Source organism: Pseudoalteromonas sp. PSi26 (assembly GCF_054960575.1).
This window is the reverse complement of sequence record NZ_JBHNYT010000003.1, coordinates 230686-319165: the sequence shown is the minus strand read 5'-3', so window position 1 is coordinate 319165 and position 88480 is coordinate 230686. Positions and strand designations below refer to the sequence as shown.

Annotated in this window: 83 protein-coding genes, 5 tRNA genes and 1 riboswitch (1 of these 89 cut by a window edge); of the genes, 29 read left to right on the top strand and 59 right to left on the bottom strand. The window is 40.3% G+C overall.

Going from position 1 to position 88480, the window contains the following annotated elements; translation table 11 throughout:
- Nucleotides 1–31: 31 nt before the first annotated feature.
- Nucleotides 32–107: transfer RNA gene (locus tag ACFI34_RS05310), tRNA-Phe, on the bottom strand.
- Between the two features lie 339 nt (nucleotides 108–446).
- Here ACFI34_RS05310 and ACFI34_RS05305 point away from each other — a divergent pair.
- Nucleotides 447–3221 carry an ATP-binding protein gene (locus tag ACFI34_RS05305; RefSeq protein WP_462672669.1) on the top strand — a complete coding sequence of 925 codons (2775 nt, stop codon included), beginning with the start codon at nucleotides 447–449 and terminating at the stop codon, nucleotides 3219–3221.
- A gap of 64 nt (nucleotides 3222–3285) precedes the next feature.
- On the opposite strand, the gene ACFI34_RS05300 is transcribed toward ACFI34_RS05305, so the two are convergent.
- Nucleotides 3286–3558: an oxidative damage protection protein gene (locus ACFI34_RS05300; RefSeq protein WP_006794326.1), complete on the bottom strand. Its 273-nt coding sequence runs from the start codon at nucleotides 3556–3558 to the stop codon at nucleotides 3286–3288.
- Nucleotides 3559–3592: 34 nt separating this feature from the next.
- Entirely contained in the window at nucleotides 3593–4654 is a 1062-nt protein-coding gene (gene mutY, locus ACFI34_RS05295) for an A/G-specific adenine glycosylase (protein ID WP_462672668.1), read from the bottom strand.
- Between the two features lie 162 nt (nucleotides 4655–4816).
- On the opposite strand from mutY, the gene trmB reads away from it, so the two are divergent.
- From trmB to arcA, 4 genes are all read left to right on the top strand, one after another.
- The gene (gene trmB, locus ACFI34_RS05290) at nucleotides 4817–5542 is read left to right on the top strand and encodes a tRNA (guanosine(46)-N7)-methyltransferase TrmB (protein ID WP_462672667.1); all 726 of its coding nucleotides are present in this window, start codon (nucleotides 4817–4819) and stop codon (nucleotides 5540–5542) included.
- Nucleotides 5543–5587: 45 nt separating this feature from the next.
- Complete coding sequence (locus tag ACFI34_RS05285; protein ID WP_462672666.1) at nucleotides 5588–6613, top strand: methyltransferase; 1026 nt, start codon at nucleotides 5588–5590, stop codon at nucleotides 6611–6613.
- A 149-nt stretch (nucleotides 6614–6762) separates the two neighbouring features.
- Nucleotides 6763–8367 carry a sensor histidine kinase gene (locus ACFI34_RS05280; RefSeq protein WP_462672665.1) on the top strand — a complete coding sequence of 535 codons (1605 nt, stop codon included), beginning with the start codon at nucleotides 6763–6765 and terminating at the stop codon, nucleotides 8365–8367.
- Nucleotides 8368–8819: 452 nt separating this feature from the next.
- Entirely contained in the window at nucleotides 8820–9536 is a 717-nt protein-coding gene (gene arcA / locus ACFI34_RS05275) for a two-component system response regulator ArcA (RefSeq protein WP_006794331.1), read from the top strand.
- Between the two features lie 7 nt (nucleotides 9537–9543).
- On the opposite strand, the gene arcB is transcribed toward arcA, so the two are convergent.
- Nucleotides 9544–11862 (bottom strand): aerobic respiration two-component sensor histidine kinase ArcB, encoded by a 2319-nt coding sequence (arcB, locus tag ACFI34_RS05270; protein WP_462672664.1) that lies wholly within the window; start codon nucleotides 11860–11862, stop codon nucleotides 9544–9546.
- 214 nt (nucleotides 11863–12076) lie between these two features.
- Here arcB and folE2 point away from each other — a divergent pair, with 214 nt between their 5' ends.
- The 4 genes from folE2 to ACFI34_RS05250 all read left to right on the top strand — a co-directional run bounded on the left by folE2 (nucleotide 12077) and on the right by ACFI34_RS05250 (nucleotide 15464).
- Nucleotides 12077–12997, top strand: coding sequence for a GTP cyclohydrolase FolE2 (folE2, locus tag ACFI34_RS05265; protein ID WP_039038231.1), 921 nt, complete (start codon nucleotides 12077–12079; stop codon nucleotides 12995–12997).
- A 106-nt stretch (nucleotides 12998–13103) separates the two neighbouring features.
- A complete protein-coding gene (locus ACFI34_RS05260) occupies nucleotides 13104–13697 on the top strand; it encodes a DUF2726 domain-containing protein (RefSeq protein ID WP_006794335.1) in 594 nt (197 codons plus the stop codon).
- A gap of 114 nt (nucleotides 13698–13811) precedes the next feature.
- Nucleotides 13812–14519 (top strand): 5'-methylthioadenosine/S-adenosylhomocysteine nucleosidase, encoded by a 708-nt coding sequence (gene mtnN, locus ACFI34_RS05255; RefSeq protein WP_462672663.1) that lies wholly within the window; start codon nucleotides 13812–13814, stop codon nucleotides 14517–14519.
- Entirely contained in the window at nucleotides 14520–15464 is a 945-nt protein-coding gene (locus ACFI34_RS05250) for a cobalamin biosynthesis protein CobD/CbiB (RefSeq protein WP_462672662.1), read from the top strand.
- 68 nt (nucleotides 15465–15532) lie between these two features.
- On the opposite strand, the gene tyrS is transcribed toward ACFI34_RS05250, so the two are convergent.
- The gene (gene tyrS / locus ACFI34_RS05245) at nucleotides 15533–16732 is read right to left on the bottom strand and encodes a tyrosine--tRNA ligase (RefSeq protein ID WP_006794338.1); all 1200 of its coding nucleotides are present in this window, start codon (nucleotides 16730–16732) and stop codon (nucleotides 15533–15535) included.
- A gap of 323 nt (nucleotides 16733–17055) precedes the next feature.
- Here tyrS and ACFI34_RS05240 point away from each other — a divergent pair, with 323 nt between their 5' ends.
- Complete coding sequence (locus ACFI34_RS05240) at nucleotides 17056–18369, top strand: peptidoglycan DD-metalloendopeptidase family protein (protein ID WP_462672661.1); 1314 nt, start codon at nucleotides 17056–17058, stop codon at nucleotides 18367–18369.
- 152 nt (nucleotides 18370–18521) lie between these two features.
- Here the strand turns inward: ACFI34_RS05240 and ACFI34_RS05235 are convergent, their stop codons facing one another.
- From ACFI34_RS05235 to ACFI34_RS05215, 5 genes are all read right to left on the bottom strand, one after another.
- Complete coding sequence (locus ACFI34_RS05235) at nucleotides 18522–18698, bottom strand: hypothetical protein (protein WP_462672660.1); 177 nt, start codon at nucleotides 18696–18698, stop codon at nucleotides 18522–18524.
- Nucleotides 18699–18710: 12 nt separating this feature from the next.
- On the bottom strand, nucleotides 18711–19682 hold the full coding sequence (locus tag ACFI34_RS05230; RefSeq protein WP_006794341.1) for an aldo/keto reductase: 972 nt from the start codon (nucleotides 19680–19682) through the stop codon (nucleotides 18711–18713).
- 139 nt (nucleotides 19683–19821) lie between these two features.
- Nucleotides 19822–20952, bottom strand: coding sequence for a sodium ion-translocating decarboxylase subunit beta (locus ACFI34_RS05225; RefSeq protein ID WP_462672659.1), 1131 nt, complete (start codon nucleotides 20950–20952; stop codon nucleotides 19822–19824).
- Nucleotides 20953–20965: 13 nt separating this feature from the next.
- Complete coding sequence (oadA, locus tag ACFI34_RS05220) at nucleotides 20966–22747, bottom strand: sodium-extruding oxaloacetate decarboxylase subunit alpha (protein WP_462672658.1); 1782 nt, start codon at nucleotides 22745–22747, stop codon at nucleotides 20966–20968.
- An 11-nt stretch (nucleotides 22748–22758) separates the two neighbouring features.
- The gene (locus ACFI34_RS05215) at nucleotides 22759–23004 is read right to left on the bottom strand and encodes an OadG family protein (protein ID WP_058404828.1); all 246 of its coding nucleotides are present in this window, start codon (nucleotides 23002–23004) and stop codon (nucleotides 22759–22761) included.
- 522 nt (nucleotides 23005–23526) lie between these two features.
- On the opposite strand from ACFI34_RS05215, the gene ACFI34_RS05210 reads away from it, so the two are divergent.
- The 3 genes from ACFI34_RS05210 to ACFI34_RS05200 all read left to right on the top strand — a co-directional run bounded on the left by ACFI34_RS05210 (nucleotide 23527) and on the right by ACFI34_RS05200 (nucleotide 24544).
- Nucleotides 23527–23700, top strand: coding sequence for a DUF1328 family protein (locus tag ACFI34_RS05210; RefSeq protein ID WP_006794345.1), 174 nt, complete (start codon nucleotides 23527–23529; stop codon nucleotides 23698–23700).
- Between the two features lie 51 nt (nucleotides 23701–23751).
- Nucleotides 23752–23943: a hypothetical protein gene (locus ACFI34_RS05205; RefSeq protein WP_006794346.1), complete on the top strand. Its 192-nt coding sequence runs from the start codon at nucleotides 23752–23754 to the stop codon at nucleotides 23941–23943.
- Between the two features lie 133 nt (nucleotides 23944–24076).
- The gene (locus ACFI34_RS05200) at nucleotides 24077–24544 is read left to right on the top strand and encodes a YcxB family protein (protein WP_058404829.1); all 468 of its coding nucleotides are present in this window, start codon (nucleotides 24077–24079) and stop codon (nucleotides 24542–24544) included.
- Nucleotides 24545–24595: 51 nt separating this feature from the next.
- Here ACFI34_RS05200 and csrA read toward each other — a convergent pair whose 3' ends face one another.
- The 6 genes from csrA to ACFI34_RS05170 all read right to left on the bottom strand — a co-directional run bounded on the left by csrA (nucleotide 24596) and on the right by ACFI34_RS05170 (nucleotide 30664).
- The gene (gene csrA, locus ACFI34_RS05195; protein ID WP_004587515.1) at nucleotides 24596–24787 is read right to left on the bottom strand and encodes a carbon storage regulator CsrA; all 192 of its coding nucleotides are present in this window, start codon (nucleotides 24785–24787) and stop codon (nucleotides 24596–24598) included.
- 91 nt (nucleotides 24788–24878) lie between these two features.
- A complete protein-coding gene (locus ACFI34_RS05190) occupies nucleotides 24879–26096 on the bottom strand; it encodes an aspartate kinase (protein WP_462672657.1) in 1218 nt (405 codons plus the stop codon).
- Nucleotides 26097–26102: 6 nt separating this feature from the next.
- On the bottom strand, nucleotides 26103–28703 hold the full coding sequence (alaS, locus tag ACFI34_RS05185; protein WP_462672656.1) for an alanine--tRNA ligase: 2601 nt from the start codon (nucleotides 28701–28703) through the stop codon (nucleotides 26103–26105).
- A 19-nt stretch (nucleotides 28704–28722) separates the two neighbouring features.
- Nucleotides 28723–29175: a regulatory protein RecX gene (locus ACFI34_RS05180; protein ID WP_462672655.1), complete on the bottom strand. Its 453-nt coding sequence runs from the start codon at nucleotides 29173–29175 to the stop codon at nucleotides 28723–28725.
- Nucleotides 29175–29963: a BPSS1780 family membrane protein gene (locus ACFI34_RS05175; protein ID WP_462672654.1), complete on the bottom strand. Its 789-nt coding sequence runs from the start codon at nucleotides 29961–29963 to the stop codon at nucleotides 29175–29177. The genes ACFI34_RS05180 and ACFI34_RS05175 overlap by 1 nt, the downstream gene beginning before the upstream one ends.
- 77 nt (nucleotides 29964–30040) lie before the next feature.
- Nucleotides 30041–30664 carry a GTP cyclohydrolase II gene (locus ACFI34_RS05170; RefSeq protein ID WP_006794352.1) on the bottom strand — a complete coding sequence of 208 codons (624 nt, stop codon included), beginning with the start codon at nucleotides 30662–30664 and terminating at the stop codon, nucleotides 30041–30043.
- 630 nt (nucleotides 30665–31294) lie between these two features.
- Here ACFI34_RS05170 and ACFI34_RS05165 point away from each other — a divergent pair.
- On the top strand, nucleotides 31295–32407 hold the full coding sequence (locus tag ACFI34_RS05165) for an energy transducer TonB (protein WP_462672653.1): 1113 nt from the start codon (nucleotides 31295–31297) through the stop codon (nucleotides 32405–32407).
- A gap of 59 nt (nucleotides 32408–32466) precedes the next feature.
- Here the strand turns inward: ACFI34_RS05165 and ACFI34_RS05160 are convergent, their stop codons facing one another.
- The 3 genes from ACFI34_RS05160 to ACFI34_RS05150 form a co-directional block, all read right to left on the bottom strand.
- Nucleotides 32467–32979 (bottom strand): hypothetical protein, encoded by a 513-nt coding sequence (locus ACFI34_RS05160; protein ID WP_462672652.1) that lies wholly within the window; start codon nucleotides 32977–32979, stop codon nucleotides 32467–32469.
- Nucleotides 32980–33074: 95 nt separating this feature from the next.
- A complete protein-coding gene (locus tag ACFI34_RS05155; RefSeq protein WP_462672651.1) occupies nucleotides 33075–33524 on the bottom strand; it encodes a low molecular weight protein-tyrosine-phosphatase in 450 nt (149 codons plus the stop codon).
- Nucleotides 33525–33545: 21 nt separating this feature from the next.
- On the bottom strand, nucleotides 33546–34052 hold the full coding sequence (locus ACFI34_RS05150) for a DUF3087 domain-containing protein (protein WP_008129031.1): 507 nt from the start codon (nucleotides 34050–34052) through the stop codon (nucleotides 33546–33548).
- Nucleotides 34053–34198: 146 nt separating this feature from the next.
- On the opposite strand from ACFI34_RS05150, the gene ACFI34_RS05145 reads away from it, so the two are divergent.
- The 3 genes from ACFI34_RS05145 to ACFI34_RS05135 are packed head-to-tail and all read left to right on the top strand — an operon-like array spanning nucleotide 34199 to nucleotide 36037.
- A complete protein-coding gene (locus ACFI34_RS05145) occupies nucleotides 34199–34834 on the top strand; it encodes an energy transducer TonB (protein WP_462672650.1) in 636 nt (211 codons plus the stop codon).
- Nucleotides 34835–34848: 14 nt separating this feature from the next.
- Complete coding sequence (locus tag ACFI34_RS05140; protein ID WP_462672649.1) at nucleotides 34849–35439, top strand: RNA polymerase sigma factor; 591 nt, start codon at nucleotides 34849–34851, stop codon at nucleotides 35437–35439.
- Complete coding sequence (locus tag ACFI34_RS05135) at nucleotides 35426–36037, top strand: hypothetical protein (protein WP_462672648.1); 612 nt, start codon at nucleotides 35426–35428, stop codon at nucleotides 36035–36037. Before ACFI34_RS05140 ends, ACFI34_RS05135 begins: the two co-directional genes overlap by 14 nt.
- Nucleotides 36038–36102: 65 nt before the next feature.
- Here the strand turns inward: ACFI34_RS05135 and ACFI34_RS05130 are convergent, their stop codons facing one another.
- The 14 genes from ACFI34_RS05130 to xerD all read right to left on the bottom strand — a co-directional run bounded on the left by ACFI34_RS05130 (nucleotide 36103) and on the right by xerD (nucleotide 50211).
- Nucleotides 36103–37761 carry a KAP family P-loop NTPase fold protein gene (locus ACFI34_RS05130; protein ID WP_462672647.1) on the bottom strand — a complete coding sequence of 553 codons (1659 nt, stop codon included), beginning with the start codon at nucleotides 37759–37761 and terminating at the stop codon, nucleotides 36103–36105.
- Nucleotides 37762–37963: 202 nt separating this feature from the next.
- Nucleotides 37964–39340 carry a Na+/H+ antiporter NhaC family protein gene (locus ACFI34_RS05125; protein ID WP_006794362.1) on the bottom strand — a complete coding sequence of 459 codons (1377 nt, stop codon included), beginning with the start codon at nucleotides 39338–39340 and terminating at the stop codon, nucleotides 37964–37966.
- Between the two features lie 177 nt (nucleotides 39341–39517).
- The gene (gene pbp4b / locus ACFI34_RS05120; RefSeq protein ID WP_462672646.1) at nucleotides 39518–41170 is read right to left on the bottom strand and encodes a penicillin binding protein PBP4B; all 1653 of its coding nucleotides are present in this window, start codon (nucleotides 41168–41170) and stop codon (nucleotides 39518–39520) included.
- Between the two features lie 9 nt (nucleotides 41171–41179).
- Nucleotides 41180–42355, bottom strand: coding sequence for an exo-beta-N-acetylmuramidase NamZ family protein (locus tag ACFI34_RS05115; RefSeq protein ID WP_462672645.1), 1176 nt, complete (start codon nucleotides 42353–42355; stop codon nucleotides 41180–41182).
- A 377-nt stretch (nucleotides 42356–42732) separates the two neighbouring features.
- Nucleotides 42733–42809 (bottom strand) — tRNA-Arg (locus tag ACFI34_RS05110).
- Nucleotides 42810–42858: 49 nt separating this feature from the next.
- Nucleotides 42859–42935: transfer RNA gene (locus ACFI34_RS05105), tRNA-Arg, on the bottom strand.
- Nucleotides 42936–43084: 149 nt separating this feature from the next.
- Nucleotides 43085–43161 (bottom strand) — tRNA-Arg (locus ACFI34_RS05100).
- Nucleotides 43162–43196: 35 nt separating this feature from the next.
- Nucleotides 43197–43289, bottom strand: a tRNA-Ser gene (locus ACFI34_RS05095).
- 128 nt (nucleotides 43290–43417) lie between these two features.
- Complete coding sequence (locus ACFI34_RS05090) at nucleotides 43418–43606, bottom strand: hypothetical protein (RefSeq protein ID WP_462672644.1); 189 nt, start codon at nucleotides 43604–43606, stop codon at nucleotides 43418–43420.
- 280 nt (nucleotides 43607–43886) lie between these two features.
- Nucleotides 43887–45422: a lysine--tRNA ligase gene (gene lysS / locus ACFI34_RS05085; protein WP_462672643.1), complete on the bottom strand. Its 1536-nt coding sequence runs from the start codon at nucleotides 45420–45422 to the stop codon at nucleotides 43887–43889.
- 26 nt (nucleotides 45423–45448) lie between these two features.
- A protein-coding gene (gene prfB, locus ACFI34_RS05080; RefSeq protein WP_096801177.1) for a peptide chain release factor 2 occupies nucleotides 45449–46547 on the bottom strand; the annotation gives its coding sequence in 2 pieces (ribosomal slippage) (nucleotides 45449–46471 and nucleotides 46473–46547; 1098 coding nt in all).
- 144 nt (nucleotides 46548–46691) lie between these two features.
- A complete protein-coding gene (recJ, locus tag ACFI34_RS05075; RefSeq protein WP_462672642.1) occupies nucleotides 46692–48413 on the bottom strand; it encodes a single-stranded-DNA-specific exonuclease RecJ in 1722 nt (573 codons plus the stop codon).
- An 80-nt stretch (nucleotides 48414–48493) separates the two neighbouring features.
- Nucleotides 48494–49222, bottom strand: a complete 729-nt coding sequence (gene dsbC / locus ACFI34_RS05070) for a bifunctional protein-disulfide isomerase/oxidoreductase DsbC (RefSeq protein WP_006793140.1) — start codon at nucleotides 49220–49222, stop codon at nucleotides 48494–48496.
- 62 nt (nucleotides 49223–49284) lie between these two features.
- The gene (gene xerD / locus ACFI34_RS05065; protein ID WP_462672641.1) at nucleotides 49285–50211 is read right to left on the bottom strand and encodes a site-specific tyrosine recombinase XerD; all 927 of its coding nucleotides are present in this window, start codon (nucleotides 50209–50211) and stop codon (nucleotides 49285–49287) included.
- Between the two features lie 94 nt (nucleotides 50212–50305).
- Here xerD and fldB point away from each other — a divergent pair, with 94 nt between their 5' ends.
- On the top strand, nucleotides 50306–50827 hold the full coding sequence (fldB, locus tag ACFI34_RS05060; RefSeq protein ID WP_462672673.1) for a flavodoxin FldB: 522 nt from the start codon (nucleotides 50306–50308) through the stop codon (nucleotides 50825–50827).
- Nucleotides 50828–50919: 92 nt separating this feature from the next.
- On the opposite strand, the gene ACFI34_RS05055 is transcribed toward fldB, so the two are convergent.
- Complete coding sequence (locus ACFI34_RS05055; protein ID WP_462672640.1) at nucleotides 50920–52929, bottom strand: alpha-amylase; 2010 nt, start codon at nucleotides 52927–52929, stop codon at nucleotides 50920–50922.
- Nucleotides 52930–53080: 151 nt separating this feature from the next.
- A complete protein-coding gene (locus ACFI34_RS05050) occupies nucleotides 53081–53782 on the bottom strand; it encodes a tRNA1(Val) (adenine(37)-N6)-methyltransferase (protein WP_462672639.1) in 702 nt (233 codons plus the stop codon).
- A gap of 75 nt (nucleotides 53783–53857) precedes the next feature.
- Between ACFI34_RS05050 and srmB the strand changes: the two genes are divergently transcribed.
- Together srmB and ACFI34_RS05040 are read left to right on the top strand one after the other, a co-directional pair.
- Complete coding sequence (gene srmB, locus ACFI34_RS05045) at nucleotides 53858–55084, top strand: ATP-dependent RNA helicase SrmB (protein WP_462672638.1); 1227 nt, start codon at nucleotides 53858–53860, stop codon at nucleotides 55082–55084.
- Nucleotides 55085–55324: 240 nt separating this feature from the next.
- Nucleotides 55325–55645: a BON domain-containing protein gene (locus ACFI34_RS05040; RefSeq protein WP_006793146.1), complete on the top strand. Its 321-nt coding sequence runs from the start codon at nucleotides 55325–55327 to the stop codon at nucleotides 55643–55645.
- Nucleotides 55646–56412: 767 nt separating this feature from the next.
- On the opposite strand, the gene ACFI34_RS05035 is transcribed toward ACFI34_RS05040, so the two are convergent.
- Together ACFI34_RS05035 and yaaA are read right to left on the bottom strand one after the other, a co-directional pair.
- The gene (locus tag ACFI34_RS05035; protein WP_462672637.1) at nucleotides 56413–57369 is read right to left on the bottom strand and encodes a mechanosensitive ion channel family protein; all 957 of its coding nucleotides are present in this window, start codon (nucleotides 57367–57369) and stop codon (nucleotides 56413–56415) included.
- A 125-nt stretch (nucleotides 57370–57494) separates the two neighbouring features.
- Nucleotides 57495–58274, bottom strand: coding sequence for a peroxide stress protein YaaA (gene yaaA / locus ACFI34_RS05030; protein WP_462672636.1), 780 nt, complete (start codon nucleotides 58272–58274; stop codon nucleotides 57495–57497).
- Between the two features lie 220 nt (nucleotides 58275–58494).
- Here yaaA and tal point away from each other — a divergent pair, with 220 nt between their 5' ends.
- Nucleotides 58495–59445, top strand: coding sequence for a transaldolase (tal, locus tag ACFI34_RS05025; protein WP_462672635.1), 951 nt, complete (start codon nucleotides 58495–58497; stop codon nucleotides 59443–59445).
- Nucleotides 59446–59744: 299 nt separating this feature from the next.
- Nucleotides 59745–59933, top strand: coding sequence for a DUF3545 family protein (locus ACFI34_RS05020; protein WP_462672634.1), 189 nt, complete (start codon nucleotides 59745–59747; stop codon nucleotides 59931–59933).
- A gap of 69 nt (nucleotides 59934–60002) precedes the next feature.
- On the opposite strand, the gene ung is transcribed toward ACFI34_RS05020, so the two are convergent.
- The 8 genes from ung to ACFI34_RS04980 all read right to left on the bottom strand — a co-directional run bounded on the left by ung (nucleotide 60003) and on the right by ACFI34_RS04980 (nucleotide 67636).
- Nucleotides 60003–60665, bottom strand: coding sequence for a uracil-DNA glycosylase (gene ung / locus ACFI34_RS05015; RefSeq protein WP_462672633.1), 663 nt, complete (start codon nucleotides 60663–60665; stop codon nucleotides 60003–60005).
- Entirely contained in the window at nucleotides 60662–61522 is an 861-nt protein-coding gene (locus tag ACFI34_RS05010) for a cobalamin-binding protein (RefSeq protein ID WP_462672632.1), read from the bottom strand. Before ACFI34_RS05010 ends, ung begins: the two co-directional genes overlap by 4 nt.
- Nucleotides 61522–62121 (bottom strand): cob(I)yrinic acid a,c-diamide adenosyltransferase, encoded by a 600-nt coding sequence (cobO, locus tag ACFI34_RS05005; protein ID WP_058405860.1) that lies wholly within the window; start codon nucleotides 62119–62121, stop codon nucleotides 61522–61524. Before cobO ends, ACFI34_RS05010 begins: the two co-directional genes overlap by 1 nt.
- Nucleotides 62114–63595, bottom strand: a complete 1482-nt coding sequence (locus ACFI34_RS05000; protein ID WP_462672631.1) for a cobyric acid synthase — start codon at nucleotides 63593–63595, stop codon at nucleotides 62114–62116. Before ACFI34_RS05000 ends, cobO begins: the two co-directional genes overlap by 8 nt.
- A 2-nt stretch (nucleotides 63596–63597) precedes the next feature.
- On the bottom strand, nucleotides 63598–64602 hold the full coding sequence (locus tag ACFI34_RS04995) for a FecCD family ABC transporter permease (RefSeq protein ID WP_462672630.1): 1005 nt from the start codon (nucleotides 64600–64602) through the stop codon (nucleotides 63598–63600).
- Between the two features lies 1 nt (nucleotide 64603).
- Nucleotides 64604–65404, bottom strand: coding sequence for an ABC transporter ATP-binding protein (locus ACFI34_RS04990; RefSeq protein WP_462672629.1), 801 nt, complete (start codon nucleotides 65402–65404; stop codon nucleotides 64604–64606).
- Between the two features lie 76 nt (nucleotides 65405–65480).
- A riboswitch (cobalamin riboswitch) is annotated at nucleotides 65481–65619 on the bottom strand.
- 47 nt (nucleotides 65620–65666) lie between these two features.
- Complete coding sequence (locus tag ACFI34_RS04985; RefSeq protein ID WP_039038258.1) at nucleotides 65667–66596, bottom strand: porin; 930 nt, start codon at nucleotides 66594–66596, stop codon at nucleotides 65667–65669.
- Between the two features lie 185 nt (nucleotides 66597–66781).
- A complete protein-coding gene (locus ACFI34_RS04980) occupies nucleotides 66782–67636 on the bottom strand; it encodes a LysR family transcriptional regulator (protein WP_462672628.1) in 855 nt (284 codons plus the stop codon).
- Nucleotides 67637–67727: 91 nt separating this feature from the next.
- Between ACFI34_RS04980 and ACFI34_RS04975 the strand changes: the two genes are divergently transcribed.
- Nucleotides 67728–68102 carry a MaoP family protein gene (locus ACFI34_RS04975; RefSeq protein WP_006793159.1) on the top strand — a complete coding sequence of 125 codons (375 nt, stop codon included), beginning with the start codon at nucleotides 67728–67730 and terminating at the stop codon, nucleotides 68100–68102.
- 85 nt (nucleotides 68103–68187) lie between these two features.
- Entirely contained in the window at nucleotides 68188–69423 is a 1236-nt protein-coding gene (locus ACFI34_RS04970; protein ID WP_462672627.1) for a diguanylate cyclase, read from the top strand.
- 8 nt (nucleotides 69424–69431) lie between these two features.
- Here ACFI34_RS04970 and rarD read toward each other — a convergent pair whose 3' ends face one another.
- A complete protein-coding gene (gene rarD / locus ACFI34_RS04965) occupies nucleotides 69432–70352 on the bottom strand; it encodes an EamA family transporter RarD (RefSeq protein WP_462672626.1) in 921 nt (306 codons plus the stop codon).
- A gap of 51 nt (nucleotides 70353–70403) precedes the next feature.
- Nucleotides 70404–70859, bottom strand: a complete 456-nt coding sequence (locus ACFI34_RS04960; protein WP_462672625.1) for a thioesterase family protein — start codon at nucleotides 70857–70859, stop codon at nucleotides 70404–70406.
- Between the two features lie 107 nt (nucleotides 70860–70966).
- Between ACFI34_RS04960 and recQ the strand changes: the two genes are divergently transcribed.
- The 4 genes from recQ to ACFI34_RS04940 all read left to right on the top strand — a co-directional run bounded on the left by recQ (nucleotide 70967) and on the right by ACFI34_RS04940 (nucleotide 75576).
- Nucleotides 70967–72790: a DNA helicase RecQ gene (gene recQ / locus ACFI34_RS04955; RefSeq protein WP_462672624.1), complete on the top strand. Its 1824-nt coding sequence runs from the start codon at nucleotides 70967–70969 to the stop codon at nucleotides 72788–72790.
- A gap of 7 nt (nucleotides 72791–72797) precedes the next feature.
- On the top strand, nucleotides 72798–73082 hold the full coding sequence (locus tag ACFI34_RS04950) for a DUF3630 family protein (protein WP_277053627.1): 285 nt from the start codon (nucleotides 72798–72800) through the stop codon (nucleotides 73080–73082).
- A gap of 164 nt (nucleotides 73083–73246) precedes the next feature.
- Complete coding sequence (locus ACFI34_RS04945; protein WP_462672672.1) at nucleotides 73247–74896, top strand: BamA/TamA family outer membrane protein; 1650 nt, start codon at nucleotides 73247–73249, stop codon at nucleotides 74894–74896.
- Nucleotides 74897–75003: 107 nt separating this feature from the next.
- Entirely contained in the window at nucleotides 75004–75576 is a 573-nt protein-coding gene (locus ACFI34_RS04940) for a mechanosensitive ion channel domain-containing protein (protein WP_462672623.1), read from the top strand.
- Between the two features lie 60 nt (nucleotides 75577–75636).
- On the opposite strand, the gene ACFI34_RS04935 is transcribed toward ACFI34_RS04940, so the two are convergent.
- The 3 genes from ACFI34_RS04935 to ACFI34_RS04925 all read right to left on the bottom strand — a co-directional run bounded on the left by ACFI34_RS04935 (nucleotide 75637) and on the right by ACFI34_RS04925 (nucleotide 78084).
- Nucleotides 75637–76695 carry a succinylglutamate desuccinylase/aspartoacylase family protein gene (locus ACFI34_RS04935; protein ID WP_462672622.1) on the bottom strand — a complete coding sequence of 353 codons (1059 nt, stop codon included), beginning with the start codon at nucleotides 76693–76695 and terminating at the stop codon, nucleotides 75637–75639.
- Nucleotides 76682–77587, bottom strand: a complete 906-nt coding sequence (gene rimK / locus ACFI34_RS04930) for a 30S ribosomal protein S6--L-glutamate ligase (RefSeq protein ID WP_006793168.1) — start codon at nucleotides 77585–77587, stop codon at nucleotides 76682–76684. The genes ACFI34_RS04935 and rimK overlap by 14 nt, the downstream gene beginning before the upstream one ends.
- A gap of 74 nt (nucleotides 77588–77661) precedes the next feature.
- The gene (locus ACFI34_RS04925) at nucleotides 77662–78084 is read right to left on the bottom strand and encodes an ATP-dependent zinc protease family protein (RefSeq protein ID WP_058552430.1); all 423 of its coding nucleotides are present in this window, start codon (nucleotides 78082–78084) and stop codon (nucleotides 77662–77664) included.
- 266 nt (nucleotides 78085–78350) lie between these two features.
- Here ACFI34_RS04925 and ACFI34_RS04920 point away from each other — a divergent pair, with 266 nt between their 5' ends.
- Nucleotides 78351–79322: a zinc transporter ZntB gene (locus ACFI34_RS04920; RefSeq protein ID WP_462672621.1), complete on the top strand. Its 972-nt coding sequence runs from the start codon at nucleotides 78351–78353 to the stop codon at nucleotides 79320–79322.
- A gap of 217 nt (nucleotides 79323–79539) precedes the next feature.
- On the opposite strand, the gene rraB is transcribed toward ACFI34_RS04920, so the two are convergent.
- The 9 genes from rraB to ACFI34_RS04875 all read right to left on the bottom strand — a co-directional run.
- Nucleotides 79540–79875 (bottom strand): ribonuclease E inhibitor RraB, encoded by a 336-nt coding sequence (gene rraB / locus ACFI34_RS04915; protein ID WP_058552432.1) that lies wholly within the window; start codon nucleotides 79873–79875, stop codon nucleotides 79540–79542.
- Nucleotides 79875–80588 carry a 1-acylglycerol-3-phosphate O-acyltransferase gene (locus ACFI34_RS04910; protein ID WP_462672620.1) on the bottom strand — a complete coding sequence of 238 codons (714 nt, stop codon included), beginning with the start codon at nucleotides 80586–80588 and terminating at the stop codon, nucleotides 79875–79877. The genes rraB and ACFI34_RS04910 overlap by 1 nt, the downstream gene beginning before the upstream one ends.
- A 225-nt stretch (nucleotides 80589–80813) precedes the next feature.
- The gene (gene parC, locus ACFI34_RS04905; protein WP_462672619.1) at nucleotides 80814–83111 is read right to left on the bottom strand and encodes a DNA topoisomerase IV subunit A; all 2298 of its coding nucleotides are present in this window, start codon (nucleotides 83109–83111) and stop codon (nucleotides 80814–80816) included.
- Between the two features lie 10 nt (nucleotides 83112–83121).
- On the bottom strand, nucleotides 83122–84216 hold the full coding sequence (locus ACFI34_RS04900; protein WP_462672618.1) for a PQQ-dependent sugar dehydrogenase: 1095 nt from the start codon (nucleotides 84214–84216) through the stop codon (nucleotides 83122–83124).
- A 29-nt stretch (nucleotides 84217–84245) separates the two neighbouring features.
- Nucleotides 84246–86135 (bottom strand): DNA topoisomerase IV subunit B, encoded by a 1890-nt coding sequence (gene parE, locus ACFI34_RS04895; RefSeq protein WP_006793175.1) that lies wholly within the window; start codon nucleotides 86133–86135, stop codon nucleotides 84246–84248.
- Nucleotides 86136–86177: 42 nt separating this feature from the next.
- Nucleotides 86178–86738 (bottom strand): YqiA/YcfP family alpha/beta fold hydrolase, encoded by a 561-nt coding sequence (locus tag ACFI34_RS04890; protein WP_462672617.1) that lies wholly within the window; start codon nucleotides 86736–86738, stop codon nucleotides 86178–86180.
- Nucleotides 86723–87508: a metallophosphoesterase gene (locus ACFI34_RS04885; RefSeq protein ID WP_462672616.1), complete on the bottom strand. Its 786-nt coding sequence runs from the start codon at nucleotides 87506–87508 to the stop codon at nucleotides 86723–86725. The genes ACFI34_RS04890 and ACFI34_RS04885 overlap by 16 nt, the downstream gene beginning before the upstream one ends.
- Nucleotides 87495–87953, bottom strand: a complete 459-nt coding sequence (locus ACFI34_RS04880) for a DUF1249 domain-containing protein (protein WP_462672615.1) — start codon at nucleotides 87951–87953, stop codon at nucleotides 87495–87497. The genes ACFI34_RS04885 and ACFI34_RS04880 overlap by 14 nt, the downstream gene beginning before the upstream one ends.
- A gap of 33 nt (nucleotides 87954–87986) precedes the next feature.
- Nucleotides 87987–88480, bottom strand: partial view of an NUDIX domain-containing protein gene (locus tag ACFI34_RS04875; protein ID WP_462672614.1) — the 3' portion only. The gene runs 145 nt beyond the window's last position; 494 of the gene's 639 nt are visible here — the last part of the coding sequence; its start codon lies beyond the right edge, outside the window — the gene reads right to left on this strand; the stop codon is at nucleotides 87987–87989.

The window sequence follows — 88480 nt, the reverse complement described above, 5'->3', positions numbered from 1 at the left end:
CATCAATTTTGAAGATTGATAAACTTATAAATGGTGCCTCGACCCGGAATCGAACCAGGGACACGAGGATTTTCAATCCTCTGCTCTACCAACTGAGCTATCGAGGCACTTTAACAGTGCTAATCAAAAACCTTAACTGGTTTTTAATGTAACTCCCAACAACATCTACTAAGTCAGCTATCTGGGCGTGCGGCGTATTAAACGAGTTTTGCCCTTACAAGTCAACTTTTTTTTTATCCTTTACGACTGTTTGAACGGTTTTCAAGCAACTCAGTACATTTTTTATTGATAACGTACATTTTTACCACAAATCAGTCTATATATATGAAATATTAAAACTAAATTAGACTAAAACCGTAGTGAATTATTTTTGGTAAATGGTACGATTAGTTCAGATACCTATGCTAATAGCTAAAATAGCAAAAACACATCAATGGGAACATTCAATGCAGAGTAAATTCTCTTCGCCGGTAAAAGGGTTATTACCACTTTTTTTTATATTTAATATTGCAATTACCGCCCTTGCTGTATTTGGTTACTCGTTCTACATCAAAAACGATACACAAACAGTTAAACCTGAGCCATCGGTAAATATTAAAACACTCGCATCTACATTAAATCAGCCTATGATCGACGCGCTAACAATGTACGGCCAAGACAAGGTTAAGCAATTACTCGACTTAACATCCTCTTTAGATGATGAATTTGAATACACTATTTATCGTTTCAGCGCGACTTCTGATACACAACTCGTTTATAGCAATAGCGAGACCGCACCTGAGTCCATCAAAATTACACAATATAATGAGAACACAGGTGTGTTGCATCATATTCTCTTACTTAACGATCAGCCAATTGGTGAGCTAATTATAAAACAAGAGTTAGCTCCACCACCATTAAGCATGCAAGACTCTCAAGTGATTGCATATGGCGTTGCAATCGCAACTGTTATTTCTTTATTTATCTTCGCGTTACTTTTTAACGTATACATTAATGGCCGTTTGCGTAAAAGCACTGACTCACTCTCGCAAGAACTTCAGGCTATTACAGAGCAAGGTAACTACAATAGTAATGTTAATGAACAGCTAGATATTGGTTTAGGCTCTGTAGCACAAAGTATAAATGTACTTCTTAAGCAAGTACAAACAGCCCTTAGCGATAACGAGTCGGTACAAAAAGAACTGAAAAAACTACAAAATGGTTTAGAGTCAGAGGTGCAAAACCGCACTATTGCACTCGAGCGAGAAACCTTAAAAGCACAAAGAGCTAGCGAAACTAAAACCACCTTTTTGGCTACTATGAGCCACGAAATCAGAACGCCTATGAATGGTGTTATTGGTACTATCGATTTGCTTCGTCAAACAGACCTTGATGGTGCTCAGCATCGCTTAAGTACTATTATTCGCGAATCAGCATTTTCACTACTGAGCATTTTGGATGATATTTTAGATTTTTCTAAAATTGAAGCTGGTAAGCTCAACATAGACCCAATCCCTTTTTCAGTGAGCGACACCCTAGAAGAAGTAACTCGCGTTTTGTCGTCGGTCGCTAAAAAACGAGAACTCGATTTAGAACTATCAATTGCGCCTGATATTCCAGTAAATCTAGTCGGTGACAGCGTACGTGTGCGCCAAGTACTTTATAATTTATGCAGCAATGCAATTAAATTCACAAGCACCGATGAAAAAACCCAAGGCCATGTGAGAATTTCGGTTGAGGTTGCGCATAACACCGCCGACCACTTTACCTTGCGCTTTTGCGTAACCGATAACGGCAAAGGGATGACACAAGCTCAGCTAAGAGACATATTTAGCCCATTTGTTCAGGCTGAGAGTTCAATAACCAGAGAGTTTGGTGGCACAGGGTTAGGGCTTTCTATTTGTAAGAGCCTAACAGAGTTAATGTTAGGTACTATTCATGTAAATAGCCATGCAGGTATTGGCAGTGAATTTACCGTTGAGCTACCTTTTAGCACCTCTGGTAAAATAAAATATGCTCATAAGAATGCCTTAGACGGCAAACCAATTATTGTTGTAAGTAACAACCTTCAACGCGAAAAAATAATGTACCGTTATTTATCGTTTATGGGTGCAAAAGTTATTTACGCGCACACAGAAAAAGAAATTGAACAACACCAAAACACAGAGGGTGCTATTTGGGTTGCAGACGGCATAGATAATATTGATGATATTAACTCTCTATTGAGGCGCTTATTGTACTCACTTGAAGATTACAATCAGCAAGTAGTCGTATTAAGCAAACTAGATGAAGCGGCCATTAATCATAAAAACATTTTTTACATAAATGCATCTCCGCTTTGTAAGTCAAACTTTATGCTTTCTATTTTGGTTGCCGCAGGCTTGCATCAACCAAAACAAATTAAAAAAGCAAAGTCGCTAAATAACTATTTAAATGTTGAGCAAGCTCGAGAATCAAATAAATTAATTTTGCTAGTTGAAGACAACCTTCTAAACCAGCAAGTTTTAACCGACCAATTGCATATATTAGGGTATGGCGTAGAGGTTGCCAACAATGGCGAAGAAGGCCTAGATATGTGGAGAAAGAACAATTTCTCACTTATTTTAACCGATCTACACATGCCAAAAATGTCGGGATACGACATGGTTGAAAAAATTCGTAACGAAGCTGAATTATTAGAAGCCATAGATGCACAACCTTATATAGTTGCAGTTACCGCTAACGCTCTCAAAGGTGAAAAAGAACGCTGTTTAGCAGTGGGTATTAATGACTTTATTACAAAGCCTATAGAACTCAATGCGCTTGAAGATACTTTAAAACGCTGGAGCAGCAAGCAAGCTCCTAAGCAAGCGCTAACTCCTCAACTAAACACAGCATTGCCAATAGATATGGATGCAGTCGCTAAATACGTAAATGGCGATAAAGCAAAACAACTGCGCTTTTTCAAAATGTATTTAGAGCAAAGTCAAAGTTTAATTAAATCAATAAATTCAGGCGTTATGGTCAACGACCTGGCAGAAATAATTGAGGGTTGTCATCAACTCAGATCTATTTCTAAAACCATTGGGGCAGAAGCAGTTGGTAAGCTTGCCGGCGCATTTGAAGATAAATGCAAAGCGGGCGAACTAACAACTGATGAATTAATTGATTTACGCGACCAGTTAGAAATTGAATATTCTAAAGCGGCTCAATTTTTAAAAGAGCAAGTTAGAAAGGCAGAGGAAGAAAACGAAGAGTTTTAGCACTTAATAGCTAAATAATTAGCAATAAAAAGGGGCTTTGAGCCCCTTTTTTTTAATAAACTATTTATTTTTCTGGCGGTCTATAGCCTTCAATTTCTACGTCTTTACCTTCAAACAGAAAGCCAACCATTTGCTCTTCTAAAAATGTTCGATGCTCTGGGTCCATCATATTTAAATGCTTTTCGTTAATTAGCATAGTTTGTTTATGTTGCCATTGAGCAAAAGCTTCTTTAGAGATGTTATTAAAGATCTTTTCACCAAGCTCACCCGGGTAAAGTTGAAAACCAAGGCCTTCGGCTTCTTTTTGTAACTTTTGACAAAATACAGTACGTGCCATAATTAATTTCTCTTAAGCGTTAAATGCAAATAGTTTAACCTATTGGTGCAATTTGTTTAACCAACTTTTTAGTTGGTGCAGCCAAACCCACTTCTACTGATTGATCTAGCGGGTACCAAACTAGCTGCCGTTCGTTAATCACATCCGGGATTTGTTTAAGATTTAATATATGTGGGTTAATAGTCAGCTCAAAGTGAGAAAATACATGGGTGAATGGTACCAATGGTTCAAGTTCTGATTTAAAGCCATGTTGAACTAAAAAGTCATCTAGCTGTTTGCGCTCAGCAAACTCAAAAAAACCAAACAATCCCCCCCAAATACCAGAGCTAGGGCGTTTTTCCATAAGGACCTTATCGTCGCACTTTATAATTAGCTGGTGACAGCTTTTTTTAGGCACTGCTTTTTTAGGCTTAGAATGAGGAAACTCTTTAACTTTACTCGCATTAAACGCACCACAGCGACTATTTAACGGGCACGCCTCACAATCAAAACGGCTACGTGAACATAAGCTTGCACCTAAATCCATCATAGCTTGGTTGAATTCTGTCACATTATTTTTAGGTGTTAATTGCGACGATAAATGCCAAAGCTGGTTTTCTACTTTTTTTACACCATACCACCCTTCAACCATAAAATAGCGTGCCAATACTCGCTTTACATTACCATCTAAAATGGGGTGATGTTGACCAAGTGACAATGACAATACAGCCCCTGCTGTAGAGCGGCCAATACCGGGCAAATCCATAACTTCCTCAAGCGTTTGCGGAAACTGTCCGTTGTATTTGTCGCGAACTATTTTTGCTGTTTTATGAAGATTTCGCGCGCGGGCGTAGTAACCTAAACCAGTCCAATGATGTAGTACCTGATCTTCTTCGGCATTCGCCAAAGCGATAATATCAGGAAAGCTTTTCATAAATTTTTCAAAGTATGGGATCACAGTAACAACTTGAGTTTGCTGAAGCATGACCTCAGAAACCCACACTTTATAAGGTGTTTTACCCAATTGCCACGGCAGCGTTTTTCTGCCATGAAGGTGATACCAATCAACTACTTGCTTTGAAAACCAGTGAGACTGCTCTTTATTTAAGTCCAACATATTATACTTTTACTCATGCTCAATGGCGGGTCAGTCTATTGCAGTGAGTAAAAAGATCAAGCTATAGAGGCTGTAAAACCAGCTAATACTTGTGATTGAGGCCATCGTCAGGGATAATATGCAACCATTTTTAAACACATTGTTTTGTCAGGCCAATTAGATATGAGTGAATCAAGCAATACCAACCTAGAGCAAGCTAAGCAAGAAGGTAAATACATCCGCACCATTCGCAGTTTTGTAAAACGCGAAGGTCGATTAACCAAAGGCCAAGCCGCTGCAATCGAAAAATGCTGGCCAACAATGGGCTTAGAGCATAAAAACGGCATGCTTGATTTAAGCCAAGTATTCGGCAACAACAATGATGTAGTCCTAGAAATAGGCTTTGGTATGGGCAAGTCGCTTGTAGAAATGGCTAAAAATGCTCCACACCTAAACTTTATTGGTATTGAAGTACACCGCCCAGGCGTTGGTGCATGTTTAATGGATGCCGACGAAGCGGGTATAACTAATTTACGCGTGTTTGAACATGATGCTGTAGAAGTACTTGCTGACTGCCTAAGCGATGAAAGCCTAACTACATTGCAATTATTCTTCCCAGACCCATGGCACAAAAAGCGCCACCATAAGCGCCGTATTGTACAAACTGAATTTGCTGAAAAACTACGTTCTAAATTAAAAATAGGCGGTGTTTTTCATATGGCTACTGATTGGGAAAACTACGCAGAACATATGCTAGAAGTTATGCAAGCTGCCCCCGGTTATAAAAATCAATCAGAAACTAACGATTATGTGCCTCGCCCTGATTTACGCCCTCTTACCAAATTTGAGCAACGCGGCCACCGATTAGGTCACGGCGTTTGGGACTTAATGTTTGAGCGCACAAAGTAATTACACTTTTATATTAATTTAACATACTGTAAGGCAAAGCCATTTATGAGCGTATTAACCAACCCAAGTTTACTTTTGCTGCGAAATAGTGAGGCATTAACGGGTAAATCTATATTGGTGGTCAACTTTGTTCAAGATGGCTTTTTAGCTGAGCTTAAAACGCTTAATCCAAATAGCAAAATTACAGCGTTTAGCTATAACCATGCTAATGGTGAATTTGCTGAAAATACTCATGGTGTTGATGTAAAAGTTAACCACACTATTACCGGCAGTGATTATGATTTAGTCATTCTTTATTATCCCAAATCAAAACCAGAGCTTTTAATGGCCCTTGATAACATTCGCGCTGTAATAACTACGGACGCAGAGTTATTAGTTGTTGGCGAAAATAAGAGTGGTGTTAAATCGATTGAAAAACAATTAGCAGGCAAAGCTCAATATAGTAATAAGATTGATTCGGCTAAACACTGCGTACTTTACTCATTTTCTCAAATTGAGCTTAATGCGCAATTTGATATTAGCCATTACCATAAAACATTTACCGTTAGTATTGCCGATACATCATTTTCAGCTATCAGCGTACCTGGCGTGTTCAACCATGGCTGTTTAGACGCTGGTACGAAAATGCTACTCGAAAATGCCCCTTCAACTAAACAAGGTAAAGTACTCGACTTTGGTTGTGGTGCTGGCTTAATTGCGACCTTTTTAGGGTTAAAAAATACAGCTCTTGAATTTGTATGTAGTGACGTAAGCGCGCTTGCAACCTATGCAACAACTCAAACTTTAAAGTTAAACGGGGTAACTGGTGAAGCAATTCTCAGTGACGGCCTTAAAAATATTAGTGGTAAGTTTGATTTAATAGTGAGTAATCCGCCGTTTCACACAGGAATTGCTACAGACTACAGCGTTGCAGAAACGTTTTTAGCTAACGCTAAACAGCATTTAACTAAAAACGGAAAGCTAACCATTGTTGCAAACAGCTTTTTAAAATACCCGCCAATTTTAGAAACACAATTTGAAGCGTATCAAACCGTATTCAAAAACAATAAATTTGCCGTATATAGCAGTTAAACACGCTTAAATGCTAAGTTAAACAATTAATATGTTTAGCTTAGTATTTGAATGTATACTTAATTTTATGTATTTTTTTGCGGCACTCTATGCCTTCTTTGCTAAACTAATAAAATAATAAACTTAATGACTCAGGCGACACTTTAATAATGCCTAGAAAAGTTCATCAAAGCAGTATTCGTAAAGCACTCATAAATCTAATAATGCTTATAACTGCTATCTGCTTGTCGTTATCGATTTCTATATCGACTTACCTAAGTGTTAAAGAGCAAAAACAATTAATAGTGAGTAAGCTCGTTATTTTGGCGGAAATAGTTGCTTTTGATGCTGGGAAATCAGTTTTTGAAGATGACAGAGAAACAGAAGAGAAACGCCTCAAATACTTTGAAAAAACCCCTTTAGTTAAAAACATACATGTATATTCTATTGAGCAAGCATCTCAAAAACCTGTTTTTTTTATTAGTTTCAATGCAAAAAAAACGCCACCAGTCCCCCTTCGAACCGACAGCATTGAAGAACTAAAAACACCACGTATAACCAACGAAGATATCGAACTAATAAAGCCAATTTTTCATAATGAAAAGCTTGTTGGTCATGTATACATGCGCGGGAGTCTTGAAAGCTTAGACGATTATATAAAACAAAAAATAGTTGTAGATGTCTTTCTGACTTTACTGATACTTGTTGTTGTGTATTTTATCGCAATAAATGTTCAAAAAAGAATAGCTCGACCGATAGAGCGGCTTAGTATGCTATTACAAGACGTATCAAAAAATCATAACTACGATGTACGCGCACCAGTAACCGACGTAAAAGAAATATCAGCGCTTTCTAACAGTTTAAATATCATGCTTAGACGCACCCAAAAACAATTGACTCGCCATGAAAAAGACAAAGAAGAAATTAAACAGCTTAACCAGGGGTTAGAAGAAAAAGTAAACCAACGAACCATAGCCTTACGAGAGGCAAATCAAGAATTGTTATCAACCCTTGAGCGTATGCATCAGTATCAAACGCAGATTGTTGAAAATGAAAAAATGGCATCACTTGGTCAAATGGTTGCCGGTGTTGCACATGAAGTTAATACCCCAATAGGCCTTGGTATTACAAGCTCTACTTTGCTGCGCGATAAGTTGGCCGATTTACAAATTAGCTTTGATGACAAAAAGCTGACTTCAAATCAATTAAAGCGTTTTATTGACGACGGTATTGAAAACCTAGACTTAATTTATCGTAACTTAAACCGTGCAGCCGACTTAATTTCAACCTTTAAAAAGGTAGCGGTTATTCAGGATGATGACGTAACAACCTACATCAATATCCATAAGTTAATAACGGATGTTTTGACATCAATCAGCTCTGAGCTTGAAGAGAAAAAGCCTGTTATAAACATAAATTGTGCAACCGATTTAACCGTAGAAAGCAAGTCAGAACCATTACAGCAAGTACTTATACAACTAATAACAAACTCACTACTACACGGATTTTCTGATACCGAAAATAATGAGATATGCTTTGACGTAGAGCTTACAGGTAAAAAGCTCACTATTATATACAGCGATAACGGCCAAGGCGTAGATAAAAAAATTAAACACAGAATATTCGACCCATTTGTAACCTCAAAAAGAGGGCAAGGGGCAAGTGGACTCGGTATGCACTTAGTTTACAATTTAGTAACCCAAGCTTTAGGTGGCCACATATTAATTGATTTAGAAAAAAAACACGGTGCGCGATTCATCATAACCATCCCTTAAAAGTGAAGTAACCAAGCGCATTTATTTGCTTACACTCCTTGAATTACTACTTATCGACTATATTTATGCCTCATGTGACAAGTAAGGGTAATAGTTATCGTTTATAGAGCGCAATTTTTTGAACTTTATTACTTTTGCGATATCACATACATTGATGAAAGATTAGATAGTGATATAATTTAACTTTGAATTTGTCTGATTGTCTAACAGTTTTGCATAGTCAGCCGGTCCATAAATTTTCAAAGTAAATGAACTTCATACGTGTATTGATCAATTTAACAGTAGTTTTTGCACGGGCTTTTTGAGCAAACTTTGAACTCTTGCTGTTTTATTTTCATCCAACTTGTTTTTTCTTGTTAACAATTGGATATAATCCTATAATCTCTAGTAGTCGGATTTATACTAAATACCGATTTTTTGTAAATAAAATATTCCAAAAAGGTTAATTAATAATGCAAACGCCAGTCATTCTAATCGTAGAGGATGAAGACGTAACTCGACTAAACCTCGTTAGTTTATTTGAAGCTGAAGGTTACAAAGTTATTGAAGCCATTGATGGCGATGACATGCATGACAAGCTTACAAATAACGACGACGTTAATCTCGTAGTTATGGATATCAATCTTCCAGGCAAAAACGGCCTTATATTAGCTCGTGAATTACGCCAAAAACGCAAAGTAGGCCTTATTTTCTTAACGGGTCGTGATAACGATGTTGATCGTATTTTAGGGCTTGAAATTGGCGCTGATGATTACATTACTAAACCATTTAACCCTCGTGAATTGACTATTAGAGCTCGCAACCTTATTACGCGTACAGGATTAAGTGACGATGAATCAGCACTTGAAACAAATGGCGTTATTACATTTAACGGTTGGGAATTAGATGAAAACAGTCGCTGTTTAACATCACCTAATGGCGATGCTAAACGCTTGCCTAAAGGCGAGTATAGAGCACTGCGTTTAATGCTTGATTCTCCAGGTCGTATTTTTAGCCGAGAACAACTAATTAAACATATGACTGGGCGTGAACTTCGTGCAAACGACCGTACTGTTGATGTAACTATTCGCCGTATCCGAAAGCATTTTGAAAGTGATAACTCTACATCAGAGCTTATCAGCACTATTCATGGTGAAGGCTACCGCTTTATTGGTAAAATCGACAGCTAATCAGCGTTTATTCTAATTGCTGTAAAAATAAATGAAGGGCATGTTGTCCTTCATTTATTTTATCTTCCAACACAAGCAGCCACTCTTTAAGCACCTCATCAGACTCCTCTATTGCGCCGTACTCCATCACTTTTGCATGCAGTTGAACATCGTTTAAACCAACAGAGCCTGCAGCACCTTTAAGCTTATGCGCAACCGATTTATACTCTTCCCTGTCACCTGTATTTAATGATGTAAGCAGTTCTTGTTGGTACTGCGGATTTAGCTTTTCGAATAACTGACTGCTGCGTCTAAAGACAACTAACCCCATTGAGTTCACAAAGTCTTCTATTGTTTCAACATCTAGCAAATGCGCATCAATATTTTTAAGTGCCTCGTCGGTTACTTTTAGCTGTGGCTCGTTGCATTGAGCTTGCTTAATATCAAATAAGTCAGCAAGCATTTTATCAAGCTTTACTGTATTAATAGGCTTAGCTAAAGCGCCTTGAATAGAAATACCTTCAAGCTCTTCTTCTGCACTTCTTACATTAGCGGTTAGTGCAACAATAGGCAGATTATCAAAATGACTATCGGCACGAATTTGCCTTGCAACTTCGTCCCCATTGATATCGGGTAGCTGCATATCAAGTAATACTAAATCTAGGTCGTCTTCAGTATCTACAAACGAAAGAGCATCTTCGCCGGTTTCTGCCCATAACACTTCGTGACCGCGTTGTTCTAATAAATTAGTGGCTATTTCGGCGTTAAGTGGTACGTCTTCAACGAGTAAAATATAAAGCTCTCGGCCAACGTAACTTTGCTCTGTAGGCGCAATACATAAGCTCAGCGGTATTTGCACTGTAAAGCAACTACCCTCACCCTCTGTACTGTTTACTGTAATACTGCCTTTCATTGCCGTGACTAGCGCTTTAGTTACCGCAAGCCCAATACCTGAACCTATTGCATTAGTGCCTTGTAAATCAGGTGCTTTATAGTACATATCAAAAATACGAGAAAGCTGCTCTTGTGGAATACCTTGCCCTGTATCTGAGATTTTAATAACTAACCACGGGCCTTCAGGGCGGTTTTCACGGCTACATTCAAGTGTTACTTTGCCATGCTGGGTAAATTTCACTGCGTTGTTTATCAGGTTCCAAACCACTTGGCGTAAACGAGTAGGATCAAGCAGTGCATATATATCAAGCATGCCATTTCGTTCAATATCAAACTCAAGCCCTTTTTGCTCAGTTATTAGCCCTGCAAAATTCACAACATCGTTTATAAAATCAGATACATTAATAGAGTTGGCGGCAATATCGAGTTGCTCTCTGTCTATTTTATCTAAATCTATAATGTCGTTAAAAATATTACCGAGCGTTTCAGCACTTGAAAAAACCGTGTTACACCAACTGCGTTGCTGCTTATTTAGATCGGTATCGAGCAACATACGTGTTAAGCCCACAATGCCGTTAAGCGGGGTACGCAGCTCATGGCTCAATGTGGCTATAAATTTCCCTTTATCTTTATATGCGGTTTCAAGCGCCTCAGCCGCCTCTTTACGGCTAGTAATATCACGACCAAAACCAAGTAAACCTATGTAGTCGCCTTCATCGTTTATAAAAGGAAGTTTTCGTAGTTCAAACCAGCGCGTTGCACCATCAACTTCATAACCTACATCGATAGTGAGTGCTTTGTGAGTTTGTTCTACCTCTTTGTCTGTGCGCAATACTTCAGATAAAAAGTCGTTGGGGAATATTTGTTCAAGCGTTTTACCTATAAGCTCACTGCTTGATTTACCCATTACTTCTTCAAACATTTTATTGCAGCCAGCAAATACCCCATTGTTATCGCGGTAATAAAATAGATCGGGGGATGAATCAACAATTGAGCGTTGTAACATGCTTTGCTGAGCAAGCTCTTGCTGTGTTTTTTTACGCTCGGCAATTTCTCTACGTAATTCTTCAATGGCGCGATGCTTAGCATGAAAAGCCATTTTACGTTCATCTATTTCAATATTAAGTCGACTAATATTATCTTTAAGTGTTTGGTTTAATAGTTTTTCTTGTTTAGTTGCGCTATCTAAGTAAGCGTAGGAAGCATCTAACTGACGAATTGAATTAATAAGTACGCTTATAATTAAAGGGGACACAACAGCTGAAAAAAATACCACGGCCAAAATATCTACAAGAAACAATTCGCCTATAGCTACGTAGTAAAACATGCTCGATAAAATAAGAGACGCTGCTAAAAATAAAGCGTAACAAATGGCAGCTGTTTTTAACTCACCAAATCGCGCTATTGAACTTGAAAGCACTCGAACCCAAGGGCTCAAAGAATAATCGGTCATACGTAGTTTTATCTCTTTGCTGTTTGCTTAAATATAAGAAAGGCAATGCTATTTACAGATTTTAGCATTTTTCTATTCGCTATTTTCATGTTGTGCGACAAAAACAGAAAATATTCATACGCAATTTTAGCGGGCAGTAAAGTCCTCGTTTCAGCCATTGATTATTTCGTGTAAAATAATGCGCCTTATCATTGCCAATAACGAGTAACATAGCATGCAAACCAATATGCCCGATATAGCTGACACCGCTCCTGCATTACAAACAGGTAAATTAGACTGGGTTGGCATGGGTGAAATTGAACTGCCATTTATTTTTGAATCGCGTGATTTAAGCCCTGTTACTGTTAATGCCAAAGCCCGAGCATTTGTTAACTTGCACAAAGAAGACGCCAAAGGCATTCATATGTCGCGCCTATTTTTAGCGCTTGATTTACTCTCAACAGAGCAACAAGTAAATCCTCAAACAATTAGCCAAGCACTAAATACGTTTATATCTAGCCATGAAGGGTTGAGTAATAAGGCACAGATTGAGTTTAAATTTGAGCTACCACTTCGCCGTAAGTCTCTATTGAGTGGCAAAGCTGGCTGGAAAAGCTATCCAATCACACTTACAAGTACAATTGAAAACAATATTATTAGTTTCGAGCTAACCGTTGATGTTACCTACTCATCAACTTGCCCTTGCTCGGCGGCTCTTGCACGCCAGCTAATACAAAACGCATTTAGTGAAAAATTTAACCAAGACACGCTCAACCAAAAAGAGGTACTTGAGTGGCTTGGCACAACACAAGGCATTGTGGCAACCCCTCACTCGCAGCGCTCAATTGCTAACGTAAAAGTTAAACTCAATAGCAACATTAATGAGTTTGATGTAGTTAACTTAATAAATACCCTTGAAGGCGAGCTTAAAACGCCAGTGCAAGCGGCAGTAAAGCGTGAAGATGAACAAGAATTTGCCCGTTTAAATGGGCAAAATTTAATGTTCTGCGAAGATGCCGCGCGTAAAATTAAAGCAATATTAGAAACAGACGGTTACGCAGATTACTGGCTACAAATAAACCATTACGAATCGCTTCACGCCCACGACGCTGTGGCGGTTGCTGTTAAAGGTATTAATGGCGGGTATAAGGCATAAAACACCTGCGTTAACTTAAATCACCATTCGGTAAATCACATACAATATTTGGGCACGGTACTTGCTTTAACAAAACAGTGTCAATTTGTTGTTATGGAGTTACCGTATGGAATTCGCTTTATTGTCGATTTTAGTATTAGTGGTAGGTGCATCAATTGCCGCGTCAAAATTTAGTGACGACGGCGGTAATCCTTATCCTTTTAAACGTAAACAAAGTGTATTTACGCAAGTAGAAAGCGCCTTTTTAAACCTGTTAGAACGCGCTATTGGCGATCAATATAAAATAGTGAGTCGAGTTAAGCTTATTGATGTGATCGACTGTAAAGAAGGTTTATCACCTAAATCAAAACGTGCCGCTATTGCTAAAGCCAAAAATAAGCAGCTTGATTTTGTGTTAATCGACAAAGAAAAAATGACCATCGTGGCAGCTGTTGATTTAGTAAATAACGCAAATAAAGATGGCCACAAAGCCCAGCGCGACTGGTTTGTGAATGGTGCCTTAGAAGCTGCAGGTATTCCACACATTCGCATGAAGGTAAAAGCGGGCTATCGCCCATCAGAAGTACGCGATGCCATTATGTTCAAACTGGGTAAACCAGCACCAACAGCACAGCGCCCATTACGTAACCGAGTTCACAAACCTGCTGTTTTATCCCCCTCACAAGCTAAAGCCCATTCAACAGCATTAGCCGAAATATAATTATCAGGTGACTTAATTTGAATTTAAAGCGAGCATTTTAAATGTCTCGCTTTTTTGTTTTTTATTGCTAACTTCACGTATAATCAAGCTATTCAAACTCAGGAATCAAACACTATGAATGTTGGTATTATTGGCGCAATGGAGCCAGAAGTTAAAATTTTGCGTGAAGCAATGCAAAACCCAGCTGTTTTAACTAAAGCAGGTTTTACATTTTACACTGGTGAATTAGCGGGCTGCACAGTAACTCTTGTTCAATCAGGTATTGGTAAAGTAGCATCAAGCATTGCAACTACATTACTTATTGATAATTTTAAGCCTGATTGCGTAATTAACACCGGGTCTGCTGGCGGTTTTGATCCATCATTAAGTGTTGGCGATGTCGTTATATCGTCAGAAGTTCGTCACCACGATGTAGACGTAACTGCATTTGGTTACGAAATTGGCCAAGTACCACAAATGCCTGCAGGTTTTACTGCGCACCCTAAATTAGTTGAAGCAGCCGAGCAAACTATTGCACAAATTAGCGAAGTTAAAACGTTAGTTGGCCTTATTTGTACTGGCGATACCTTTATGTGTGATCCTGTTCGTATTGATAAAGCCCGCAGCGACTTTCCTTCAATGCTTGCTGTAGAAATGGAAGGTGCGTCTATCGCGCAAACCTGTCATACGCTTGAAACTCCTTTCGTTGTTATTCGTTCAATGTCTGATATTGCTGGCAAAGAATCGCCACAGTCGTTTGAAGAATACTTAGAAACAGCATCAATCAACTCATCTAAAATGGTTGTTGCTCTGCTTGAAAAGCTAACAGCTGTAACACTGTAAATGCTTAGCAATATTGTTCAAAACCATTTGGACTTTATTGTGTTTATAATAGCGCTCCTTGCTGAGCGCTTTTTACCACTCGTTAGTTGGTACCATCCGAATACCGTTTTAGTGGCCGTATTTAGCGCCATAGGCAAACGTATTTATAATAAACAAAATACAAACAGCTACCACTATTTAGCAGCCATACTTGCAAGCGTACTGGTGCTCAGTGTTGTTTTACTAATTGTTATATTGCTACTTGAATTTGCATTTTACCCAGAGCTACTTGCAGGCCTTATTTTATACCTTTGCCTTGAAAGCCAAAGCCTCAATAAAAAAGCCCTTCGTATTGCAAAGCTCACTAAACAAAACCAAAAGTCAGCCGCACGCGAGCTATTAAAACCACTGCTTGCTCGTGAAGTCAGCAAGCTTTCAACCACAGGAATTATTAAAGCCCTCATTGAAAGCTTAATACTTCGTACTGCTCGTTATTACTTTGTGGTTATATTTGTTTTTTTACTTTTAGGGCCAGTTGCAGCACTTGGTTACCGACTACTTACCTTAATGCAGCAAGCATGGCGTGGTGATATTTCACCAAACAGCGAATTTTTAAAACCGTTAAAGCTTATTTTATTTGTTATTGAGTATATCCCGGTGCGTTTACTTACACTCACAATTGCTGCAAGTAAGGCCACAAAACAAAGTATTCACTACATAAAACACTACGGCCAACACTTTTATCAAACAAATACAGGCTGGTTACTCAGTGCATGCTCTGCATCACTTGGCGTGCAACTAGGTGGACCCGCTATGTACTTTAATAAGCGGCATAACAAAATGCGGGTTGGTACTGATAGGTTACCTAACGCTGACGATGTACCAGCGGTTTTAAATCGGCTTAATCAGGCGCGCGCCTTTTGGGTACTCGTTATTGTGTGTATTGAAATTCTAAAAAGCATTTGAGCTTTACTTAGTAAAAATTGAGTATAAAAAAAACCAGCCTAAGCTGGTTTTTTTTATTACCCACACACTTAAGCTACGGTAATGTTTGCAAACTTACGTTTACCTACTTGATAAATAGCGGTTGTGCCTTTTGCTATTTCTAGTTTGGTATCAGTGATTTTTTCTTCACCGTTAAGTTTAACTGCACCTTGTTTTATCATGCGCATCGCTTCTGATGTGCTTGCAACTAAATTAGCTTCTTTTAATAAGTTAGCGATTAAAATAGTGTCTTCTGCAATGGTTACTGTCAGCTCAGGAATTTCATCTGGCAGCGCTTTTTTCTGAAAGCGTTGAATAAAATCGTTGTGCGCAGCTTGTGCATCTTCTTCACTATGAAAACGTGCAATTAGCTCTTTAGCAAGTTCAATTTTGATATCGCGCGGGTTAGTCCCCTGCTCTACACGTTCTTTTTGTGCTGCTATTTGCTCAATCGAAAGGCCACTTAGTAAATCGTAATAGCGCCACATTAATACATCACTAATCGACATAACTTTACCAAACATATCATTTGGTGCATCAGTAATACCAATATAGTTACCTAAAGATTTAGACATTTTTTGAACGCCGTCAGTACCTTCAAGTAATGGCATCATTAAAACAGTTTGTGGCTTTTGGCCCTCAACTTTTTGAAGCTCGCGCCCCATTAGTAAATTAAAGCGCTGATCGGTACCACCCAGTTCTACGTCAGATTCTAATGCAACCGAATCCCAACCTTGCACTAACGGGTATAAAAATTCATGTATTGCAATTGGCTGCCCGCCATTGTAACGCTTTTTAAAGTCATCACGTTCAAGCATACGCGCAACTGTTTGGTTTGCAGCTAATTTAATCATGCCTGCAGCACCCAGCTTTTCCATCCACGTTGAATTAAAAGCAACGGTTGTTTTTGCCGGATCTAGAATTTTGAAAACTTGTTCTTTATACGTTTCAGCATTGGCAAGAACATCTTCGCGGGTAAGCGGTTTACGCGTCACATTTTTACCGGTTGGATCACCAATCATTCCTGTAAAATCACCAATTAAGAAAATAACTTCATGACCTAAGTCTTGAAAAGTTTTCATTTTATTAATTAGTACTGTGTGCCCTAAGTGTAAATCTGGCGCTGTTGGATCGAAACCCGCTTTGATTTTTAACTTTTTGCCCGACTTTAGTTTTTCAACTAACTCGTCTTCAATTAATATTTCTTCTGCACCGCGTTTTATCTCTGCAAGAGCGGTTTGTAAATCCACAGTCTATTACTCCAAAATTCTGCCAACAAAGAGGGCTACTAGTTGTTTTGTATAACCTTAGTTTAACAAGGGCTAAATCAAACTTATATATGCAACTAACATAACAAATTTCTACCTAATTAAAACAACTTTTTAAGTGATTAATGCAACTAAATAAAATGCGCACAGTCTGAGATAAATTAAGCGCTAAAAAGGCATATAAAGCCCGATTTTAGCGTAATTCAGCGCGATTTAAAATCTACAAAGCACTGGTATTCGCACAATATTAGGTATATCCTGCAATATTATGTATTTATTATCTTGACAGCAGAAAAAGGCACGTTATGGTTCACGTGGTTAATACCCTCCCCAAAAAACACAAATTGCTTATCTTATGTTTGGTTTCTGCTATTGCCGCTTTAACGTTTCTTCCATCTGAGAAAGCAACAGCGTCCAAAGACAACAATGCTAACGCATTAGAGATTGGCAAACGCTACGAGCTTCAAGTTAAAGTCGATGACAACGAAAAACTTACCGAGTTAAACTCAGAGCAAGCAGCAGAAAAGCTTCCAGAGTACGATTTAGTCGACCACCAAGTAAAAACGGGCGACAACTTAGCAATTATATTTAAACGCGCGGGCTTTTCAGCGCAAACGCTACATAAGCTAATTAACACTAACGCAGAAACCCGTAAGCTAACTAAAATTCACCCAGGCGAAGTACTGAGCTTTGCAACAGGTAAAGACGGCGCACTTGAACAATTGCGTTACGTTATTTCTAAGACAGATACGCTGTATGTAACCTTAGACGACGAAGGTAACTACAATACATCTATAGATAGCAAAGAAATAGAAACCCTGACAAAAACAGCTGGCGGCGAAATTTCTAGCAACTTTTGGACTTCTGCAATTGCAGCGGGTTTAAGCGAACGCCAAATCATGAACTTTGCTGATATTTTTGGTTGGGATGTGGACTTTGCTAACGACATTCGTAAAAACGATCAATTTGGCTTAATTTACGAGTCTCACTATGTTGAAGGCGAATTTATAGGTACTGGTAAAATTATAGCGGCTGAGTTTATTAACCAAGGGCAGCGTTTTACAGCAATTAGACATACTGATGGAAACTTCTACACCCCAGAAGGCCGCAGTATGAAAAAAGCATTTTTACGTGCCCCCGTTAATTTTAAATATATTAGCTCGAGTTTTAATCCACGTCGCTTACACCCAGTTACTGGGCAAGTAAAAGCACACCGTGGTATTGATTACGCGGCACGAACTGGCACACCTGTTGTTGCATCGGGTAACGGTAAAGTCGTTAAGGCAGGTTACAGCAAGTACAACGGCAACTACGTATTTATTAGCCATGGCACACAGTATGTCACTAAGTATTTACACCTTAATAAAAAGCTTGTTAGAACAGGTCAAAAGGTTAAACAAGGTGATAAAATTGGTACTGTAGGTGCTACTGGTCGTGTGACTGGCGCGCATTTACATTATGAGTTTTTGGTTAACGGTGTTCACCGTAATCCTAAAACGGTTAAATTACCAAAGTCTGAGCCACTCCCCCGCTCTGAGCTTGCTAAATTTAAACCTATTGCCGAAAACTTTATTGCTCAATTAGAGCGTAACCGCGAGTTACAACTAGCACTTAAGTAACCGCGTTATTAATTTATTAAAAAGCCCTTGCAGGTTTAGCCTGCAAGGGCTTTTTTAGTGTTTTTGTTTTAAAAATAAGTTAGTCAGCTCACATAGAGCCGTTCCACATTAAAGGCTTCGCATCTTAATTTTATATTAATAGCTTTACACACCTAATTCATTAATACATAAATAAGTTGAATAACTAAAGAGCTCATCACTAATGGCCAAATATATTTACTGTATTTTGCCGCCCCCTCAAGCCCCATTTTGCTTTGGTACTTTTCAAGTAATGGGATCAGTATTGCCAATGCTATAAATAAACAAACTAAAATAATAATTACGTTCATTAAAAACCCTCTTTATGGCACTTCGCAGCCTTTTGCGCTTTCGTATAAGGCATACCAATGCTCTCGGCTTAAATGAACATTAATAGCCTCACACGATGCTTTTATACGCTTAGCGTTAGTAGTGCCAATAATGGGTTGAATCGACGCAGGGTGGCGCAGCAGCCACGCAAGTACAATTGCCTCAGCAGAGGTACCATAAATTGCAGCAAGTTTATTTACTAAAATACTTGTATTGATATCGGCTTGCGACGCATTTGATAAATCACCGCCGGTATACAAACCTTGGCACAAGCTCCCCCAACTTTGTATTTGAATGTCAAAGCTGCGGCAATATTCAATGTTACCAGGCGTAAAGTTAATGTCTTTACCGTCGCTATTACCAGCATACAAGCCTTCATCTATAAATTGATGTTTTTGTAAGCTGGCCTCTATTTGGTTAGCTACAATAGGCATATCAAGAGCATGCTGCAAAAAGTTCATTTGGTGTTGCTGCATGTTTGATACGGCAAAATGCTTTACTTTGCCACTTTCTTTTAAACAGCTAAATACACGTGCAACTTCATCAACTTCCATCAAAGGATCTGGACGATGTAGCATGAGTACATCAAGGTATTGCGTATTTAATCGCTTAAGTGAGTTTTCTACAGACTGTTCAATCCAATCGGCTGAAAAGTCATATCGCTTAGGCCCTTTTTCATCAGCAAACTTTATACCGCATTTAGACTGAATGTATATGTGCTCTCTAAGCTCTGGTCGCTCACTGAGCGCTTGACCAAATACCTGCTCAGCTTTGCCAAAAGTGTATATATCTGCGTGATCAAAAAAATTAATACCGCCTTCAATCGCGTTATCAATGCACTCGTGGGTCTGTTTAAGGTGTGTGCTGGTAATTGGGTCTTTATTCCAACCGCCTCCCAACCCCATACATCCAAATACAAGTTTACTAACATTAGGTAAATAGTGAGCCAGTGGAGTGTGAAGCATAATGACTATCCTTAAAATTGCGAAGAACCACCACTTTAAACAAAAATCTCAAAACAAGAAACCACTAACGAACAGAAGTTTCAGACAAAAAAAAGCGCAGTAAACTGCGCTCAATGGTTGGTTGAAATCTAAAATCAATTTAGCCAACAAGTGCCAACAAAATACCTGCGGCAACAGCACTACCTAAAACGCCCGCCACATTAGGGCCCATTGCGTGCATAAGTAAAAAGTTATGTGGGTTATTTTCAAGCCCTACTTTATTAACTACACGCGCAGCCATAGGAACGGCTGACACACCAGCGGCACCAATTAACGGGTTTATAGGGGTTTTAGATATTTTATTTAAGCCTTTAGCCATAAACACACCTGATGCCGTACCAATACCAAAAGCAAGCGCACCCAGCACTAAAATACCAATAGTCTCTACTGTCAAAAAGTCATCTGCAGCGAGCTTAGAGCCAACCGCTAATCCTAAAAATATAGTGGTTATATTGATAATTTCGTTTTGCGCACTGTTACTTAAACGGTCAACAACACCCGACTCACGCATTAAGTTACCCAAACAGAACATACCTACTAGTGGTATCGCCGCTGGTAAAAACATGGCTGTTGCAGTAAGTACCATAAGTGGAAAAATAATTTTTTCTTTTTTAGATACTTTACGTAGCTCAGGCATTTTAATTTGGCGCTCTTCTGTTGTTGTGAGTGCACGCATAATAGGAGGCTGAATAATTGGAACTAGCGCCATGTATGAATAAGCCGCTACCGCAATGGCACCTAATAAATCAGGCGCTAATTTTGATGCTAAAAATATTGCCGTTGGACCATCAGCGCCACCAATAATAGCTATAGCCGATGCATCTTGCAGCGTAAACTCAAAACCCGGAATAAAGTTGAGAAGAATTGCACCAAATAAGGTCGCAAAAATACCAAACTGAGCTGCAGCTCCCAGCAATAACATACGAGGGTTTGCTATTAACGCACTAAAGTCAGTTAATGCACCAACACCCATAAATATTAATAGCGGAAAAATACCGGTATCAATACCTACATAGTAAACTGAGTACAAAAGCCCACCAGGGTCAGACATACCAGCAACCGGAATATTAGTTAATATCGCGCCAAAGCCAATTGGTAATAAAAGCAGTGGCTCAAAGTTTTTAGATATCGCTAAAAACAATAACAAACAGCCTACTGCAATCATTATCAAGCCAGGAAGCGTAAAGTTAGCAAGGCCAGTAGCATGCCAAAGGTTTAAAAGACCTTCCATTTACATTTACTCCTTAAGCCAGCGCAATAATTGCGTCGCCAGTGGTCACTGAGTCACCCTCAGACACAAGCACTTCAGCAATGGTACCAGTATGCATTGCGCGAACCTCAGTCTCCATTTTCATGGCTTCCATAATCACAACAACATCACCTTCGTTTACAACCTGGCCCGCTTTCACTTTAACTTTAAAAATATTACCTGCTAAAGGTGCATTTAGCGTTTCACCCGAAGCAACCGAAGCAGACTGAGGTAAGTGCTCAGAATCTTTTAACGCTACCTCTTTAAGCTCGCCGCCTTGCGCTACGACAACGTCGTAAACCTTACCGTCTACCTTAACGCTATATTGCTCAGCCTTAACACTGTTACCTTTGGCTGACACCTTAGCTGGTGACTTACTTGAATTATCTTCTACGCTAGGAGCTGGTTCAAACGCATCTGGATTGTTACGGTTTTTGATAAACTTCAAACCAACCTGCGGGAACAGTGCATAAGTAAGTACGTCGTCAATTTTATCATCAGCAAGTGTTAAACCTTGTTCTTGCGCTTCTTTTAATAGCTCAGCTTCAAGCGTTTCAAGCTCAGGCGCAATATTGTCAGCTGGGCGACACGTAATAACGTCGCTCCCATCAAGTACTCGCTCTTGTAGCTCTTTGTTCATTGGAGCTGGTGTTAAACCATATTCGCCTTTTAATACACCTGCTGTTTCTTTTGTGACTGTTTTGTAACGCTCACCGGTTAGTACGTTCAGTACTGCCTGCGTACCTACAATTTGTGACGTTGGCGTAACAAGTGGAATAAAACCTAAATCTTCGCGTACGCGCGGTATTTCAAGTAGTACTTCGTTAAGCTTATCAGCGGCACCTTGCTCTTTAAGTTGGTTTTCCATGTTAGTTAACATGCCACCAGGTACTTGAGCGAGTAAAATACGTCCATCTACGCCTTTTAAACTACCTTCGAATGCAGCGTATTTTTTACGAACATCTCTAAAGTAAGCTGCAATTTCTTCAAGTTGGTTTAAATCAAGCTCAGTATCTCGCGCTGTACCTTCAACAATTGCTACAATGGTTTCTGTTGCTGAATGACCGTAAGTCATACTCATAGACGAGATAGCGGTATCAAGCATATCAATACCTGCATCAATCGCTTTTTGGTACGTAGCAGTACTTAAACCTGTTGTAGCATGGCATTGCATAGCAATTGGAATCGACACTGTTTCTTTCAGCGCTTTTATAAGCTCTTCTGCGTCATATGGCTTTAACAAACCCGCCATATCTTTAATACAAATTGAATGACAACCCAGCTCTTCTAATTGCTTAGCTAGCGTTAACCACATATCAAGTGTATGAACAGGGCTTACCGTATACGAAATAGTACCTTGAGCATGAGCACCTACCTTAACAGCCGCTTTAATGGCTGTTTCTAGGTTACGTACATCATTCATAGCATCAAAAATACGAAACACATCAACACCGTTTTTGTGTGCGCGCTCAACAAACTTTTCAACAACATCGTCAGCATAATGGCGGTAACCTAATAAGTTTTGACCGCGTAATAGCATTTGCTGCTTAGTATTTGGCATCGCTTTTTTAAGCGCACGAATACGCTCCCACGGATCTTCACCTAAATAACGAATACAAGAATCAAAGGTCGCACCGCCCCACGATTCTATTGACCAGTAGCCTGCATCATCTAATTTACTTGCAATCGGTAGCATGTCATCTAAGCGCATACGCGTCGCAAGTAATGACTGATGCGCATCACGAAGAACCAATTCTGTTAATTTTAATTTAGCCATGTGTGTGCCCCTTATTTGTTATTTGATTTGTACTGAGCAATGGCAGCACTAATAGCAGCGATGTGCTCATTTGGCACACCTTGAGATTTAAACGATGGTGACTTAACTGGAGTCGCAACTTCAGCAGGGCTAAAACGCGCCACTAAGTTAGACATTATTGTAACTGCGCCAATTAATATCGAAAGAAAGACAAACACTCCAACCATACCTGTTAGCATTAAGCTACCAGCGGTTGTAAGTACAGCACCTATATCCATTTTTCTCCCCTTGAAACCCATATCGAAAATAAAAAGTCGATTTAGTTAAATATTTATTCACTAGATAATAACAAAACAAATATCTTTGTCTAGCTATTGTAAATTGGTAAAACCAATTAAAATAAAAATAACATATAACCAAATTTATTAACCACAGCAAAAACCCTTATCCATCAACACCCCATAATACACACAAAAAATACTCACTATATTTTTAAGCTATAGCTGAATTTTTAACAAAGCCGAATTTCCCGTACTTTACTGAACCTAAAATCACTCATAATGTGTAGAAAAAAACAAACTTGTTAATTGGTCTTACCAAGAGGGCTTTTTTAAGCACCCTTTAATTGCAACCTGTACTTGTGTGTGAATAAGTTACACAACCCAACGTAAAAGTTACCAATTTAACAAAGTCAAAAAACAAACAAAAGCACACAAGACACTGATATAAAACAAAAATATATTATGGCACAGTACTGGCATTAGCTATTGTGTACAAATTTGATAACCAAGGAGAAAACAATGTTACGCTGGACAATCACATTTTTAGTTATTGCTTTAATCGCTGCAGTGTTAGGTTTTGGTGGTATCGCAGGTGCCGCAGCTGGTATAGCAAAAATTATATTCTTTATTTTTATAGTACTTTTAGTTATTTCGTTAGTTTCAGGTGCGCTACGTGGTAAATCGCCCAGGTAGGCATATACTAAACTAACACTACAATTTTATTTATTTACAAGGAATTACATTATGAACTCTACAACTTTAAAAGCAGCACTAATTGGTCTTTTCGCAAGTTTTTTCATCATGGGTTGTCAAGATAACAACGCAGAAGAAGCCGGTGAACGTATTGATGAAGTAGTAACAGATGTACAAAATTCTGTTGAAGATACGTGCGAAGAAGTGAAAGAAGGCGTAAACGCTGAAGAAACTAACTGTTAATAGTTAGCATATTATTAAAAAAACGGCTCTTAAGCCGTTTTTTTGTGCCTAAAATAAATGCACGTATTATAAAGCTGCTCATTTATAAGCGAACTTGCTAAAATATATAAAACGATTTTTAAAGCAAGGCACTATGTCATTTTCAACCACCTACACACTTGATAAACCCTACTTTTACGAATGCTTTGACGAGTCACTTCCTTACAGCAAACGCGCACAACCTAAGTACTTTTTACTGGTACTTTTAGTCTCGCTTGGTTTATTTAGCATTTACGGTTTAGCTGATCATTATTTAGGAACATTTTTGATCATGGTTGCTGTGCTTGAATGCGTTGCTTTTTATTACCGCAGGCCATGGTGGGTAACCAGACAAATGTTTAGCCGAGCATCAGGCTCTGAGGTTACACTCACCTTTGATGATGAAGGCATTAAATCGGCAAACCACTACAAAAGCTACCAACTAGCTTGGCAAGACATCGCTGAGGTAATTGAAACGCCACGGGGCGTGTTAATTAAAAATAAAAACAGCCTGCAATATATTTCAAAGCAAATACTCACAGATGAAATGCTCGACTTTATAAACAAAAAAGCCACTCAATGAGTGGCTTTTTGACTTAGCTAAATAAATTATTTAGTTAAGTATACGTGTTGATTAAGCGTTGCCCGGATTAGGGTTAGACTTTTCAGCTTGTATACGCATGTAAATCTCTTCACGATGCACTGAAACGTCTTTTGGTGCGTTTACACCAATTCGAACTTGATTTCCTTTAACTCCTAAAACGGTCACTGTTACTTCGTCACCGATCATAAGGGTTTCACCTACTCTACGAGTTAGTATTAGCATTCTCTTGCTCCCATGTTCCAATAAAAATTATAAGATTCCGCCTATCCATATTAATGAAAAATAGACTAAAAAGTAAGTAAAAACTCACTATCTATCTACTTTCCGTTAAAAATACTTTGTGTAATGCACGAACTGCCAGTTCGAGATACTTTTCATCTATTAAAACTGAAATTTTAATCTCTGATGTAGACACTAAAACTACATTGATATTTTCATTTGCTAAGGCATCGAAAAATAAACTAGCAACACCCCAGTGCGATTTCATTCCCATACCAACAGCAGATACTTTTGCAATGGTTGTTAGCCCGATTATATTTTCAGCACCTAAAGACACCTTTTGCTCGGTTAGTAACTCAAGTGCTTGCGGGTAGTCGTTCGAATGCACAGTAAAAGCATAGTCTATTTTTTCAAAGATATGATTAACTTGATTAATCATATCTATTTCGATGCCGTTATCAGCAAAAAGTTTCAATATTTTTACAAGATTTTGAGTGCCGCTTTGCACACCCTGTACCTTAATTAAGCACTCATCTGCATTAAATGCAATACCTGAAACAACTTTACTTGGCATATCGTCTTCCTCAAACGTAATCAATGTTCCTTCATCGGGGTTAAAGCTCGAAAGCACCCTTAATGGAACACTGTGTTTACCTGCCGCCTCAACAGAACGAATATGCAATACTTTAGCACCTAAGCTTGCTAACTCTAGCATTTCAGCAAAGGTCACTTGGCTCATTCTTCGTGCGTTAGGTTCAACCCGAGGATCTGTAGTATATACGCCGTCAACATCAGTATAGATCTGACATTCATCGGCTTTTATAGCCGCAGCTATTTCTACAGCCGACGTATCAGTGCCGCCTCTGCCAAGTGTTGTTATATTGCCTTCAACATCACGCCCCTGAAACCCGGCAATAATAGCAATACGGTTATGCTCAAGTTCATGCTTTAAACGTGTAGCTGCAATGTCTGTAATGCGGGCTTTACCGAACATATTATCGGTTTGAATATTAACTTGATCGGCAAGCAGGCTTACGGCTGAGTGGCCGCGTTTGATAATAGCCATAGCCAATAACGAAACCGATACTTGCTCGCCGGTACTGATTAGCACGTCGAGTTCTCGGTTACTAGGACGGGAATCTATTTGTTTGGCAAGATTAATTAAGCGGTTGGTTTCTCCCGACATAGCCGAGAGCACCACAACCACTTGGTGACCTTGTTGCCTAGTTTTAACAACAAGGTCGGCGACCGCTTCTATTCGCTCTATTGAGCCAACCGACGTGCCGCCATATTTTTGAACAATTAACGCCACTTAGGCCTAAGTACGCTCAGTTAACCAAGCTTTAACGCTATCAAGTGCCGCAGCAAGGTTTTGTGGTTCAGAACCACCCGCTTGTGCCATATCAGGACGACCGCCACCTTTACCACCTACTTGAGAAGCCATGTGGTTTACAAGCTCACCGGCTTTTACTTTACCAGTTAAGTCTTTAGTCACACCGGCAATTAGACTTACTTTTTCACCGCTGGCAACACCGAGGGCAATAACACCTGAACCAATCTTGTTTTTAAGGTCGTCAACCATACCACGAAGCGCTTTAGACTCAGTGCCTTCAACATTTGCAACCAATAGCTTAACGCCATTAATTTCTACAATCGAATCAAGTAAAGACGCACCTGCTGCGCTCGCTAGCTTGTCGTTAAGCTGAGCAATTTGCTTTTCAAGGCCTTTAGACTTTTCAAGAAGCGCAGTTACTTTTTCAAGTACTGATGCGCTATCGCCTTTAACAAGCGCTGCTACATCGCTAAGCTGTTGCTCTTGCTCACTTACATAAGCAACTGCATCTGCGCCAGTTACTGCTTCTATACGGCGAACACCTGCGGCAATACCGCTTTCAGATACAATTTTGAATAAGCCAATATCACCCGCACGCTCAACGTGTGTACCACCACAAAGCTCAATTGAGTAATCACCAATGGTTACTACGCGTACTTCGTCGTCATATTTTTCGCCAAACAGCGCCATAGCACCTTTAGCTTTAGCATCATCAATAGCCATAAGCTCAGTGTTAAGTGCAAAGTTACGGCGAATTTCGTCGTTAACTACACGCTCAATATCACGTAGTTCGTCTTTAGTAACGGCTTCAAAGTGCGAGAAATCAAATCGTAAACGATCCGCTTGAACTAAAGAGCCTTTTTGGCTTACATGTTCACCTAATAACTGACGTAATGCTTCGTGTAAAATATGCGTAGCTGTATGGTTTTTCTTAATACGATCACGGCGTGCGTCATCAATATTGGCATCCACTTTATCGTTAACACCAATACGGCCTTGTACTGTACCGTGGTGCGCAAATGCATTACCCAATTTAGTGGTGTTAGTCACATTAAACTCGCCACCAGCCACTGTAATTGTACCGGTATCGCCCGTTTGGCCGCCCGACTCTGCGTAAAACGGTGTGCGGTCTAGTACAACAATGCCTTCTTGGCCATCTTCTAATAACTGTACGGCCTTACCACCGGCAAACACTTCAACCACTGTCGCGCTGTAATGCGTGCTGTCGTAGCCTTTAAAGTCAGTGTGTTTATCTGATTTTAACTGCTCGTTGTAATCGGCACCAAATTTACCAGCTTGCTGCGCAGTTTTACGCTGTACAGCCATGCATTCTTCAAAGCCTTTATGATCAATGGTCATTTGGCGCTCACGCGCAACATCGGCGGTTAAATCGGCAGGGAAACCATACGTATCGTAAAGTTTAAATACTAAATCGCCTGGGATCACATCGCCCTTAAGGTCGCTTAAGCTTTCTTCTAAAATAGCTAAGCCACGCTCAAGTGTTTTACCAAATTGCTCTTCTTCAATACGCAGTACTTTTTCGATAATCTCTTGTTGCTTAGCAAGCTCTGGGTACGCTTGACCCATTTGCTCAATAAGTGCAGCAACTAATTTAAAGAAAAACGCGCCTTGTGCGCCAAGCTTATTACCATGGCGTACCGCACGGCGAATAATACGACGAAGTACGTAACCACGGCCTTCGTTAGATGGCATAACACCGTCGGAGATTAAAAACGCACATGAGCGAATATGATCCGCTACTACGCGAAGCGACTTATCGTCCATATCTTGCGCGTTAGTGACACTCGCCGCTGCTGCAATTAAGCCTTGGAATAAATCGATTTCGTAGTTTGAATGCACGCCCTGCAAAATAGCAGAAATACGCTCAAGGCCCATGCCCGTATCAACAGATTGCTTAGGTAGAGGCAGCATAGTACCGTCGCTTTGACGGTTGTACTGCATAAATACGAGGTTCCAAATTTCGATAAAACGGTCGCCGTCTTCCTCTGGAGAGCCTGGAGGACCACCCCAAATATGCTCACCGTGATCATAAAATATTTCAGAACATGGACCACACGGGCCTGTATCACCCATAGACCAAAAGTTATCAGAGGTAGCTATACGAATAATGCGATCTTCACTTAAGCCAATATCTTTTGACCAGTACTCAAATGCTTCTTCATCATCGTGGTAAATAGTAACAAGCAGTTTTTCCTGAGGTAATTTAACAACCTCAGTTAAAAACTCCCACGCAAACTTAATTGCTTCTTGCTTAAAGTAGTCACCAAAACTGAAGTTACCTAACATTTCAAAAAATGTGTGGTGGCGCGCTGTGTAACCCACGTTTTCTAAATCGTTGTGTTTACCACCAGCACGTACACAACGCTGTGAGCTTGTTGCACGTGTATATGGGCGAGATTCCGCGCCTAAAAATACATCTTTAAATTGCACCATACCGGCATTGTTAAACAATAACGTGGCATCGTTGCCCGGAATAAGCGAGCTTGAAGGAACAACTTGGTGTTGCTTGCTGGCAAAAAAGTCTAAAAACTGTTGCCTAATTTGTGCGGTAGTCATGTGCTGCATGTGAAAATCTCACCTGTATTTACTGTGATTGCATTGCAAAATCGATTTGTTCGTAGCTAAAACCTCGATACATTAAGTAGCGCACGCGCTTAGCCTTGTCTTTGTAATCGAGGTTTGCCGGTGTATTTGAATATTTTTTATTGTACGCATCCTGCGCAAGCTCAAACCAGTCTACTTCAAGCTCTTCAACTACCCTTTCGAGTAGCGAACGGTCAATCCCTTTGCCCATAGCCTCGCTTTGAATTCGCTTAAGCCCATGGCATTTAAAAATGTGTTTTCTTACAAAGCCTTCACAGTAACGTTGCTCGTTTATAAAATTGTGCTTTTCGCACCAATCAAGCAAATTTTCGATAAACTCATCTGTGGCTTCTTTTTGCTGTAATTTAAAGGTTAACTCACGGCGCGAGTATTCTTGGCGTCCGAGTAACCAAAGTACATAATTTTTTAATTTTTGTTTTAACTTATCATCCATTAAGCGTCAAAGCGTCCGCTTGTTTCACTGCTAAGTGGCTTAACATTTTTGTCGTCACTTGGCGGGACAACCGGCATAAAAATCGCCTGATAAGAAACAAAAAAACTAATGTAGCAAATCGGCATTAAAATCAACAGTGGTAAGAACGATAAGAACATAGAAACCGCCATAAATAGTACGCAAATAACACCAAAAACACTTAGCGGAAACAAATTATGATAAAAAACCATAAGCGATTGCTTAAGCGCCGTTAAAATACGTTGCTCTTTATTAAAATAAACAAGCGGTAACGCATAGGCAAAGGCTGTTAAATAAATAAGCATGGCCATAAAAAATAAAATAACACTCGCACCCGAAATACTCGCAAGAGTTTGCTCAAGTGCAGCCTGAGGCTCAAGTCCTGGCTGGCTCATAATTGCTACGGCATCGGCAAATAAACCGTTTGCTAATAACGCCATTAAAATACCCGCCCCCATTTGGTATAACGCAAAACGAACCAAGCCCAAACGGTTGCCTTTGACTGAAAATGGCTTAAGAATGTCAGCCAACATTATTTTACCGCCTTGCTGTTTGGTCAGCACGGCTTGGTAAAAGCCAGCAGTTAAAAAAGGCGTAGCCAGTGCAGCAACCACTTGCAGTAAAGGTAAAAACAACGACAGTAAGCCCACAATGCCAATAAATAAATGCATAAAAATAAACGTCATTGGCTGGGTTTTAAAAATAAGCCATCCCGCTTTTAACCACTTTAGCCCGGCATCTGCTTTAAATACTCGTAATTGTGTAGACATACTTGCTCTTAATTTATAACGAAACACGCCAAGTATAACTTGGCGTTGGGTGGGATCACAGAGGCAGACCAGTAATATTAAGGTTTTTTAATTTTTTTAATATCTAGCATATGTGCGCCATGCTTTATTTTGGTTTCTAAGTAGGCTTTGTTACCTGCTACACCCGCTTTTATGTGTGCGTGTGTACCAATAACCGTATCAACTTCAATACCCGCGTCTTTTAAGGCATTGAGCTTTTTAGGGTTGTTGGTCATTAATTTAACATGCTTTAAATTAAGCGCATTAAGCATTAATACCGCATCCGAAAAGTCGCGTAAGTCGTCTGCAAAACCTAAATGGTTATTGGCCTCGTAGGTATTCATACCTTGCGATTGCAATACGTAAGCATCAATTTTATTGTATAAACCAATACCACGGCCTTCTTGGCGTAAGTAAAGCAAAATACCGCCTTGCTCGTGCATCATTTCAATACATTCGTTTAACTGTTCGCCGCAATCACAGCGTGACGAATGAAAAACATCCCCCGTTAAACACTCCGAATGCATACGAATAAGCGGTACATCTTGCTCGGTATCGGCGTTGTTAAACACCATAGCAATATGCTCTTGGCCATCTTTTAGGTCAGTAAATGACACTATTTCTGCAGGGATATCACTATTTTTGCCAACATTAAGTTGGACTCTTGCTCTTACTTGCGCCACGACAAATCCAAATATTTAAATAACTACGACACGACAATAAAGTGATAATATCACAAAAGAGTAAAATTAGATCGTAGTACAACATTGTTTATCGCAATTATATGGCGACGACAGCGCCTGTTTTCAATGACTAACCCTAATTAACCCTAACTCTAGATAATAAACCTATCTTTAGCAGCTATTTTCAGCGCTAACAGCGTTGAACTTACTTGCAATGGGCCAGCTATTGACGCGTAAAATCGCCTTGTTTCATTGAAAATCTCTGACTAGAAAAATAAAATTTAAATATCATCATTATTCAACATGTTAGCAACTCTCTTAACCAGCGTTCAGGCTAATTAAAAAACACATTAAATCAGCACATAATAGTGGCTTTTGTACCTGTATAATGACAATGGTTATAATGTATAGTAAATTATTATTAATTAGATTATTCGTAATTTTAAATAATACGAGGATAGTAATATTTAAGTTTGCTGTTTTTAATCAATACTTTAGTGAAAGCAATGTAAATTCACTCGTAAAGTTACATGCGTATTGTAATTAAATTTAATGCAGCTAACGCTAAATATAGCGATTTAAAATTGCGTTACTATTCAACGTTCAGGTTTACAATTAATAAGGATCATTATGAAGCCACAACACCTTGCTCTACTTGTTGGATTAAGTTTATCTGCCTTTACAAATAATGTACTTGCTAGCCAAGCTGACAACGCTAAAGCGGCTTTTTCAACTGCCTACCAGAGCTACCTAAACGCTTTAGAAACAAAACACGATATTGAGCAAGCCGCAAAACGAGCTTACACTACAGGCCTTACTTTTTACGGCGATAAAAGCGACAACACAGCAAACCTTGCTATTAATTATGCTAAAGCCATTACACCGCCAAGCACAACAAGCAGCAAAAAAAACATCAGGCAACAGCGTTACAGCCTTTACTCACAAGCCTATACAATTTTAGCTGATAACCACGGCAAAAATGCATTACAAACACTCGACGCACTTTTAGGTAAAGCCGAAAATGCTAAATCAGCGTCTTTGGCAGAAGATCATCTCGAACGTATAATCGACATTGCCAAAGCGCAAAATAAACCAAAGTTTGTTGCCGATATGCAATTTGAAGCCGCGTCGTTGTTAGCAAGTAAGTTTGCACATAAAAAATTTCGTGCAGCCCAAAAATTGCTAACCGAAGCTGATGAGTACTACCGTGAAAATTTAGACGAAAACACGGTTGAGCGAATCAAAGCAGACTTTTTAGTCGCCTCGTTTGCGCAAAGTAAGAAAAAATATAAAAAAGCGATTGAGCGTCTAAACCATGTTGTTTCGGTATTCGATAGCAACCTAAGCTTTGATCATAACGCCGAACTTACCGCGCACTCAAAACTTGTAAACCTTTACGAAAAAACAGGTCAAAGCGAGCAAGCAACTAAACATTGTTTAGCCATTGCTGAAATGGTGCCATGGAAAGATTCACAAGAACAAACACCGGTTTATCGCCAACCGCCTGAGTACCCAATAAATAAAGCCCGCCAAAATACCGATGGTATTGTTGTTCTTCAGTTTGATGTAGACACCGCGGGTTTTGTAAAAAACTCATCAGTAATAAGCTCAGAAGGTGGCCACGCATTTGAAAAGTCAGCATTAGAGGCACTTAAAAAATGGCGTTACGCACCCAAATTTGAAAACGGAAGCCCCGTAGTAGCAAGCACCCAGGTGCAAATAGATTTTAAAATAAATCGCTAGCGGTTTTACAAATAAAAAAGGCGCTATTTAGCGCCTTTTTTATTTTTACTCACGACGCCCTAAAATTCGTAACTGATACGAATAGCCCCATCGGCTCTTTTTTCGTTACTGTCACTTGTTTTACCATAGCCCGCATCAAGTATTAGTCTAAAACCACTATTATTTAAGCCGTTAAAGTTATAACTGTATGTAAGCCCAATACCATTTGTGGTTTCATCATCAAATATTTGCCCTAGCGCACATCCAAAAATATTACCTAGCTCGCTAGCAATGTCGTCAGTGTTTGTGCTTTCACATGGTTGATCGGTATCACGTGCGCCAATAGCCCCAACTAACACACCCAATGCGTGTTTATTGTTATTACTTACAGCTTGTTCAAAACCCACTGAAAAGCCATCATCTAGGCCAATTTTATAGTTTGCGTACCAGCGCTGAGAATTGTTATCTGCCGATAAAGACGCTTCAGGAACAACCAAGTAAGGGTAGCCACCCCCAATCGAAAAGCTCACATCATTAGCAAAAGCAGAACCCGAACCAAGTGATAAAACCAGTAGTAATATTTTTGTATTCATAACATTCCTTTTAAGTAAGCATAAATCGTACTTAATTAAGGAACAAAGGGCAATGAAACAAATGTTCGTTAATGTAACAAACTGATAAGAGGCGCTTACATTTTAGCAAGTATGTTATCGCTGGCCGCTTCAATTAAATCAAGTACGTTTTCAAAGCCGTCGTCACCACCGTAATAGGGATCAGGTATGGCACTTGTGCTTTGCTCCCCATACTCTAAAAACAACGCTAACTTATAGTGTAAATGCGGTGGGCACTGCTCTTTTAAATCAGTTAAGTTTTGTTTGTCAGCTGCTAAAATTAAATCAAACTCGGTAAAGTCGCTAGTGCGAACTTTACGCGAGTGTATTCCTTTAAAGCTATAGCCGCGCTTTTCACCCGCCGCCATTGAACGGCTATCGGGCGATTTTCCTTCGTGATAGCCAATTGTACCTGCAGAATCGACCACCACCTTTACACCCAAGGCCTTTGCACGCGCTTTTAAAACCGCCTCAGCAGTAGGTGAACGGCAAATATTACCTAAACATACAATCAGTACTTTTTTCATTGCGGCTCCTTAAATTAGGCTTTAAAACTGCTTTAATATGCTCTCTTCGTAATCGTCAGCATTAAGCGTTAAATTAAACTGCGCGGCAACCGAATCTAACTCAGCTTGTTTAATGGCTAGGTCTTCCATTGTTATAAGGTTGTCGTCTAGCTGCCACAATAAACGCGATCCCGCATAACTGTAATGAATGGCTAATAGTGCAGCAGGGTTACCTTCGCGCCCAGCCGCTTTTAACTTTGGCATTTTACGGGTTATTTTATTAAGTGCCTGTTTTAGCTCCCATACATAAACCACTTCGGTCATATAAGGATGAGTGCGGTATTTATTTAACAACCACCCTATGGCTAAACTTGTAATAACCACACCAGTTAAGTTCCAATGAAAATGGCTTCCGCTTTCATCCGGAAACAACGCAATCAGCGTTTGCGATATAGCTAGGCTCCCCGCCGCAAGCGAAGCAGCACAGCCCACAATGACACGATTTAAATGCTTACGGTAACGCGCTTTATTTATTTCAATGAGTTGCATAACAGCCTAAAAAGTTAATAAGTAAAAGAATGCGAAACGCTATTGTAACTAAACCCCGCATTTTTTATAAAAATATTTCACCCCTTTTTGATTTGCCACCCGTTATAGCTCTGAAAACCACATAATGAGTTAACTAGGAGCGGCTTATGCACACACTTGAAACCACAAATAACCCAACATTTATAAAAACATCAACCGCCGTTATTGGTGGTGCAGCAATGACCTTTGCCGCCTTTGCATTTATGCAATACCTAATCAGTGGCGACCAACGCGCACCACTAGACCCTGGCAAAGAAATAACGGTTGAAATATTTAAAGTGCCTGAAGATTCAAAAGTAAGACACATAGATAAAATGCCACCACCACCTACACCAAAAATGCCGCCTAAAGCGCCACCGCGGGTAACACCGAGTGCCGACCCAGTTATGGCAATCAACACGGCGCCGCCATTAATAATGGATAACTTTGGTGACGGCATTAACAATACCCTTAACCGCCCAACGGGAGATGCCTCACCCATAGTGCGCATAAATCCAAAGTACCCAACCACAGCTGCGCGTGATGGCATAGAAGGCTGGGTACAACTTAGCTTTAATATTTCGCCCACTGGCGAAGTAATAGACGCGGTAGTTTTAAACGCCGAACCAAAACGTATTTTTAACCGCGAAGCACTACGCGCTATTAAACGTTGGAAATACCGCCCAAAAGTGATTGAAGGTGTGGCACAATTGCAAACAGATCAAACGGTTCAACTTGATTTTAAATTAGATAACTCTATTTAACGGACTAAACGCCTATGCTAATGAGTATTAAAACTTGGTTATTTGAAACGCCCAGCAAAGACTGCATGGCGCGTTATGCAAAAAGTGGAGAAAACCGTCACTTAGAGCAGCTTATTGCTCTCTACAGTAACGATTTATACCACTACCTTGTTACGCAATCTAATACTCACTTAGCATACGACGTAAGCCAGCAAACGTGGCTAAAAGTAATTGAAAAGCGCCACCTTTACCAAGCGCAAACCACGCCTAAAGCGTGGTTATTTAAACTCGCACGTAACACGCTAATAGACGAATACCGCAAACAGCAACATTTTGTGGAGCTAGACGAAAACAGCCTGCAACCTTTGCAAAGTGCCAACCAAAGCGAATTAACACGTAGTGACTCGAACATAGGTGACACACACATTAGTTACGAAGCATTCAACACGGCGCTCAAGGAACTGAGCTTTGTGCAGCGCGAAGCCATCACCTTACAACAAGAAGGTTTTAGCCTTGCCGACATAGAGCTTATAACGCAAAGCAACGCCCAAACCATAAAAACAAGACTGCGCTACGCCAAACAAAATCTAAAACAATTATTAGGAGATTATAATGAACAAGCCTGATGAGCAGTTTGATGAAAAGCTTACAAACCACTTTAAAGCGCGTAAAGCACGTACCACCCTTTCGCATGCTCAACAACAGGCGTTAAAACACTGCGTAGCTCAAAAACAACCTAAAAAGTTAGGCTTTGCCCTGCAACTCACAAGCCTTACCTGCGCTCTGGGCTTAATGGCCTTTATAGTGCTCGACAGCAACAACGTAATAAATACCGCCCCTAAAACCGTACTAAACACCATAGACATTCACGACTACTCGTTTATAACAACGCATGAAATAGATCAAACAGGCAGCTACGCAAGCGCCATAACGCAACAAAAACGCGCGCTCGACACCCAATTAGCAAACGATTTACGCCGCCACCAGCAACGCCACATAGAATACGGCACGCTCGTAAAGGTCGACAACGACTGGTACATAGCCAGCTGTAATGACGAGGTGCTAGTGCAAATTAAGCAGTCGCTATTGAGTGATTTAAAAACTAAACACGCGGTAGAAAGTGGCATAAACACCGGCGACATGCTGGCCATGGCACATAACGGCAAAGGGCAGATTGTAGGGCTTAAACATGCGGGGGTTGGAGTGAGGCAGTGCAAGGCTTGAGTGGCGGTAATTCAGATGAAATTACCACCGAGAACACAGAGGCGCTTCGCGCTGCACAGAGATAGTTAACTATCGCCCATATAATCTAATGGTGAAGAAAGCTCTATAAAATCACGATATTTCTCTTTAGATATTTTGTTGTATTCATCTTTGATATAGATATAGTTAAGCCATAATAAAGTAACTTCTGGAGAAACTTCTATTTTATGCTGAGCTAACGCCTTTTCTGCGTTTTGCAACTCAGTTAAACCGCCATCACTATCAAAAGCCCAAATATCATAAGGATTTGCTTCTGCGGCAAAAATATTCTCAATAAATTGAGATAATGAAATAGAATAATTTCCCACGGAATAGCAATTTTTTCTTGTACCAAACTTGTCATGATAAAATAGACTAATATGTGACTGCGGCTCAATAAAATAGGTTAACTCGGCTGATAAATACTCTTTTAATATATCTCTTTGTAAGAAATCAGCTAGGCTTATATTTATAACCTTATTATCACTACCTCGTTCTGTTCTTTTGAACCTATCACTTATTATTTCTTCATATAAAGAATGTTTTTTTTCATAGATACAAAACAAAAAAGCGAGTACAAGAACATCTACTTTTTTACCACTTGGTAAATTTGCAATAATGGCAGTAATACGTTCAGTAATTTGAATGGCTGTTCTAGGCGGCACTTGGAACGCATCTAATACAACTGAGATATTAGCTAAAGCGATTTCGGGTGTTTCTGTATGAGGAAGTAGTTCAATATTTTTGCTTTCTAAGTATGTAGTTTCAAATTTAGTTGTATCACTATGTACTGATAAAAAATCCTTCAAAGCAGGACGCTTTAAGCTATAGCGACTATTAAAAAAGCGGCCTAAATAAACTTTTGCATCAAAGCCTTCACCATAAATTGATTTAATTGTATGTTGAAGCTGATCGGTATCCGTAGCCACAACAAATACGATACCTTTAACATCAAAAATATGTTTAATCGTCTCTAGCATCTCAACTGCATAACTTGGGCGACAACGGTCTAATTCATCAATAAAAATAAATATAGGTAACGACTTACCTTCCTGCTTTTCAAACTTACTGACCCAATCATCTAACTTAGCTTTTATTACTTCAATGCTTTTGTTTTTAGCTTCATGATCTTTAATCAGATTTTGTGCAAGCGCCTTTACTGCGGGCGAAAAGTCGCTACCAGTTGGCTTATTGGAATTTTGATTTTGTTCACTATCTATTTCATCATCAGAAAATAGTAATGTGTGTAGCTCATCTAAATCGATACCTGATATTTTTTTAGTTAAGCCTTGTGCAATTGCAGGTGCAACAGCCTTAAACATAGAAACTGCACTCTTAGGAATAGTTATATTAAATTTCGCCTGAAGTTTAAGCTGCTTAATAATACCTGCAATTACAGTTAAAAATGGATCGTCTGAATAGTCTTGCTGCCATGCATCAATATAAACTACAGGATAATTTACTATTAATTCTTGTGACCAACGCTTAAGAAAGTAGGTTTTACCTGCTCCCCATTCAGCGTTTAAATTTAATACGTAGTTTTTCTTTTTATCTTCATCAGGCCTGCTTTCGTCAAATCCCTCTTGAGCCAAAAGCCTTGATAAGAATGTAGCGTAGCGAGCTCGATCTAATTTATCAGCAGGAAAATATTCACCTACCGAGCGGTTAGTTTCCGTGTTCCAATTGAAGTCTTTAATCTCTTTCATTTAATTCCCTTTAAAATAATCCTCCTTTACATAGTGCCATACAACACCCAATAAACGTAACCCATTAATAAAAAGCTATTACTATTTATCTCTGTGAAGCGCGCAGCGCCTCGGTGCCCTCGGTGGTAAGCAACCTTTAAACAAAAAAGCCTGCAATAAGCAGGCTTTTAAATGTTTGGAACTGTAGCGTTCTGAAATGTTTTTACAAAACAATAATGCTAATAACCAAATAAGCAATAAAGGTCAGTGCGCCACCAAATAACGCGTACGGTAGCTGCGTTTTAACGTGAGTGAGTAGGTCACACCCCGATGCAAGTGCCGATACCGCGCTGGTGTCGGATATAGGCGAGCAGTGATCGCCAAATATGCCGCCGCCCAAAATAGCGCCTACAACCAATGAAGGTGGTAAACCCAGTGCTTGTATGAGCGGTACGCCAATAGGAATAAGTATGGCAAACGTACCCCACGATGTGCCTGTAGTAAACGACATAACCGCCCCTGTTAAAAACAGCACAGGCACTATTAAGTAAATAGGTAAGTAGTCGCCTACCAATGACGCAACAAACACACCCGTACCTAGCTCTTTTAAGCTTGCACCTAGCGTAAGCGAAAGCAAAACAATGCTTACTAACGGGAGTAATTCACCCATGCCTTTAAAGCCAGTATCAACCAATTGGTGGTGGGTAAATTGGCGCGAACTAATCATTAGTAAGTAAGCAACCACAATCGCGAGCACAGTTGCATATAATACCGATTTAGAGCCGCTACCTTCTGCCAACACACCGTTGCCAGTGTAAAACATAAAGCCTACCATGCTGGCAATTAGCGTAAATAATGGCACTAGCATAAAGCGCGCTTTAGAGCCTTTTACTTCTTCTTTTAACTCGTTTGTTTGTAGCTCTAATTTTTGTTCGGCCTCTTTCATTGGGCCGTGTACTTTATCAAACGCAATGGTGTAAAAAACAATAACCAAGGTAATTATGGCGTAAAAGTTATACCCAACGCTGCCCCACAGTACCGATACCGCCGATTCGCCCAATTCGTAATTACCTAATAAGCCCAGCACAAATGCACCCCAGCCGTTAAGTAGTATTAAAATACACACAGGGGCACTGGTACTATCTATAATGTAGGCAAGGCGTGCACGGCTCATTTTAAATTTGTCGAACAGGCCGCGCGACAAAATACCCGACGTAAGCACGCTTAGGTTTGACTCTATAAACACCGCAACGCCAGTAAACATAGTTAAAAAACCAACTTGGCGTTTACCTTTTGCAACCCCTTTGTTCATTAATAAGTTAACCGTTGCCGCCACACCGCCAGATTCGCGAATGTAGGCAAGTAAGGCTCCTATTAAAATACTAAATATGAGTATGCGGCTGTTACCCGGCGAACTTGCCACCGAAATAATACGCTCTATGGTATTTAAAAATGTTGTAAATACGCTATTTCCTTCCCCTTGTAGGGCAAGTAAAAACTCAGAAGACGCCACGGCAACTAGCAGCGCCATAATGACTTCTTTGCGCCAAAACACGATAGCAATCGCAATTAGCGGCGGTAAAATAGAATACCAATGCATAAAAAGTTAACCTTAATTATTAACAACCCGCGCTTAAACGCTTATATGTTAAGCCCAACTCTTAAAAAGTGGCTTAATGGAGTAAACCGCCTAGCTTAATGGATTGATGTTGCCAAGTCATCTGCAAATAAGCCATTGGGTATAACTGTATTAGCCCATTTTAACCTATACGATAATTTATTGATTTAACAGCGCTTCGTAAACAAGCGATACCACAGATCCATATTGTGCGGTTTCGAATTGTTTGCCTGTAAATTCATAACGTTTTTGTGTGCCTTTAATTGCAGTGTGGCGCGCGTTAGTAAGCAAAACAATGGCCAAGTCGTAAGCGGGATCGATTACTGTTACGGTGCCCGTCCAACCGGTATGGCCATACGCTTGTGCGCTGGCATAAGGGCCAAAGTGCCAACGCCGTGCTTGGTTATTGCCTGCAAGCCTAAAACCTAGGCCGTACGTTTCGTCAGTGCTTTGCGGCGTTAAAAACTGCGCTAAGGCACTTGCACTAAATAATTGTTGGTCGCCGTAGCCGCCATTATTTAATAATAGCTGGCAAAGCACAGCTAAGTCGTGTGCGTTACTAAATAACCCGGCATGCCCAGCAACGCCGCCAAACGAGTAAAATGCGCGTTCGTCATGAACTTGGCCTTGCAACACATGTGTTCGAATATTATCAAAAGTAATACGTCCATCGCGGGTGTTGCCGCTAAGTTCGGTGGCTGCAAATTGACTGCGCTCAAAGCCTTTTTTAAGTGGGTTAAATAGCGTGTTACTCAGTGCAAGGGGTGTATAAACGTGCTGCTCTAAGTACTCGTCTAGTGGCTGCCCTGTTATGCGCTCAACCAATACACCTAAAATCATGTAATCAATATCAGAATACACATGTTGCATTGGCTTTTTGTTATTAAGCGGCACTTTGGTGAGCAAAAGCTGTTTAGTGGTTTGGCTATTTTGAGAATAAAATGCATCGCCTTGCTGCGTATCTTTTCGGTGAAAATCAAACACGGGTGGGTAGCCTGCGCTGTGAGTAAGTAACTCTTTTACTGTGCGTTGCTCTCGCCCACCGCCGGTGTATTCTGTTAAATAACTTTGCACGGGGTTGTTTATATTGAGTTGCCCTTCGCTTATTAGTTTCATGAGTGCAAAGTTAGTAGCAAATATTTTAGTGTTTGAGGCTAAGTCGAATAGAGTATTGGTTTGCATAGGCTCTGGGCGCAGTAGCATTAGATCGTTTTGCTGGTACTGCTTTGCATCACCATAAGCTGTGAGTTTTATTAGCTCGCCATTTTTAACAACCGCCAGCACCGCACCAGGAAATCCCGCTTTAATATCACGCTCAATGAGCTCATCAACGTCAGTAAAATCAACTGGCTTGTTAGGCGTTAAATTTAATGTAGGAAATGCAAAACGCAGCGTTAAGCTTGCGCCTTTAGGTAAAATATTTTCTACCTTAAATGTGTTTATGCCATTATGAGTATGCGCCGCTAAGCTGTAATTATAAAGCGTATTAGCGGTTAACCTATTGGTAGCAAGTTTTTGATTGTTTATGTAAATATCGGCACTTTCGGCGCTGTGGTTTTGTATTAATAATTGGCCGCGCCCTTTATACGCTTTAAATGTGCCACGGTTGTTTACATAAAACCGACTACTTGGATTAGGCTCAGGAAAGCGGGCTACAACTTGTGCGTTTGGCAGCTCTATTAGCTGACTTTTAGTCAGCACTGGCTGCGATTTTAATGAATTATGTGTACTACTGCAGCCTACAATAATTAAACTCAAAGCGGCTAACCATGCGTTTTTTATGAAGCGAGTATTTTTTAAAATAAATAACATGGTTAAGCCTTACTCATATAACAAATAAGGCGCTCGTTGCGCTTTAAATTGTGTAAGGCCCCGTTGCCAGCTTTGCTTTATTTGCGCAGCCGACTGCCCTGCTTCAATAGCTAAACGTAGCTTATTAGTACCTGCCAATTTATCCATAAATCCAGCGCGTTCAAAAAAGTCGACGTTATATTTATTAAGGGTGGCGTAGGCGTTTATTAAGTACGTTAAATTTAGCCCTGCGGCGTTTACTTGCCTTAAATCAAGGCCATGTATCGTTGTATTTTTAAATTTAGGGTTTAAAGCAGCGCCTTTAATAGCACGCGGTGTAAAATTAAAATTTCCTAATTTTACCGGCGAATAACCAATAACCTGAAACGCAAAATCGGTGCCGCGGCCAATGCTCACTGGGGTTGCTTCAAAAAAGCACAGCGACGGGTAAAGCGCAATTGATTGATCGTTTGGTAAATTAGGGCTGGGCTTTACAGGTAAGCTATAACGGGTTGTGCGTGTGTAACGATCAACGGGGATCACGCTGAGCTGTAGATCGGCTGCTTTATTGATCCAGCCCTCGCCTTTGATCATGTTAGCAAGTTCGCCTACCGTCATGCCGTGCAACACGGGTATTGGGTGCATGCCTACAAACGATTTAAATTCGCGCTCAAGGATTGGCCCATCAATATAGGCAATATTAGGGTTTGGCCTATCAAGCACTATAAATTCAACACCTTGCTCGGCCGCAGCCTCCATCATGTAATGCATAGAGCTAATGTAAGTATAAAAACGTACACCCACATCTTGGATATCAAAAACAATAACATCTACATTGCTAAGTGCCTCGGCACTTGGTTTTTTGTTTTTGCCATAAATAGAAATAAGCGGGATACCAGTTTTGCTATCAACTGCATTTTTAACATGGGCACCAGCATCGTGATCGCCTCTAAAGCCGTGTTCGGGTGCAAAAATTTTAGTGATGTTTATATTTTTAGTCAGTAGGCTGTCGACTAAGTGTGCTTGCCCTACTAAAGAGGTTTGATTTACCACCAACCCAACACGTTTATTTTTTAATTGCGGTAAGTATAAAGCAGGTTGCTCAGCCCCCACGATTATTGAATGCTTTGCTTCATTTGCGGGTGCGTTAACAGTAAAAAGCGCGCTTAAAATAAATAAAAATATAAAAAATACGGTTTTAAACATACAGCAAGATCCTTTTAAACAAGGCGTTTAAAATACCACAGCTTAAGTTAAAGAGCAGCGAATGCTTTTGAGTCGATACATAAGTAATTAGAAGCTACGCTTCTCACGTGAGCAAGCTCTACGTCTACGACGATTTAAGCTTCAGCGTTTAATTACAATAGTGGTTTTGAACTACTCATTTACTCCTCTTTTATTTCTCTTTGTGCAGTTATGTTTAAGAGCGTTATTCACAAAGAGGTTTAGAGACGCTGCGCTTTTAGAGAAGTGACTAAATGGAAGATTTGGCAGTATGTATCATTAGGTTTAACTGATATCTGAAAGCTTTCTCAAATTTCAGGCACAAAAAAACCGACTTAGTGTCGGTTTATGTATGAAAGTGGTGGGCGCAGGAGGATTCGAACCTCCGACCGCCTGGTTCGTAGCCAGGTACTCTATCCAGCTGAGCTATGCGCCCACTTTCATTCTTTTTTACTTGTTTATACTCTAAGCAGAGTGTGTAAAAGTGGTGGGCGCAGGAGGATTCGAACCTCCGACCGCCTGGTTCGTAGCCAGGTACTCTATCCAGCTGAGCTATGCGCCCACTTTTACTATTTGCTTTTTTATACTCTAAGCAGAGTGTGTAAAAAGTGCTGGAAGCAGGACGTATCTTGTAAGAATGAACCTCCGACCGATTTGGTTTCAAACCAAACACTTTAACTTATTTATACTCTAAGCAGAGTGTGTAAAGAGTGGTGGGCGCAGGAGGATTCGAACCTCCGACCGCCTGGTTCGTAGCCAGGTACTCTATCCAGCTGAGCTATGCGCCCATCTTTACGTTTACAAGATTTCGCCATTTAAAAAATGGTGGAGAGGGAGGGATTCGAACCCTCGATAGAGCTACAAACTCTATACTCCCTTAGCAGGGGAGCTCCTTCGGCCACTCGGACACCTCTCCGTCTTGTGGGGCGTATAATAAAGATTTCAGAAAATATGTCAAACACTTTTCTATCAAAAGTGTCTATATGGTTACAGAACACACATATGTTATGTTTTTATATGAAAGAAGCCTAATTTTTAAGCTAATCAACTCTCTTCGTTAGGCGTAAGTGTGTCGTCGGTTGCGGTTGGTGCACATTTATCTTTTAAACTAGCTAGGTACTGCTCTTGATAACCTAGTTGTTGAAACTCGGCAATACATACTCGGTAAAACGCCTCTCGCTCTCGCTCGGTTTGACTGAGTTCTTCCGACTCTTCGATAGTTTTATCTGTCATTTTATTATTTTATAAATCCGTTTTTATTATTTACAGCACCTAAAAGTTAGGCCGTTTAAAATTTGGCCGTATTGTAGCTAACAAAGTTACAAAAATACAACATAATGTTTAAAAGTTACTCATTAATTTTTTACATGCACATAAAAATTTTCATAAAAAATTACAACTAAATATCAACAGCTTAATATATGAATAATGGTCTTATTAGCTATGAATAAACAAAATTAAAACAAAAACGCCGCAATTAAGCGGCGTTTCAAGGTGTTATTATTCGTTAAGCTTAGTCAGCTTGCGGACGCATATGCGGGAATAAAATAACATCTTTAATTGTAGATGAGTCAGTAAACAACATGACTAATCGGTCAATACCAATACCCTCACCAGCAGTAGGCGGTAAACCGTACTCTAGTGCGCGTATGTAATCTTCATCGTAATGCATTGCTTCATCATCGCCTGCGTCTTTTTCTTCAACTTGGCGAGTAAAGCGTTCTGCTTGGTCTTGCGCATCGTTAAGCTCCGAGAAACCATTTGCAAGCTCACGTCCACCAACAAAAAACTCAAAGCGGTCGGTAACAAATGGGTTTTCGTCGTTACGACGCGCCAGTGGCGATACTTCCCATGGGTAACCTGTAATAAATGTAGGTTGGATAAGCATGTGCTCAGCCGTTTCTTCAAATATTTCACATAAAAACTTGCCTGGGCCCCACACACAGTTTTCAGGAATTTTAACGTGCACTTGTTTCGCGTACGCTTTTAATTCTTCAAAGTGGTTTTCTGGGTCATTAAATACCGCAGCATCAAACTCAGGGTTATATTTTAAGATAGCATCAGCCATGCTTAGGCGCTCAAATGGCTTACCAAAGTCGTACTCTACTGAGTCGATTACTTCGCCGTTTTCGTCTTTTGTTGTATTAACAACAATTGGGCTGCCTAAAACGTTTGTTGCAACTGTACGTAGCATGTCTTCGGTGATGTTCATCAGGTCGATGTAATCGGCGTATGCTTGGTAGAACTCAATCATAGTGAATTCTGGGTTGTGACGCGTTGATAACCCCTCGTTACGGAAGTTACGGTTAATTTCAAATACGCGGTCAAAACCACCTACCACTAAACGCTTAAGGTAAAGCTCAGGCGCTATACGTAAATACATGTCGATATCAAGCGCGTTATGATGAGTCACAAACGGACGCGCAGACGCACCGCCAGGAATAACCTGCAGCATTGGCGTTTCTACTTCCATAAAGTCACGATCTGCTAAGAAGCGACGAATGCCTTCAACTACTTGCGAACGAATACGGAAAGTTTCACGCGTCGCTTCGTTAGTAATTAAATCAACATAGCGTTGGCGGTATTTTGTTTCTTGGTCTGAAAGGCCATGAAATTTTTCTGGTAATGGGCGTAATGACTTAGTAAGTAATTCGTACTCGGCCATATCTACGTATAAATCGCCTTTGCCTGATTTATTAAGTGGACCTTTAACACCAATAATGTCGCCAATATCAAGCTGACCATATTTTGCTTTTAAGTCTTTTTGTACGTCTTTTGATGCGTAAACTTGTACACGGCCCTTCATGTCTTGAATAGACATAAATGGACCACGCTTAGCAAGAATACGACCAGCAATTGATACTACGTGCTGTAGCTCAATTAATTCTTCTTTTGTTTTATCACCAAACTCAGCTTGCAAATCAGCCGTGTAATGTTCACGACGGAATTGGTTTGGATGACCGTTGGCTGGGCAATTTTCGCGGATAGCATCTAACTTGCCGCGACGCTCAGCGATTAACTTGTTTTCGTCTTGGATTTTATCAGTCATTTTTTAGCTCTTTATTAGCTTGGTGGTTATAGGCCAGATTTAAGGCTGGCTTCAATAAATTTGTCTAGGTTACCGTCAAGTACCGATTGGGTATTGCGGTTTTCAACGCCGGTGCGTAAATCTTTAATGCGCGAGTCATCAAGAACGTATGAACGAATTTGACTGCCCCAACCAATATCTGATTTTGCATCTTCTTGCGTTTGTTTTTCAGCATTTTGCTGCTGTAGCTCAAGCTCAAATAATTTAGCTTTTAATTGCTTCATTGCTTGGGCTTTATTTTTATGCTGCGAACGCTCGTTTTGACATTGCACTACCGTATTTGTAGGCACGTGAGTAATACGTACTGCCGATTCGGTGGTGTTAACGTGCTGACCACCTGCGCCCGATGCACGGTACACGTCTATACGTAAGTCAGACGGATTAATATCAATTTCAATATTGTCGTCTATCTCTGGGTATACAAACGCAGAGGCAAAAGATGTATGACGACGGCCACTTGAGTCAAATGGGCTTTTACGAACTAAACGGTGTACGCCTGTTTCTGTACGTAACCAACCGTAAGCGTATTCACCAACAAAGCGAACTGTTGCGCCTTTTATTCCAGCTACATCGCCATCGGTTGCTTCTACTAGCTCAACTTTAAAGCCTTTTGCTTCGCCCCAGCGTAGGTACATGCGAAGTAACATGTTACACCAGTCTTGAGCTTCAGTGCCGCCTGAACCTGATTGTAAATCAAGGTATGCATCATTTGCGTCGTGCGTGCCCGAAAACATTCGACGAAACTCTAAACCTTCTAATTGCTCGTTTAGGCCTTCAAGCTCTGCATTTGCTTCGTCAAAGGTGTCTTCGTCTTCCGCTTCTATTGCAAGCTCAAGCAAGCCTTCAACGTCATCAGCGCCAGCAACTAAGTTGTCGATTGTTTCAACAACCGCCTCTAATGCTGACTTTTCACGGCCAAGTGCCTGTGCGCGTTCAGGTTCATTCCATACAGCTGAATCTTCAAGTTCGGCGTTAACTTCTTCTAGGCGCTCTTGTTTAAGAGCGTAGTCAAAGGTACCCCCGAAGCAGTTCAGTACGATCGCGAATTTCCTTGATTTGATTAATCACAGGATTCACTTCAAACATGTACATTACTCCAAAATGGCTAGATTATTACGGCCCGACTTGAGGAATACCCGCAATAAATTATCGTCAAATGATAAAAACGCCCGATTTTAACAAAAAATCGCGCGCTTTATTAGCCTTTTATGCATGTATTGTGCATATTTTTTAGTGCACTTTTTCAAGTTCTCGTACAATTAGCTGCAAGCTAAATTTACCTCTAAACTCGTTTATATCAAGTTGATAAGCCACTTTAACGAAGCGTGCTGCGGTATCTGGCCACTCTTTTACGTCTATACCAAAAGCAATAGCGTCAACTAATCGCCCTGATTGATGTTTAAGCACCAGTTTTAAATGCTTTTCACCAACAATACGTTGCTGAATTATTTCAAAGGTATGTTCAAACACAGGCTCTGGAAATTGCTGCCCCCATGGACCTGATTGCTTTAATAATTGGGCAAACTCCATGGTAAAGCAGTCGTTTGGCAGCTCGCCGTCGGTAAACACAATGCAACGCTTACTTTCTTCGCTTAATTGCGCACTTACTGCGGCATCAAACGCTTTTTTAAAGTCGTTAAAATTTTGCTCGTCTATGCTTAAACCCGCCGCCATTGCATGGCCACCAAACTTATTTATTAAATGGGGCGTGGCGGTATTTAACCCTTCGAGTAGGTCACGCATATGCAGCCCCTCAATGGAACGGCACGAGCCTTTAATTTCGCCGTTTTCGCCACCAGCAAAAATAACCGTTGGGCGATGGTATTTTTCTTTTAAACGGCCAGCCAAAATACCAATTACGCCTTGGTGCCAGTCATCTTGAAATAAACAAATAGCATCAGGAATGTTATCGTCGCTAAAGGCGAGCCTATCAAGCACGGCTTGCGCTTCAGCTTGCATACCTTGCTCTATTTCACGCCTTGCATGGTTTAAGCTGTCGAGTTCGCTTGCTATACGCCTTGCTTGGTTTATATCGTTACTCAGTAAACAAGCTATACCCAAACTCATGTCGTCTAGTCGCCCTGCTGCGTTTAACCGCGGCGCAAGCGAAAAACCAAAATCGCTGGCGCTTAGGCGTGCTGCATTTCGGTTAGCCACTTCAATAAGTGCTGTGATACCTGGGCGTGTTTTACCACTGCGAATACGCGCTAAGCCTTGGTGTACTAATGTTCGGTTATTTGCATCAAGCGCAACTACATCAGCTACCGTACCTAACGCAACTATGTCTAATAAGTTTGCTAAATTAGGCGGCGCTTGTTGTGTAAAGTAACCTTGTTCGCGCATTAGGCTTCTTAGCGCAATTAATAAGTAAAACGCCACGCCTACACCGGCAATAGACTTTGACGGAAAGTTACATTCGTGCCTGTTTGGATTTACAATGGCGTCGGCATTTGGAAGCTGCTCACCTTGTAAATGGTGATCTGTAACCAACACTTTTATACCTACCGATTTTAAAATATCAATACCGGCAATACAGGATATACCGTTATCTACGGTGATCACTAAATCGGGTTTTATTTGTACTATTTGTTCGGCCAGTGCGGGGCTTAAGCCATAACCTAAACTAAAGCGGTCTGGAATAAGGTAATCTAAATTTTGAAAACCAAACATTTGCAACCCCTGCATTAAGGTTGCAGTACTGGTTGCGCCATCGGCATCAAAGTCGCCCACAATTAAAATGTGGCTTTGCGCTTTGAGCGCATCGACGAGTAATGCACTTGCCTTGTCGATGTCTTTAAACAATTTATAGTCGTGAAGCGTAGCAACACCGTTATCGAGCTCTTGGGCATCAACCACACGACGATTCGCGTAAATTTGTTTTATAACCGGATGCAAATGACTCGGTAGGTGCGAGTCGTTAACGTTTTCGCGCGCAATGATCAGTTTTTTCATGCAGGTTTTTTAACTTATTGAGTCGTATTAAAAAGACAAAAAAAGGCCATTAAGGCCTTTTTGTAAGCGTAAACACGTTATTAAGATGCTTTATTAGCATCTAACGCTGCTTTTAATGCTGCAGCAGGTTGGTAACCTGGGATCATTGTGCCATCGTCTAAAATAATGGCTGGCGTGCCACTAATACCAAAGCTTTGGCCTAGTTGATAATGCTCAGCAATGGGTGCACTACAGCCTGCAACTGCCGTGGTGCTCTCACCAGCTTTAGCTTCTGTTAACGCCTCTTGTTGATCTTTTGCACACCATACATTCATTAAATCTGCATAGCCTGAACCTTGTAGGCCACCACGTGGAAACGCTAAGTACTTAACGGTAATACCCGCATCAAGTAAATCGTTTAGCTCACGGTGTAATTTACGACAATAACCACAGCTAATATCGGTAAATACAGTGATGCTGTGTTTTTCGTTTGGTGCTTTGTACACAATCATCGACTCTTCGTATTCTGTAATACCTTCAGCACGCACGCTATTTAAAGCTTGTTCTGTTAGGTTATTACGGTTGTCTAAATCGATTAACGTGCCTTGCATTAAAAACTGGCCGTCTGGGCTTGCGTATAGCACGCCTTTGTTTGTAATTAGCTCTTTTAAACCAGCTACAGGGCTTGGATTTATTTGCTTAACCGTAACGCCAAGTGCCGCAAACTTAGTAACAATAGGATCATTAGCATTTGGCGTTACTGCAACGTCATTTGCCAATGCACTCATACTTGTGCACAACATGGCACCTGCTAACATTAATTTTTTCATAACTTCTCTCTATCCTAAAAATACTTAATATATTGACCGGCTTAATACTATTTAATTTCAAATTAAGCGCGCGGATGATGCTGCGCGTGTACCGATTTTAACCGTTCATTAGCAACATGAGTATAAATTTGCGTTGTTGATAGGTCGCTGTGTCCCAGCATCATTTGCACAACACGTAAATCGGCCCCATGATTTAATAAATGCGTAGCAAATGCATGGCGCAATGTGTGGGGTGATAATGGCGATTCAACCGATGCCAAAATAGCATAGTGTTTGATTCTATGCCAAAAGGTTTGTCGAGTCATGCCTACACCACGCTTTGACGGAAATACAAAGTCGGTGGCGTGTTTGATCATTTGTGAGCGCCCAACTTTTAAAAAAAGCTCAAGCCAATGCATGGCTTCTTCGCCCAATGGCACTAAACGCTCTTTGTTGCCTTTACCTTTTACAAACACAACTGCTTGGCGTAAGTTAATTTGCTCCATACGTAGCCCAACCAACTCACTGACACGCAGGCCTGTGGCGTAAAGTAACTCAAGCATCGCCTTATCACGTAACCCCATGGGTTCTTCAGTATTGGGGGCGTTAAGAAGCGCTTCTACTTCAGTTTCAGAAAGTGTTTTAGGTAACGATTGCCCCGCTTTGGGTTGGGCAATATTTAGCATTGGTGTGTCGGTAATCATTTTTTCACGCACAAAGTACTGATAAAACCGTTTTAGCGCACTGATACTTCGCGCTGTACTGCGCGGCTTTAGGCCTAAATCAACCCGATGCGCTAAGTAGCTTTCAATGTCGTGCCCTGTTACCGCCATTAAGTTTTCGCCTTTTAAAAACTGGCAAAACTTATCTAAATCGCTTCGGTAAGCACTTAATGTGTTTTCGCTTACACCTTGCTCTAAATAAAGGCTATCTAAAAAGGTTTCTAGGTAGTCGCTATTGGTGCTCATACTGCTTTTATTTTCTGAAAAATCGTCAGATAGCGTTGTCACATTATGCTCTCATGTTTTGCTAAGGTATCAATTAAAAATACCTTACGGTAAACTTGAGCCTATCATATCAGGCAATTACACAGTGATAAATACGATGCAAATTGGTTTATTTTTTGGCTCTACTACGTGCTACACCGAAATGGCAGCAGAAAAAATTCGTGACCTTATTGGTGACGATATAGTCAGCCTTCACAATATTAAAGACGAACCACTAAAAAATGCAGAGCAGTACGACTTTATCATCTTTGGTATTTCAACATGGGACTTTGGCGAAATACAAGAAGACTGGGAGTCAAAATGGGACGACATCAAAGACGTAAACCTAAATGGTAAAACCATTGCTTTATTTGGCATGGGCGACCAGCAAGGTTACGGACAGTGGTTTCAAGACGCTCTGGGTATGCTGCACGACGAAATAAACACACAAACATTTACACAACTTGGCTTTTGGCCGAACGACAGCAGCTACGAATTTGAAGCCTCAAAAGCACTCACCCCCGACAGCAAACAGTTTGTAGGACTCGCCCTTGACGAAGACAGCCAGTACGAGCTGAGCGATGAGCGCATTGCGACTTGGGTTGAGCAAGTAATGACCGAGTACGGCGAAACGCTTTAACTGCTTAAGCGGAATGTTTGTGGTAAAAAGCCAAACACACTTAGGTGTTTGGCTTTATTATTAATGTGCAACGCTAAATTTAACGAATAGGTTTAAAAGCTACGAATATCTACACTTGAGCTATTAAATTTAAACATATTAATTTTTCCGCACTGTGCCACATGGTTAGTACTGGCAAAGGGTATATTAGCTTGGTTAATATTGCTTTCCCAACCTTGACCATTTTTTACAAATGCTTTTACCTCAAACCACCCATTTACCGCTTTGCTACAATCCATATCTACATCTAGCATCCAGTAGTGTTCACCCCAAATATTAAGCGGTGTAACGCCAAAACCGTCGTTGCTCACTGTTTTTTGTGTACCATACGCATTTGGCCACACAATTGTAGTCCAATCGGCTGCGGTACCTTCTGCCTGGGCGCTTTGCCCGCTTTCAATACCGTACCAATCTAGATAGTTATCGTTTGCTTTCCATGGGCTTGTAGTGGCATTTTTTAAATTGTTATGACGAATAGGCATCGCGCATTCAACATTGGTTGTTTGGCAGTTTCTTCCTAAATTTGTATTGGCATAGGTATGATCTATTCCGCCGCGTACAAACATGTCTTGCCCACTTTGAGTTTGTGCGTTAATAAAAATGACGGTACGCTGCCAATCACCACTCGGATTTGAAGTCGAACCTTGTGATAACTTAGCGTTTTTATGAATTGCCATCGCATCCCAAGGTGCCACATTTAAATTAATAGTGCCGTTACTATTAACTGAAATAACCTCACCGCTACAACTTTTAGCATCGCCCGACAATTCACCTTTTAATACATTACAATATTGGCCAGGCGCCATGTCTGTTTGCACAGTGGCATTGAGCGCTGCGTCTTCTTTGTTAATGGCCATATGACCTGAGCTACCGCGGCCAAATGAAATCTGATTATTCGTGTTATCCCACCAATTTGTCACAGCCCAGTTGCCGGCGGTGTTATTTCTAAAATCGACGCCACCCGCTATGTATGACCAACGATGCTCACATTTCCAATTGCTTGCAAAACATTCTAAATTACCACTGTTATGAACGGGAACACTCGGCCCGCCCGCATCGGTATCACCATGGAAATCGTAACTCGACATTACTTTTGGATAACCATACGGATACGCCAACATAAATACGTTAGCTAGGTCGTATAAGCGGCCATCTTCAAAGGTAATTACATTACCCGCACCACCGTGCCCCCGCTGATTGTCGTGATTATCAACAAATACTACCGCCGATGAGCTTGGCATAAAGCCCCACCCTTCACCAAAATTACTTAGCCACGCAAGCGAGCCGTTTCTAAATGTATTACCGAGTTGTGTACTGTATTTAAACTCGGTAACTAGCCCTGTACTTAAGTACTCAGAGGCATCAACGGCTTCTGATCCTTGATCGATCACTTCATGAAACACTAACGGCGAGCCATTTATTTTAGCCATAAGGCTTTGAATATCGCTAGCAGCTACGTGTTTAGCCGCGTCAAACCTAAAGCCTTTTACTCCAATAGCTTGAAGGTCATTAATATAAGCCGCTATGGTATTTTGCACGTAATTTGAAGATGTGTTTAAGTCGGCAAGTCCTACTAACTCGCAGTTTTGAACCCGATAACGGTTATTACCGTAATCTTCTGGATTTATACTACAGCTTTCATGAAAGTCTTGTGGGCTATAAATTGGGTATTGTTTATTCCCAAACGTGCTACCCGCTACGCCATTCCCACTCCCAGCTGCCATATGATTAATTAGGGTATCTACATAAATATCGACCCCTGCACTTTTACAACGGTTAACCATATCTACAAACTGCGTTCTGTTACCGCCTCGGCTTTGCAGTTTGTAGCTTACAGGTTGATAGCGAGTCCACCATTGGTTACCAGTAATGTGCTCGTTAGGCGGAGATACTTGTACAGCAGCATACCCTTTTGGCCCCAAAAACTGCTCGCATTCTTGTGCAACATCGGGCCAACTCCATTCAAATAAATGAACAAACGTAGTGGGTGCAGCAGCTGCAAGATTAGGCAAAAGCAAACCTAGGCTTAAACCGGCGGTGGTGACAATTTTATTCAGCTTCATAGTGTGTGTTTCCAAATGTTGGCGAGCTAAACAACATGCTCTTCGTTATTTACAAGTGGTTAACACTAGTCTTGGGGTTGATTAAATAACAACTGAATACGTATGCATTATGGGTAAACTATCCTTTATTATTAGATAATCTCCCACATAGTTACGCCATTTTTAAATAAAACGCCTTACACAAAGCAACGTAATCAGTGGTGTAGTTGTTGTTTAACTCTCTGATGCATAGCGTTGAATTGTCGGTTTGTGATTGTAGGTAGCTAAATGTCATTAAACTGCGGCTTATAGGTTTGCTAGGTGTCGCTTTTACTTGGCAGTGTGCATTTAAATAAAGTCCATGTTTAACGGCAAGTTCAATAAATACCTCAGCCTCAGTGCTTGGCAGTATTAAACAAAACCGTGACTGTGAATGACTTAGTTGCTTAAAGGCGTTAATTAACTCCTCAAAGCTTAATCCATCAGTGTGGCGTGCAGTGTTTCGGGCGGCATTATTGCCTTTTAGACTGTGATTAAAATAAGGCGGATTAGAAATGATGACATCAAAGGGAGCATCACTATTAAAGCTTTGAATAGTTTGGTGCTTAATAGTTATATTGGGCCACGGACTATTCGCTACGTTTTGTACTGCTTGATTGTATGCGTTTTTATCTATTTCAACCGCGGTAATACTCAATGTAGGCCTGCGCTGCTTACACATTAACGCCAATAACCCTGTGCCTGTGCCAATATCTAATAACGTGTTTGCATCTGTTAAGTTTGCCCACGCGCCAAGCAAAATGCCGTCGGTTGAAACCTTCATTGCGCAATGGTCGTGTTCAACCTTAAATTGTTTAAATGCAAAACCAGACATTTTTTCACCTTTTCATTCACCAAGCGCAGCATAGCGCGTATAATCAAGGTAATTGTCCACTATTTTAGACACTCTATGCAATTTTCTGAATTTGATCTTGATACTAAATTACTCGATGCCATTAACAAAATGGGTTACGAGACGCCAACCAGTATTCAACAGCAAGCTATTCCTGAAGCCCTTCAGGGACGTGATATTTTAGCGTCTGCGCCAACTGGCACAGGTAAAACAGCGGCATTTTTAATTCCTGCTATTCAATACTTATTGGATTTTCCGCGCCGTGAACCTGGTTTTGCCCGCGTATTAATAATGACCCCAACACGTGAGCTAGCTTATCAAATTCATGAGCAATGTGAGTTACTAGCCAAACGTACACACCTAAAAATAGGTGTAGTAACCGGCGGTATTAACTACGGAACGCATAAAGAAATTTTTGAAAAAAATAACGACGTGTTAATTGCCACTCCAGGGCGATTAATGGAATACCTTGAAACTGAAAACTTTCATGCTGAACATGTCGAAATGCTTATTATTGATGAAGCCGACCGTATGCTAGACATGGGTTTCAAGAAAGAAATGAGCCGTATTTGTGACGAAGCTAAAAACCGCCGTCAGTGCTTTTTATTCTCAGCAACCCTTGAGGGTGACAGCGTAGAGCGATTTGCAGAAACCACATTAAACGATCCGGCTTTGTTAGAAGCTGAGTCGTCTCGTAAAGAAAAAGCTAAAATTCACCAGTGGGTTCATCTTGCTGATGATTACCACCATAAACTCGAGCTTTTAGTCAATACCCTTAACGGCCCAGACGTTAGTAAAGCTATTGTGTTTGTTAAAACCCGTGAACGTTTAGAAACTCTCATTGGTGAATTAACTAATAACGGTGTAAAAGCCGCTTGGCTGCGAGGTGAAATGCCACAAGACAAGCGCATGAAAGCAATGGAAAACTTTCATAGTGGCCGCACTAAAATATTAATTGCAACAGATGTAGCTGCTCGCGGTATTGACGTATCTGACATTAGCCACGTTATTAACTTTGATATGCCACGTACCGCCGACGTATATGTTCACCGTATTGGCCGTACGGGTCGTGCAGGTAAAAAAGGTATCGCTATATCATTAGTGGAAGCGCACGATATTGGTATTTTGTACAAAGTAGAACGCTACATTGAACAAAAGCTTAAACGCCGTGTAATTAAAGGAATAGAGCCTCAGCATAAAGAGGCTAAGCCACCGGTTAAAAAGCGCAAAGATCCGGTAAAAATGAAAGCAAAGAAAAAAGCGAAAGTTAAAAAGAAAAAGTAACTTAGCATATTTACCAAAGCCGGCGTATGCCGGCTTTTTAATACGTGTAACATATGTAACCGGTGCATGTAACACCTACCCATTTAAATGTAATTATTGCCCACCTGAATTCCCACTTAATAAAATAACCTTATATTTCAATAAATTAAAACTGGCACTGAACTTGTAATATTAAACACAGAATAGCCAGAGTATTTAATGGTTTGGTTAAATTTTTAATTGATATAAAAGGATTGAGTTATGAACCGCTTAAAGTTAACTATCGCGTTAGTTTCGTTTTGTTGTTTATTTTTGTTAGCCTGCGCTACCAAAGTGAGTGCAGCAACACACCTAGCCGTAGTCAGCAGCGTAGCAACTCAACCTAACCTTCAGCAAACCATTACCAGCACACTTCGTACTAACCCCAACTTTGCATTAAGCAATATTCGCGTACAGGTTAAAGATGGCGAGGTAGTATTACATGGTCAAGCGCAAACCGGTTTTGAACGTGCGCTTGCTCAAAAGTTTTTAGAAAATATGGATGGTGTTAAAATCATCCGTAACAAAATCAGTGTTATTTAAATCGCATTTTTATTAATTCAATTGATCCTAGGCGCAGCATGTTGCTCCAACACATGCTGCGCTTTTTTGTGCCAGTAGTTACTTGCAACTCACATTAACTACAAAAATTAAACTCGCTTTAATTACCTCTGATTTACCACCTAATACCAATTGTAAATTGCATACATTGCAACCTAATATTTGCCTTAATAATCAGCCCTTTAAATAATAAATTCATATTAAGCCTAGGCCTGTTTAACTGCCATTATTAAAGCGTGTTCTATCAAGGAGCAACATAATTACGGTGCGCGATTTGTGACCCAGTAAGCTCAGTACCTACTCCTGCATTATTTTAATGACTACGCCTATGTACGTATACCTTAAAGTCGTATACAGCTTATACGCCCTACTTGCTCTTTATTACCTATTCTTTAGGCAACAAGAAAGAACAACCTATGAGAGGAACTCAAAAGTTACTGCATGTTTTATATTTATGTGCATTATCGTCGGTTTCGGGAAGTAACTACAAAATAGGCTTAGCCTTATCGATTTATCATATACCCCGCTTCCAATTTCACCCCAAAAGCTAAATAGGCCTTAATCAATAATTAATTAACGCTGCTCTCACCTTCTCAAGCGCACAAATAGCCATAAAAAATGCAGCTTTATAAAGCTGCATTTAACTGTTTTGACTCATAAGTCATCTTTACTTAAGCCCACAACACGTATTTAAATGTAAAATTGCGTTACGAGTGAGTAAATAATTCCCACTGATATTAATGGCTCATTTATTCGTTTTGGCTTGAATCTGCTCTACCAGCGTTGCCTTTATTTGATGATTGCTGGTTAATTTTATCGCTGATCATGGCATCGAGTTTTTCACCGCCTTTAATACCAAAATCGAGCGTGCGAATAGGGAATGGAATACTAATATCAGCTTCATCCAACGCTTGTTTAACGGCGACTACGCCTTTATGGCGCACTGTCATAAAGTCTGGTTCACCTGGGTATTTAATCCAAAACCACACCAATAAATTAATGCTACTGTCGCCAAAGCCTTCGGCATAGACATCGGTTTCGTTTTTACGAATAACAAAGTCCAAATCGTTAATCTTATTTACAATAACTTCTTTGGCTTTTTCAATGTCGTCACCATACGAAATGCCTACTGGTACCTCTATGCGTCTAACTCCAAGTGTGGTGTAATTTTTTAACACATTCCTAAATAATACCTTGTTAGGTACTAAAATTAACTGCCCGTAAAAGCTCTCTATCAGCGTATTACGCAGGTTTATTGAGTGTACTGAACCAAACACGTCGTCTGTTTCTATAACGTCTCCTGTTTTAAAGGGCTTGCGTATACCCATTGCTATGCCCGCAATCAAGTTTTCGGTCATATCTTGAAACGCAAAACCTATGGCTAAGCCAACAATACCCGCACCGGCTAATAAAGAGGTAACCGTACCTTTTAACCCCACAAAATCCAGCGCTATAAATACCCCAACACACAGCACAATAACCTTAAATATTGACGCCATTAAATCGGCTATTTGTTGAGAGTCGAGTGAACGGCGCAATATGTTTTTCATTAGGTTGCCAGCAAAGCGCGCTAACATTGAAAATACAATGGCAATAATAACCGCCACTATAAAATTAGGAATGTGGCTTATAACAACATCAAACCAACCGCCGAGTTTTTCTTCGATAAGTTTTTCGGCTTCTGTTATCGAGGGTATGCTGATCATTTTTGTGCACCTATGAGTAAATAATAATGTGAATACTTAACCCATGTTTGCAAGTTTAGCGCCAGCATATAAAAAGCCATGCATTGCATGGCTTTTTGAGTATATGTTTAGCTGTATTTAACGCGTTAGCTTTGTTCGTCGCGCATAAATACCGGCTCTAACTCTTTAGTTGTTGCCTCAGCGCTAAAGTAATAACCTGCAACGGTAAATTCTTTTAGCTGACTTAACTGCGTTACTTGGTTTTCTATAATGTAACGCGCCATCATGCCACGCGCTTTTTTAGCGTAAAAGCTAATGACCTTATATTGCCCATTTTTACAGTCTTTAAAGTGCGGCGTAATAATTTGCGCGTTAAGCGCTTTTTTATCTACCGCTTTAAAGTATTCGTTAGAGGCAAGGTTAACGAGGTATTGTGCATCTTGTGCTTTTATTACTTCGTTTAGTTTGTCAGCAATAATACTGCCCCAAAACTCATACAGGTTTTTACCTCGTGAGTTTTCAAGCTTAGTGCCCATTTCTAGTCGGTACGCTTGCATTAAATCAAGCGGCTTTAATAGGCCATATAATCCAGATAATATACGCAAATGACTTTGCGCGTAATCAAGGTCGCTTGCAGTTAACGTGCTCGCCTCTAACCCACCGTATACATCACCATTAAAAGCAAGCGCGGCTTGTTTGGCGTTATTAATGGTAAAGGGTTGAGACCATTCGCTAAAGCGAGCAGCGTTAAGACCAGAAAGCTTATCGCTAATTTTCATTAAACTGCCAATTTGCGCAGGTGTTAGTTCACGGCATACTTTCATGAGTTCCTCGCTGTGCTCGAGTAATTCAGGCTGAGTGAACTTATCGGTTGCCGGTGGCGTGTCGTAATCAAGATTTTTTGCAGGTGAAATAACAGTGATCATAGTTAGCTATTGACTTGTAAATTATTTAATGTCAATTTCAACATTAAATGAAACGAAAAGCACGTTTTGTTTAAATAAATCCTCCCTTAAAAATTCATACATGGCCGTTTTTAATTGATAAGGACATAAGACCTATCAAGCATTGTCACACTGTTGCAGTATGGATGTTATATATTAAGGGTAGATTATTCTTTTAACTTGCTTGGAATGAGGAAAGCAAATGACTTCAGCTCTACAAAGGCTAAAACAACATTCATCTATCGTAGCCGACACTGGCGATATTGAAGCGATCAAAAAGCATCAACCAGAAGATGCAACCACAAACCCGTCGCTTTTATTAAAGGCAAGCGAGATTGAAGCTTATAAGCCTTACCTAGATAAAGCTTGGAGCTATGCAAAAGAAATCGAGCAAGAGCCAGCTAAACAACTTGAGCTAGCATGTGACTATTTTGCTGTATTACTTGGTAAAGAAATTAGTGAAATTGTACCAGGTTATATTTCTACAGAAGTAGATGCTCGTTTATCGTTTGATACTCAAGCAACTATTGATAAAGCACACACATTACTTAGCCTTTACGAAAAAGAAGGCGTAATCAAAGACAAAATTTTAATTAAAGTTGCGTCTACGTGGGAAGGTATTAAAGCCGCTGAGCAGTTAGAAAAAGAAGGGACTAAATGTAACCTTACTTTATTATTTAGCGACGCCCAAGCCCGTGCATGTGCTGATGCAAATGTATTTCTAATCTCGCCATTTGTGGGCCGTATTTTAGATTGGCACGTTGCTAACGGCATGGAAAAACCAACGGATCCACTACAAGATCCAGGTGTTCAATCAGTACGCAGCATTTTTGAATTTTACAAACGTCATGACTACAAAACAGTAGTGATGGGCGCAAGTTTCCGTAATACGGGCGAAATTATTGCCCTTACAGGTTGTGACAAGCTAACTATTAGCCCTAACCTTTTAGAAGACTTAGGTAACCTTGAAGGCGCACAAGAATATTTACTAGAAAGTGATATTCCTAAAGAGCCAAAACCTGAGCCGCTTACAGAAGCGCAATTCCGTTGGTTACATAACCAAGATGCAATGGCAACTGAAAAGCTAGCTGAAGGTATTCGCTCTTTTGCTGATGCACAAGAACAGCTAGAAGCACGTTTTAAAGCAATGTAATTTGCTGAAAAAAATAAAAAAGCGCCGTATTAATTGCGGCGTTTTTTTATGCCTGTAAATTGCGGACTAATAAATCGACCTCCCTCACATCTTTTATCTATAGAAAAATAACTCTCATCGGCTTAAATTTTTTCGTGAACTGTATTGCAAGTGTTAATATTTAAAAACAATACTTTACTTGTATAAATCTTCATTTAACCATCACAACTTTGTAACATCTCTGTCACTTTTTTATTCTATTTTAGCTTTGCCTGTGGTATAGGTAATCTTGAGGTCAATAAAATCAATAGGAGAAGTTCATGGATAGCCTAAACGATATATTAGAGATACTAGAAGGTCCTGATGAAAAAAGAAAAACCTCTCAGAAGAACAAAAAAAGAAAATGGCGCGAAATAGAAGCAATAAAAGATAAACAACGTCTACGTAAGGAATTAGAGGAATTTGATTACTTTGCAGAGACAATTGCAATTGATGAGCTAGATTTTTAATCTCTATACCCACCAATTACACAAAAGCCCTCATTTATGAGGGCTTTTTTAATGCTCAAACTTATTTAACTAAACCTGCCAATTTATGGGTTTTTTACCTTGCTTTAACAGCAGTTCGTTAGTTTTCGAAAAGTGCTTACAACCAAAAAAGCCTCGATGAGCCGACAGCGGCGACGGATGCGGACCACTCAAAATAGAGTGGCGAGTGCTATCTATGCCTTTTCCTTTTTTTTGCGCATGCGCTCCCCACAAAATAAACACAACCCCATCACAGTTCGCGTTAATATGAGCAATAACATTATCAGTAAATTGCTCCCAGCCTAAATGTTTATGCGAGTGCGCTTGTCCTTGCTCTACCGTTAAAACAGTATTTAGTAAAAATACACCTTGCTGCGCCCAGGTTTGCAAGTAACCATGTTCAGGAATAACAAAACCCTCAATATCTGTAGCTAGCTCTTTGTACATATTTTTAAGCGAGGGTGGCAATTTTTTTACCTCTGGCAGAACAGAAAAACATAATCCGTGAGCTTGCCCTTCGCCGTGGTAAGGGTCTTGCCCTAAAATGACCACCCTAATATCGTTTAGAGGCGTGACATTAAATGCATTAAATACGAGCGATTCAGGGGGATAAACAGCAACACCTTGCGCTCGGCGGTTTTCGACTGCGTTTAAGGTTTTCTGCATATAAGGTTGCTGTAACTCGTTGTGTAAAAATGTATCCCAGTCGCTCATTGCATACTCTTTATTTGTTTTCGTGACGCGTCAATTTTACCACACATATCCGCCAGTCCGTCTAGCATACGTGGTGTAAAACGGTGAAGTAAATCGGCGTTAACGTGAATAAACTGATTATTTTTAACCGCAGGTACCTCTGGCCAAGCCTGCCAATTAACATTTGGCTGCGGGGTATTAGACTTTTCGTCTGGAATAATAATCACCTGAGGCTTAGTAACAATAACATTTTCAATGCTGATCTGTGGATAAGGGGTCGTGCTATTAGCAAACACATTATTTACGTGACAGGTATTTACTAGTTGACCAATCCATGTGCTTTCACCGATGGTCATCATTGGCTCGGCCCATAACTGATAAAAGCCAGATATAGGCTGCTTCCCTTGCTGGTTTTTAATAATAGCGGTTAACTTTTGCTTAAAAGCTTTAGCAACCTGTTGGCTTTGCTTTTCGTACCCTGTTAGTTTACCAAGTGTTAGTAGCTCAGTTTGCACGCCTTCTATGGTTGTAGGGTTACTTAAATGAACTTTAATACCCAAGCGCTCTATTTGTGCGATATCTTCCTGCTGATTTCCGCTTTTCCAAGCAATCACTAAATCAGGTTTTAAGGCTAATAATTTCTCAAGAGAAATACCATAGTACCCGCCAATGCGAGCTATATTTTTTGCTTCATGTGGATAATCGGCATAGTCAACGGTACCCACAATATTGCTGCCTGCACCAATGGCAAATAGGTTTTCAACTATGTGTGGGGCGAGTGCAACTATACGTAGTTTTTTAAGCTCAGGCTCTGCGTTCGCCACTGCATTGCTCTGTAAACTAAACAGCAGTAACCCTATAAAAAGCAATTTAACCACTAGTAATCAAACCCTTCTAGTGCTTTTACCCCTGAGTCGAATGCGTGTTTTACATTACGTACTTCGCTGACTGTATCGGCAAGATCAGTCAATGTTCTGTGGGCTGCGCGCCCCGTGATAATAACCGATTGCATAGCCGGGCGATTATTAAGTGCGCTTACTACTTCGTCTAAGTCGATATAACCATAAGTCACCATATAGGTTAGCTCATCAAGTAATACTAGGTTAATACTACTGTCGGCAAGCATGCGCTTTGCCTCTTGCCATGTTGCTTGTGCTGCTAAGGTATCGGCTTCTTTATTTTGTGTATCCCACGTAAAGCCAGTATTCATTACAGCAAATTCAACTCCTGCGCCTTGTAATAAATTACGCTCACCACACTCCCATGTCCCTTTTATGAATTGGCACACAGCGGCTTTTTGACCGTGGCCAACACAGCGTGCTACCACGCCAAAACCAGAAGTCGATTTACCTTTACCATTACCAGTAATAACCTGAAAAATACCTTTAACCTCTTGCGCGGCTTCAACACGGGCATCTACGTGTTCTTTTACTTTTTGCTGGCGCTGTTTGTGTTTGTCGTTTGTTTGTTCAGTCATTATTGTGCCCTTTATAAATCGAGGTAATTTGCGCTATATCTAAATGTGTTTCGCACATGGTTGCTAAACGCGCTAACTGCTGTTCGCGGTGTGTATCAATACTTATTGGATCAATATTTAAATCTGGCTTTACCCATTTTAAAATTTCTATCGTGGCGTTGGGCTCATCAAATAAACCGTGTAAATAAGTGCCCGCAATTGCGTTATCGTCACTTATAAAACCATCGGTTTTAAATCCATGTGGATGGTCATTAAAAGTTAAAAATGGCTTATTAAGCGCGGCCCCTTTACTAATACCTGCATGTATTTCGTAGCCGCTACACGGTGTTTGTAAATCATTTAGCTGCATCGTCGCTGATAATTTAGAGAGTACTTTTTGCGTGCTCAGTGTGGTTTCAAAATCACATAAGGCCAACCCATCCACACTTTTTAATGACGACTCAACACCCTCAGGGTCGTAAATTATGTTACCCAGCATTTGCATGCCACCACAAATTCCAAGTACTTTGCCACCGTAGCGTAAGTGGCGTTTTATCTGATTATCCCACCCTTCGTCTATCAAAAAGGTTAAATCGCCAAGTACGTTTTTACTACCAGGCAATATAATAAGATCAACATCAGGAATGACCTGCGTATGACGTATATAGTTAACATTAATATTTGGGTGTAAACGCAGTGCATCAAAATCGGTATGGTTACTAATATGCGGTACTAATAATATTGCAATATTGATAGTTGCATGGGTAACATTATTGTTTATTGCAACAGCGTCTTCCGCGTCGAGAGTTAAATCGTGAAGGTATGGCAGTACTCCTAAAACAGGCTTACTCGTGTATTGCTCTAACCAATCAAGCCCTCCTTGCAGCAAACTTATATCACCTCTAAAACGGTTAATTACAAACCCTTTTACACGTGCTTGCTCTGATTCGCTAAGTAATGCCAATGTTCCCACTAAATGAGCAAATACACCGCCTTTATCTATATCGGCAATGATGATCACCGGACAGTCTACTTTTTCAGCGTAGCCCATGTTAGCGATGTCGTTTTCACGCAGGTTTATTTCAGCAGGGCTTCCCGCACCCTCAACCAATAAAAGCTCAAACCGTTTTGCTAAACGCTCGTGTGATGTAATGACGGCATCCATAGCGACTTTTTTATAATCGTGGTATCTACCCGCTTCCATGTTGCTAATCGCTTTACCATGAATAATAACTTGGGCGCCTGTATCGCTATTGGGTTTAAGTAATATCGGGTTAAAGTCGGTTTCGGGTTCTACCTTAGCAGCAATAGCTTGCAAAGCTTGCGCACGGCCAATTTCGCCACCGTCGCTTGTCACTGCGCTATTGAGTGCCATATTTTGTGGCTTAAACGGTGCGACTTTTATGCCTTGATTTGCAAATACTCGACAAAGCGCAGCCACTAAGGTGCTTTTTCCTGCATCAGAGGTAGTGCCCTGTATCATGAGTGTTTTCATGGCTATACCTTCGACTTCCTAAAAAAGAGTAAGCTTAAGAAAAACGCACTACCCATAGCGGCCGTGATCACCCCTACTGGCAACTCTTGATTTTGTAGTAAAGAACGAGACAGTACATCGACCCACACCATAAATGTCCCCCCCACTAAGCTAGTTATTAACAGCCCTGCAACGGTTCCCTGCGAGATAAAAAAACGCACAATATGTGGCACCATTAATCCAACAAAACCAATACCGCCACACATTGCCACCAGCACAGCGGTTATTAATGAGCTTAAAATTAACATTACTAACCTAAATTGTTTCACTTTAACACCAAGGGTTATGGCACTTTCGTCACCTAATAACATGGCATTAAGCTGGCGCCTAAAACTAATCATTACGCAGGTGCACATTGTAATTACTAAAAATGGTACCCATAGTATTGCCCACTGCGCACGTGCAAAACTTCCTAAGGTCCAAAATAAAATAGCTGCAACGGCTTGCGGCTCACTCCAATAAAGCAACAAACTCGTAAATGCGCTAAATAAAAACGAGAGCGCAACACCGGCAAGTAACATAGACTCAACTTGCCCGCCCTGCTGCCTTGTGGCAATTAATACAAGTAAGCTCATTGCTAATAAGCTACCAAGCAAGGCTGCTGCCGAAAGCATAAAACCCGCGCTAATTCCTACAAATGCCATAAGTACAACTACACCAAACGAAGCACCTGACGATATACCGAATAAGTAAGGATCTGCTAATGGGTTACGTGTCACGGTTTGTAAAATTAACCCAGCAATAGCTAACCCCGCACCGGCTAAAAACGCCAATAATGTTCGGGGCATTCTTAATTCGAAAATAATACGGCTGGTGAATGAAGCATCATTTAAATAAATAAAACTGTTAAATACATCCTGTATTGAGGTATCTGCAGCACCAAAGCTCAATGCTAAAAATAAACTGACTAAGGTAAAAGTAATACAGATAATTAGTGCAACTGAATGGCGTACATGGATGGCAAACATATTATTTATAACCATAAAAGTAGGTAATATGAGGCGTAACTTTACCCATTTGAGATTCTTGAGGATGATTACTAACCTGAGCGCATACACCAAATACATCATCAAGCATGTGCTCAGTGAGTACTTCTGCGGGCGAACCGGTATGCGTTATTTCTCCGTTTTTAATGACTACGAGCTCATCGCAAAGAGCCGCGGCTAAATTAAGATCATGAAATGAAGCAAACACCGTAACACCAAGAGATTTTGCCAGCTCCATAACCTGTATTTGGTATTTAACATCTAGGTGGCTAGTGGGTTCATCCATTATTAACAGCTGGGGTTGTTGAACAATAGCACGTGCAATGAGCGCACGTTGTTTTTCTCCTCCAGAGAGCGATTCAAAATTTTGATTGGTGTGCTGCTCAAGCCCTACCGTTTTTATAGCGTAAGTGATCTGTGTTTTTTCGCTTTGTGATGTAGAGCTAAATAACGATTTATGAGGAGTCAGGCCAAGAGCCACAACATCAAATAACGACAAATTAAAATGCGATGGCGCCTCTTGCAAAACAACAGCAACGCACTTTGCATATTCGTCACTTTTAAGCTGCCAAATATCATGGTTATTAAACTCTACAATCCCTTCATTAGGCTTATTAAAACGATATAAACAACGCAGTAAACTCGACTTACCTGCACCATTAGGGCCAATTAAGCCCACAAATTTACCTTCGGGTATTTGCACATTAATGTGTTTGAGAATAGATTTATTTGCTATTCCCCACGAGAGATCTTGAACGTTTAATAATGGTGCTTTAGTTTGCAATACTCTGTCCTAGACACGAGTACCCACTTGTAATGCAACCACCAAAAAGGAGTACATTAAAATTAGCATGAGTAGGCCCGCTCATTAAAAATTGATTTGTATCTGACTTATAGCACAGTGCTAATTACAGTTGCGGGAACAGTTGAGGAATTGCACCTCATTCCAAATGAAGCTCTATTATGGGCGGGTAAGTAAATAATTTAAAGCAAAAAAAACCGCGCTAATAACAGCGCGGTTAAAAAGGGAGTGTTTTAACTAATCGTTAAAACTTATATTCCATACCTAAACCTAAGTAATCTTGGTCTACGTTGTTGTCCATATCAAAGCTTGAGTAAAAGCCAAATACTTTAATGTTTTTGTTAAGCTTGTGATCAACACCCACTGAAATAGCTGTTTTATCATCACTATCGTCAAAGTCCATTGCTTGGTACTGAACTTTAAACGTGTTTTTACCCATGCTGTATGCTGCATTTAATAAGTAACCGTCACCTTCAGCTGAACCGTCTACTTTTTCTTGTGTTTGGTACATAGCACCTAGTTTAAAGTCTTCAACTTTACCTTGGATTGACGCACGTACTACATCGTAGCCATTTACTTCGCTGTCAGCTGCAATTGAGGCATATACCGCACTCTTTTTAAGCGCTGAATCACCGTAAGTTACTGCCATTGAGTAACCGTTATCAGCGTCTACATCGTCCTCAGCAATAAAAGTAGCAAGTACTTTAAAACCTTCGTATGAGTTAGAAGTATACGTGATTGAATCACCTAAACGGTTTTCACCCTTGAATACGTTTTTAATATCGCCTTCAAGGTCATTAAATAAATCTAGTTTACCTTGCGCTTGTTTAAATGCAGTGTCGTTACGACCCACTACTACCTGACCAAACGAGCCTTTAACACCAACATATTGGTTACGCGCAGAAATATTATCGTCGTCGCCTTTTGAATCTGCATCTGTTACGTCAACTTGAAACTCAAACTTATAAACTGCTTCTAAGCCATCGGTAATTTTTTCAGAACCTTTAAGGCCAAAACGAGATGCATTACTTTTAATTTCAGTGAACGACCCTTCGCCGTCATCTGTAGACTGAACAGTCACATTTGCTTTACCGTAAACATCAACGTCAGCAAGTACATTAAAAGATAAACCACTTAGCAAAGCGACACATAAGCTCGATTTTACAAATTTCATGTTATTTCCTCGATAATCACAAAAGACTAATTTTTAAAACGACTGCAGTTTGTCACCACTAAATGACAGAAATATTACAAATGAAATATTTTTGACTTTTAAAGTTAATAAAACTGCATTATTTATGAAATTAAAAGGACATGAACATCAATCATACAAATATGTACCCACTTAAAACCCAATTACTAAGCATGTGCCTTAATAGTAGGTAGTAAATTTATGAGTGTTTCTATCAGTTCCTTTTGTTCGTTATCTCTATGGTAGGCTACAAATATATCTCTTGACGTATTTTCTACATTTTTTACATGAAATAATTCACCATTTTCTAAATGTTGCTCAACCAAAACATGTGGAATAAATGCGCTACCACCACATTGTAGTATTAAATCGAGTGCAATTCGTCCGGTACTTGTTCTAAAGTAAGGAGGCGTTTTACCGGTACACTGGCGTGCATGCCAAAGTGAAAATGTCGTTCCCCAGTCAACATACACGTACTGATTATCAAAAAAGTTTTCGTTTGTTGCAGTGTCATACCCACTTACAGGAATAATAGGCAGTTCACAAATACGCTCAACAACTAACTCATCTACTTTTGGTGGATCAAACAAAATGGCTAAATCAAGCGTGCGCTCAAGCAATAATCGCGTGCTTTCTTGTTGAGCTTTAACTTCAGCCACTAAAGAGACTCCAGGCATAGCCGACACAATATTAGTAATACCAAACTGCAAAAAGGCATCCCAAATATTAGGCGTCCCTGCCAAGCTAATTTGTTTATGCATGTTATCAGCAAGGGCTACATCTACTTTGGCGCGCTGCATGCCTGTTATGATCATTTGCGCATGAGGTAATAACCGCTCACCAGGCGCTGTTAATTGAATATTATTACGCTGACGAATAAATAAATTAACACCAAGCCCTTGCTCTAATTGGCGAATACGAAAGCTTACCGCCGACTGCGTTATATAGAGGTTCTCTGCGGCTTTACCAAAATGACGCGTGCGCACTACTTCAACAAATGTTTTTAATAAATCGATATCCACTTTTTTATCCTCACGATAAAAATAACTTGTTTAAAAAAATGCCAAACTTGCATCATACTCCAACTAATTAATAGGGTATGAGGATATAGCTATGAGCATTAACATTTCATTACTACGCCAAGCATTTGTTAGCCAACGTCAATTTTATGATGATCAAAACTTTCCACGTGGTTTTAGCCGCAGCGGAAATTTCACCTTATTAGAAGCCAGTATACTAGAACAACATGGTATTGTTTTAAAAGGTTTATATAGTAAAACGATTGAACCACAAAATGAGCACCAAGAAAATTTTGTAGCCGTAGTAACAGGCTCACAAGAACCCACAAATCCGATTGAGCGAGCATGGTTAAAATACCTAAAGCTTACGACGTGTAAAACAAAGTTTCATACCTTATTTGGCCGCTCAAAAATATCGAGCCCTGCACCAATAAATCATGAAAGTTATTCAGAATCTGACAGCTTATAAACATGTAACCAATTTGCTTTTTGGCGCTTTTACGGTTACAACATGTATTAAGCAGCATTTTTGCATAATATGACCTAGGTGTTCCGTGAAGCGAAAGATATTAATAGTTGAAGATACACCTGCTATAGCGCTTGTGCAAAAACACATAGCGCTTAAGGTAGGCTACGAGGTAGATGTAGCAGAAACGTTAGCGCAAACAAAAGTATTGATTAGCCAAAACGATTATTTTTGTGCGGTTGTTGATTTTATTTTGCCTGACGCACCAATGGGAGAGGCTATCCCCTGCACTGTAGACGCTGAAATCCCGACCATTGTTATGACGGGTAATATAGATAAAAAAACGCGAAACACGGTAGAAAAGTACCCTATTATTGACTACATAATTAAAGAAAATAAACAAGCTTATCAATATCTTGAAAAGCAGCTTAAACGTTTACCTCGAAACGAAAATGTAAAAGTTTTAGTTGTTGATGACTCTATATCAACCCGCCACTATATTGTAAGTTTATTATTACGTCACAAATATCAAGTAGCTGAAGCTGAAGATGGAAAAAAAGCCCTAGAAGTTCTTGCTAGCTCACCCGATATCTCAGTGATCATTACCGACAACGAAATGCCTAACATGAATGGCGATGAGCTATGTAGCGAAATTCGCAGAATTTACAGTCACGATGAAAAGGCAATTATTGGTATTTCTGGTGCTGATTCATCTGAGCTATCAAGCTTATTTCTTAAAAATGGTGCAAACGATTACTTACATAAACCGTTTAATAACGAAGAATTTTATTGCAGGTTAAGTCAAAACGTTGGCATGCTTGAGCAAATAGCAACAATAAAACGCCAAGCCAATACCGATTACCTTACTGACCTCCCTAATCGTCGTTATTTCTTTGAGCAAGCAAATAACTCATTAAAAGAGCTCAGCCTCAAAAAGGCAAACGGTGCACTGGCAATGATTGATATAGATCACTTTAAATCTATTAACGATACTTATGGCCACGATGCGGGTGATCAGGTGTTAAAAGGGCTGGCTATCTGCCTAAAAAAATACTTTGAAAAGTATCTAGTCGCGCGTTTAGGTGGAGAAGAATTTGCTGTTTATTTTGCAGATGAAAACACCCCAGAAGCACTGAAGAGACTTGAAGGATTTAGGTATTTTGTAGCAAGTAACAGCCAAGAGTTTAGTAAAGAAAAAATAAAACTCACCATTTCAATAGGTTTTTCTACAGGGCCCGTTTATCAAATGGATAAGTTATTAAAACAGGCCGACCAAAAACTTTACGAGGCGAAAGAAGCTGGGCGCAATCAAGTAACTAGCTAAATCAATAGTTAAGCAATTTCGGCGGCTGTAATGGCCGCTTTTTTACGCTTACGTGATTGATGATAAGAATCCCAACTAAAGATAGCCAGGGCACTCCAAATACATGCAAAGGTAATAAGCCTTTCTGTATCAAATACCTCATCGTAAAACACCACTGCAAGTATAAACATTAAACTAGGCCCTATATATTGAAAAAAGCCTAGGGTTGTATATTGCAAACGCTTAGCGGCACCAGTAAAACAAAGCAGCGGTAATGTGGTAACAATACCTGCACTTATAAGAAGTAAATTAGTAAACCAATCGTTATTTGGCAGGCTTGAAGTAGCAGAAGGTGTCATCATCCACCAATAAACCACCGCCACTGGCAGCAATATTAGCGCCTCGAGTAATATACCGGGCAACGCTTCAACGGGCAGTTTTTTTCGTAATAGGCCGTACAGTGCAAACGATATCGCGAGTGAAAAAGCAACAACAGGGAACGAGCCAAAACTCACCAACTGTAATATCACACCCGAGAACGCAAGCCCAACAGCCACACCTTGAAATTTTCGGAGGCGTTCACCTAAAAAAAGCATGCCTAATAAAACATTTAACAGCGGATTTATGTAATAGCCTAAACTTGCATCGAGCATATGGTTATTGTTAATCGCCCATATAAATAATCCCCAGTTAAAACCAAGTAGCCCCGAGGTGACAACCAGCATTAGCATCAGTTTGGGCTGTATTATAATGTGCTTAATTTTACGCCAGTACTTTAAAACACTTACCACTAAAATTAAAAATACGACTGACCACACAACACGATGCATTAAAATTTCAAATGCAGTCACATGTTGTATTAACTTGAAGTAAATGGGAGCAAGACCCCACATAACAAAAGCAAGGCAGGCAAATATTGCGCCTTTACGCTGCTCAGTAACAATTGGCATAGTAAACACTTAGTGATTTAAAAGGTCGCCAGTTTACTCGCCAAACAGATTTTATCCAACTAAATACGTGCCTGTTCCAAAAGCGATTTGTACAGATTGCTCGTTATGTAATTCCATTCGGCACACGCACACTTTATTACCCGAACGAATAAGCGTAGCACTGGCGGTAAACACATCCCCTTTTCCTGGCCGCAAATAATCGGTGCGTAAATCAATAGTGCCCAGTGTTGCCAACTTTTTATGCACACTGGGTAAGTCGGCATCGTCTAGTTTTCCTATTACACTTGCTGCAGCAAGCATACCACCGACGTTATCGAGCACCGCTGAAATAATCCCACCATGAAGAATTTTTTGGGCTGGGTTACCTATAAAAACATCCTGCCACGGGAATGTAATTTTAGCTTGTTCTGGACTAAGTGATTCTACCGATATATTTAAAAATTGATTAAACGGCATACCATTTACGAATAGCGCCCCCACTTGTTCAATTAACATTTCTTTATTCATTATTATTCTCTGATATTAATAGGTACATCGAGTAAAACATACCTTGTGTAAAACTACGAGCGTAAAGCTAAAGACATCTCATAAAAAAAACACTAAAATACCCGCCAATGAATACATCAACACTACCTTCAAGCACATTAGTGCGAAAACCCGAGACTGTCCTCAAACAAGTGTTTGGTTACAGCGAATTTCGAGATGGCCAAAAAGCCGTTATTGATGCCGCTTTAAATGCTCAGGACACACTCGTTTTGCTACCCACTGGTGGCGGAAAATCCGTGTGTTATCAAATTCCGGCGTTAGTTCTTGAAGGGGTGACCATTGTTATCTCGCCACTTATTTCACTTATGCAAGATCAAGTCGCGCAGCTTCAAGCTTTAGGTGTAAAAGCGGCTTATGTGAATAACAGCCTAGCACGCGAAGAGCAGCAGTTAGTTTATCAGCAACTTCACCAAGGGCTTATTAAACTATTATATGTAGCCCCAGAGAAAGTATTACAACGTGATTTTTTAGAGCGATTATCGCATTTAAAAATAAGCTTATTTGCCATTGATGAAGCGCATTGTGTGTCGCATTGGGGTCATGATTTTAGGCCGCATTATTTTCGCTTAAACGAACTTAAGCAGCGCTTTGCTCACGTGCCTATGATGGCTCTGACCGCCACTGCAGATAAAGCCACACGCTTTGATATTGTTGAACAGTTAAAACTTCAGCAGCCATATATTCATACAGGCAGTTTCGACAGACCTAATATTCGCTACACAATAGAAGAAAAATTTAAACCTATGGTGCAACTATTGCGCTACTTAAAAGAACAAAAAAACCAAAGTGGCATTATTTATTGCACTAGTCGAAAGCGTGTTGACGACATAGCAGAAAAACTGGCCGACGCAGGCCTTAATGCAGCGGCTTACCATGCAGGTATGAGCAACGATCAACGCCAGTTTGTGCAAACAGGGTTTGCCCGTGACGATATTCAAATAGTTGTGGCAACCGTCGCTTTTGGTATGGGAATTAATAAACCCAATGTACGATTTGTTTTGCACTACGACATTCCTAAAAGCATAGAAGCGTACTATCAAGAAACAGGCAGAGCAGGACGCGATGGCTTAGCCGCCGAAGCAATCATGTACTTTGATCCTGCCGATATAGGCCGCGTTAGGCGCTTTTTTGAAGATATTGACGATGAACAACGTCGCCGTGTAGAAGAGCAACGCTTTAATGCTATGGCAAGCTTTGCTGAGGCACAAACGTGCCGTCGTCAGATACTGCTTAACTACTTCAGTGAATACCAACGCGAACAATGTGGTAACTGCGATATTTGCTTAAACCCACCAAAAAGCTTTGACGGTACGCTTGTTGCCCAACAAGCGCTTTCGTGTGTATACAGAGCTGAACAGCGATTTGGTTTAGGATACATTGTAGAGCTATTACGTGGCGCGAACACGAGTCGTATTCGCGATAACAACCATCATCAGTTAAGTACTTACGGCATAGGTAAAGACAGAAGCAGTGAGTTCTGGCTGAGTATTTTACGTCAACTCATCCACCAAGGATTACTAAGCCAAGATATAACACAAGGCGCCTCTTTGCGCTTGACCGAAGCCGCCCGCGCTATATTAAAAAGCGAGTATGCACTGCAATTAGCTGAACCTCGCTTACAAGCAAAACACGTGTACCAAGATAAGCTCGCGCAATTTAATTACGATAAAAAACTATTTGCTCGCTTGCGTTCATTACGCAAAGAACTAGCCGATGCCGACGATGTGCCACCGTATGTGGTATTTAACGATAAAACGTTAGCCGAAATGGCGCAGCTAATGCCCACAAACGACAGTGAGTTTTTAAAAGTGTCGGGGGTTGGTTTTACCAAATTAAATAAATATGGCGGTGCTTTTTTAACAGCAATTCGCAACTACTTAGCCACACAATAAGCATAATATGAGCAAAATAGATTACGACCACACACACCAATGCATCATCATTACCCCGACTGAGCCACCTCACGATGAAGACTTTGAACTGTGGAGTACATTATTCCTATATTCGGACGATATCGCTATTAGCGAGTATTCGGCGGGAGCCGATAGGCATCAGGTGCGTTTTTCTTATAGCCAACAAACGTTTAATTTAAATTACGAGCATTACAGTCAAAGTATTTGGATTAACGGCGAAGGGCCTGAAGCTGAGCACTTATTAGCAGCGCTGGCCTATTACTTAAGCTAAATTAATTATTTTGTTAACACCCATGCTTTTTACTTACAATTAAATAACAATGATGTAAGCTGATATCACGGTAGTCGTTTGCTACGCAGTAGATAAGAGGCTTAATGGTTAGTAATACGTGTTTTTCGCCCTATAGTGTTGGGTTATTTTGTCTTTTTATATTAATGCCTTGCGCCTTTGCTGAGCAATTTCCCTCAAACATTGGTAGTTGCCCTCTTGAGTCATCAATACATTTGAGTGAAGAAAAATTACGCCGCCAGCTCAGCGATGAAACGCTACTCGTTGCCGCAAAGCCTGATGCAAAAATTACCACTATTACGCTAGAACAACTCAATGTATTTAACACTGCGCTTGAAGAAGAAAATAACGCATTGTTTAGATTTGCTAACCGCGCACATATTCAAACCGAACCTGAAGTAATCAAAAACCTACTGCTTTTTAACTCTGGCGATCTTTACGATGCTAAAAAGCTTTCTGAATCAGAGCGTCTACTGCGAAAAGAAAACTACCTATACGACGCACAAATTAGCGCAACAGAAAACTGTGATGGCGATATAGATGTTAAAGTAATTACCCGTGATTTATGGACGCTCTTGCCAGAAATAAACTTTAGCCGCAGCGGTGGAGAAAATAAATCGAGTATTGGTTTTAGAGAATCAAACTTGTTTGGCTGGGGTAAAAGGTTGTCTTTTTCTCGTACAACCGACAGCGACCGCAGCGGTTATTTATTTGTTTACGACGATCCTAATATTTTTTCTAGCCGCTACCGTGGTCGCATAGAGTATGCCGATAACAACGATGGTAAGCGTCATTTACTTGAGCTTACTTATCCATTTTATGCCATAGACACACCTTACAGCTACGGTATTTTAAGCTATTCAGAACAACGAGAAGAATCCTTATATCGGCGTGGCAAAGAAATTAGTGAATTTGATCAAACAACCGATCTCAATCGCATTTTTATTGGTCATTCAAAAGCACTCAGTAATAGATGGACCCAGAGAATTAGCTTAGGTTATGTAGATGAGCAGCATAAATTTAATGCTATTCAAACCACGTTTGAGCCTATAGCTAAAGATAGAAGCTACAGTTATCCCTATATTAGCGGCCATTGGTTTGAGGATAATTTTATTAAGGTGCGTAATTTTGACAGCATTTATCGCACTGAAGATTTAAACCTAGGTTGGAATGCACAAGCATTACTCGGTTACTCAGATGAGTCATTAAGTGATGACGATAGCCGCTTGGTGTATTCGCTTAATGTTAAAACAGCGCATTTTTCTGGCGATAATACGCTTTGGCGTTTTAGCACGAACCTAGAGGGGTTTTGGAACGAAGAACAAAAGCAACTCGAAAACTTTAAAGCGACATCGCAAGTACAATATTATCTAAATACAAGTGTTGATCAATCTTGGTATGTAAAAGGCCGTGTGCAATACGCAAAAAACCTCACCGCCGACCAACAGCTTACCCTAGGTGGTGAAACAGGCTTGCGTGGTTACCCTATGGATTACCAACATGGCGACCGTAGCTTTTTAGTGAGCCTAGAAAAACGCTACTACTGGGAGTACGATTTACTACAACTATTTAAAGTCGGTGGCGCGGGCTTTATAGATATTGGTAGAGCATGGTTTAATAACCAAACAAATGGTGAAAATAATCATGTACTCAAAAATGTGGGCGTTGGTTTGCGCCTAGCGCCGAGTAGAGCAAATGCAGGCACTATGATCCACCTTGATATAGCTGCTCCCATAGATAGCGCCGACGATGTCGATTCTGTGCAGTGGCTTGTCAGTGTAAAAAAATCTTTTTAAATTGCTACTTAGCGCTAAACTAAGGCCTTTAAGCTAGTTGAAATTCAACCTAACGTGTTGCTTTATTTACTACTTTTAATTACTACATAACTACAAAAGGCGCTATTTTGGAATTTTTAGATGTTTTAGAATTAATAACCGATCAATATAAACTCATCGTGACCGTTATTGCCTTGTTACTTTTTCCAGTGCTATTAAAGCTAACTAAAAAGTTACTTGAGCAAGCCATTAAAGGTAAAGTAGATTTGCACCGTAAATACCGCGCAGAGTTACTGCTTAAAATTATTCTCGCCTTTGTAATGTTGTGTTTAGTGTTAGTATTTTGGGGTATTGAACTACGAGGGCTACTGGTTCTGGGCTCGTCACTCTTTGCAATGTTAGGTGTCGCGCTATTTGCAGCATGGTCATTATTAAGTAACCTGACCGCGTTTTTATTAATGTTTATTCAGAACGACTGCCGTGTTGGCTTTTGGGTACGCATTGTTGATGGCGCAAACCATATTGAAGGGCGAATTGTCGAAATGGGCTTAATGAATGTTGTACTTGAACATATTGATGGGCACCGCGTCATTTACCCTAATAATTTATTTGTTACGCGCCCTGTACTCGTTTTAAACGCAGAGCCTAAACCATCAAAAACGCCGGTAATTAAGCGGATTATAGGCCCTAAAAAATCATAAATTTTTCATAAAAAAAGCCGTTTGAATAACTAAAACGGCTTTTTAATAGCTACTAAAGGGTTAGTTATTTAACTCTGCAGTTTTTAGTTCTTCGTCCAAATCATTTATTTCATCAATAAATGTTTCTAATTGCTGCTCAACCAAGCTATTAGCATGAGCAAAATAAGCAATATGAAAAACTGCATCACCTTCATTAACCAATGGCATAGTTTGCTGGCCAATTACAATACCACTTCGTGGTGCTAGTAACTCAAGTTCAGAGTCACCAAGCGGGCTACTTATATAAGCAAGTATTTGCCCTTTTGTTACGCGCTCACCCAGCGATACTTGAGCACGCACAATGCCATCTACTTCAGCTCGTACCCAGCTTGTAGAGCTTGCAATGACAGGCTCTGGTAGTTTTTTAGGGCGTTTGCCGCGCATCATTTTTAAATGACGCATTACATAGTCAACCCCTTGCACGCCGGCGGCTATTGCAATTGGGTCAAAACGCAGTGCTTCACCCGCTTCATAAGTAATAACCGGTATGCCTAAATTAGCTGCTTCACTTCTTAGTGAGCCATTGCGTAGCGAGGCATCAATCACCGCCGGTGTACCAAAGGCTTTGGCCATCTGCGCAGTAGCCTCATCCGCCAAATTTGCACGTATTTGTGGCAAGTTTGTTCGGTGAATAGCCCCCGTATGTAAATCAATAATATGCGTGCAATGCACTGCAACTTGATTGAAAAACATATACGCCATACGACCCGCTAACGACCCTCTTTCAGAACCAGGGAAACTGCGGTTCATATCGCGACGGTCGGGTAAATAGCGCGACTTATGAATAAAACCAAACACATTCACAATTGGCACAGCGATAAGCGTGCCACGTAGCTGGTTTGGATCTATTTTAGCAAGTAATTGACGAACAACTTCTACCCCATTTAGCTCATCGCCATGGATAGCGGCACATACCATAAGTACAGGGCCTTCCATTACGCCATTAACAACCTCTATAGGTATGTTAAGAGGTGAGTGGGTGTAAAGCTTTGCAGCCTCTAAAGCTAACGTTTTGCGTTCACCAACACCAATACTTTCACCTAATAAAGCGAAAGGACGGTTAATTTTAACCTTTGCCACGAGTTGCGGTTCCTTTGATTGAGGCATTTTTTTCGATGAAATCAATCACCATACCTGCAATATCTTTACCTGTTGCTATTTCAATACCTTCAAGACCTGGTGATGAGTTAACTTCCATCACTAAAGGCCCACGAGATGAACGAAGTAAATCTACACCCGCTACGTTTAACCCCATCGCTTTAGCAGCAGCAACTGCTGTTTTACGCTCTTCAGGGGTAATACGTACTAACGTTGCGCTACCACCACGATGAAGGTTTGAACGGAACTCGCCTTCTTGCGCTTGGCGCTTCATTGCTGCAATTACTTTATCACCTAATACAAAACAGCGAATATCCGCACCACCCGCTTCTTTAATATATTCCTGAACCATAATGTTAGCTTTTAAGCCCATGAAAGCTTCAATTACGCTTTCAGCCGCTTTGCGCGTTTCAGCGAGTACAACACCAATACCTTGTGTGCCCTCTAGTAACTTAATCACAACCGGTGCACCACCAACCATTTCGAGTAAATCTTTCACGTCATCAGGTTTGCTCGCAAAACCTGTAACAGGCATGCCTACGCCCTTGCGTGACAATAACTGTAATGAGCGTAATTTATCGCGCGAACGAGAAATAGCCACAGATTCGTTTACAGGGTATACCCCCATCATTTCAAATTGGCGTAAAACTGCACAGCCGTAAAAGGTGACTGATGCGCCAATACGCGGCACAATTGCATCAAAATCTTTCAGATTTTCACCACGATAGTGAATTTCCGGCTGTTCAGAGTTTATATTCATGTAAGAGCGAAGTGCGTCTATTACTTTCACTTCGTGCCCACGAGCCTCTGCAGCCTCGATTAAACGACGTGTTGAATATAACTTTCTGTTACGAGATAAAATACCGATTTTCATAGTTAAAACCTTAACTAAATTTTACAGCATTAGTGCTTAATGGCTGCTTTTTTGCAGCATAAGCCCAATACTTTTTATAATAAATGAGATAATGCCGTGTCAACAACGACACGATTCTCCATGGCTGTTCGACCTAGCAACATTCTAAACTTCATGGTTGCGCGGCTTGTGAGGGTGACTTCAATAGGCCAGCTATGTTCACCCGCGTGTAATGTTGTTTCTATAAAATAACGCAATTGCTTTTCACCACTGGAGCTGGTTACGTATTTCATTTTTTTCACTTTAGCATTACAAGTAATTTGAGTTTCTTCGTCATCTTGTAATGGTTGAGCTATAAATTTAACCCACTTTTCGCCATCAACTTCGTATTCTTCAATGTTAATAGCATGAATACATGAAGTACGCGCACCAGTGTCAACTTTAGCCTTGATCCGCTCAATACCAAGCTCAGGTAAACTTAACCACTCACGCCAACCTATTGTTATTTTTGTCGTCATAAATGTGCCCTTTGTAAAAAAGAGGTTTATACGCTACGGGTGAAAAAACACCAACGAAATAAATTTATCTAGTCGATGAGTAAATTAAATTGATCTTTTAAGGTAACTCATCACACAATGCGCGCCTTGCTGAGCATAAAATTAAATCAGCACTATGACTCTACTTAAATTGAATATGTTTTAACTTATTAAAAGTAAATATGTTTTGGGTATGTAGATACACTATAGTTTACAGTATTAAAAATACACTCTTTTGAGATCTTATTATGATTAATGGTTTGCTTCATGCCCTAGTGCTTGATGAAAAAGGCGGTACACGTGCTGTTAAAAGCAGCGAAGACCTTCACAACTGGCAACCTGAGCAAGGTAAATTATGGGTCCATATGGATTATAGCCAAACCGACGTAGTCAACTGGCTTAAACACTGTGAGCTTTTAACCGATTATGAGCTAGAGTCATTTACGGCAGATGAAACACGCCCACGTATCACGCAGTCTGCAAATGGACACATGCTGTTTTTGCGCGGTGTAAACTTAAACCCGGCGCAAAGCCCAGAAGACATGGTGTCGGTACGTTTATTTATTAACGAAAATATAGTTATCACTTCTCGTAAGCGTCGCCTTTTATCTATTGACGATGTACTCACTTCATTAAAGGATAATAAAGGGCCGTGCTCTATATCTGAGCTTGTGTGTGCTATTACACAAAAACTGACTTCACGTATGCAAAGTGTTATTAATTCTTTAGATGAAACACTTGATGGCTTTGAAGAAGAAATTGACGAGCCAAGTAAGCGCTTTGACAACCAAGCGCTATCGCAGTTACGCCGCCAAACTATTGCGCTAAAACGTTACTTAAAACCTCAAAAAGAGGCACTCACTACAATGGTAAACGGTAATTATGAGTGGCTTTTGGATGACGATAAAGCAAAACTAAACGAAACCACTAACTTACTGATTCGCTACCTTGAAGAGCTAGACAGCTCAATAGAGCGCGCACAAATTATTCAACAAACAGTAACTAACCATGTTTCTGAGCAGTTAAACCAACGTATGTATGTGATGTCAGTAGTGGCAGCCTTGTTTTTACCTCTAGGCTTTTTAACTGGTTTGCTTGGCGTTAACGTAGGCGGTATACCTGGAACAGACAACCCTTACGCATTTACGCTATTTATTGTATTTTTAGTGATACTTACCGGTGGTATTGGCGTGTATTTTAAAAATAAAAAATGGCTCTAAAAGTATTAAGTAATCTATCTTGAGGCTGAAAAATCATGTCATGACAGGGCAAATGTTTAGTTATTCTAAATACCTAAGTTTAAACAATTGCCTCCCAGATTTAGCCCTTCAAGTTTATTAAGTATTGAAATGAACCTGATATAGCAATCAATTAAAAACTAAAAAGGCAAGCATTGTTAAATACTCGCCTTTTTTGATATTTGTATAGAGCTATTAATTACTCTTGAAAGTAAGTGCCCCAACCGTCGTATTCAACGTCGCACTCAATAGCAAGCGCCGCTAGTTTATCAACGTCTTCCATAATGACGTCTACATCTAGCTCTGCTTCTACTACTATGTCGAAGCTCCAAATTTTGCTGCCATCTTCAAGCTCAAGCTCTGCTGGCTCTTCAACATCGTAACCTAGTTTAAAAGCAGCCAATGCAGCTTGCTCTAGCTTAGGGAAGTCTTCACACACAAAGTGGTGTTCTACTTCATAAAGTATTTCAGGATCTGATCCATCTTCAAGTAATGAACTTACGATGTCTTCACTTATTTCGCGCCAGTTTTCCATTATTTCTCTCTCACTTGAGCATCTAATTCGTTTATTTTAGCAGCCATAACAGTATGTACGTTTTGAGCGTGCTCTCGCGCACTTATACTTTTATCAAGTGATATAGGCGCTAACATTTCTATGTAAATTGTACCATTATCCCAGCGATTTAGCTTAATGCTTTTATGCGTTGTATTCATACACACGGGAACCACTGGCACGTCCGCACTCATCGCGGTATGAAAAGCACCTGTTTTAAAAGGCAATAAACCGCGCCCATAGCTGCGAGTACCTTCAGCAAAAACCCAAACCGATAAACCATTTTTCTTTATTTTTTCAGCTGCTTTTGAAATAGTACCAGCCGCTTTTGAACGATTTGCTCTATCTATTAGAATATTACCTGACAGCCAATAAAGCTGACCAAAAAATGGGATCCACTTTAAACTCTTTTTACCAAGGCTTACACAGTTTTTTGGTACCATTGCTGGTACTGTAAATAAATCATAGCTATTTTGATGATTAGCAACGTACACTGCAGGGCCAATATTTTCAGCATCTTGATGGCGTGTCAGCACTAATTTAACACCGATCATTTTGGCCATAGAACCAAACCAGCCTGCAATTATGTGAACATTATTTGGGTGAAAAGGCCTGACTAATGAAAGTAATAAACCAAAAATACAACTCAATAATATAAACATAAACATAATAAAAACACGTATTACAGCTAACAAACTCGTTCTCCAAATCAATTGTGTGCGGTGCGCATGTCATTACGCACTATGCCACTATTATAGCGTTATTTTGTGACACAGACGAGACAATAGCGAACAACTGTACGCTGAAATAGAGTCAATGCTAAAATTAATTGCTCAACATATAACAATAAAATGGTAAAAATTGAGCTCTATAAACAAAAACGGCCTGCAATTGCAGGCCGTAATACTTTAACTCAACGCTTATGATTCATCTGTTACACTTTTAACAGGCTCTTCATCTTGAGGTGTTAACTCAACAACGGCTTCATCAACACGTTGCAAGCCTCGCGGTAATTTATTACCTCGACGACCTCGTTCTCCATGGTAATGCTCTAAATCTGTTGGTTTAAGGGTTAGCTTACGTTTGCCGGCATGTAATGTAACGCTACTCCCTAGAGGGACAACAGCCAGTACCTTCACAAACTCTTCTCGAGCCTGTACCTTTGCACCAGGAATAGAAATAATTTTATTACCCTTACCCTTACCTAGTTTAGGTAAATCGCGCAGTGGAAATAAAAGCATTCGCCCTTCGTTAGAAATAGCCATACAGTAATCGCTAGCTACATCGCTCACCTTAATTGGCTGTAGTAAAATACCGCCTTTAGGCACACTCACTAACGCTTTACCGTTTTTGTTTTTACTTACTAGATCTTTAAAATCAGTGATAAAACCATAACCGGCATCAGACGCCATAAGCAACACTTGGTTATCTTCAGCCATAACAACATGCTCAAAGTTAGCACCCGATGTTAAGTTAAAGCGCCCCGTCATAGGCTCGCCTTGGCTACGTGCCGACGGTAAACTGTGTGCATCAGTTGCAAATGCACGCCCTGCTGAATCTAAAAATACGGCGGGCTGATTACTCTTACCACGAGCAGAAGCTCTGTAGGCATCGCCTGAGCGGTAACTTAAGCCTTCTGCATCCAAGTCATGACCTTTACCAACGCGTGCCCACCCTTTGTCTGAAAGAACAACAGTCACTGACTCCGATGGTATTAAATCTTTTTCGTTAAGGGCTTTAGCTTCGCTACGTTCAATAACGGGTGAGCGACGATCGTCGCCATACATTTCTGCAGCTTCTTGAATTTCTTTTTTAAGCAGCGTTGACATACGACGATCTGAACCAAGTGTTAGTTCTAACTTATCACGCTCTTTGGCTAGCTCATCTTGCTCGCCACGAATTTTAAACTCTTCTAGTTTAGCTAAATGGCGAAGTTTTAACTCTAAAATAGCTTCTGCTTGTATATCGGTTAAATCAAAGCGCTGCATTAAAATAGGCTTTGGCTTATCTTCACTACGGATAATCTCAATCACTTCATCAATATTTAAGAATGCGGCTAATAAGCCTTCTAAAATATGTAAGCGTGCGAGTACTTTATCTAAACGATACTGCAAACGACGACGAACAGTTTCTCGCCTAAATATGAGCCATTCACTTAAAATACTACGTAAATCTTTAACCTGCGGACGACCATCTAGCCCCAGCATATTTAAGTTTACGCGGTAGTTTTTTTCTAAATCGGTGGTCGCAAACAGGTGAGCCATTAATGGCTCAGCTTTAATACGATTAGAGCGCGGTATAATCACTATACGTGTTGGGTTTTCGTGATCTGACTCGTCACGTAAATCAGCAATCATAGGCAGTTTTTTTGCGTTCATTTGCGCTGCAATTTGCTCAAGTACCTTACCGCCTGAACATTGATGCGGAAGCGCGGTGATCACAATATCGCCTTGCTCTTCGGTATACACCGCACGCATTTTAATTGAGCCTCTACCAGTTTTATATATTTTATGAATGTCGGCTTTTGGGGTAATTATTTCGGCATCGGTTGGGTAGTCAGGTGCGTGTACTAGCTCTAATAATTCATCAAGCTCTGTCTTTGGTTTATCGAGTAATAAACAACATGCACTGGCTACTTCTCTCACGTTATGAGGCGGAATATCAGTTGCCATACCAACAGCAATACCTGTAATGCCATTAAGTAAAATATGCGGTAAGCGTGAGGGCAATACAACCGGTTCGTCTAGTGTGCCATCAAAGTTTGGTGTCCAATCTACAGTGCCTTGACCAAGCTCTTTAAGCAGTACTTCAGAAAACTTAGATAAACGCGCTTCAGTATAACGCATTGCAGCAAATGATTTTGGATCATCAGCAGCACCCCAGTTTCCTTGGCCATCAACAAGTGGATAGCGATACGAAAACGGTTGCGCCATAAGTACCATGGCTTCATAACAAGCACTATCGCCATGAGGGTGATATTTACCGAGTACGTCACCCACGGTACGGGCTGACTTTTTATATTTAGCTGCGGCCGATAAACCTAATTCGCTCATCGCGTAAATAATACGACGCTGCACGGGTTTTAAGCCATCACCCACATGGGGTAAAGCACGATCCATGATCACGTACATGGAATAGTTTAAATAGGCGTCTTCAGTGAAGCGCCCCATTGTTTGTTGCTCTATTCCTTGCATTAGCAAGGTATCTGTATCACTCATTAAAGCTTACCTAGTTTTTCTTATAGCTTACGCGGTAGATTACATTGGCGTAATCGTCACTTACTAACAGACTGCCGTCACCTAACTCTGCAAATGCAACTGGGCGTCCAAATGTTGTTTCGTCTTTCATAAAGCCGGTAATAAACGGCGTGTATTTAGTCACACGGCCTTGCTCTATTGTGGCTACAGCTACTTTATAGCCTGCTTTTTTACTACGATTCCATGAGCCATGTTCAGCAACAAATAACTGCTCTTTGTAGCTTGCAGGGAATTGTTTTGCGTTGTAAAAATGAATACCTAATGGTGCCACATGGGCAGGCAATGCGAGCGCAGGAGACGTGTAATCAGCAATATTTTTTCCTTCACCAAATTCAGGATCAACAATCGCACCGGCGTGAATATAAGGAAAACCAAAATGCTCACCTTCAGTGCTAACGCGGTTTATTTCATCTGGTGGAATATCATCGCCCATCATGTCGCGGCCATTATCACTAAACCACAAAGCCTGAGTACTTGGATGAAAATCAAAGCCAACCGAATTGCGAACACCTTGCGCTATTGTTTTAATTTGCTTGGTTTCTACGTTTAGTGAAAAGATACGACCAAAGCGCTCGTCTTCGGCGCAAATGTTACACGGTACACCTACAGGAATAAGCAATTCGCCTGTGGGTGTGAAGCGTAAAAACTTCCAGCCATGATGGCGCTCTGATGGCAATGCGTTGTAGATCACATCAAACTTTGGATCTTTTAATTGGGTGTCTATATTTTTAAAGCGAATAATACGATGCACTTCACCTACGTATAAATCACCATCTTTAATAGCCAGCCCTGAGGGCATATTTAAACCCTCTGCAATCACAATTTTTTTATCGGCTACGCCATCGCTATTATGATCGATAAGCGCATACACATTACCTGCTTTGCGCGAGCCTGCGTAAACAATACCTTTTTTTGATACTGCAATTTGGCGCGCATTTTCAACGTCGTCTGCAAATAAACTAAGTTCAAAACCAGGTGCAACACTAAGCTTGTCTAGTATGTTTTTAGCCATTGCAGGCGCACTTATTAAACTCAGTAACAATACACTTGCTAGTAGTTTATTCATTTCTATCTCCTAGTGGCCAACACGCATCATCATACTTGTGCCTTGTTACCATGATCTTCTAACCATTGGCGCCTGTCTGGCGAGCGCTTTTTAGCAAGTAACATATCCATCATTTCCATGGTTTGAACTTCTTCATCAAGTGTTAGCTGTACTAAACGTCTTGTATTTGGATCCATGGTGGTTTCACGAAGTTGCAGTGGGTTCATTTCACCCAATCCTTTAAATCGCTGTACATTTACTTTACCGCGTTTTTTTTCTGCTTCAATGCGGGCTAAAATACTGGTTTTTTCATCTTCATCTAGGGCGTAATATACCTCTTTACCAATATCTATTCTAAATAGTGGTGGCATTGCTACGTATACATGACCTGTTTTTACTAACTGCGGAAAGTGTCGAACAAACAAAGCACATAACAGTGTGGCAATGTGAAGACCATCGGAGTCAGCATCGGCCAATATACAAATTTTATTGTAGCGTAGCCCGCTCATGTCGGCTGAATCAGGATCGATACCTAAAGCTACCGAAATATCATGCACCTCTTGCGATGCTAATATTTGCCCTGACTCAACTTCCCACGTATTTAAAATTTTACCACGCAGCGGCATTATTGCTTGAAACTCACGGTCACGGGCTTGCTTTGCCGAGCCACCAGCAGAGTCACCCTCTACTAAAAATAGTTCAGTCCGGTCGTTATCTGCTGCACTACAGTCGGTAAGTTTGCCCGGTAATGCGGGGCCCGCTGTAACGCGTTTACGCACTACTTTTTTAGCGGCTTTTAAACGACTTTGTGCGTTTGATATACACAGCTCAGCTAACAACTCTGCTGTATCTGTATGTTCATTTAACCAAAGGCTAAATGCATCTTTTACAACACCCGAAACAAGTGCTGCACACGTGCGTGAAGACAGTTTTTCTTTTGTTTGACCGGCAAACTGAGGGTCTTGCATTTTAACCGAAAGCACATAACTACAGCGCTCCCATATATCGTCTGGGGTAAGTTTTACACCACGAGGTAATAGGTTTCTGAATTCACAAAACTCGCGCATGGCTTCAAGTAAGCCTTGGCGTAAACCATTAACATGTGTACCGCCTTGCGCAGTGGGGATTAGGTTTACATAGCTTTCAGCGATAGATTCACCACCCTCTGGCAGCCATACCACAGCCCAATCAACACCTTCTATAGCGCTTTTAAACTCACCTACAAATGGGTCTTGTGGCAGCGTTTCGAAACCTTTAACCGCTTCAATTAAATAATCTTTTAAACCGGTTTCGTAAAACCATTCTTGGGTTTCTTTTGTTTGTTTATTAACAAATTTAATACGCAAACCAGGGCAAAGCACCGCTTTAGCTTTCAATAAATGATTAAGCTTGGTTATGGAGTAATTAGCAGAGTCAAAATAACTGGCATCGGCCCAAAAGCGCACGGTAGTCCCGGTGTTGCGTTTACCGACAGTGCCTATAACGTTTAAATCCTCAACTTTATCACCGTTTTCAAACGCCATTCTATATTGCTGTGCATCGCGGCGAACGGTTACTTCTACACGTGTAGATAATGCATTTACAACTGAAATACCTACCCCGTGTAAACCACCTGAAAACTGGTAGTTTTTGTTTGAGAATTTACCACCAGCATGCAGCTTAGTAAAAATAAGCTCTATACCTGGAATACCTTCCTCTGGGTGAATATCAATGGGCATACCACGGCCGTCATCACTGACTTCAAGCGAGTTGTCTTCGTGTAGAATTACGTCTATTTTAGTTGCATGACCCGCCATAGCCTCATCGACACTGTTATCGATAACCTCTTGGCCTAAATGGTTTGGACGTACAGTATCGGTGTACATCCCTGGGCGTCTTTTTACCGGATCTAATCCATTGAGTACCTCAATGGCTTCGGCGTTATAATTTTGATCACTCATAGTTTTTATCTTTATATGCGCTAAGGCTATGCTTAACTAGTTTTACGTGATTTTAAGAAAATCTACAATACTTGCAAAGGTTTGTTCAAAACCAAGGTAGCTATGATCGCCACCAAACTCGACCCTTTGTTTACATTGCGAATAATAATTTACTGCGTGCTGAAAATTTAATACTTCATCGCCTGTTTGCTGTAATAAATACAGCAATTCAGGGTGTTTTAAGTCATCAACAGCCAATGCTTTTAAAGCCGCTATGTGGCTGTTATTCAATTCATAATGATAATCTTGATACGGATTATAATTTAAACCAAGCAACGGCTTTAATAAACTGTATGGTGCAACCGCGGGATTTATAACCACTGCAGGAATTTGATAACGCTGCGATAAGTACGTGGCAAAAAATCCACCTAATGAGCTTCCTAATAAAACAGTATTAGGTGTAAGTAATTGCTCAAGCGCTATGATGGCTTGTATGGGCTCATGGTTTAGGCACGGTACACAATAGTCAACGTCATAGTGTGCCATAAGCTCGCCAAAGCGCACAGCTTTATATGATTTATCTGAGCTATTAAAACCATGAATATAGATTACCCGTTTAGCCATACTACTTCCATATCTGTGCTTATATTGTCTTTTTTCGTGCTTATACATATCAGCCTGTATGCTGGCCCATGGTCTTGTTGTATCCAGTCAGGGCTGTGCTTTTTAAACTGCACTGAGCTGGCTGGAGTCGCGTAAATGGGAAGCGCTCTAAACGTTTGCATGTATTCATTATGCACATGACCATGAAACAAACCAAAAACGTTTTCGCTATTAACTAATATATTGAGTAATTGTGGCCCGTTTTCCAGCATGTGTTTGTCTAAGTAGCCATTAATGGGGAGTGGATTATGGTGGCAAAACATAATTTTGGAACTCGCCGAAGCAAACAGCCGTTCGGTAATTTCATTCAAATGCGTGCCTGTTACCCACCCTGCAGGCGTTGGCCCTTTTGAATTAATAAGTAATAACTCAACGCCATTTGCCACTATATGTTTAGCGCGATTTATTTGCCCACCACTCACTAGGTTAAGCTGCGCAATATCATCATGGTTACCTGGAACCCAAAAAACAGGGCATGTTAAATCACTTTGGTTAATCAGATCACTAAATAAAAAATAGGACTCTGCACTGTGATCTTGCGTAAGGTCGCCGCCAAATATTATAAAATCAAGGGATTGCTTAGCCATATGAGCCAGCGCCTGTTCGAAGTAATTCGCGGTATTTACGCCAAAGTACTCACCTGCTTTATTTGAGAATAAATGACAATCGGTAATATGTGCTATACGTAGCGACGATTTATCAATGCGATAAGGGTCATCAAACCAAGCCATTATTTACATCCCAATTTAATGTTGCTTGTCCATGCTCTACACAGGCGACAAGCCAGTCGTATAAAAATGCATTAAGTTGATATTTTTCATCTTTTTGATGCATTTTTGGATTAGGGTAACCATAAGAAGGCTTAATGCGCTGATGGTAATCGTGATGGATAATTTCAGCCACTTTAGCATCGTGATACAACCTAACCGTTAAATAAAGCGGTGCAATCCCTTTTACCATGCCGCTTAGCTGCTTAATCGAAATATCCATGGTGTATTTTGCACTGCCATCAACTTTAGTCGCAAACTCACTGCTGCCCAGCTTTACTTCTCGGCTACTGCCAACCGTTCGTTCAGCCGGTAACAATTTTAAAAGTCGTAAGTAGTTGTGCTCACAAAGCGTTAAATACTTTGGGAGGCTTTGAATATATCGATTTGTTGCTAATTGTACTGTCAAAATACCACCATTATACTGTGAGCCAATTTGTGGCTATGAAGAAGAGTCTGTCCACTTGTGTTTCATTTTTTCATGGTTAAGTGCAAGCCACTGCATGCAAATAATGGTTGCAGCATTATCCATTTCACCATTGTTGAGGCGAGTTAGCGCATCATCAACGCTAAGTACATGAGTTTTTATATCTTCACCTTCGGTTTCAAGGCCATACACACCAGACTCAACGTCACTTAAATCGGCCCGTGCAAGATATAAATGTAACCGCTCTGTTGTACCACCTGGGCTTGAAAGATACGAAAGCATAAATTCAAGCTCTGTTAAATTAAGCCCAGCTTCTTCGTACGCTTCTTTCTTTACGACCGATTCATAATCGTCACTACCGTCAGTCATTCCAGCAATACATTCTAGTAGCCAAGGTGAATGTTTGCTTTTAATAGCCCCTATACGTATTTGTTCTATTAAAAGCACAGTTTCTGATATGGGGTCGTAAGGCAACACAGCAATGGCGTCTCCACGCTCTAAAATCTCGC

Excerpts from the sequence above, each read along its gene's own strand:
- ACFI34_RS05305 (WP_462672669.1), top strand. The coding sequence starts at position 447 with ATGCAGAGTAAATTCTCTTCGCCGGTAAAAGGGTTATTACCACTTTTT.
- ACFI34_RS05300 (WP_006794326.1), bottom strand. The coding sequence starts at position 3,558 with ATGGCACGTACTGTATTTTGTCAAAAGTTACAAAAAGAAGCCGAAGGC.
- mutY (WP_462672668.1), bottom strand. The coding sequence starts at position 4,654 with ATGTTGGACTTAAATAAAGAGCAGTCTCACTGGTTTTCAAAGCAAGTA.
- trmB (WP_462672667.1), top strand. The coding sequence starts at position 4,817 with ATGAGTGAATCAAGCAATACCAACCTAGAGCAAGCTAAGCAAGAAGGT.
- ACFI34_RS05285 (WP_462672666.1), top strand. The coding sequence starts at position 5,588 with ATGAGCGTATTAACCAACCCAAGTTTACTTTTGCTGCGAAATAGTGAG.
- ACFI34_RS05280 (WP_462672665.1), top strand. The coding sequence starts at position 6,763 with ATGCCTAGAAAAGTTCATCAAAGCAGTATTCGTAAAGCACTCATAAAT.
- arcA (WP_006794331.1), top strand. The coding sequence starts at position 8,820 with ATGCAAACGCCAGTCATTCTAATCGTAGAGGATGAAGACGTAACTCGA.
- arcB (WP_462672664.1), bottom strand. The coding sequence starts at position 11,862 with ATGACCGATTATTCTTTGAGCCCTTGGGTTCGAGTGCTTTCAAGTTCA.
- folE2 (WP_039038231.1), top strand. The coding sequence starts at position 12,077 with ATGCAAACCAATATGCCCGATATAGCTGACACCGCTCCTGCATTACAA.
- ACFI34_RS05260 (WP_006794335.1), top strand. The coding sequence starts at position 13,104 with ATGGAATTCGCTTTATTGTCGATTTTAGTATTAGTGGTAGGTGCATCA.
- mtnN (WP_462672663.1), top strand. The coding sequence starts at position 13,812 with ATGAATGTTGGTATTATTGGCGCAATGGAGCCAGAAGTTAAAATTTTG.
- ACFI34_RS05250 (WP_462672662.1), top strand. The coding sequence starts at position 14,520 with ATGCTTAGCAATATTGTTCAAAACCATTTGGACTTTATTGTGTTTATA.
- ACFI34_RS05240 (WP_462672661.1), top strand. The coding sequence starts at position 17,056 with ATGGTTCACGTGGTTAATACCCTCCCCAAAAAACACAAATTGCTTATC.
- ACFI34_RS05235 (WP_462672660.1), bottom strand. The coding sequence starts at position 18,698 with ATGAACGTAATTATTATTTTAGTTTGTTTATTTATAGCATTGGCAATA.
- ACFI34_RS05230 (WP_006794341.1), bottom strand. The coding sequence starts at position 19,682 with ATGCTTCACACTCCACTGGCTCACTATTTACCTAATGTTAGTAAACTT.
- ACFI34_RS05225 (WP_462672659.1), bottom strand. The coding sequence starts at position 20,952 with ATGGAAGGTCTTTTAAACCTTTGGCATGCTACTGGCCTTGCTAACTTT.
- oadA (WP_462672658.1), bottom strand. The coding sequence starts at position 22,747 with ATGGCTAAATTAAAATTAACAGAATTGGTTCTTCGTGATGCGCATCAG.
- ACFI34_RS05215 (WP_058404828.1), bottom strand. The coding sequence starts at position 23,004 with ATGGATATAGGTGCTGTACTTACAACCGCTGGTAGCTTAATGCTAACA.
- ACFI34_RS05210 (WP_006794345.1), top strand. The coding sequence starts at position 23,527 with ATGTTACGCTGGACAATCACATTTTTAGTTATTGCTTTAATCGCTGCA.
- ACFI34_RS05205 (WP_006794346.1), top strand. The coding sequence starts at position 23,752 with ATGAACTCTACAACTTTAAAAGCAGCACTAATTGGTCTTTTCGCAAGT.
- ACFI34_RS05200 (WP_058404829.1), top strand. The coding sequence starts at position 24,077 with ATGTCATTTTCAACCACCTACACACTTGATAAACCCTACTTTTACGAA.
- csrA (WP_004587515.1), bottom strand. The coding sequence starts at position 24,787 with ATGCTAATACTAACTCGTAGAGTAGGTGAAACCCTTATGATCGGTGAC.
- alaS (WP_462672656.1), bottom strand. The coding sequence starts at position 28,703 with ATGCAGCACATGACTACCGCACAAATTAGGCAACAGTTTTTAGACTTT.
- ACFI34_RS05180 (WP_462672655.1), bottom strand. The coding sequence starts at position 29,175 with ATGGATGATAAGTTAAAACAAAAATTAAAAAATTATGTACTTTGGTTA.
- ACFI34_RS05175 (WP_462672654.1), bottom strand. The coding sequence starts at position 29,963 with ATGTCTACACAATTACGAGTATTTAAAGCAGATGCCGGGCTAAAGTGG.
- ACFI34_RS05165 (WP_462672653.1), top strand. The coding sequence starts at position 31,295 with ATGAAGCCACAACACCTTGCTCTACTTGTTGGATTAAGTTTATCTGCC.
- ACFI34_RS05160 (WP_462672652.1), bottom strand. The coding sequence starts at position 32,979 with ATGAATACAAAAATATTACTACTGGTTTTATCACTTGGTTCGGGTTCT.
- ACFI34_RS05155 (WP_462672651.1), bottom strand. The coding sequence starts at position 33,524 with ATGAAAAAAGTACTGATTGTATGTTTAGGTAATATTTGCCGTTCACCT.
- ACFI34_RS05150 (WP_008129031.1), bottom strand. The coding sequence starts at position 34,052 with ATGCAACTCATTGAAATAAATAAAGCGCGTTACCGTAAGCATTTAAAT.
- ACFI34_RS05145 (WP_462672650.1), top strand. The coding sequence starts at position 34,199 with ATGCACACACTTGAAACCACAAATAACCCAACATTTATAAAAACATCA.
- ACFI34_RS05140 (WP_462672649.1), top strand. The coding sequence starts at position 34,849 with ATGCTAATGAGTATTAAAACTTGGTTATTTGAAACGCCCAGCAAAGAC.
- ACFI34_RS05135 (WP_462672648.1), top strand. The coding sequence starts at position 35,426 with ATGAACAAGCCTGATGAGCAGTTTGATGAAAAGCTTACAAACCACTTT.
- ACFI34_RS05130 (WP_462672647.1), bottom strand. The coding sequence starts at position 37,761 with ATGAAAGAGATTAAAGACTTCAATTGGAACACGGAAACTAACCGCTCG.
- ACFI34_RS05125 (WP_006794362.1), bottom strand. The coding sequence starts at position 39,340 with ATGCATTGGTATTCTATTTTACCGCCGCTAATTGCGATTGCTATCGTG.
- pbp4b (WP_462672646.1), bottom strand. The coding sequence starts at position 41,170 with ATGTTATTTATTTTAAAAAATACTCGCTTCATAAAAAACGCATGGTTA.
- ACFI34_RS05115 (WP_462672645.1), bottom strand. The coding sequence starts at position 42,355 with ATGTTTAAAACCGTATTTTTTATATTTTTATTTATTTTAAGCGCGCTT.
- ACFI34_RS05090 (WP_462672644.1), bottom strand. The coding sequence starts at position 43,606 with ATGACAGATAAAACTATCGAAGAGTCGGAAGAACTCAGTCAAACCGAG.
- lysS (WP_462672643.1), bottom strand. The coding sequence starts at position 45,422 with ATGACTGATAAAATCCAAGACGAAAACAAGTTAATCGCTGAGCGTCGC.
- recJ (WP_462672642.1), bottom strand. The coding sequence starts at position 48,413 with ATGAAAAAACTGATCATTGCGCGCGAAAACGTTAACGACTCGCACCTA.
- dsbC (WP_006793140.1), bottom strand. The coding sequence starts at position 49,222 with ATGAAAAAATTAATGTTAGCAGGTGCCATGTTGTGCACAAGTATGAGT.
- fldB (WP_462672673.1), top strand. The coding sequence starts at position 50,306 with ATGCAAATTGGTTTATTTTTTGGCTCTACTACGTGCTACACCGAAATG.
- ACFI34_RS05055 (WP_462672640.1), bottom strand. The coding sequence starts at position 52,929 with ATGAAGCTGAATAAAATTGTCACCACCGCCGGTTTAAGCCTAGGTTTG.
- ACFI34_RS05050 (WP_462672639.1), bottom strand. The coding sequence starts at position 53,782 with ATGTCTGGTTTTGCATTTAAACAATTTAAGGTTGAACACGACCATTGC.
- srmB (WP_462672638.1), top strand. The coding sequence starts at position 53,858 with ATGCAATTTTCTGAATTTGATCTTGATACTAAATTACTCGATGCCATT.
- ACFI34_RS05040 (WP_006793146.1), top strand. The coding sequence starts at position 55,325 with ATGAACCGCTTAAAGTTAACTATCGCGTTAGTTTCGTTTTGTTGTTTA.
- ACFI34_RS05035 (WP_462672637.1), bottom strand. The coding sequence starts at position 57,369 with ATGATCAGCATACCCTCGATAACAGAAGCCGAAAAACTTATCGAAGAA.
- yaaA (WP_462672636.1), bottom strand. The coding sequence starts at position 58,274 with ATGATCACTGTTATTTCACCTGCAAAAAATCTTGATTACGACACGCCA.
- tal (WP_462672635.1), top strand. The coding sequence starts at position 58,495 with ATGACTTCAGCTCTACAAAGGCTAAAACAACATTCATCTATCGTAGCC.
- ACFI34_RS05020 (WP_462672634.1), top strand. The coding sequence starts at position 59,745 with ATGGATAGCCTAAACGATATATTAGAGATACTAGAAGGTCCTGATGAA.
- ung (WP_462672633.1), bottom strand. The coding sequence starts at position 60,665 with ATGAGCGACTGGGATACATTTTTACACAACGAGTTACAGCAACCTTAT.
- cobO (WP_058405860.1), bottom strand. The coding sequence starts at position 62,121 with ATGACTGAACAAACAAACGACAAACACAAACAGCGCCAGCAAAAAGTA.
- ACFI34_RS05000 (WP_462672631.1), bottom strand. The coding sequence starts at position 63,595 with ATGAAAACACTCATGATACAGGGCACTACCTCTGATGCAGGAAAAAGC.
- ACFI34_RS04995 (WP_462672630.1), bottom strand. The coding sequence starts at position 64,602 with ATGTTTGCCATCCATGTACGCCATTCAGTTGCACTAATTATCTGTATT.
- ACFI34_RS04985 (WP_039038258.1), bottom strand. The coding sequence starts at position 66,596 with ATGAAATTTGTAAAATCGAGCTTATGTGTCGCTTTGCTAAGTGGTTTA.
- ACFI34_RS04975 (WP_006793159.1), top strand. The coding sequence starts at position 67,728 with ATGAGCATTAACATTTCATTACTACGCCAAGCATTTGTTAGCCAACGT.
- rarD (WP_462672626.1), bottom strand. The coding sequence starts at position 70,352 with ATGCCAATTGTTACTGAGCAGCGTAAAGGCGCAATATTTGCCTGCCTT.
- ACFI34_RS04960 (WP_462672625.1), bottom strand. The coding sequence starts at position 70,859 with ATGAATAAAGAAATGTTAATTGAACAAGTGGGGGCGCTATTCGTAAAT.
- recQ (WP_462672624.1), top strand. The coding sequence starts at position 70,967 with ATGAATACATCAACACTACCTTCAAGCACATTAGTGCGAAAACCCGAG.
- ACFI34_RS04950 (WP_277053627.1), top strand. The coding sequence starts at position 72,798 with ATGAGCAAAATAGATTACGACCACACACACCAATGCATCATCATTACC.
- ACFI34_RS04945 (WP_462672672.1), top strand. The coding sequence starts at position 73,247 with ATGCCTTGCGCCTTTGCTGAGCAATTTCCCTCAAACATTGGTAGTTGC.
- rimK (WP_006793168.1), bottom strand. The coding sequence starts at position 77,587 with ATGAAAATCGGTATTTTATCTCGTAACAGAAAGTTATATTCAACACGT.
- ACFI34_RS04925 (WP_058552430.1), bottom strand. The coding sequence starts at position 78,084 with ATGACGACAAAAATAACAATAGGTTGGCGTGAGTGGTTAAGTTTACCT.
- ACFI34_RS04920 (WP_462672621.1), top strand. The coding sequence starts at position 78,351 with ATGATTAATGGTTTGCTTCATGCCCTAGTGCTTGATGAAAAAGGCGGT.
- rraB (WP_058552432.1), bottom strand. The coding sequence starts at position 79,875 with ATGGAAAACTGGCGCGAAATAAGTGAAGACATCGTAAGTTCATTACTT.
- parC (WP_462672619.1), bottom strand. The coding sequence starts at position 83,111 with ATGAGTGATACAGATACCTTGCTAATGCAAGGAATAGAGCAACAAACA.
- ACFI34_RS04900 (WP_462672618.1), bottom strand. The coding sequence starts at position 84,216 with ATGAATAAACTACTAGCAAGTGTATTGTTACTGAGTTTAATAAGTGCG.
- parE (WP_006793175.1), bottom strand. The coding sequence starts at position 86,135 with ATGAGTGATCAAAATTATAACGCCGAAGCCATTGAGGTACTCAATGGA.
- ACFI34_RS04890 (WP_462672617.1), bottom strand. The coding sequence starts at position 86,738 with ATGGCTAAACGGGTAATCTATATTCATGGTTTTAATAGCTCAGATAAA.
- ACFI34_RS04885 (WP_462672616.1), bottom strand. The coding sequence starts at position 87,508 with ATGGCTTGGTTTGATGACCCTTATCGCATTGATAAATCGTCGCTACGT.